Source organism: Pseudomonas sp. PGPR40 (assembly GCF_022014505.1).
GTDB lineage: Bacteria > Pseudomonadota > Gammaproteobacteria > Pseudomonadales > Pseudomonadaceae > Aquipseudomonas.
In genome coordinates this window covers 1-115,343 of sequence record NZ_JAKLSP010000015.1, presented here as the reverse complement: position 1 = coordinate 115,343, position 115,343 = coordinate 1, and the positions used below count along the sequence as shown (strand labels likewise).

At 59.4% G+C, this 115,343-nt stretch carries 101 protein-coding genes, 1 tRNA gene and 4 pseudogenes (1 of these 106 running past the window's edge); 54 read left to right on the top strand and 52 right to left on the bottom strand.

Translation table 11 applies throughout. The features are described from left to right. Both MEB48_RS14805 and MEB48_RS14800 read left to right on the top strand, forming a co-directional pair. Positions 1 to 626, top strand: partial view of a lipopolysaccharide kinase InaA family protein gene (locus MEB48_RS14805; protein WP_237884900.1) — the 3' portion only. It extends 67 nt beyond the left edge of the window; only the last 626 of its 693 coding nucleotides appear in the window; its start codon lies beyond the left edge, outside the window; the stop codon is at positions 624 to 626. 2 nt (positions 627 to 628) lie between these two features. Beyond that, a complete protein-coding gene (locus MEB48_RS14800; protein WP_026331876.1) occupies positions 629 to 856 on the top strand; it encodes a hypothetical protein in 228 nt (75 codons plus the stop codon). A gap of 213 nt (positions 857 to 1,069) precedes the next feature. Here the strand turns inward: MEB48_RS14800 and MEB48_RS14795 are convergent, their stop codons facing one another. From MEB48_RS14795 to MEB48_RS14750, 10 genes are all read right to left on the bottom strand, one after another. Further along, entirely contained in the window at positions 1,070 to 4,096 is a 3,027-nt protein-coding gene (locus tag MEB48_RS14795) for a multidrug efflux RND transporter permease subunit (RefSeq protein WP_237884899.1), read from the bottom strand. 13 nt (positions 4,097 to 4,109) lie between these two features. Continuing rightward, the gene (locus tag MEB48_RS14790) at positions 4,110 to 5,258 is read right to left on the bottom strand and encodes an efflux RND transporter periplasmic adaptor subunit (RefSeq protein ID WP_237884898.1); all 1,149 of its coding nucleotides are present in this window, start codon (positions 5,256 to 5,258) and stop codon (positions 4,110 to 4,112) included. 206 nt (positions 5,259 to 5,464) lie between these two features. After that, positions 5,465 to 6,562, bottom strand: coding sequence for a DUF1513 domain-containing protein (locus MEB48_RS14785; protein ID WP_237884897.1), 1,098 nt, complete (start codon positions 6,560 to 6,562; stop codon positions 5,465 to 5,467). 14 nt (positions 6,563 to 6,576) lie between these two features. After that, positions 6,577 to 7,641: an imelysin family protein gene (locus MEB48_RS14780; RefSeq protein ID WP_237884896.1), complete on the bottom strand. Its 1,065-nt coding sequence runs from the start codon at positions 7,639 to 7,641 to the stop codon at positions 6,577 to 6,579. 27 nt (positions 7,642 to 7,668) lie between these two features. Next, complete coding sequence (locus tag MEB48_RS14775; RefSeq protein ID WP_237884895.1) at positions 7,669 to 9,096, bottom strand: di-heme oxidoreductase family protein; 1,428 nt, start codon at positions 9,094 to 9,096, stop codon at positions 7,669 to 7,671. A 249-nt stretch (positions 9,097 to 9,345) separates the two neighbouring features. Then, positions 9,346 to 10,689 carry an imelysin family protein gene (locus tag MEB48_RS14770; protein WP_237884894.1) on the bottom strand — a complete coding sequence of 448 codons (1,344 nt, stop codon included), beginning with the start codon at positions 10,687 to 10,689 and terminating at the stop codon, positions 9,346 to 9,348. Positions 10,690 to 10,907: 218 nt separating this feature from the next. Then, entirely contained in the window at positions 10,908 to 12,956 is a 2,049-nt protein-coding gene (locus MEB48_RS14765; protein ID WP_237884893.1) for a putative bifunctional diguanylate cyclase/phosphodiesterase, read from the bottom strand. 401 nt (positions 12,957 to 13,357) lie between these two features. Beyond that, entirely contained in the window at positions 13,358 to 13,954 is a 597-nt protein-coding gene (locus MEB48_RS14760; protein WP_007898423.1) for a superoxide dismutase, read from the bottom strand. A gap of 176 nt (positions 13,955 to 14,130) precedes the next feature. Continuing rightward, on the bottom strand, positions 14,131 to 14,733 hold the full coding sequence (locus MEB48_RS14755; RefSeq protein ID WP_008069553.1) for a LysE/ArgO family amino acid transporter: 603 nt from the start codon (positions 14,731 to 14,733) through the stop codon (positions 14,131 to 14,133). A 5-nt stretch (positions 14,734 to 14,738) separates the two neighbouring features. Further along, a complete protein-coding gene (locus MEB48_RS14750; protein ID WP_095051376.1) occupies positions 14,739 to 15,140 on the bottom strand; it encodes an ACT domain-containing protein in 402 nt (133 codons plus the stop codon). A 96-nt stretch (positions 15,141 to 15,236) separates the two neighbouring features. On the opposite strand from MEB48_RS14750, the gene MEB48_RS14745 reads away from it, so the two are divergent. From MEB48_RS14745 to MEB48_RS14735, 3 genes are all read left to right on the top strand, one after another. Continuing rightward, positions 15,237 to 16,130, top strand: a complete 894-nt coding sequence (locus tag MEB48_RS14745; RefSeq protein WP_237884892.1) for a LysR family transcriptional regulator ArgP — start codon at positions 15,237 to 15,239, stop codon at positions 16,128 to 16,130. Between the two features lie 61 nt (positions 16,131 to 16,191). Further along, positions 16,192 to 17,184: an NAD-dependent epimerase/dehydratase family protein gene (locus tag MEB48_RS14740; RefSeq protein ID WP_237884891.1), complete on the top strand. Its 993-nt coding sequence runs from the start codon at positions 16,192 to 16,194 to the stop codon at positions 17,182 to 17,184. Positions 17,185 to 17,300: 116 nt separating this feature from the next. Continuing rightward, positions 17,301 to 18,170: an ATPase gene (locus MEB48_RS14735; RefSeq protein ID WP_237884890.1), complete on the top strand. Its 870-nt coding sequence runs from the start codon at positions 17,301 to 17,303 to the stop codon at positions 18,168 to 18,170. Positions 18,171 to 18,311: 141 nt separating this feature from the next. Here MEB48_RS14735 and MEB48_RS14730 read toward each other — a convergent pair whose 3' ends face one another. Beyond that, positions 18,312 to 19,829, bottom strand: coding sequence for an MDR family MFS transporter (locus tag MEB48_RS14730; RefSeq protein WP_237884889.1), 1,518 nt, complete (start codon positions 19,827 to 19,829; stop codon positions 18,312 to 18,314). Between the two features lie 245 nt (positions 19,830 to 20,074). Here MEB48_RS14730 and MEB48_RS14725 point away from each other — a divergent pair, with 245 nt between their 5' ends. Next, positions 20,075 to 20,986: a helix-turn-helix domain-containing protein gene (locus MEB48_RS14725; protein WP_237884888.1), complete on the top strand. Its 912-nt coding sequence runs from the start codon at positions 20,075 to 20,077 to the stop codon at positions 20,984 to 20,986. 9 nt (positions 20,987 to 20,995) lie between these two features. On the opposite strand, the gene MEB48_RS14720 is transcribed toward MEB48_RS14725, so the two are convergent. Both MEB48_RS14720 and MEB48_RS14715 read right to left on the bottom strand, forming a co-directional pair. Next, a complete protein-coding gene (locus MEB48_RS14720; protein ID WP_237884933.1) occupies positions 20,996 to 21,217 on the bottom strand; it encodes a hypothetical protein in 222 nt (73 codons plus the stop codon). 171 nt (positions 21,218 to 21,388) lie between these two features. Beyond that, positions 21,389 to 22,294 carry a LysR family transcriptional regulator gene (locus tag MEB48_RS14715; RefSeq protein ID WP_237884887.1) on the bottom strand — a complete coding sequence of 302 codons (906 nt, stop codon included), beginning with the start codon at positions 22,292 to 22,294 and terminating at the stop codon, positions 21,389 to 21,391. 114 nt (positions 22,295 to 22,408) lie between these two features. Between MEB48_RS14715 and MEB48_RS14710 the strand changes: the two genes are divergently transcribed. Both MEB48_RS14710 and MEB48_RS14705 read left to right on the top strand, forming a co-directional pair. Continuing rightward, positions 22,409 to 23,290, top strand: coding sequence for an MBL fold metallo-hydrolase (locus MEB48_RS14710; protein WP_237884886.1), 882 nt, complete (start codon positions 22,409 to 22,411; stop codon positions 23,288 to 23,290). Positions 23,291 to 23,365: 75 nt separating this feature from the next. Next, positions 23,366 to 23,980 carry an NAD(P)-dependent oxidoreductase gene (locus MEB48_RS14705; protein ID WP_237884885.1) on the top strand — a complete coding sequence of 205 codons (615 nt, stop codon included), beginning with the start codon at positions 23,366 to 23,368 and terminating at the stop codon, positions 23,978 to 23,980. A gap of 142 nt (positions 23,981 to 24,122) precedes the next feature. Here MEB48_RS14705 and MEB48_RS14700 read toward each other — a convergent pair whose 3' ends face one another. Next, on the bottom strand, positions 24,123 to 25,004 hold the full coding sequence (locus MEB48_RS14700) for a LysR substrate-binding domain-containing protein (protein ID WP_237884884.1): 882 nt from the start codon (positions 25,002 to 25,004) through the stop codon (positions 24,123 to 24,125). 159 nt (positions 25,005 to 25,163) lie between these two features. Here MEB48_RS14700 and MEB48_RS14695 point away from each other — a divergent pair, with 159 nt between their 5' ends. The 6 genes from MEB48_RS14695 (at position 25,164) to MEB48_RS14670 (ending at position 32,665) form a co-directional block, all read left to right on the top strand. Beyond that, entirely contained in the window at positions 25,164 to 26,801 is a 1,638-nt protein-coding gene (locus MEB48_RS14695) for a 5-guanidino-2-oxopentanoate decarboxylase (RefSeq protein ID WP_237884883.1), read from the top strand. Further along, positions 26,798 to 28,246 carry an aldehyde dehydrogenase family protein gene (locus MEB48_RS14690; RefSeq protein ID WP_237884882.1) on the top strand — a complete coding sequence of 483 codons (1,449 nt, stop codon included), beginning with the start codon at positions 26,798 to 26,800 and terminating at the stop codon, positions 28,244 to 28,246. The genes MEB48_RS14695 and MEB48_RS14690 overlap by 4 nt, the downstream gene beginning before the upstream one ends. A gap of 297 nt (positions 28,247 to 28,543) precedes the next feature. Beyond that, positions 28,544 to 29,647: an ABC transporter substrate-binding protein gene (locus MEB48_RS14685; protein WP_237884881.1), complete on the top strand. Its 1,104-nt coding sequence runs from the start codon at positions 28,544 to 28,546 to the stop codon at positions 29,645 to 29,647. Between the two features lie 195 nt (positions 29,648 to 29,842). Then, positions 29,843 to 30,751, top strand: a complete 909-nt coding sequence (locus tag MEB48_RS14680) for an ABC transporter permease (protein WP_237884880.1) — start codon at positions 29,843 to 29,845, stop codon at positions 30,749 to 30,751. Further along, complete coding sequence (locus MEB48_RS14675; protein WP_237884879.1) at positions 30,748 to 31,596, top strand: ABC transporter permease; 849 nt, start codon at positions 30,748 to 30,750, stop codon at positions 31,594 to 31,596. The genes MEB48_RS14680 and MEB48_RS14675 overlap by 4 nt, the downstream gene beginning before the upstream one ends. Before the next feature lie 13 nt (positions 31,597 to 31,609). Continuing rightward, the gene (locus tag MEB48_RS14670; protein WP_237884878.1) at positions 31,610 to 32,665 is read left to right on the top strand and encodes an ABC transporter ATP-binding protein; all 1,056 of its coding nucleotides are present in this window, start codon (positions 31,610 to 31,612) and stop codon (positions 32,663 to 32,665) included. 69 nt (positions 32,666 to 32,734) lie between these two features. Here the strand turns inward: MEB48_RS14670 and MEB48_RS14665 are convergent, their stop codons facing one another. Next, a complete protein-coding gene (locus MEB48_RS14665; RefSeq protein WP_237884877.1) occupies positions 32,735 to 33,664 on the bottom strand; it encodes an AraC family transcriptional regulator in 930 nt (309 codons plus the stop codon). Between the two features lie 335 nt (positions 33,665 to 33,999). Between MEB48_RS14665 and MEB48_RS14660 the strand changes: the two genes are divergently transcribed. After that, the gene (locus MEB48_RS14660) at positions 34,000 to 34,353 is read left to right on the top strand and encodes a putative quinol monooxygenase (RefSeq protein WP_237884876.1); all 354 of its coding nucleotides are present in this window, start codon (positions 34,000 to 34,002) and stop codon (positions 34,351 to 34,353) included. A 41-nt stretch (positions 34,354 to 34,394) separates the two neighbouring features. Next, the gene (locus MEB48_RS14655) at positions 34,395 to 34,625 is read left to right on the top strand and encodes a hypothetical protein (protein ID WP_237884875.1); all 231 of its coding nucleotides are present in this window, start codon (positions 34,395 to 34,397) and stop codon (positions 34,623 to 34,625) included. On the opposite strand, the gene MEB48_RS14650 is transcribed toward MEB48_RS14655, so the two are convergent. From MEB48_RS14650 to MEB48_RS14630, 5 genes are all read right to left on the bottom strand, one after another. Next, entirely contained in the window at positions 34,626 to 35,255 is a 630-nt protein-coding gene (locus MEB48_RS14650) for a flavin reductase family protein (protein WP_237884874.1), read from the bottom strand. It lies immediately after the preceding gene. Between the two features lie 238 nt (positions 35,256 to 35,493). Continuing rightward, complete coding sequence (locus MEB48_RS14645) at positions 35,494 to 36,813, bottom strand: MFS transporter (RefSeq protein ID WP_237884873.1); 1,320 nt, start codon at positions 36,811 to 36,813, stop codon at positions 35,494 to 35,496. A gap of 287 nt (positions 36,814 to 37,100) precedes the next feature. Further along, the gene (locus MEB48_RS14640) at positions 37,101 to 38,435 is read right to left on the bottom strand and encodes a sigma-54-dependent transcriptional regulator (protein WP_237884872.1); all 1,335 of its coding nucleotides are present in this window, start codon (positions 38,433 to 38,435) and stop codon (positions 37,101 to 37,103) included. After that, entirely contained in the window at positions 38,435 to 40,195 is a 1,761-nt protein-coding gene (locus MEB48_RS14635; protein WP_237884931.1) for a sensor histidine kinase, read from the bottom strand. The genes MEB48_RS14640 and MEB48_RS14635 overlap by 1 nt, the downstream gene beginning before the upstream one ends. A gap of 203 nt (positions 40,196 to 40,398) precedes the next feature. After that, positions 40,399 to 41,922, bottom strand: coding sequence for a fumarate hydratase (locus MEB48_RS14630; RefSeq protein WP_008156025.1), 1,524 nt, complete (start codon positions 41,920 to 41,922; stop codon positions 40,399 to 40,401). 503 nt (positions 41,923 to 42,425) lie between these two features. Here MEB48_RS14630 and MEB48_RS14625 point away from each other — a divergent pair. Genes MEB48_RS14625 through MEB48_RS14615 form a run of 3 tightly spaced genes read left to right on the top strand, consistent with a single transcriptional unit; the run spans position 42,426 to position 45,241 of the window. Then, on the top strand, positions 42,426 to 43,532 hold the full coding sequence (locus MEB48_RS14625; RefSeq protein ID WP_237884871.1) for a GGDEF domain-containing protein: 1,107 nt from the start codon (positions 42,426 to 42,428) through the stop codon (positions 43,530 to 43,532). Continuing rightward, positions 43,525 to 44,460 carry an iron-sulfur-binding ferredoxin reductase gene (locus MEB48_RS14620; RefSeq protein ID WP_237884870.1) on the top strand — a complete coding sequence of 312 codons (936 nt, stop codon included), beginning with the start codon at positions 43,525 to 43,527 and terminating at the stop codon, positions 44,458 to 44,460. The genes MEB48_RS14625 and MEB48_RS14620 overlap by 8 nt, the downstream gene beginning before the upstream one ends. A gap of 31 nt (positions 44,461 to 44,491) precedes the next feature. Next, a complete protein-coding gene (locus MEB48_RS14615; RefSeq protein ID WP_237884869.1) occupies positions 44,492 to 45,241 on the top strand; it encodes an enoyl-CoA hydratase-related protein in 750 nt (249 codons plus the stop codon). 166 nt (positions 45,242 to 45,407) lie between these two features. On the opposite strand, the gene pyk is transcribed toward MEB48_RS14615, so the two are convergent. Beyond that, on the bottom strand, positions 45,408 to 46,859 hold the full coding sequence (gene pyk / locus MEB48_RS14610; RefSeq protein ID WP_095054382.1) for a pyruvate kinase: 1,452 nt from the start codon (positions 46,857 to 46,859) through the stop codon (positions 45,408 to 45,410). A 171-nt stretch (positions 46,860 to 47,030) separates the two neighbouring features. On the opposite strand from pyk, the gene MEB48_RS14605 reads away from it, so the two are divergent. Beyond that, on the top strand, positions 47,031 to 47,408 hold the full coding sequence (locus tag MEB48_RS14605) for a tetratricopeptide repeat protein (protein WP_237884868.1): 378 nt from the start codon (positions 47,031 to 47,033) through the stop codon (positions 47,406 to 47,408). Positions 47,409 to 47,651: 243 nt separating this feature from the next. Further along, positions 47,652 to 48,011: a PilZ domain-containing protein gene (locus tag MEB48_RS14600; RefSeq protein ID WP_237884867.1), complete on the top strand. Its 360-nt coding sequence runs from the start codon at positions 47,652 to 47,654 to the stop codon at positions 48,009 to 48,011. A 74-nt stretch (positions 48,012 to 48,085) separates the two neighbouring features. Here the strand turns inward: MEB48_RS14600 and MEB48_RS14595 are convergent, their stop codons facing one another. The 6 genes from MEB48_RS14595 to MEB48_RS14570 form a co-directional block, all read right to left on the bottom strand. After that, positions 48,086 to 49,417, bottom strand: a complete 1,332-nt coding sequence (locus MEB48_RS14595) for a DUF58 domain-containing protein (protein WP_237884866.1) — start codon at positions 49,415 to 49,417, stop codon at positions 48,086 to 48,088. 187 nt (positions 49,418 to 49,604) lie between these two features. Next, the gene (locus MEB48_RS14590) at positions 49,605 to 50,606 is read right to left on the bottom strand and encodes an AAA family ATPase (protein ID WP_237884865.1); all 1,002 of its coding nucleotides are present in this window, start codon (positions 50,604 to 50,606) and stop codon (positions 49,605 to 49,607) included. Beyond that, positions 50,603 to 51,766: a DUF4350 domain-containing protein gene (locus MEB48_RS14585; RefSeq protein WP_237884864.1), complete on the bottom strand. Its 1,164-nt coding sequence runs from the start codon at positions 51,764 to 51,766 to the stop codon at positions 50,603 to 50,605. Before MEB48_RS14585 ends, MEB48_RS14590 begins: the two co-directional genes overlap by 4 nt. Further along, complete coding sequence (locus MEB48_RS14580; protein WP_237884863.1) at positions 51,763 to 53,307, bottom strand: DUF4129 domain-containing protein; 1,545 nt, start codon at positions 53,305 to 53,307, stop codon at positions 51,763 to 51,765. The genes MEB48_RS14585 and MEB48_RS14580 overlap by 4 nt, the downstream gene beginning before the upstream one ends. Then, positions 53,294 to 54,271: a stage II sporulation protein M gene (locus MEB48_RS14575; protein ID WP_237884862.1), complete on the bottom strand. Its 978-nt coding sequence runs from the start codon at positions 54,269 to 54,271 to the stop codon at positions 53,294 to 53,296. Before MEB48_RS14575 ends, MEB48_RS14580 begins: the two co-directional genes overlap by 14 nt. Continuing rightward, on the bottom strand, positions 54,268 to 54,993 hold the full coding sequence (locus MEB48_RS14570; RefSeq protein WP_237884861.1) for an RDD family protein: 726 nt from the start codon (positions 54,991 to 54,993) through the stop codon (positions 54,268 to 54,270). Before MEB48_RS14570 ends, MEB48_RS14575 begins: the two co-directional genes overlap by 4 nt. Before the next feature lie 177 nt (positions 54,994 to 55,170). Between MEB48_RS14570 and sbcB the strand changes: the two genes are divergently transcribed. Next, complete coding sequence (sbcB, locus tag MEB48_RS14565; RefSeq protein ID WP_237884860.1) at positions 55,171 to 56,601, top strand: exodeoxyribonuclease I; 1,431 nt, start codon at positions 55,171 to 55,173, stop codon at positions 56,599 to 56,601. A gap of 98 nt (positions 56,602 to 56,699) precedes the next feature. Here the strand turns inward: sbcB and mvaT are convergent, their stop codons facing one another. Next, positions 56,700 to 57,077: a histone-like nucleoid-structuring protein MvaT gene (gene mvaT / locus MEB48_RS14560; protein ID WP_007933316.1), complete on the bottom strand. Its 378-nt coding sequence runs from the start codon at positions 57,075 to 57,077 to the stop codon at positions 56,700 to 56,702. Between the two features lie 326 nt (positions 57,078 to 57,403). Here mvaT and purU point away from each other — a divergent pair, with 326 nt between their 5' ends. Both purU and MEB48_RS29405 read left to right on the top strand, forming a co-directional pair. After that, positions 57,404 to 58,252: a formyltetrahydrofolate deformylase gene (purU, locus tag MEB48_RS14555; protein WP_237884859.1), complete on the top strand. Its 849-nt coding sequence runs from the start codon at positions 57,404 to 57,406 to the stop codon at positions 58,250 to 58,252. Positions 58,253 to 58,314: 62 nt separating this feature from the next. Continuing rightward, positions 58,315 to 58,461 (top strand): annotated as a pseudogene (locus tag MEB48_RS29405) (hypothetical protein); the annotation flags it as partial. Between the two features lie 39 nt (positions 58,462 to 58,500). Here MEB48_RS29405 and MEB48_RS14550 read toward each other — a convergent pair. The 5 genes and pseudogenes from MEB48_RS14550 to MEB48_RS29395 form a co-directional block, all read right to left on the bottom strand. Then, positions 58,501 to 59,496, bottom strand: coding sequence for a lysylphosphatidylglycerol synthase transmembrane domain-containing protein (locus tag MEB48_RS14550; protein ID WP_237884858.1), 996 nt, complete (start codon positions 59,494 to 59,496; stop codon positions 58,501 to 58,503). Further along, complete coding sequence (locus tag MEB48_RS14545) at positions 59,493 to 60,269, bottom strand: DUF2334 domain-containing protein (RefSeq protein WP_237884857.1); 777 nt, start codon at positions 60,267 to 60,269, stop codon at positions 59,493 to 59,495. Before MEB48_RS14545 ends, MEB48_RS14550 begins: the two co-directional genes overlap by 4 nt. Then, a complete protein-coding gene (locus MEB48_RS14540; RefSeq protein WP_237884856.1) occupies positions 60,262 to 61,383 on the bottom strand; it encodes a glycosyltransferase family 4 protein in 1,122 nt (373 codons plus the stop codon). The genes MEB48_RS14545 and MEB48_RS14540 overlap by 8 nt, the downstream gene beginning before the upstream one ends. 200 nt (positions 61,384 to 61,583) lie before the next feature. Further along, positions 61,584 to 62,348, bottom strand: a complete 765-nt coding sequence (locus MEB48_RS29400) for a methyl-accepting chemotaxis protein (protein ID WP_442969097.1) — start codon at positions 62,346 to 62,348, stop codon at positions 61,584 to 61,586. A 93-nt stretch (positions 62,349 to 62,441) separates the two neighbouring features. Next, a pseudogene (locus MEB48_RS29395) lies at positions 62,442 to 63,473 on the bottom strand (HAMP domain-containing protein); the annotation flags it as partial. Positions 63,474 to 63,658: 185 nt separating this feature from the next. On the opposite strand from MEB48_RS29395, the gene MEB48_RS14530 reads away from it, so the two are divergent. Beyond that, positions 63,659 to 65,146 (top strand): helicase HerA-like domain-containing protein, encoded by a 1,488-nt coding sequence (locus tag MEB48_RS14530; protein WP_237884854.1) that lies wholly within the window; start codon positions 63,659 to 63,661, stop codon positions 65,144 to 65,146. A gap of 125 nt (positions 65,147 to 65,271) precedes the next feature. Here MEB48_RS14530 and MEB48_RS14525 read toward each other — a convergent pair whose 3' ends face one another. Then, positions 65,272 to 65,727, bottom strand: a complete 456-nt coding sequence (locus MEB48_RS14525; protein WP_237884853.1) for a DUF721 domain-containing protein — start codon at positions 65,725 to 65,727, stop codon at positions 65,272 to 65,274. Between the two features lie 306 nt (positions 65,728 to 66,033). On the opposite strand from MEB48_RS14525, the gene secA reads away from it, so the two are divergent. The 3 genes from secA (at position 66,034) to MEB48_RS14510 (ending at position 71,231) form a co-directional block, all read left to right on the top strand. Continuing rightward, positions 66,034 to 68,769: a preprotein translocase subunit SecA gene (gene secA, locus MEB48_RS14520; protein WP_237884852.1), complete on the top strand. Its 2,736-nt coding sequence runs from the start codon at positions 66,034 to 66,036 to the stop codon at positions 68,767 to 68,769. A gap of 120 nt (positions 68,770 to 68,889) precedes the next feature. Further along, on the top strand, positions 68,890 to 70,107 hold the full coding sequence (gene argJ / locus MEB48_RS14515; RefSeq protein WP_237884851.1) for a bifunctional glutamate N-acetyltransferase/amino-acid acetyltransferase ArgJ: 1,218 nt from the start codon (positions 68,890 to 68,892) through the stop codon (positions 70,105 to 70,107). Between the two features lie 179 nt (positions 70,108 to 70,286). Next, positions 70,287 to 71,231 carry a Nudix family hydrolase gene (locus tag MEB48_RS14510; protein ID WP_237884850.1) on the top strand — a complete coding sequence of 315 codons (945 nt, stop codon included), beginning with the start codon at positions 70,287 to 70,289 and terminating at the stop codon, positions 71,229 to 71,231. Positions 71,232 to 71,348: 117 nt separating this feature from the next. On the opposite strand, the gene MEB48_RS14505 is transcribed toward MEB48_RS14510, so the two are convergent. Genes MEB48_RS14505 through MEB48_RS14495 form a run of 3 tightly spaced genes read right to left on the bottom strand, consistent with a single transcriptional unit; the run spans position 71,349 to position 74,932 of the window. After that, positions 71,349 to 71,930, bottom strand: a complete 582-nt coding sequence (locus MEB48_RS14505; protein WP_237884849.1) for a cob(I)yrinic acid a,c-diamide adenosyltransferase — start codon at positions 71,928 to 71,930, stop codon at positions 71,349 to 71,351. A 2-nt stretch (positions 71,931 to 71,932) separates the two neighbouring features. Continuing rightward, positions 71,933 to 73,969 (bottom strand): sensor histidine kinase, encoded by a 2,037-nt coding sequence (locus tag MEB48_RS14500; RefSeq protein WP_237884848.1) that lies wholly within the window; start codon positions 73,967 to 73,969, stop codon positions 71,933 to 71,935. A 45-nt stretch (positions 73,970 to 74,014) separates the two neighbouring features. Then, positions 74,015 to 74,932: a putative 2-dehydropantoate 2-reductase gene (locus MEB48_RS14495; protein WP_237884847.1), complete on the bottom strand. Its 918-nt coding sequence runs from the start codon at positions 74,930 to 74,932 to the stop codon at positions 74,015 to 74,017. Between the two features lie 140 nt (positions 74,933 to 75,072). Between MEB48_RS14495 and MEB48_RS14490 the strand changes: the two genes are divergently transcribed. Both MEB48_RS14490 and MEB48_RS14485 read left to right on the top strand, forming a co-directional pair. Then, positions 75,073 to 75,558: a YajQ family cyclic di-GMP-binding protein gene (locus MEB48_RS14490; RefSeq protein ID WP_007906601.1), complete on the top strand. Its 486-nt coding sequence runs from the start codon at positions 75,073 to 75,075 to the stop codon at positions 75,556 to 75,558. A gap of 229 nt (positions 75,559 to 75,787) precedes the next feature. Beyond that, positions 75,788 to 76,630 carry a mechanosensitive ion channel family protein gene (locus MEB48_RS14485; protein WP_237884846.1) on the top strand — a complete coding sequence of 281 codons (843 nt, stop codon included), beginning with the start codon at positions 75,788 to 75,790 and terminating at the stop codon, positions 76,628 to 76,630. A gap of 145 nt (positions 76,631 to 76,775) precedes the next feature. Here the strand turns inward: MEB48_RS14485 and MEB48_RS14480 are convergent, their stop codons facing one another. Next, positions 76,776 to 78,104 (bottom strand): OprD family porin, encoded by a 1,329-nt coding sequence (locus MEB48_RS14480; protein ID WP_237884845.1) that lies wholly within the window; start codon positions 78,102 to 78,104, stop codon positions 76,776 to 76,778. An 862-nt stretch (positions 78,105 to 78,966) separates the two neighbouring features. Here MEB48_RS14480 and MEB48_RS14475 point away from each other — a divergent pair. Both MEB48_RS14475 and MEB48_RS14470 read left to right on the top strand, forming a co-directional pair. After that, entirely contained in the window at positions 78,967 to 79,392 is a 426-nt protein-coding gene (locus MEB48_RS14475; protein ID WP_237884844.1) for an HIT family protein, read from the top strand. A gap of 3 nt (positions 79,393 to 79,395) precedes the next feature. Beyond that, positions 79,396 to 79,602, top strand: coding sequence for a SlyX family protein (locus MEB48_RS14470; protein ID WP_008029236.1), 207 nt, complete (start codon positions 79,396 to 79,398; stop codon positions 79,600 to 79,602). Between the two features lie 62 nt (positions 79,603 to 79,664). Here MEB48_RS14470 and MEB48_RS29255 read toward each other — a convergent pair whose 3' ends face one another. Beyond that, positions 79,665 to 80,267, bottom strand: coding sequence for a cold-shock protein (locus MEB48_RS29255; RefSeq protein ID WP_030131825.1), 603 nt, complete (start codon positions 80,265 to 80,267; stop codon positions 79,665 to 79,667). 464 nt (positions 80,268 to 80,731) lie between these two features. On the opposite strand from MEB48_RS29255, the gene MEB48_RS14460 reads away from it, so the two are divergent. The 18 genes from MEB48_RS14460 (at position 80,732) to nadA (ending at position 95,137) form a co-directional block, all read left to right on the top strand. Beyond that, positions 80,732 to 81,070 carry a ribbon-helix-helix domain-containing protein gene (locus tag MEB48_RS14460; RefSeq protein WP_237884930.1) on the top strand — a complete coding sequence of 113 codons (339 nt, stop codon included), beginning with the start codon at positions 80,732 to 80,734 and terminating at the stop codon, positions 81,068 to 81,070. 133 nt (positions 81,071 to 81,203) lie between these two features. After that, the gene (locus tag MEB48_RS14455) at positions 81,204 to 81,425 is read left to right on the top strand and encodes an FmdB family zinc ribbon protein (protein ID WP_003209804.1); all 222 of its coding nucleotides are present in this window, start codon (positions 81,204 to 81,206) and stop codon (positions 81,423 to 81,425) included. 120 nt (positions 81,426 to 81,545) lie between these two features. Next, on the top strand, positions 81,546 to 83,321 hold the full coding sequence (aspS, locus tag MEB48_RS14450; protein WP_237884843.1) for an aspartate--tRNA ligase: 1,776 nt from the start codon (positions 81,546 to 81,548) through the stop codon (positions 83,319 to 83,321). Between the two features lie 123 nt (positions 83,322 to 83,444). Continuing rightward, positions 83,445 to 84,191: a YebC/PmpR family DNA-binding transcriptional regulator gene (locus MEB48_RS14445; protein WP_223490784.1), complete on the top strand. Its 747-nt coding sequence runs from the start codon at positions 83,445 to 83,447 to the stop codon at positions 84,189 to 84,191. Positions 84,192 to 84,323: 132 nt separating this feature from the next. Continuing rightward, entirely contained in the window at positions 84,324 to 84,848 is a 525-nt protein-coding gene (gene ruvC / locus MEB48_RS14440; protein WP_007897036.1) for a crossover junction endodeoxyribonuclease RuvC, read from the top strand. Between the two features lie 115 nt (positions 84,849 to 84,963). After that, positions 84,964 to 85,578 carry a Holliday junction branch migration protein RuvA gene (gene ruvA / locus MEB48_RS14435; RefSeq protein WP_038981959.1) on the top strand — a complete coding sequence of 205 codons (615 nt, stop codon included), beginning with the start codon at positions 84,964 to 84,966 and terminating at the stop codon, positions 85,576 to 85,578. Next, entirely contained in the window at positions 85,579 to 86,640 is a 1,062-nt protein-coding gene (gene ruvB, locus MEB48_RS14430; RefSeq protein ID WP_030131829.1) for a Holliday junction branch migration DNA helicase RuvB, read from the top strand. It abuts the gene before it with no gap. 127 nt (positions 86,641 to 86,767) lie between these two features. Further along, a complete protein-coding gene (gene ybgC, locus MEB48_RS14425) occupies positions 86,768 to 87,235 on the top strand; it encodes a tol-pal system-associated acyl-CoA thioesterase (RefSeq protein ID WP_095054356.1) in 468 nt (155 codons plus the stop codon). After that, a complete protein-coding gene (tolQ, locus tag MEB48_RS14420) occupies positions 87,225 to 87,920 on the top strand; it encodes a protein TolQ (protein ID WP_007977321.1) in 696 nt (231 codons plus the stop codon). The genes ybgC and tolQ overlap by 11 nt, the downstream gene beginning before the upstream one ends. Before the next feature lie 23 nt (positions 87,921 to 87,943). Next, entirely contained in the window at positions 87,944 to 88,396 is a 453-nt protein-coding gene (tolR, locus tag MEB48_RS14415) for a protein TolR (RefSeq protein WP_237884929.1), read from the top strand. Then, positions 88,396 to 89,475: a cell envelope integrity protein TolA gene (gene tolA, locus MEB48_RS14410; RefSeq protein WP_095054355.1), complete on the top strand. Its 1,080-nt coding sequence runs from the start codon at positions 88,396 to 88,398 to the stop codon at positions 89,473 to 89,475. Before tolR ends, tolA begins: the two co-directional genes overlap by 1 nt. Continuing rightward, complete coding sequence (gene tolB, locus MEB48_RS14405) at positions 89,472 to 90,773, top strand: Tol-Pal system beta propeller repeat protein TolB (RefSeq protein WP_442969094.1); 1,302 nt, start codon at positions 89,472 to 89,474, stop codon at positions 90,771 to 90,773. Before tolA ends, tolB begins: the two co-directional genes overlap by 4 nt. A gap of 52 nt (positions 90,774 to 90,825) precedes the next feature. Next, a complete protein-coding gene (gene pal / locus MEB48_RS14400; protein WP_003178634.1) occupies positions 90,826 to 91,323 on the top strand; it encodes a peptidoglycan-associated lipoprotein Pal in 498 nt (165 codons plus the stop codon). 6 nt (positions 91,324 to 91,329) lie between these two features. Further along, positions 91,330 to 92,181 carry a tol-pal system protein YbgF gene (gene ybgF / locus MEB48_RS14395; protein WP_237884842.1) on the top strand — a complete coding sequence of 284 codons (852 nt, stop codon included), beginning with the start codon at positions 91,330 to 91,332 and terminating at the stop codon, positions 92,179 to 92,181. 165 nt (positions 92,182 to 92,346) lie between these two features. After that, complete coding sequence (gene queE / locus MEB48_RS14390) at positions 92,347 to 92,994, top strand: 7-carboxy-7-deazaguanine synthase QueE (protein ID WP_237884841.1); 648 nt, start codon at positions 92,347 to 92,349, stop codon at positions 92,992 to 92,994. A gap of 19 nt (positions 92,995 to 93,013) precedes the next feature. After that, positions 93,014 to 93,688 (top strand): 7-cyano-7-deazaguanine synthase QueC, encoded by a 675-nt coding sequence (queC, locus tag MEB48_RS14385; RefSeq protein ID WP_237884927.1) that lies wholly within the window; start codon positions 93,014 to 93,016, stop codon positions 93,686 to 93,688. 63 nt (positions 93,689 to 93,751) lie between these two features. Beyond that, a tRNA-Lys gene (locus MEB48_RS14380) sits at positions 93,752 to 93,827 on the top strand. Positions 93,828 to 94,078: 251 nt separating this feature from the next. Further along, positions 94,079 to 95,137, top strand: a complete 1,059-nt coding sequence (gene nadA, locus MEB48_RS14375; RefSeq protein ID WP_095054350.1) for a quinolinate synthase NadA — start codon at positions 94,079 to 94,081, stop codon at positions 95,135 to 95,137. Positions 95,138 to 95,287: 150 nt separating this feature from the next. Here nadA and MEB48_RS14370 read toward each other — a convergent pair whose 3' ends face one another. From MEB48_RS14370 to arcD (MEB48_RS14315), 12 genes are all read right to left on the bottom strand, one after another. After that, positions 95,288 to 95,776, bottom strand: a complete 489-nt coding sequence (locus tag MEB48_RS14370; protein WP_237884840.1) for an RDD family protein — start codon at positions 95,774 to 95,776, stop codon at positions 95,288 to 95,290. A gap of 95 nt (positions 95,777 to 95,871) precedes the next feature. Then, positions 95,872 to 96,084 (bottom strand): cold-shock protein, encoded by a 213-nt coding sequence (locus tag MEB48_RS14365; RefSeq protein WP_003175786.1) that lies wholly within the window; start codon positions 96,082 to 96,084, stop codon positions 95,872 to 95,874. Between the two features lie 391 nt (positions 96,085 to 96,475). After that, complete coding sequence (gene gcvT, locus MEB48_RS14360) at positions 96,476 to 97,600, bottom strand: glycine cleavage system aminomethyltransferase GcvT (protein WP_237884839.1); 1,125 nt, start codon at positions 97,598 to 97,600, stop codon at positions 96,476 to 96,478. A 33-nt stretch (positions 97,601 to 97,633) separates the two neighbouring features. Continuing rightward, complete coding sequence (locus MEB48_RS14355; RefSeq protein ID WP_237884838.1) at positions 97,634 to 99,010, bottom strand: L-serine ammonia-lyase; 1,377 nt, start codon at positions 99,008 to 99,010, stop codon at positions 97,634 to 97,636. Between the two features lie 201 nt (positions 99,011 to 99,211). After that, positions 99,212 to 102,079 carry an aminomethyl-transferring glycine dehydrogenase gene (gcvP, locus tag MEB48_RS14350; protein WP_237884837.1) on the bottom strand — a complete coding sequence of 956 codons (2,868 nt, stop codon included), beginning with the start codon at positions 102,077 to 102,079 and terminating at the stop codon, positions 99,212 to 99,214. An 11-nt stretch (positions 102,080 to 102,090) separates the two neighbouring features. Beyond that, a complete protein-coding gene (gene gcvH, locus MEB48_RS14345) occupies positions 102,091 to 102,465 on the bottom strand; it encodes a glycine cleavage system protein GcvH (protein ID WP_123495486.1) in 375 nt (124 codons plus the stop codon). 437 nt (positions 102,466 to 102,902) lie between these two features. Next, positions 102,903 to 104,411 (bottom strand): sigma-54-dependent transcriptional regulator, encoded by a 1,509-nt coding sequence (locus tag MEB48_RS14340; protein ID WP_237884836.1) that lies wholly within the window; start codon positions 104,409 to 104,411, stop codon positions 102,903 to 102,905. A gap of 168 nt (positions 104,412 to 104,579) precedes the next feature. Then, the gene (locus MEB48_RS14335; RefSeq protein ID WP_237884835.1) at positions 104,580 to 104,942 is read right to left on the bottom strand and encodes a DUF5064 family protein; all 363 of its coding nucleotides are present in this window, start codon (positions 104,940 to 104,942) and stop codon (positions 104,580 to 104,582) included. A 12-nt stretch (positions 104,943 to 104,954) separates the two neighbouring features. Next, the gene (gene arcC, locus MEB48_RS14330; protein ID WP_237884834.1) at positions 104,955 to 105,884 is read right to left on the bottom strand and encodes a carbamate kinase; all 930 of its coding nucleotides are present in this window, start codon (positions 105,882 to 105,884) and stop codon (positions 104,955 to 104,957) included. A 191-nt stretch (positions 105,885 to 106,075) separates the two neighbouring features. After that, positions 106,076 to 107,086, bottom strand: a complete 1,011-nt coding sequence (locus MEB48_RS14325) for an ornithine carbamoyltransferase (RefSeq protein ID WP_237884833.1) — start codon at positions 107,084 to 107,086, stop codon at positions 106,076 to 106,078. A gap of 69 nt (positions 107,087 to 107,155) precedes the next feature. Further along, positions 107,156 to 108,412 (bottom strand): arginine deiminase, encoded by a 1,257-nt coding sequence (gene arcA / locus MEB48_RS14320; RefSeq protein WP_095054342.1) that lies wholly within the window; start codon positions 108,410 to 108,412, stop codon positions 107,156 to 107,158. Positions 108,413 to 108,447: 35 nt separating this feature from the next. Further along, positions 108,448 to 109,875 (bottom strand): arginine-ornithine antiporter, encoded by a 1,428-nt coding sequence (gene arcD / locus MEB48_RS14315; RefSeq protein WP_237884832.1) that lies wholly within the window; start codon positions 109,873 to 109,875, stop codon positions 108,448 to 108,450. 448 nt (positions 109,876 to 110,323) lie between these two features. On the opposite strand from arcD (MEB48_RS14315), the gene arcD (MEB48_RS14310) reads away from it, so the two are divergent. Together arcD (MEB48_RS14310) and MEB48_RS14305 are read left to right on the top strand one after the other, a co-directional pair. Beyond that, positions 110,324 to 111,751 carry an arginine-ornithine antiporter gene (gene arcD, locus MEB48_RS14310; protein ID WP_237884831.1) on the top strand — a complete coding sequence of 476 codons (1,428 nt, stop codon included), beginning with the start codon at positions 110,324 to 110,326 and terminating at the stop codon, positions 111,749 to 111,751. Then, positions 111,748 to 111,906 (top strand): annotated as a pseudogene (locus MEB48_RS14305) (AlkA N-terminal domain-containing protein); the annotation flags it as partial. The gene arcD (MEB48_RS14310) and the pseudogene MEB48_RS14305, both read left to right, overlap by 4 nt. Positions 111,907 to 112,074: 168 nt before the next feature. On the opposite strand, the gene MEB48_RS14300 reads toward MEB48_RS14305, so the two are convergent. Beyond that, a complete protein-coding gene (locus tag MEB48_RS14300) occupies positions 112,075 to 113,424 on the bottom strand; it encodes a CoA transferase (protein WP_237884830.1) in 1,350 nt (449 codons plus the stop codon). Between the two features lie 380 nt (positions 113,425 to 113,804). On the opposite strand from MEB48_RS14300, the gene MEB48_RS14295 reads away from it, so the two are divergent. Beyond that, positions 113,805 to 114,656 carry a hypothetical protein gene (locus tag MEB48_RS14295; RefSeq protein ID WP_237884829.1) on the top strand — a complete coding sequence of 284 codons (852 nt, stop codon included), beginning with the start codon at positions 113,805 to 113,807 and terminating at the stop codon, positions 114,654 to 114,656. 11 nt (positions 114,657 to 114,667) lie between these two features. Then, a pseudogene (locus MEB48_RS14290) lies at positions 114,668 to 115,343 on the top strand (lipase family protein); the annotation flags it as partial.

Here is a 115,343-nt window from a genome sequence, read left to right as displayed (position 1 = left end):
CCAACGTCCGTCGTGGTGGAGACAGTGGCGTGCAGCGCGTTATGGGCAGTGATGGACAGCTGCTCTACATCAAGCGTCAAACCGGGCATACCTATCGCAGCGGGTTACACCCGTTCGGTCGGCCGACAGTATTGCGCGAGCGTGATGCGCTCATCGGTTTGCGCCGGCTCGGCATTCGTGTTCCGGAAATTGTTTTCTGCGAGGCACTGCGCGATCCCGTGAATAATAAATGGCGCGCATTACTGGTTACCAAGTCCCTGGATGGCTTCGAGGAAATCAAACACTGGTACGCGGGGGGTGGTCGCGAGCGTTACGGTGAAGCGATGCATGATCGTGTATTGAAGGATCTGGCAGACAATCTGGCCCGCATGCACAAGGGTCGTTGGCAGCACAGCTGCCTCTACATCAAGCACATATTCGTGCGGGTCACCGGCGAAGGCGAGTCGGCCAAGGTCGAAATTGCCTTGATCGATCTGGAGAAATGTCGGAAGCGTTTGATCGCCCGTCAAGCAGCGGTCCATGACCTGAAACAACTGCGTCGCCACTCGTCGTTCAGCGATACAGACTGGAAAAAACTCGTCTATTTTTATGAGACGGCGTTTGGCAGCGCTATCAAAGGCTTATAACAATGAAACTCGAAATTGCACGAGGTTTGTTTTTAGCCGGAGCCTTGGCAGTTGCTTCATTGGCGGTGGCAGCATGGGAGCAGCCCCGCACGCAAGTCCTCAGCTCCGTGCACGGTGACGCGCATTGTCCGTTGCCCCGGGTTGCCAAAGCACCCGTGGCCACTCAACCCGATCATGACTTGTTACTGTTCATGTTCGGACTTTCTCAGGGACTGAGGCCACAAAGTTGAACAGATTGAAGCCCAAATAAAAGGCCTCGCAAATGCGAGGCCTTTTCTTTTCACTTGGCTCACCATCGATCGTTCCCACGCTCTGCGTGGGAATGCCTCTACGGACGCTCCGCGTTCGGCTTTTGATGGGACGCGGAGCGTCCCGGGCTGCATTCCCACGCAGAGCGTGGGAACGATCGTCTAGGAGCTGCCGAAGGCTGCGATCTTTTGACGTTAGTGTTTATCGGGTTTGGCCAGCAACGTGTAAATACACGGCAACACGAACAACGTGAACAGCGTCCCGATCGACATCCCCGTCGCGATCACTGTGCCGATGTCGAACCGACTGACGGCACCCGCGCCCGTGGCGATGATCAACGGCACCATGCCGAACACCATCGCCGCCGTGGTCATCAATACCGGACGCAAGCGAATGGCCGCCGCTTCCTCCACCGCTTCGCGAGGCGATAGCCCCTTCTCCTTGCGTAACTGGTTGGCGAACTCGACGATCAGGATCCCATGCTTGCTGATCAGCCCGATCAACGTCACCAACCCTACCTGGGTATAGATGTTCATGCTCGACCAGCCGAGGAACAACGGGATCAACGCGCCACAGATCGACAGCGGCACGGTCACCAGTATCACCAGTGGATCGCGGAAACTTTCGAACTGGGCCGCCAGTACCAGAAAGATGATCGCCAATGCCAGGGCAAAGGTGACCCACAGCGCGCTGCCTTCCTGAACGTATTGCCGTGACGCACCGGCATAGTCGACGGCATAACCCGCCGGCGCTTCTTCCCGAGCGATCTGGCGCACGGTGTCGATGGCCTCACCCATGCTGACCAGCGGGACCCCGGAAAGAATCGCCGAATTGAGTTGCTGGAACTGATTCAACTGGCGCGGTCGCGCCCGGTCGGTCACGGTGATCAGGGTCGACAGGGGCAGCAATTCGCCCTTGGTGTTCTTGACGTAATAATGGTTCAGCCAGTCGGGGTTATCCCGGAAGGGCCGTTCCACCTGCGCGATGACTTTATAACTGCGACCTTCGATGGTGAAACGGTTGATCTCCGCTTCACCCAGCAACGTTGCGAGGGTGCCGCCCAGGTCCTGCATCGACACACCCATCTGTGCAGCCTTGGCGCGATCGATATCCACCACGACTTCGGGTTTGTCAAAGGCCAGGTCGACGTCGACGAAAGCGAACTTGCCGGACTCCATCGCTCTTTTTTTCACCCGGTCCATCACGTCCAACAATGACTCATAGGTGTTGGCCGAGTTGATCACGAATTGAAACGGCAAGCCTTCACCGGTGCCCGGAAGGGATGGCAGGTTGAAACCGAAGATCTGCAACCCGGGAATGCTCTCCAGTTTGCTCTGGACCTCGGGCAGGATTTGCATTTGGGTCCGGTCGCGTTCGTTCCAGGGTTTGAGCAGGAAGCCGCCGATCCCCGATTGCACGCCATTGAAACCGTTGATCTGGAACGAGGAGTAGTACTCGGGGAACTCCTTGAAAATCGTGAGGAACTCGTCGGTATAGGTATTCAGGTAGTCGAGGTTGGCCGTCTGCGGGGCATTCGCCATCATGAAGATGACGCCCTGATCCTCGTCCGGCGCCAGTTCCGACTTGGTGAACTTGAGCAACACCGGAATCAGACACAGCACAATCACCGCGAACACCAGGACTACCGGCCGGGTGTTGAGAGTGCCATGAAGCACACTCTGGTAACGGCGCTTGAGGCCTTCGAAGATCACGTCCAGGCGATGGGCCAGGCCAGTAGGGTTTTCATCGTGGCGCAATAGCAGGGCGCACATCATCGGCGACAGTGTCAGGGCAACGACGCCGGAGATCACCACCGCCCCGGCCAGGGTCAGGGCGAATTCCTTGAACAGCGCCCCCGTCAGGCCGGTCAGGAAACCGATCGGCGCATAGACCGCCGCCAGGGTGATGGTCATCGACACCACGGGCATGGCGATTTCCCGGGCACCCTCGATAGCCGCATCGAGCGGCGTCTTGCCTTCTTCGATGTGCCGGTGGATGTTTTCCACCACCACGATGGCGTCGTCCACCACCAGCCCGATGGCCAATACCATTGCCAGCAAGGTCAGCAGGTTGATCGAGTAACCCATCATCTGCATGAAGAACATCACGCCGATCATCGACAGCGGAATGGTGACCACCGGGATCACCACCGAGCGCAGGGCGCCGAGGAACAGGAACACCACCACGATCACGATCAGCACCGCTTCGAACAGGGTTTTCACCACTTCGTCGATGGAGGCCTGGATGAACAGCGTGGCGTCGTAGGCGATTTCGCCTTTCAGGTTCGGCGGCAGCTGGGCTTCCAGCTCCGGCATGATCTTGCGTACTTCCCGGATCACGTCCAGCGGGTTGGCGCCGGGCGTGGCCTTGATGCCGATGTACACCGAGGGCGTGCCGCCGAAGGAACTGATGGTGTTGTAGTTCTCCGCGCCCATCTCGACCTGCGCCACGTCCCGCAGCAGCACGCGACTGTCGCCCTCTACCTTGAGCGGAATCGCGCCAAAGGCTTCGGCAGATTTGAGCTCGGTGTTGGCGTTGATGCTGGTAACCACATACTCGCCTTTCACCTCGCCGGCGGCAGAGAGAAAGTTGTATTGGCGCACGGCGTTGGTCACGTCGCTGGCACTCAGGCCGAAACCGGCGAGTTTCACCGGGTCCAGCCACAGGCGCATGGCAAACACCTGGTTACCGAGAATCTCGGCTTCGGCCATGCCCGGCAGAGTGGCGAGTTTCGGCTGGATGACCCGTGACAGGTAATCGGTGATCTGTGGATTGCTCAGCTCGTCGCTGAAGAAGCTGATATACATCAGCGCCGAAGCGTCGGCGGCTTCCTTGCTCAGCACCGGGTCTTCGGCGTCCTGGGGCAGCTGGTTCTTGACCTCGTTGGCCTTGGCCAGCAGCTCGGTGAACAAGCGGTCGCTGTTGGCGCCGATGCGCGCGTAGATCGAAATCACCGAGAAGTTCTGGCGACTGACCGACGTCATGTAGTCGATGCCTTCGGCGCTGGCCAGGCTCTGCTGCATCGGTTGGGTGATGTAACCCTGGATGGTTTCGGCGTTGGCCCCGGGGTAAGCGGTGGTCACCGTGATCAGGGCGTTTTCCATTTGCGGGTATTGGCGCAGCGGCAATTTGCTCCAGGCCTGGAAACCCAGCAGCACAATCAACAGGCTGACCACGGTGGCGAGCACCGGGCGGCGGATGAACGGGTCGGTAAAAGCCATGGGGATTCCTTGATCAGTCAGCGCGCGGCTGACTGCTCTTCTCGGCTAAAGTCTTGTCGTCGCTGATGGCAATGTGCGCGCCGTGGTCCAGTTTGATCTGTCCCCCCGTGACCACTTTTTCGCCGTTCTGCACGCCTTTGGTGATCACGACCATTGCGTCGCGGCGCTCGCCGGTTTCGACGAAACGTCGTTCGGCGATTAGAATCGGCTCGCCCTTGTCGTCTTTTTCGAGGCTGCCGTCTTCGGCCTTTTTCTGCCCGACGACGTACAGCGAATTGCCATAAAGGGTGTAGGTGATTGCGCTTTCCGGCACAACGATGTGCGGCTGCGGATCGGGCAACATCACCTGCAGGCTGGCGAACATGCCCGGCAGCAGTTTGCCATCGGGGTTGGCCAGGGTCGCGCGCACCAGCACATTGCGGGTGCTGCTCTCGACTTTCGGGTTGATCGCGCTGATAGTGCCGGGGAAACTCTCTGTCGGGTAGGCCGACACAATGACTTGTACCGGTTGGCCGAGGGCGATTTTCGGCACCGATTGTTCGGGCACAAAGAAGTCGACGTAGAGGCTGCTGAGGTCTTGCAGGGTAGCGATCATCGTGCCGCTGGCCACGTAGTCGCCGACGTCCACCTGACGAATGCCGATGGTCCCGCTGAACGGGGCGAGGATGCGCCTTCTTTCCAGCGCCGCCTTGAGCTGGTTGACGGTGGCCCGGCTCTTTTGCAACACCGCCGAGAGTCGGTCGAACTCGCCTTTGGAAATAGCCTGGCTGCCCACCAATTGACTGCCGCGACCGTAATCCAGTTGCGCCAGTCCCAGGTCGGCTTGAGCGGTTGCCAGCAGGGCAGTTTCAACGGAGGTGTCGAGCTGCAGGATCGGCTGACCGGCCTTGACCTTCTGCCCGGACTCGAACTGCACTTCCTTGACGGTGCCGGCGATCTCCAGACTCAGGTCGACCCCTTGCAGCGCCGTGAGAGTGCCGACCGTTGGCAAACGGCTTTGCCACGGACGTTCGGTGGCGGTGGCCACGGCGACATTTATCGGCGGTTTCGGCGCGGAGAAGCCCTGCATCATTGTGTAGATGGAGAAGGCTTTGTAACCGGCCAGGACCAGCACGATTAGCAGGACAACACCCAACATGATCAGCATGCGGCGACGCAGCATATTTCCATTTCCTTGGAGAAAATCAGGTGGTACAGGCGGGAACATTACTCCGAGTGTGAGGGGGATTCCAACTGGCAGTTATTACAGAATGGCGCAAACCCTGTAGGAGCGAAGCTTGCTCGCGAAAGCGGTGTGTCAGCCAACTAATGTACTGACTGACACACCGCTTTCGCGAGCAAGCTTCGCTCCTACAAGGGAGGATGAAGTCAGATCAAGTGAAGATGGTTGTCCCAGAGCCCCGCAGGCAATTCCAGAGGTTTTGCGACAAGGCTTGTCAGGCGGCAATCGTAGTACCGGCATCGTCCTTGACCGGAGGTCACGACAAAACCATCGGCCACGGCCCCGACGCCGGCGCAATCAGGAAGTGGCGCGTCCAGGCGTACTTCAGCGCTGTCCAGGTCCCAGATAAAAAAGCGGTTACCTCGCGGCGCGGTCAGGGCGACCAGACGTAATTCACTGTGTACGGCAACGCTGGCGGTGTAATGCCCCATGGCCTGCAATTGATGCTCGGGTACCGGGAACGCCACGAACGGTTGGCCGGGACGCTTGATCGCCAGCAGTTCCGATGACTCGTGAGCAGCGCCCATGAACTGCTGACCGGCGACGATAGTGCCATCGCTGGCGACGCCCAAGTGCCGCACGCTGTTCATCTGCTGGGCCAGTGTTTCCTTGCTCAACAACGTGCCATCGCGCTGCATCAACACCAGGCTCGGCTCCATCGCGTTGAGGTTCATCTCGACCCGGCTTTCAGCCTCGGTGCGAATGCCGCCGTTGGCGACAATCAGCGTCTCGCCATCGGGCATCCACGACACCTGATGCGGGCCGACACCGTGGGTGGAAAGCTCGCCACTGTGCACCAGGCGCTCACCTTCGAACTTATACACACCGAGCAGGCCACGGCCCGGATCGGAGGTGTCGTTCTCGGTGGCGTACAACCAGTCGCCGCTTTGGTGAATCACCGCGTGACCGTAGAAGTGCCGGTTCGGCTGCGACACCACGGTTTGCAGCAACGTGCCGTCGCGCAGATCGATCAGGTAACTCTCGGTACCCGGACGCCGGGCGACGAACAGCGCTATCGGCAGCGTCGGGTGATTGATGATGTCGTGGCAACGCTGGCCAACCTGGGTGGCAAACACCCGGGTGCCGTCCAGCCGATAACCGACGGCGTAATGCTTGCCATCACCGTCGTCCCGCGCCGAGAGCAGCAGCGGGCTTTTGTCCTTTTGCTTGAACAGCGTCCAGCCGCCCAGTGTCACTGCACCCAGCAGCAAACTCCCTAACGTCAGAGCCTGGCGTCGCAGCATGGCACTTGCCCTCATCAGTCACCGTCGTTGGCGTTGAAGCCCAGTTGGATACCCAGTGCCTTGGCCAGCTCGCCTTCGTGCAGGCGATGGACCACGTTGAGGCTGTCGTAGATCGCATTGAGCTGCTGGCGCCCGGCATCGTCGCTGAGCATGTCGGTCAGCGAGCGCTGGTTGCTGGCGAACAGTTTCAGGGACGCTGCGTAGGCCGCGTCGATCTTGTCGGCCAAGGGTTTCTGCTCGCTCGGCAACAGGCCGCGCAGGCCTTTGTTGTCGACACCGACCCAAACGGTTTGCGCCGCGCTCAGGCTCGCTTGCAGGCCTTGCAGCGACGATTGGCTGCGCCAGGCGTCGGCCTGGAACGGTTGTGGCGTGCCCTTGCTCTGACGACCCATCGGAGTGCCGAGTTTTTTCTTCAAGGAGTCCAGTGCCGTCACTTGCACGCGCAGCAGATCGGCGATCGCTTCGTGGGAGTCGGCGTAGCGCTGGTTCGGAAATTTACTCAGCTGCGCGAGCATGCCGTCGTTGGTGTTCCAGCGCGACAGGATCTCTTCGGCCAGTTGCTTCTGGCGTTCGCCAATGGCGGTCAGCAGCGGGCAATATTTGGCTTTCTGCGCGCTGTCAGCCATGTCGATCTTGCTGTCGAACAAGATGTATTCATAGGCCGAGAGCCCCTGAACCACAACGCTGGACTTGGCCAGGGCAGCAGCATCGATCTGCGGTTGCGCGGTGACCAGTTGCTCGACCTGACGGCCCACGAGGTTTTTCTTGTCCGGCCAGAACTGCACCTGCCACGAACGGTTGCCCTCGGCCAACGGCCCGATCAGCAGCGGTTGCAACTCGGCCCAGGCTTTCTGCGCGTGCAGGAAGTCGGCACGGGCGGTTTCGAGGTTTTCCTTGCCTTGGCAGAACGCCAGGGCGCTGACCGCCAGTTGACGGTCGGCTTCAACCCAGCGGCTGTAGGTCGGCAGGATCACTTGCTTGGCGATGGCTGCCGACGTGACCGCTTGCGGATCCTGGGGCGAACAGGCGCCCAGGGCGAGGGCGGCCAGGCTGGTGAACAACAATTTGGGACGGAACATGTCGGGCTCCCGCGGAAGGAATACGTATTAAAGGGAATTCAAAAACGCCAGCAACGCCGCGCGCTGCTCGGCATTGAAAGACAAAACCTGTTGCTGCGCCGCCTGTGCCTCGCCGCCATGCCAGAGCACGGCTTCGAGCAGGTTGCGGGCGCGGCCGTCATGCAAGAACTGGGTGTGGCCATTGACCGTCTGCGTCAGGCCGATGCCCCACAACGGCGGCGTGCGCCAGTCGCGGCCGCTGGCCTGAAACTCAGTGCGGTTGTCGGCCAGGCCGTCGCCCATGTCATGCAGCAGCAGGTCGCTGTAAGGGCGAATCACTTGATTGGCCAATTCAGGTTCCGCGGCGTTGGCGGCGGTGGTGTATTGAGGGGTATGACAGGATTGGCATCCCGCCTGGAAAAACAGATTCTTGCCGGCCAGCACTTGCGGCGCGCCGACATCGCGACGGGCCGGCACCGCGAGGTTACGACTGTAGAACAGCACCAGGCGCAGGATGTTATCGCTGACTTCCGGCTCGCCATCCGGGCCATTGCCGTTGGGCGCCTGCTTGCAAGCGGTTTGCGCGTCGGTGCAGTCATCGGTGAGTTTCAGGCTGGTCGTGAGGCCCATGTCACCAGAGAACGCGTGAACGTTTTGTTGATTGAGGTTCGGTTGCCCGGCCTTCCAGCCAAATCGGCCGAGGACGGTTTTCTGCTGCGCGTCGTCCCAGACCCGGTTCGGGCGTCCGGCGATGCCGTTTTTCTCCCGGGCCTGAGCCTCGGCGTTGGCCAGAATGGCTTCGTCGGGAATCGCTTCAAGCAAGCCCAGGCCAATCATCGGCGGTGCGATGCGCGCCGAGAAACGCGTGTCGGGGTGCATCGGGCCGTAGCCGAGTTGAGTGATCTGCAGGGTCGGCTTGCGCAACTCGACTTCGCTGCCGTCCTTGAAACGCACCGGGACCGGCGTGTAATCGATGCGCACCTTGCCTTCCGGGACGACGCCGGGCACCGACATGTCCTGGAACTGGCCGCCGTAGACCGGCTCTGGCACCACGCCCAGTTGTTCGATGACCTTGGCGTAGGCCGGCGCATCAGGGATCGACAGGCGCACCAGCATTGACACCGCATTTGGCGCATCGGGCGCGGGCGGGTGACCGCGCCCATCCTTGATGTGGCAATTCTGGCAGGCGTTGGTATTGAACAACGGGCCGAGGCCATCGCGGGCAGTGGTGGTCGACGGGGCAATCACCCAAGGGCTGCGAAAGAAACTGTTGCCGACGCTGAAATCGACTCTCCGTGACGGCGGCAGATTGGCGGACGGCAGGGAGAATGCGTTCTGATCGGTCTTGCGCACCGTCGCACTGCCACCGGAGCGGGCTTCACCGGGTTCGGCCTGGGTAAAACGCGGGGCGTCATCGCAGGCACTCAGGCCCAGGGCCAGCAACAGAGCGGACAAGCGAAGAGGCAGCGAAGGCATCGGACATCCTGCTAGGCGAGCAAAACAAGGGCGCAAAGTCTAACAGGGCAGGGGAGTTTGAATAAGAGGAATTATCGTTTGGTTGATGTGGGGCAACTGATCGTTCCCACGCTCTGCGTGGGAATGCAGCCCGTGACGCTCTGCGTCACATCAACAGCCGAACGCGGAGCGTCCGTTGAGGCATTCCCACGCAGAGCGTGGGAACGATCGGCGACCCGAAGATCGCCTTTTTCATTCAGCCAGCGTTGATCAGAACTCGTGATCAGCGTTGTCCGGGTTCAGGTCGCTGATGCCCAGTTTGCCGGCGGCCGCTTCGATCGAACCGGTCTGCTTGACCAGCGAGGCGATGGCATCGCGCACGACCTGGTTGCCAGCGGTGTTGCCGGCAGCGATCAGTTGGTCGTAGTGCTCACCCTTGTTGGCGTGATCGACCATGACCTGCAGCTTGGCTTCGGTCGCAGCCAGGTCGGCTTTCAGTGCGGTGTCGGCTGCCGGATCGGCTTTGGCGACCAGCGACGACAGGCTGGCGCCGGTCATTTTGCTGCCGTCTACGCGGGTGTATTCGCCCAGGTACACGTTACGCACGCCTTTGGCGTCGTAGAAGTGCGAGTTGTGGGTGTTATCGCTGAAGCAATCCTGTTCGTCTTCCGGGGAATTGGCTTCCAGGGAAACCTTCATGCGCTCGCCCGCCAGTTCGCCCAAGGACAGGCTGCCCATGCCGAACAGCATTTTGCGCAGGCCGGTTTCAGCCGGTTCCGCTTCCAGGGTGGCGCGGTAGTTGTCAGCCACGTTCGGCTTCCAGTTGCCGACCATTTCTTGCAGGTCATTGACCAGCAGTTGGGTCACGGACTTCAGGTAAGCGCGACGACGATCGTTGTGACCGCCGGTAGCGCCTTTGCCTTCCAGGAAGTCGGTAGCCGGACGGTTGCCAGCGCCAGGGCCGGTGCCGTTCAGGTCCTGGCCCCAGAGCAGGAATTCGATGGCGTGGTAGCCGGTGGCGACGTTGGCCTCGGAACCGCCCAGCTCGTTCAGACTGGCGAGTTTTTCCGGGGTGATTTCTTTCACGTCGACCTTGTCTTCGCCCACCTGAACCTGGGTGTTGGCGATGATGTTGGCGGCGGCGCCCGGGTTACCCAATGCGTGCTCGTAGGATTTGTCGACATAGTCGATCAGGCCTTCATCCAGTGGCCAGGCGTTCACTTGACCTTCCCAGTCGTCAATGATGGTGTTGCCGAAGCGGAACACTTCGCTCTGCAGGTAAGGCACACGGGCCGCGACCCAGGCAGCCTTGGCGGCTTTCAGAGTGTCGGCGTTCGGCTTGGCGAGGAATGCGTCGACGGCGGTTTGCAGGGTTTTCGCGGTGGATTCGGCGTCGCTGTAAACGGCGAAGACGATGTCGGCGTAATGCGCAACCACAGCCTTGGCGGCGGCTTCATCGACTTTACCGGTAGCGGCAGGCACAGCCGGGGCAGCGGTGCTGGCGGCCGGGGTCGGCGCTTGTGGAGCGGCAGCCTTGTCTTTGCCTTCGCCGCAACCGGCGAGGGAAATAGCGATGGCCAGCAGACTGGCGGTGGCCAGAGGCATACGAATCATGGCGAACATCCTGCTTCGGTGATTGATGGACGCGCGGGGCGCGCGCAAAACTGCGACATAATGCAAATCTTTCGCATTATGTGTAAAGGGTTGTGCTTGTAAATATTTCTTATTCGCGCGGGAGTTGTGTCGTAGATCAAGAGATCGCAGCCTCGTTTCACTCGACAGTTCCTACTGTAGGAGCAGTCGAGTGAAACGAGGCTGCGATCTTTTGATCTCTACAAGATAACTGCATTACTGCGCTGGGCCTGCTTCAGATAAGCGCTCAATTCCCGTGCCGGCAGCGGTTTGCTGTAGTGATAACCCTGACCTTCATGGCAGCCTTCGGAAATGATGTAAGCCTCTTGCTCGGCGGTTTCCACACCTTCGGCAATCACCTGCATGCCCAGGCTCTTGCCTAGCTGGATGATGGCGCGAACGATGGTCGCATCATCGTCGTCATCGAGCAGATCTTGAACGAAGCTTTTGTCGATCTTGATCTTGTCCAGCGGCAGGCTTTTCAGATAGCTCAGTGATGAATAGCCGGTGCCGAAGTCGTCGATGGCGATCAGCGCGCCGGAGCGACGCAGGCTCAACAAGTGCTGGGCGGCGGTGCTGATGTCTTCCATCAGGCCGGTTTCGGTCACTTCCAGTTCCAGGCTGCGCGGTGGCAGGCGGTACATCTGCAGCAGGTTGTTGACCACCCGCGGCAACTCGGCGTGGTGCAATTGCACGGTGGACAGGTTCACCGCCATGCGCAGATCGAAACCCTGATCGTGCCATTCGCGCAATTGTTTGCAGGCCTGATCCAGCACCCATTCGCCGATGGCGATGATGGTGCCGTTCTGCTCGGCCAGCGGGATGAACAGATCTGGCGGTACCAGCCCATGTTCGGGATGCTGCCAGCGAATCAACGCCTCGACGCCCACCACGCAATGATCGCGGTAGCTGATCTGTGGTTGATAAACGAGGTAAAACTGATCGCGGATCAAGGCATCGCGCAGGTCTTTTTCCAGCTCGCGGCGCCGACGCATTTCCGTGTCGACACTGGCGATATAGAACTGATAGCGGTTGCGCGAGCGAGTCTTGGCCAGGGTCATGGTCTGCTCGGCTTTTTGCAGTAACTTCTCGGTGCTGTCACCGTCTTCGGGGAACAAAGTGATGCCGATGGTGGCGCGCAGGCGAATTTCCTGATGATCGAGGGCGAACGCCGCTTCCAGATCATCGAGAATGCTTTGGGCCAGTTCGGCCGCTTCATAGGGTTGTTCGATGTCGGCCTGGACCAGTGCGAACTGATCGCCACCCAAACGGGCCAGGGCGCCGAGGCGACCGCTGTGGGCCCGCAGGCGATCGGCCAGGGCCAGCAGCAATTGGTCGCCGGTCTGATAGCTGAACTGTTCGTTGATGCCTTTGAAGTCATCGAGCCCGACACACAGCACCGCAACCCGACGCTGCAACTTGCCAGCGTCGACGAGGATTTTGTCCAGTTGTTGCTGTAATTGCTGGCGATTCGGCAAACCGGTGAGGAAGTCGTACTGGGCCATGCGCAGCAGACTGTTTTCCGCTTCGTGGCGCAGGTGAGTGTTGCGCTCGATGGATTCAAGCAACTGGTTGGCGGTGTTGATCCAGACTCCCAGTTCGTTTTGCTCGTGGCCCTTGAGCTGCGGAATCTTGTGGGCGCTGGGCCGGTCCGGGTTGATTTCGGTCAGGTGTTCGATAATCCGCGACAGCGGTTTGGTCAGCAGCCAGTGATAGACCAGATACAGCACCAGGGCCATGGCCAGGGCGCGTAATACGCCAGAAATGAAGATGATCACTGAGCTGACAATGAAGCCCTTGCCGTAGGTGGCGGTGTCGAGAGTAATGCTCAGGTCGCCGTAGTACTCGCTGTAGGGCCCGCGGCCCACCAGTTGGGTGGTAAAGGTGCGTTCCTGGCCGAGGATCAGGTCGGTCAGCCAGCGGCTGTTGGAGTGCTGCAGTTCACGGGTTTTTTGCGCAAGCATGGCTTCGTGAGGGTGGCCGATGGAGGCCATGCGCACGGCATCGTCCTGAAACAGGCCTTCGATCACCTGCATACCCATTTCCCGGTCCAGGCTGTAGACGGCCTGGGTCGACGGGTCACGGAACATATCGAGGATGCGCTGAGCATCGTTAGCCACGGCCTGGCGTGTTTTATAGGCATCGAAAACGATCTGCGCGCAGCTCAAAACCACGCCGACGATCAATGCCGACAGGAGCACGACCCGAAGCAACTTCACCGACAAGCTGTTCTTGAGTTCCAGCTTCAAAGGGTTATTCCTTGTTCCGTGCGGGTAGCGTCAAGTGGCCATGAGTATTGGCAATCCCGTGATGTCAGTCAAAGGGACAATCCAACCCAGGGGATTTTGCCGGTAGCTTGGCGGATATGCTGTTGTTTGGAGTATTTGCCCTATTAACACTGTGTCGGTTGTTGGGGGTCTCAACTTGAGGGGAACGGGACAATTTTTCCTTGTGGTTGATGTTAGACCGCTGTGGTGTGAGGGCAAGAGGGCGAATGCCACTCGCATTGTGGGAATGTTCCCTCCAACTGTAGGAGCGAGGCTTGCCCGCGATGGCGGCCTGACAGCCGACCATTCTTCTACGGCTATACCCATTTATCGACCCCATAAAAAAACCCGGCAAAAGCCGGGTTTCTTGACTGGCGCGAAGCTTAAGCGGTGAAGGTTTTGCCTTCGAACTGCTCAGCCACGAACTTCCAGTTGACCAGGTTCCAGAACGCTTCGACGTACTTCGGACGAAGGTTGCGGTAGTCGATGTAGTAAGCGTGTTCCCAGACGTCGCAGGTCAGCAGCGGGGTGTCGCCGCTGGTCAGCGGGTTGCCGGCGCCGATGGTGCTGGCGAGGGCCAGGGAACCGTCAGCCTTTTTCACCAGCCAGCCCCAACCGGAACCGAAGGTGCCGATGGACGTTTTGCTGAACTCTTCCTTGAACTTGTCGAACGAACCGAACGCTGCGTTGATGGCATCAGCCAGCGCGCCGGTTGGTTGACCGCCGGCGTTTGGCGCCAGGCAGTTCCAGTAGAACGTGTGGTTCCAGACCTGAGCGGCGTTGTTGAAGATACCGCCCGAGGAAGTCTTGACGATTTCTTCCAGGGTCTTGCCTTCGAACTCGGTGCCTGGCACCAGGTTGTTCAGGTTCACGACATAGGTGTTGTGGTGCTTGTCGTGGTGATATTGCAGAGTTTCCTCTGAAATGTGCGGCTGCAGGGCATCGTGTGCGTAAGGCAGCGGCGGCAATTCGAAAGCCATGATGATACTCCTAATCAGGTCAGTTGCGGTGAGCGCAAGGCCGATCACGGGCGGCCAGACATGCGCCGGGGAGTTTGTACTCTTTGCGGCGCAGGGATCGGATCATAGCACCGGGGGTGCGGCATAACCACGCAACAACTGTGTGGAATAGAGGTTCCAGAGCCTTTTGGAATAAATCACCCGGCGCTGATTAACTGGAACGCTACAGTGAACATCATGACGGCCACCAACAGGTCGAGGATTCGCCAGGTGCTCGGCCGTGCCAGCCACGGCGCCAGCCATGCCGCGCCAAGGGCCAAAGTAAAAAACCACAACAATGACGCACTGGCCGCGCCCACGACATAAGCACCGGGTTCGGTTTGTTGTGCGCCGAGGGAGCCGATCAGCAACACGGTGTCCAGATAAACGTGCGGGTTGAGCAGCGTCACCGCCAATGCACTGAGCAGCACCGCCCGCAGTGAACGTACCGTCTGATTCTCACCCTGCTGCAGGCTTTGTTTCGAGCAGGCCCGACGTAACGCCAGGCTGCCGTACCACAGCAAAAACGCCGCGCCGCCCCAACGGGCGATGGCCAGCAGGGTCGGGTTTTGCGCCAGCACCGTCGCCAGGCCGAATACCCCGGCGGCCACCAGCAGCGCATCGCAGGTCACACACAGCGCCGCCACCGGCAGGTGATGTTCACGCCGAAGGCTCTGCGCCAGCACAAACGCATTCTGGGTGCCGATCGCCATGATCAGCCCCGCGGCCACCAACAGGCCGTTCACATAGCTTTGCCACATACGTTTTACTCCGCGTTGGACGCCAGATCCCGCAGTACCTGCAGGGCGCGTTCGGCATCGGCCTGGCCGACGAACAAATGGTCGTGGTAATAGCCGGCGATTACGTTGCAACTGATGCCGGCCTGGCCCAATGCCGTGGCGAACGCGGCGGTCAGGCCGACGGCTTCGAGGGCCGAGTGCACGTTCAAGGTGATCCATGCGGCGACGTAGTCGAAGCTGAAACCGGCTTTCTCAGCGTGGGAACGTTGCAGAATCACCGTCAGACCTTCCCGCTCGCGAAAACTGCCAACAATCTCAAGGCCCTGGGGCAACTTGCCGTCGCGCAACGTACAGAACACGTATTCGCCGTCGTTGAGTTGCGGGCGCATGCTGCGCAGCAGGGTTGCCAATGACGTTTCGCCAGCCATGTCGGTGATCCTTGTTCAAGAGTTCTTGCTGGCCATTCTCCGGTTGAAGGCTGTATAAGAAAAACCAATAGTACTGATCGCCCATTAGGAAAACTGATGTTCGACTACAAATTACTTTCCGCGCTCGCCGCTGTAATCGAGCAGGCCGGATTCGAACGCGCCGCGCAGGTGTTGGGGTTGTCCCAATCGGCCATCTCCCAGCGCATCAAACTGCTGGAGGCACGGGTCGGCCAACCGGTGTTGGTACGGGTCACTCCCCCGGCGCCGACGGAGATTGGCCGGCGATTGCTCAACCATGTGCAGCAGGTGCGATTGCTTGAACGTGATTTGCAAACTCTGGTGCCGGCGCTGGACGAAGAAGGCCTGCCGGAACGCCTGCGTATCGCTCTGAATGCCGACAGTCTTGCCACGTGGTGGGCCGAGGCGGTGGGGGACTTTTGCGCGGAACAACATTTGCTGCTTGATCTGGTAGTGGAAGACCAGACCGTCGGCCTCAAACGCATGCGCGCAGGCGAAGTGGCGGCGTGTGTCTGCGCCAGTGAACGGCCAGTGGCCGGTGCGCGCAGCGTTCTGTTGGGGGCGATGCGCTACCGTGCGATGGCCAGCCCGGCGTTCATTGCCCGGCATTTTCCCGACGGTGTGCGCGCGGATCAGTTGGCCAAAACCCCGGCCCTGGTGTTTGGTCCGGATGATTTCCTACAGCATCGCTACCTCGCATCCCTCGGTGTGGACGGCGGTTTCGAACACCATTTATGCCCATCGTCCGAAGGGTTTCTTCGTCTCACGGAAGCAGGGCTTGGCTGGGGGCTGGTGCCTGAATTGCAGGTGCGCGATCAACTTGAGCGCGGAATCCTGCAAGAGCTTTTGCCAGATAAGCCGATCGATGTGCCGCTGTACTGGCATCATTGGCGCAATGGCGGTCAGCTGTTGGGGTTACTCACCGATCAATTGGTGCGCTCGTCGAAGCAATGGCTGGTGCCGTTGGACTGACGGGCAGCGTCAAGACCTCACGCCATACGCAAAACGCAAAACGAAATATTCGGAGCAATTCATGAAGATTCTGGTCACCGGCGCAAGCGGCTTCATTGGCGGACGCTTTGCGCGTTTCGCCCTGGAGCAGGGCCTGGACGTGCGGGTCAACGGTCGCCGGGCCGAGAGCGTCGAGCATCTGGTGCGCCGTGGCGCCGAGTTCATTCAGGGCGACTTGAGCGACCCGCAACTGGCGCGCGACCTGTGTTCAGACGTCGAAGCCGTGGTGCATTGCGCCGGCGCAGTGGGTTTGTGGGGGCGGTATCAGGACTTTTATCAAGGCAACGTCGAAGTCACCGAGAATGTGGTCGAGGCCTGTCTGAAACAGCGGGTTCGGCGCCTGGTGCACTTATCGTCACCGTCGATCTACTTCGATGGCCGCGATCATTTGGGGTTGACCGAAGATCAGGTGCCCAAGCGCTTCAAGCATCCCTATGCGGCGACCAAATACCTGGCCGAGCAAAAAGTCTTCGGCGCGCAGGAATTCGGCCTCGAAACCCTGGCCCTGCGTCCGCGTTTCGTGACGGGCGCCGGCGACATGAGTATTTTCCCGAGATTGCTGAAAATGCAGCGCAAAGGGCGGTTGGCGATTATCGGCAATGGCCTGAACAAGGTCGATTTCACCAGCGTGCAAAACCTCAATGAAGCGTTGCTCAGCAGCTTGTTGGCCAGCGGTTCGGCCTTGGGCAAGGCCTACAACATCAGCAACGGAGCGCCGGTTCCGTTGTGGGATGTGGTCAATTATGTGATGCGCCAAATGGATGTCCCACAGGTTACCCGTTACCGTTCCTACGGTTTGGCCTACAGCCTTGCCGCGCTCAACGAGGGTATGTGCAAGCTGTGGCCGGGGCGTCCCGAGCCGACCCTGTCGAGGCTGGGCATGCAAGTCATGAACAAAAACTTCACCCTGGACATCAGCCGCGCACGGCATTATCTGGACTACGATCCGAAAGTCAGCCTCTGGACCGCCCTCGATGAATTCTGCGGCTGGTGGAAGGCTCAGGACATTCGCTGACACACACGGGCGGCCCGTTACTGAACCGAGTTCGGGGTTCAGGGTCAACCGGTGCGGCAGCGGGGGTATACTTCGCCGCATCAAGCCATCACCGCGTTCCACAAAGGTTGATCCTAATGCCCATGCGTAACGATGCCAACGACGACTTCGACGATGTCCCGAGCCTGCGCGCCGACAGCCTCGATGACGATGATTTTCCGACCACCACTCGCACTTCCGTGCATTCGCGCACCACACCGGTGGTCAAGGTCAAAGGCCCGAGCACTGGCCCTCTGTGGGCATTGGTCGGCGCATTGTTCTTTGCCTTCGCCGGCCTTGCCTGGTGGAGTTTTCAGCAGATCTCCCTGATGGAACAGCAACTGGTGGCGACCCAGGAAAGTTTCGCGCGCATCAGTGAGGAAGCGGCGGGGCGCTTGCAGGACATTTCCGGCAAGGTCGTGGCCAGTCAGTCCAACGTCAACACCGGCAGTGAAGCGTTGAAGCTGCAAATCAAACAGCTGGAAGGCAAACTCCAGGACCAGAGCAAACAGCTGGAAAGCAAGCTTCAGGACCAGAGCAAACAGCAGCAAGGCGTGCTCGGCCAGACCTCCGAGCTGGACAAGCGTCTGGCGCAAATGACCGCGCAAGCCACCGAACAACAAACCGTCAATACTCAGTTACAGGCCCAGGTCAAAGCCTTGAGCGGCGAACTGGCCGCGTTGAAGAACGCGTCGGACGATACCAGCCAATTCGACGCCCAACTCAAGAGCCTGGGCGCTGACATCGTCGCGCTGAAGAAACAAGGCAACCCGAGCGCCGCCATCGAGCGCCTGGAGCAAGACATGATCGTGCTCAAAAGCCAACAGGACAACCGCCCGGCCGGCGCACAAGGTGGCACCAACACCGCCGAGTTCGACGCCTTCCGCGGCCAGGTCACCCGCAACATCAACACCCTGCAGGCGCAGATTCAGAATCTGCAGCAACAGCTGCGCGCCCGGCCTCAATAGCCCGATGTAGAGAGGGAGGTGTGGTTGATCGTTCCCACGCTCTGCGTGGGAATGCAGCCCGGGACGCTCTGCGTCCCATTGGAACGCGGAGCGTCCCTTGAGGCATTCCCACGCAGAGCGTGGGAACGATCGGTCGGAGGGTTAGCGAACCGTATCCTCCCGCCCCCGCAACACTCTGTTCGGCATGGCAATCGCCGCCGCCAGCCCCAGCAGCGACACCGCCGCGCTGACCATCAGCAAATGCCGGAAGGTCAGCAGCAGCTCAGCGCGCAAGGCGTTTTGTGCATCCCCCGGTGCGGCGTTCAAACCATCGAGCAAGACATTCCCCGAACGGCCCTCGGCAATCAGCGACGAGCCGGCCAAGTGAGCGAAACTCGAATCCTGCAACAACGCCAGCAGCAGCGCCGACATCAACGCCACGCCCACTGCACCGCCCAGAGAGCGGAACAGATTGGTGGTGCTGGTGGCGACGCCGATGTCCCGTTGTTCCACCGAGTTTTGCGTGCCCACCAACGAAGTCGGGAACTGCATGCCGCTGGCGATGCCGCTGAGCAACATGAACAGGCTGCTCAGCACAAACGCCTGAGGCGCACTGAACGCCATGCCGAGAATCGAAAACGGCATGAGCAGGGCGCCGGTCAGGATCATCGGTTTGTAACGACCGGTCACCGAGGTCTGGCGTCCGGCGAAATACGCGCCTATCGGCAAACCCATGGCCAGCGGCAACAGATGCAACGCAGCGCTGTCGGCCCCGGCGCCGGTGACGCTCTGAAAACGTAGCGGCATCAGCACGATCAGGGAAATCGCCTGGAAACTGGTGAAAAAAATCGTGCACCAGCAAAGGATCGCACTGCGGTTGGTGAACAAATGCAGCGGCAGCAACGGTTCCCGCGCCCGCCGTTCATGCCAGACGAACACGGCCAGCACCACCACCGCACAACCGAGCAACCCCGACACTTCGGTGCTGCGCCATAAATGTCCTTGACCAACCTGAGTAATGCTCAGCAGCAACGCCGTAAGGCCAATGATCATCAGCAACGTGCCGAAGTAATCGATGATCGGTTTGCGCTGCGGCACTGGCAAACCCACCAGCGTACGGTGGGCCACCAGCCAGGCACCCAGGCCCAACGGCAGGTTGATCAGAAACACCCAGCGCCAGGACAGGTATTCGGTCATGTAGCCACCGAGAACCGGGCCGGCCACGCTGGCCACCGCGTACATGCTGCTGAAGTAACCTTGATAGCGACCGCGTTCACGGGGTGGAACGATGTCGCCGATGATCGCCTGGCTCACCGAAATCATCCCGCCGGCGCCAATGCCCTGGAGGATCCGCGCCAGCACCAATTGCTCCATGCTTTGCGCCATGCCGCAGAACAAGGACGCCAGGGTGAACACTCCCATGCCGAACAGCATCAACTTGCGGCGGCCATACAGATCGCCGAGTTTGCCGTAGATTGGCACCGCCACGGTCATCGCCACCATGTACCCGGAAATCACCCAGGCCAGCAGGCTGACATCCTTGAATTGCGCGGAAATGGCCGGCATCGATACGGCGACGATGGTCTGGTCCAGCGCGCCCAGAAAGATCGCCAGCATCAGTGCAACAAGAACGCTGCGAATAGCCGGTTTGGGCGTTTCAGGCTGGTTGAGATTGGTCACGGGTAAGACCTGCGGGCAGTAATGGACCCGCAGCAGGCAAGGCGAGCGGGATGCTCGTCAGTGTAGATCGGTAGGAGGCTATTCGATAGCCTCGTATGGAAGCCGTGAATGATTTTGATGAATCGAGTACTTGCATTTTTCACTTGCGAGTCTGTCAATTGAAGGGGAAAACTGAGCCGATACCTGTACATTCTGCCAATCGGTGCGATTATCGCCCCGTTACCCTCGAGGCCTGGATTGAAGTGATGAACAAGCCTGACCTGCCATCGATTCCGGTGTTCAAACTTTACGGTGAAAGCCTGGACTGGCCGACCCCTGATTTGTTGCACTGTGAAACCATTTCCAAGCGCAGCCGCGAACATCAATGGGAAATCAAACCCCACCGCCACGCCGATTTGTGTCAGTTGCTCTTCGTCTTCAAAGGTCAGGCAGAGCTTGAGATCGAAGGTAAACGCTCCCGATTGACTGAGCCGGCCATTCTGATTCTGCCGCCGTTATCGGTGCATGGTTATCGGTTTTCCGAGGACGTCGAAGGGTTCGTCGTCACGCTGGCCGCGCCGCTGATCACCCACCTGCAAGCGCAACTGGGCCATTCGGTGAACGCTCTGGCACAGGCCGAAAGCTACCCGGCGGGCAAGGACAGCGAATACCTCAACAGCCTGTTTTCAGCGCTGCAAAGCGAGTACACCGGCCATCAACCGGCGCGGGAAATGCTCATGCATTCGCTGGTCAGCGTGATCATGGTGTGGGTCAGCCGTCAGGTGATTCAGCGCCAAACCGCCAGTCAGCGCCCACAGCGGGCCCGGGAATACCTCAACGGTTTTATTCAGCTGGTGGAAGAGACCTATCGCCAGCACGTCAAGGTCGAGGATCTGGCTCATCGGCTGGGAATTTCCGTGTCCCACCTCAACGGCACGTGCCGTGAACTGGCGGGGCAACCGGCGTTGCAGATCATGCATGAGCGTCAATTGCTGGAGGCCAAGCGCTTGCTGACCTACACCAGCATGACCATTTATGAAATGTCTGACGTGTTGGGGTTTTCCGATCCGACCAACTTCACGCGCCTGTTCAGGCGTCGCGTGGGAATTTCGCCCAAGGCCTTTCGCGACCGCTTGAAAGCCGATCAGGACCATGCCGATCAGGACAGTGAAACCTGAACCCCTTCATTACCGGAGGGCGTTGAGGGTCGCGTTGTGGGGCATACAGCGCTCGAAGTTGCAGCTTGCGAATTCACGGGGCACTTGTCGCAACTGCTCGACACGCCAGGCGGCCGTGCCATACAGCGCCAGCGTCGCCGCGCAAGTGATGAAAATGGCGAGGTATCTTCTTGTTTTGATGTTCATGGCGTTGACCTCTGAACGAATACCTTGCGGTACTGCTTTGAGCATAGGTCAGCGCCGGTGAGTTGCCAGCAAGTCCGGTTTCGCGGTTAACGCGATATTCAGAACACTGATATCCCTGTAGGAGCTGACTTGCCAGCGAAGGCGTCCGTCACATTCTGCATATGTGCTGACTGACCCGCCGCCTTCGCTGGCAAGCCAGCTCCTACAGGGGGGTGTTTACAGGCCTGCATCCCACTCCGGTTCTTCAGGAAATCTGAGTACCAGAAAATCCAGCATGCTGCGCAATGCCGCCGGCATATGCTTGCGTGAGGCATACACCGCATAGATGTTCATCTGCCGGGGCTCGGCCTGGGGCAGCAGGCGAATCAATTCGCCGCTGTGGATATGCACACCTGCCTGATAGCTCGGCAGCATCGCCACGCCGGCCCCGGCCATTGCTGCGCGCAACAGCGTGCTGGCTTCGTTGGCGCTGATGTTGCCCTGCACCGGCACCGAGACGGGTTCGCCGTCCTGTTCGAAATGCCAGAGGCTTTTGCCGAAGTAGGAGTGGGTCAGGCAATTGTGCAGGCTGAGGTCCTCGACCCGTTGCGGCGTTGGGTGCTCACGCAGGTAAGCGGGGGAAGCGCAGATCACTGAACGGCAGACGGTCAGCCGCCGGGCGATCAGGTTCGGGTCCAGGTCGTTGCTGGTGCGGATGGCCAGATCGATGCGTTCATCCACCAGGTTCACCGTGCGGTCGAGCATTTGCATGTCGATGCTGACGCCGGGGTAATGCTTGACGTAAGTCGCCATGGCGTCCGCCAGTTGCGCCTGGCCGAACGAGGTGCTAACGCTGATCCGTAGCAGACCTCGCGGCGCATCGTCCGGCTCGCTGACGGCGACTTGCATGTCGGTGGACAAATCGAGCATCTGCCGACAGCGAGGCAGAATCTCACTGCCGGCGGCGGTCAGGCTCAATTTGCGCGTGGTGCGATGCATCAGGCGCGCGCCGACCCAATCCTCCAGCTCCGCCAGATAGCGTGAAACCACCGGTCGCGACAGGTCCAGGTGATCGGCAGCGGCCGATTGGCTACCGAGGTCGACCACCGTGACGAACACCCGCATTGCTTGTAGACGATCCATGATTTGCCCGCTTTCAGAAACAAACTATGTTCAAGCATCGCATTTTTTGTATCGAACCAGGCAACTAAGCTCTGTCCCATCGCCAAGCACGGCATTCGGATAACGGAGCAACAGATGATCGGCTTCACTTCACTCAAACGCATTCTTCTGGCAACCGCCATCCTCGGCTTCGCGGCCCATGCCGCTGCGGCGTCCACCCTGACGCTGGACGTCTACAACCCAGGCACCCATGCGATCTTCCCGGTGACCTCGGTGCTGGTCAGCGGCGAGAAAGAAGCGATTCTGGTCGACGCGCAATTCGGCAAAGCCCAGGCCGAACAAGTGGTGGAAAAAATCCGCGCCAGCGGCAAGCAACTGACCACCATTTACATCAGCCATGGTGATCCGGATTACTACTTCGGCCTCGACACCGTCACCCAAGCGTTCCCGAAAGCCAAGGTGCTGGCCTCGCAACCGACGGTTGATCACATCAAAAAAACCGTCGACGGCAAACTGGCGTTCTGGGGCCCGAAAATGGGTGCTGACGTGCCGAACAAAACCATCGTGCCTCAGGTGCTGAAGGGCGACAGCCTGATGCTGGAAGGGCAGAAATTGCAGGTGATCGGCCTGGACGGCAAGCAGCCGGATCGCAGCTTTGTGTGGATCCCGTCGATCAAGGCAGTGGTCGGTGGCGTGGTGGTCGCGGAAAACATTCACGTGTGGATGGCCGACACCCAGACCCCGCAATCCCATGCCGATTGGCTGACGACGTTGCAGGCGATCGAAGCGCTGAAGCCGAAAACCATCGTGCCGGGTCACTACCTCGGTGACAGCGCTCGCTCTCTGGCGGCGGTGCAATTCACCGCTGATTACATCAAGGCGTTCGACGACGAAACCGTCAAGGCGAAAGACGCTGCCGAACTGATCGGCGCAATGAAAAAACGCTACCCGACCCTGGGCGAAGAAAGCTCGCTCGAGCTGAGCGCCAAAGTCGCCAAGGGCGAGATGAAGTGGTAATCCGCTGAGCTGATCGTTCCCACGCAGAGCGTGGGAACGATCAACAGATTCACCCATGCCAACTGGAGAAACGTCATGAGCAACATCGCAATCATCGGTGCCACCGGTCGTGCCGGTAGCCAGCTGTTGGAAGAAGCCCTGCGTCGCGGTCACAGCGTCACCGCCATCGCCCGCGACACCTCGAAAATCGTCCAGCGTGCTGGTGTGGTCAGCAAGAATGTGGACGTGCTTGACGCTGCTGCATTGCAAGCCGCCGTGGCCGGGCATGATGCGGTGATCAGCGCGGCGCATTTCTCCGCCATCCCCGCCAGCGCGGTCATCGAGCCGGTGAAAAAGGCCGGGGTAAAACGTCTGCTGGTAGTGGGAGGTGCCGGTTCGCTGTTGCTGCCGAATGGCTCTCGTGTAATCGACAGCGAAGGCTTCCCGGAGGACTACAAGGCCGAGGCCAGCGCCGGAGCCGCGTTCCTGAATACCTTGCGTCAGGAAAAGGAGTTGGACTGGACCTTCCTGTCGCCATCGGCGGAATTCGTCGAAGGTGAGCGCACGGGTACGTTTCGGGTCGGCAAGGATGACTTGCTGGTGAGTGCAGAGGGCCGCAGCTGGATTACCTTTGCTGACTTCGCGATTGCGCTGATCGATGAAGTGGAAACGCCGAAGCATTCATGTCAGCGGTTTACTGTCGGGTATTGATGGAGCTGCTTGATCGTTTGATCGTTCCCACGCTCTGCGTGGGAATGCCTCAACGGACGCTCCGCGTTCGGCTTTGGAAGGGACGCGGAGCGTCCCGGGCTGCATTCCTTTGCTGCGCGTGGGAACGATCTATGAGCATCTCTTAGCGGCTTTGCGCCTGCTCCACCAACCACCCCATCAATTCGCGCAGTTTCGGCGAAGGCGCAGGTTTCTCGGGGAACACCAGGTAATACGCCAACCCGGTTTTCACCTTCAAGTCAAAGGGCATGACCAACCGTCCGGCACTCAGGTCATCGCCGATCAACGACCAATCGCCAATCGCCACGCCTGTCCCTTGGGACGCCATCGACATCGCCAGGTCCAGGGTTTCGAAATGCTGACCTTTGCCGACATTGCTCAGCCGAATATCCGCAGCCTTCAGCCAGGCGTTCCAGTCCCGTTCATCACGGGTGGGGTGCAGCAACAAGTGCTGTTGCAGATCGGCTGGTGTCTGCAAAGCCATCGGCCCTTCAAGCATCGGTCGGGAACACACCGGCGTCAGTTGCTCATCGAACAGATGCCGGGAGGCCAGTGAGCTGTCCGGCGGCGCGCCATACATCACCGCCGCATCGAACTGCTCGCGATGAAAATCCACGCCGTGCTTCACCGTGGTGGTCAATTGCACTGGCACATCCGGACGTTCCTTTTGCCACTGCAACAGGCGCGGCAACAGCCAGCGCATCACGCAGGTCGGTGCTTTCAGTTGCAGGGTTTCGCGCCTCTCGCCGATCTGCTCCACCGCCTCGTCGATCAGGCCGAAAATCTGCTGCACCCGTGGCAGCCATTCCCGTCCTTCGGCGGTCAGGCTCAAGCCTCGCGCCTGACGAATGAACAGCTCATACCCCAGATGATCTTCCAGCCCGGCGATCTGCCGGCTCACCGCGCCTTGGGTGATGTGCAGCTGTTCGGCGGCCCGGGTGAAGTTGCAGCACTGCGCGGTGATCAGAAAAGTGTGCAGCGCCGGCAGAGGAGGCAATCGTTTCATTGGGATCCAAGGTATGACGTGAGGACATGGCTAGTATGACTTTTTATCCATTGTTGCGGCTATGTGTCGCCCGTTCCAATGAGGCCATCCCTGGACCTGCCAAGCCATCATAAACACTGCGCAGGCCCGGCGTCTCAAACGAACAAAAAGGGCAAAGACATGGCGACGTGCGGCGAAGTATTGGTCAAGTTACTCGAAGATTACGGGGTCGAGCAGGTGTTCGGCATTCCCGGGGTGCACACCGTGGAGCTGTACCGCGGGCTGGCCCGTTCGAGCATCAACCACGTCACTCCGCGTCACGAACAGGGCGCCGGTTTCATGGCCGACGGTTACGCTCGCACCAGCGGCAAACCGGGCGTGTGCTTCATCATCACCGGCCCTGGCATGACCAACATCACCACCGCCATGGGCCAGGCTTACGCCGACTCGATCCCGATGCTGGTGATTTCCAGCGTGCAATCGCGCAGCCAATTGGGCGGCGGTCGCGGCAAGCTGCATGAACTGCCGAACCAGAGCGCACTGGTCGGCGGCGTGGCAGCGTTCTCCCACACCTTGATGTCGGCGGCTGAATTGCCGGGCGTGTTGGCCCGCGCCTTCGCACTGTTCCAGGCGGGTCGTCCGCGTCCGGTGCACATCGAAATTCCGTTGGACGTACTGGTCGAAGAGGCCGATGACTTGCTCGCCAGCGTGCCGGTGAACATCGACCGCGCCGGTGCTGCGCCAAGCGCGATCAGCCGCATGACCGACTGGCTGGCCGGTGCCAGGCGCCCGTTGATTCTCGCCGGTGGCGGCGCCATCGATGCCGCGGCTGAATTGACCGAACTGGCGGAACTGCTGGATGCGCCGGTAGCGTTGACCATCAATGCCAAGGGCATGCTCGAGTCCAGCCACCCGCTGCTGATCGGTTCGACCCAGAGCCTGGTCGCCACCCGTGCGCTGGTCGCCGAGGCCGATGTCGTATTGGCCATCGGCACCGAACTGGCTGAAACCGATTACGACGTCACCTTCGCCGGCGGCTTCGACATTCCCGGCGTGCTGCTGCGCGTGGACATTGATCCCGACCAGACCGTGCGTAATTACCCGCCGAAAATCGCGTTGGTGGCCGACTCGCGCAACGCCGCTCAGGCCTTGCTGAGTGCGCTGTCCCACCAGTCGCTGGCCGAGCGCCGCAACGATTGGGGCCAGGTGCGTGCCGCGCGTTTGCGCGAGGAACTGGCCGTGACCTGGGACGCCCCGACGCTGGCCCAGACCCGTTTTCTGGAAACTGTTTTGTATGAATTGCCGAACGCAGTGTTCGTCGGCGATTCGACCCAACCGGTGTACACCGGCAACCTCACCTTCAACCCGGAACGACCGCGCCGCTGGTTCAACTCGTCCACCGGTTACGGCACCCTCGGTTACGCCTTGCCAGCGGCGATTGGTGCCTGGCTCGGTGGCAGCGTCGAAGGCGGCGCACGCCCGCCGGTGGTGTGCCTGATCGGCGACGGTGGTCTGCAATTCACCCTGCCGGAACTGGCCAGTGCGGTGGAAGCGCGCACCCCGGTGATCGTCCTGCTGTGGAATAACCAGGGCTACGAAGAGATCAAGAAATACATGGTCAACCGCGACATCGAGCCGGTTGGCGTGGACATCTATACCCCGGACTTTATCGGTGTGGCGAAAGCGCTGGGCTGCGCGGCCGAGGCGGTCAGCGATGTCGAAGAGCTGCGCAGTGCATTGCGTCTCGCCACCGATCGCCAGGGCCCGACCCTGATTGAAATCGATCAGACCCAATGGATGAAGGCGGTGTCGAAATGAGTTTTCCAACGACCTTGGACGGCCTGTTCATCGACGGTCAATGGTCCGCCGGTAACGAACATCTGCGCGTGATCAACCCGGCTACAGAAGCCCTGCTGACCACCGTTAACGGTGGCGATGCACACGCTGTCGAGCAGGCCGTCACGGCGGCGACCCACGCGTTCAAAGAATGGTCGAAAACCACCGGCGCCGAGCGCGGTGCAATCTTGCGCAGAATCGCCGCGGGCGTGCAGGCCGGTCGCGAACAGTTGATGAAGTTGCAGTCGAGCAACAACGGTAAACCGCTGTTCGAAGCGGCCATTGATGTCGACGACGTGATCGCCACGTTCGAGTATTACGCCGGTCTGGCAGAAGGGCTCGATGCCAGGCAAGACCGCAAAGTGGAGCTGCCGAGCGACGATTTCAGCGCCCGTTTGCGCCGCGAGCCATGCGGTGTGGTGGGGCTGATCGTGCCGTGGAATTTCCCGATGGTCACCACCGCCTGGAAACTCGCCCCGGCCCTGGCCGCCGGTTGCTGCGTGGTGCTTAAACCGTCTGAAGTGACGCCGCTGCCGGAGCTGGAACTGGCGACGATCATCGCCGAATCCGGTCTGCCAAACGGTGTGTTCAATCTGGTCTGCGGCACCGGCCTGGCCGTCGGTGCACCACTGTCGGCTGACCCGCGCATCGCCAAGATTTCCTTCACCGGTAGCAATGCAGTGGGCGTGCAAGTGATGCAGCGGGCGGCCGAAACCGTGAAGGGCGTGAGCCTCGAACTGGGTGGTAAATCCTCGCTGCTGGTGTTGGCCGATGCCGACATCGAGCTGGCCGTGGAAGTGGCCTGCGGCGGAGGTTTCTTCAACGCCGGGCAGATGTGTTCCGCCACCAGCCGCGTGCTGGTCGCCGATGAACTGGCGGATAAATTTGTAGCGCGCTTGAAGGCCCGCGCCGAAGCCATTCGCGTGGCTGACCCGTTCGACCCGAACGCGGAAATGGGCGCATTGGTCAATCAGGCGCAATACCAACGTGTGCTGGGCCACATCGACCGTGGTTTGAGCGCGGGCGGGAAGTTGATCTGCGGCGGTAATCGTCCGGCAGACCTGCCCCGCGGCTATTTTTTGCAGCCGACCATTTTCATCGACGTGCCCCTCGACAGTGCGCTGTGGTGCGAAGAGATTTTCGGCCCGGTGATCTGCGTGCGCAGTTTCAGCTCTGAAGCCGAGGCGATTGCCTTGGCCAACGACAGCCAGTTTGGCTTGGTCGCCAGCGTGGTCACGCGTGACGCCGAAGCTGCTGATCGGGTCGCCAACGCTTTACAGGCGGGGCTTGTATGGATCAACGCGCCGCAAGTGATCTTCCCGCAGACCGCCTGGGGTGGCTACAAACAGAGCAGCATTGGTCGCGAATTAGGGCCATGGGGTTTGCAAGCATTTCAGGAAATCAAACACGTGATTCGGGCCGTCTGACGCTCCATCACTGTAGGAGCGAGCTTGCTCGCGAAGGACGCAAGGGCGCCGCGTTCATTCAGGCAACCCACGTCATCGTTGACGTCCATCGCGAGCGAGCTCGCTCCTACAGGAGGCATGCGCCAGCATCATGGCTTCAATGAGTTTTTATCGATAGTCAGGTGTTTTGCACGACCTCAGGATGAACCCGCCGGCATCGCCAAGGCCCATTGAAACCGGGGGCTTTCAGCCGATCCGGCCGCGCGGATGCAACGGTTGCGACCAACCTCATACTTAAAAAAACAAAGGGAGTCCTTCATGGGCGAGCACGATCTGAACAGACGTCAATTCATCAAAACCGTGGGCGTGGCGTCCGTGGCTGCGGCGGCCATGAGCATGCCGTTCATCAAAGCCAATGCCAGCGACACACGTTTCCAGGGCAAGACCCTGCGCCTGCTGACCTGGTCCGATGACACTGGCCTTGCGGCACTGCGCAATATCGCCGCGACGTTCGAAGCCAAGTATGGCTGCAAAGTCATCGCCGACCGCACCGGTAGCACCTCGGAAATGGTCGCCAAACTCAAGGCCGGCGGTGATCGTCCGCAGTACGACATCATCACGCTGGCCGGCGTCGGCGCCGAAGGTCTGGCCGCTGCCAACCTGCTGGAAAAACCCGATCTCAACCGCATCCCCAACCTGATCGACGTGCCGGAGCAATACCGCACTGGCGCCAACGGGCACGGCATCGGTTACCTGTTGTGGTGCAACAGCCTGGTCTACAGCACCCGCACCATCAAAGAGGCACCGCAGAGCTACGCCGCGCTGTGGGACGCGGAGCTGTCGCCGAATATTTTCCTGCCGCCACCGAACTGGACCGAGGCCATGGACCTGATCATCATCGCCGCCAAACTGGCCGGTGGTGACGAACACAACATCGAGCCAGGCTTCAAGAAACTTGCCGAACTGAAAGATCGCGTCGTGACCCTGGGCGAAAACCCGAACCAGATCGCCGAGCTGTTCCGCACCGGTTCGCTGGACATGGGTGGCTTGTACGCGCCGGCGTTTTTCCCGAAACAGATTCGCGATCCGGCCTACGGTCTGGGCGCCACGTTCGGCATGAAGGAAGGCTTCTACACCGACTTGATGTTGTCGGTGATGCCGAAGAATCGTCCGGGCGATATCGACCTGGCCTACGCCTTCATCAACCACTCTCTGGACCCGCTGGTGCAGGGCAAGATGGCCGAAGACATCTACAACGGCCCGGTCAACGCCAAGGCAATCATCTCCGCCGAAGCGCGCAAGAGCCCGTACATCCTCACGCCGGAGCAGATTGCCGAGAAGGCGATCATGCACGACAACGCCTTCCTGGCCACCGTGCATGACCAATGGATTCGTCGTTACACGGAAATCTTTTCTTCCTGATCGAGTGGCGACCACAGGTTCTTTGAAACACCACAAATCCAATGTGGGAGCGGGCTTGCTCGCGAATGCGGTGTGACATTCAACATTGATGTCGACTGACACGGCCTCTTCGCGAGCAAGCCCGCTCCCACAGGGTTCAACGTGATTTCGAGGCCTGTGCTCGCTCAGCTGTTTTCCATTGACGAGACCCTTGCTATGGAACACCAACCTCTGACCCATCCGCTAAGCGCCGCACCCACGCGCGCCAATCGGGGTGTCTCACCGACGGCGCGTGCCTGGTTTTTCCTCTCGCCGTCGATGCTGTTTCTCGGCGTGCTGATTGCCGCCAGCCTGCTGGTGCTGCGCATGAGCGTCGGCACCAAAGGCGCGGAGTGGACCGGGTTCAGCCTGGCCAGTTACGCCCAATTGCTGGAACCCTATTACCTCAAATCGTTGCTGCTGACGTTGCGCCTGGCGCTGATCAGCGCGGTGATTGCGGTGCTGCTGGCGATCCCGGTCGCCTACACCATGTCACGGCTGACCTCGCCGTTTGTGCGGCGGATCTTCCTCGCGGCGGTGCTGCTGCCCTTGCTGGTCAACCTGCTGCTGCAAAGCTACGGCTGGCTGGTGATCCTCGGGCCGGGCGGGATGCTCAATCAGGCGCTGATGGGCCTGGGCCTGATCAAGCGCCCGATCATGCTGCTCTACAACCAGAACGGCGTGTTGATGGGCCTGGTGCAAACCGCGTTCCCGTTGGCCGTGCTGCCGATTGCCAGCGCCATGCGCGGCGTCGCTCGCACTTACGAAGAAGCCGCTGCCACCCTCGGCGCCAGTCGCTTGCAGGTGTTTCGCCAGGTGGTGTTGCCGATGAGTTTGCCGGGGATCATCACCGGCGCGACGTTGGTGTTCGCCTACAACGCCAGCAGTTTTGTGGTGCCGCTGCTGCTCGGCGGTCGGCGCGTGCCGATGCTGGCGGTGATGGTGCATGACCAGATCGCCCCGCTGATGAACTGGCCCGCCGCGTCGGCTGCCGGTGTAGTGCTGATCGTTACCACCCTGGCGATCATGACTTTGTCCGAATACCTCACTGGCCGTCGTCGTCGCATGCTGGAGGCTTCGCAATGAGCACCCTGATCAACAAGCGCCACTCGCTGCTGCCGGGCGATACCGGCAAGTTCGCCGGCATCCTGTCGGGCTTCATTTTGCTGCTGGCGGTGCTGCCGATTCTGACCATGATCGTCATGTCGTTCAGCGGCGCGTCGAACCTCGACTTCCCGCCCAGCAGCTACAGCTTGCAATGGTACAAAGCCGCCTGGAACACCTTCGTGTCGCCGGACTCCAGCGACGTGCTGAGCCTCGGCAAAGCCATGAGCACCAGCCTGATGGTGGCCTGCCTGACCATGGTTTTCGCCACGATCATCGCGGTGCCGGCAGCTTACGCGTTGACCCGTTGCGAATTCCGCGGCAAGGCCGTGGCGTTGCAATTGATGTCGCTGCCGCTGGTGTTTCCGATGGTGGTGTTGGGCCTGGCGTTGTTGCTGGTGTTCGACAGCCTGCCGTTCCACATCACCACCTCGCGATTGGTAATTGCCCACGTGATTCTGGCGCTGCCGTTCGTGGTGAAAAACTGCACCGCGGCGATGCTCTCCATCGGCAGCGAAGTCGAAGAGGCCGCGCAAATGCTCGGCGCTTCACCGTTGCGGGCGATTGTCGATGTGGTGGTGCCGCTGATGAAATCGGGGATTCTGGCGGGCATGCTGCTGGCGTTCATCGTCTCGTTCAACGAATTCACCGTGACCTATTTCCTCTACACCATCGACGTCATGACCGTGCCGATCTGGATGTACAGCCGCACCGTGTCTTCGCTCGACCCTACCGTTTTCTCGTTTGCCGTGCTGATCGTGCTGATCGACTTCGTCCTGATCTGGGCGTTGGAGAAGCTGGTTGGCGAAGGTGGCGTTTCCTTTTGATTTGAGGTGCAACATGACTGGTCTGATTCTGGAAAACGTCGAGAAACATTATGGCTCGGCCTGCGCGGTAAAGGATGTGAACCTGCATTTGCCCGAGGGCAAACTGGTGTGTTTTCTCGGCCCTTCGGGCTGCGGCAAAACCACCTTGCTGCGCATGATCGCCGGGCTTGAAACCCTGACGGGCGGCGAGATTCGCCTGGACGGTGAAGACATCGGCCATACACCTGCGCACCAGCGTAATTTCGGCATGGTGTTTCAATCCCTGGCGCTGTTTCCGCACATGACGGTGGGGGAGAACATCGCCTATCCGCTGAAACTGCGCGGGGTCAGCAAGGCTGAACAACAGGCACGGGTGGTGGAGTTGCTGGAGCTGATTCAGTTGCAGGAAATGATCGATCGCCCGGTGGCGAAACTCTCCGGCGGTCAGCGTCAGCGCGTGGCGATTGCCCGGGCGATTGCCTCGCGGCCGAAAATTCTCCTGCTCGACGAACCGCTGTCGGCGCTGGACGCCAAGTTGCGTGAGTCGATGCAGGTGGAAATCCGTCAGCTGCAACAACGTTTGAACATCACCACCATCATGGTCACCCACGACCAGCGCGAAGCCATGACCATGGCTGACATCGTGGTGGTGTTGGGTGAGCATCGGGTGCAGCAGGTAGGTACGCCGATTGAAATCTATCGGCATCCGGCGAATGAATTCGTCGCGGACTTTATCGGTTCGGGGAATATTTTCCCGGCCACGGCACTGGGCAATGGCAAGGTCAGCTTGCCCGGAGGCGATGCGCTGCAAGTGCCGATCTGCAGCAGCATTGTGGTGGGGGAGAAGATCAAGATGTTGATTCGCCCGGAAGACCTGCAACTGTCGCCACCCCAGGCCACCGCAGGGAATCGCTTGCTCGGGAAGGTGACGTTTGTACGGGATATCGGGGCGACGATTGAAACGACTGTCGAGTGTTCCGGGGTGTCGTTCACCGCGTTGAGTACGCCGTGTCAGGGGGTTGGGTTGAGCATTGGCAATCCGGTGTCGGTGACCTTGCCGGCTGAGGCTTGCCGAGTACTAAGCGCCTGACTTTAGAGGTGGGTCGCTTTTGCCGGCCCCTTCGCGAGCAAGTCGAATCGTCGCACCGAAAAAGTCAGATCAAACCGACAACCGCAACCGCGCCAAATCCCGGAGCGGCGGCGCCCCGAACAACCGGCTGTACTCCCGGCTGAATTGCGAAGGGCTTTCATACCCCACCCGATAACCCGCCGCCGAAGCTTCCAGTCCTTCAGCCAGCATCAACCGCCGCGCCTCTTGCAGGCGCAACTGCTTCTGATACTGCAGTGGACTCATCGCCGTCATCGCCTTGAACCGGTGATGCAATGTCGACACGCTCAGGTTCACTTCCCGCGCCAGATCATCGATGCGCAGCGGTTGCTCATAATTGCCGTTAAGCCATTTGATCGCCTGGCTGATGCGATGGCTCTGGCTGTTGGCAATGGCAATTTCATACAGCCGATGACCTTGCTGGCTGCGCAACAGCCGATACAGAATCTCTCGACGAATCAGAGGCGCCAGCATGGCGATGTCTTTCGGTGTGTCGAGCAAACGTGCCAGACGCAGCACAGCATCGAGCATTGCCGTGTCGATCTGCTCGACATACAGGCCGCGGCCAGTGGGCCGTGTGGGTACGCCAATGGGGCCGGCGTCGGCAATCAGCGCGCTGATTTCTGCCGGATCGATATCCAGTCGTACGGCGAGGATTGGTTCCTCGGGCGAGACATTCACCACCCGCCCGCTCAACGGCATCGAGACCGACACCACCAGGTAATTCAGCGGGTCGTAATTGAAGTATTCATCCGCCAGCCGCACTTCCTTGCGCCCCTGGGCCATGATGCACAGGGCCGGTTGCGCCAGCACCGGGGCGAAGTCGTGATTTTGACTGTGGCGCGACATGAACAGCGAACCGACGGCGGTGGCATAAGTGCCATCCTCCATCGTGTTACGACGGATGAGGGCGGCCAGTTCCGCGCGCTGTTTTTCCATGTCGGCATCCAGCGGGGCTTGAAAATGATCGAGCGACGACATGCTGGGCATCCTCGGTGACGCGTTGGTGATGAGCTGAGCTTAAATTTGTGCAAGGGACAGCGGTAGACACATCCTGCCAAAAGCTTGCCTGATTCTGCACAAGGTAAATACGCGGGGCTGCTCTGGCAGGTCAGCGCCGGGAAAACTTGCTTGAAAGCCGTGTTGCAGCGATGTGACAGTGGTTTACATGCTGTTACAGACGTTTTTGGCAGCCGCGCAGGATTGTGCAACAAGCCGGCAGGAATCGACTAACGACGACCAGGGCGCGCCGCCTAATCTTGGATCCTGTCGCAGCCCGTCCCCGGCTGCCACTGGATGACCTGGGAGGGTTGAACATGTCTACGCAAATCCCCGTCAGTCATATGGCCTTTGTCCGTGCCCGCGCCGGGCGTTCGGCAGAACTCGGTGCGCGCCTGAGCGCGCTGATCGAGCCATCGCGCAACGCGCCGGGTTGCCTGAGCTTTGCCCTGCAGCACTCGCAATGCGATCCAGAGCTGTGGCTGGTGTCCGGTTTCTGGGACAACCAACAGGCCATGACCGCTTACTTCGGCAGCCCGGCTTTGCAGATTTTTTCCGAGCTGGTGCAGGAGTTGGTGGTCAACAGCCTGGATTTCCATACCTTCAAGGATGTCTCGGCGGCCCAGGCCCTTGGCCAGTCCCAGGCAGCGGTACACAAACTCGCCGGTTGAGGGTTTAATGGCGCCATTCTCCATTAGCCAGGATCCGCGACATGGCACGCAAAGCCTTTGAACACTTCGAAGCCGTTTCAGCCGTAGTACCGGGCGAGGGCGGTTACCACGCCGCGATTGCCGTCAAAGCCCTGGGTGGTTCCGGTGCCCCGCGTTTTCACAAAGTGCTGGAAGGCCAGACCTTCAAGACCGCTCATGAAGCCGACGAGGCTGCGGCCAAAGAGCTGACCCGCCTCAAAGACGTCAAAGAAGACACCGACCTGCTCTGGTAATTACTTGACCGCCCCGGGGCGGAACATCTTGAACAATGCCTCTGGCCCCAGCTGAAAGTAATCCGCCGGCCCGCCGCCGCGCAGAATCGGTTCTGCCGCGGCGGTGTCGTACACCCCATCCTTCAGCAGCCATTTGGCGATGTGCACGGCGACCACTTCGCCGAGAATCAGCCAGCTCGGCACCATTTCCTTGTTTGCGCGCTGCAACTGAATGATCTGCGTGACCTTGCACTCGAAGGACACCGGGCTTTCGGCGACCCGTGGCACCTGAATGATTTTCGACGCCGCGGTGGTCAGCCCGGACAGCTCGAATTCATTGACCTCAGGCCCGACCATGGCACAGCTCTGATTCATCTGTTCGGCCAGTGGCCGGGTCGCCAGGTTCCAGGCGAATTCGCCGGTCTGCTCGATGTTGTTGAGGCTGTCTTTGCGCCCGACACTGGAAAAACCAATGATCGGCGGGATGTAGTTGAAGGCGTTGAAAAAGCTGTAGGGCGCCAGGTTCAGGCGACCGTTGGCATCCTGGGAGGAAATCCAGCCGATAGGGCGCGGGCCGACGATGGCGTTGAACGGATCATGCGGCAGGCCATGGCCGTTGGCGGGTTCGTAGAAATGGATGTCGTCGGGCATGAAAGGATTTCCGGGCATTATTCGGGGGACGTCCATAGTGCAAGGACGAACACGTTATTTCCAGCGATGCGATCCCTTGTAGGAGCGAGGCTTGCCCGCGAAGGCGTCGTGTCAGCCAGCATCAATGCTGAATATGAAATCGCCTTCGCGGGCAAGCCTCGCTCCTACAGATACCGTATCTATTCAACGAAAAAGGGGCAGGCCCGTTAAGGTCTGCCCCATTTTTTCGCTTACGGGTTTAATCCGTCTCGATCCGCGAATGCTTGCGGGTATCTTTCATGGTCACGTACACCAGCAACGACACGGCGATGCATGCGGTGACATACCAGTAGTAACCGGTTTCCATGCCAATGCTCTTGAACCACAACGCGATGTATTCAGCGGTGCCGCCGAAGATCGACACGGTCAGCGCATACGGCAGGCCAACACCCAGGGCGCGGATTTCGGTCGGGAACAGTTCGGCTTTGACCACTGCGTTGATCGAGGTGTAGCCGCTGACGATGATCAGCGCCGCCATGATCAGGAAAAACGCGCCCCACCAGGTAGTGATGGTGTGCAAGGTGGTCAGGATCGGCACGGTGAACAGCGTTCCCAGAATGCCGAAGGCAATCAGGATCGGTCGGCGCCCGATTTTATCCGACAGCCCGCCGATGATGGGTTGCAAACACATGAACAGGAACAGCGTGGCCGCGGAAATGGTGGTGGAGTCGGAAATGCTCATGCCAACGGTGTTCACCAGGTATTTCTGCATGTACGTGGTGTAGGTGTAGAACGCCAGCGTGCCGCCCATGGTCAGGCCGACGACGGTCATCAGTTCCTTCGGATGACGCATCAAGGTGCGCATCGCGCTTTCCTTGGACTTTTCTTTCTTGGTGAACGACTCGGTTTCTTCCATACCACGACGCAGGTACAGCGCGACCACGGCACACAGCGCGCCGATGGCGAACGGGATGCGCCAGCCCCAGGCGTACAGCTCCTCGGTGGTCAGAAAGTTTTGCAGCACGATCAGCACGCCCAGCGCTATGAGTTGACCGGAGATCAGCGTCACGTACTGGAAGCTGGAGAAGAAGCCACGGCGTTCCTTGGTGGCCATCTCGCTCAGGTAAGTGGCTGAAGTGCCGTACTCGCCACCGACCGACAGGCCTTGCAGCAAACGGGCGAACACCAGCAGGATCGGCGCGCCGATACCGATGGTTTCGTAGCTCGGGCTCAGGGCGATCAGCAGCGAGCCGAAGCACATCAGGTAGACCGAGGCCATCAGGGCCTTTTTGCGCCCGACTTTGTCGGCATACAGGCCCATCAGCCAGCCACCGATCGGACGCATCAGGAAGCCCACGGCGAAGATCGCGGCGGTGTTCAGCAGTTGTGCGGTGGTGTCGCCTTTGGGGAAAAAGGTTTTGGCGAAATACAAAGAGAAGGCGGCATAGACATACCAGTCGTACCACTCGACCATGTTGCCGACAGAGCCGCTGAAGATCGATTTGATGCGACTGGCGGTGGTTCTTGGTTTGGTCGATGCGGCAGCCGACCCAAGAGGCAAGGCGTTGGAGTTATCCATTGAAGGATCCTTCGTTTAATTGTTTTTGTGGAGCGCGTTAAAACGCAGCCTGCTGGAGCTATAGCAGGAGCTGTGCCAAGAAGAAGAGGGCCGGTTTAGAGGGGGTAGCGGGATTTATTGAGCGGAAATCCGCTTATGGAATTGGTGTTGGCAAGCGGAAATCCGCCGGAGCTGATCGTTCCCACGCTCCGCGTGGGAATGCATCAACGGACGCTCCGCGTTCGGCTTTTGGGACGCAGAGCGTCCCGGGCTGCATTCCCACGCGGAGCGTGGGAACGATCAAAAGATCAGCTGTCCTGCAAAAACATTTCGCGCGTCAACCCATGCCGCTGCATCTTTTCGTTAAAAGTACGGCGCGGCAGTTGCAGTTCTTCAAGCACCGCTTTCACATCGCCCTTGTGCCGGGTCAATGCCGCGCGCAAGCAATGCGCTTCGAAAGCTTCCTGCTGCGCCGCCAGTGACTGGCCGGGATCGATCCCCACCGGTTCCGGTTCGCCCAAGCCCAGCACTTGCCGCTCCGCGACGTTCGCCAGTTCGCGCACATTGCCCGGCCAGTCGTGGCTCAACAGATGGCTCAGTTGCGGTCCGCTCAAGGGCGCAAAGGTGCGCCCCAAACGCTCGGCGGCACTCTGCGCGAAGAACTCGAACAGCAGTGGAATGTCTTCACGCCGATCGCGCAACGGCGGCAGACGCAACTCGGCGACGTTCAATCGATAGGCCAAGTCCTCGCGAAAACGTCCGGCCCGCGCTTCATCCAGCAAGTCGGGTTTGGTCGCGGCGATGATCCGCAAGTCCACGTGGATGCTTTGGTTGGAACCCAATCGTTCAAGCTTCTGCTCCTGCAACACCCGCAGCAGTTTCACCTGCTGGGCCAACGGCATGCTTTCGATTTCATCGAGAAACAGCGTGCCGCCGTCGGCGTATTCGAGCTTGCCGATACGTTTACCCTGGGCGCCCGTGAACGCGCCGCTCTCATGGCCGAACAATTCGGCCTCGAACAACTGCTCGGGAATCGCCGCGCAGTTCAGCGCCACGAAGGGTTTATCTGCGCGGGGACCGAAGTCGTGCAAACAACGGGCAACCAATTCCTTGCCGCTGCCGGTTTCGCCACGGATCAACACGTTGACCGGCAGCGTCGCCAGATCCAGCACCTGCCGGCGCAGTGTTTGCAAGCCACGGGACACTCCCAGCAGCGTCGCATCGAGTTTGGCGCGATTGTCCGCCTGTTCATGCAGAGCGCGGTTTTCCAGCACCAGCCGACGCTTGTCCAAGGCGCGGCGCAGGCTGCTCAGCAGGGTTTCCGGGCTGAAGGGTTTCTCAAGGAAATCGTAGGCGCCGTCGCGCATCGCTTCGACGGCCATCGGCACATCACCGTGACCGGTCAGCAGGATCACCGGCAAGTCGGCATCGCGGCGCTGGACTTCGGCCAGTAGCTCCAGCCCCGTCATGCCAGGCATGCGCACATCGCTGAGGATCACCCCGGGGAAATGTTTCGGCAGTTGCGCCAGGCACGCATCGGCGCGACTGAACAGCTGCACTTCGAAACCTGAGAGGCTCAGCCACTGTTCGACGGCGCTACGGATGCTGCTTTCGTCATCGACCACCATTACCGAATTGAGCATCAAGCAGGCACCTCCAGATCAATGGGCAACGTCAGGGTGAACACCGCGCCGTTTTCGCCATTGTCGGCACTCAGGCGTCCGCCCGCTTCGTGAGCGATAGCGAAGGAGACCGCCAGTCCGAGGCCCAGGCCATCACCCACCGGTTTGGTGGTGAAGAATGGATCGAACACCTTCCCCAGGTTCTCGTCGGCAATGCCGCCACCGTTATCGGCGACGGTCAGGCGCCACAATTGTTCATCGGCTTCGAGGCGGATTTCCAGACGCTTGCAGGGTTTGTCGTGCATTGCATCCAGGGCATTGCGCAGCAAGTTGATCAGCACCTGTTCCAGACGAATCGCATCGCCACGCACCCAGGCCGGGCGGGTCAGATGGAGCACGGTGCTGATGTGCTCGTCACGCAGGCGCGCATCCAGCAACTGCAAGGATTGATCGACCACTGCCGCCAGGTCCAGCCGTTCGCGCAAACCGCTGGGGCTTTTGCGCGCGAAGGTTTTCAGGTGGCCGGTGAGGGCGGCCATGCGCGTGAGCATGTCGTCCACCGGCTTCAGTGCCTTGTAGGCATCCTCGACACGGCCGTGATCGAGCAGCAGCCTCAGAGTAGCAAGCTGCATGCGCTGGGCGGTCAGCGGCTGATTGATTTCATGGGCCAGCGCGGCCGACATCTGGCCGAGGGCCGCGAGCTTGGCTGATTGCACCAGCCCGTCCTGAGCGGTGCGCAAATCCCGGGTGCGTTCTTCCACCAGTCGCTCGAGTTCTTCGCGACTGCGCTGGCGCAACCTGGCCAGACGCCAACGCTGGTTGAGGAACAGCAGCAAAAACACCACTGCCAGCCACGCCCCGGCGGCGGCGAGCCCGGCGTTGCGGCGGTCTTCGAATGTGACCTGCGGGCGACGCAGCAAGTGCAAGGTCCAGTCTTCAGCGGCCAGTGGCAGCGATTCCCAGAGGTAATCCGCCGGCCCGTCCGGGCCATTGACCCGCTTCAGATCACTGTAGTCATCGAAGCGCTGCACCGATTGATAGTCAAGAAGGGTCAGCGGCTGTTTGTCGTATTGGCGGGTGGTTTTGAGCTCGGCGCGGTCGCTGTCACTCAGGGGCTTCAATTGGCGGTAACGCCAGCCTGGCTGGTTGGCGATGAAGATAATCCCGCGCGCGTCGCTGACCAGCAATGTGTCACTGCCCTGACGCCATTCGCGCTCCAGTTCCGGGAACTCGAGTTTCACCACCATGGCACCCAGGAACTCGCCACTGTCGCTGGTCACCGCGCTGGACAGGAAGTAACCGGGAATGCCGCTGGTCACGCCCACTGCGTAAAAACGCCCGGTGCCTTGGGTTCGGGTCTGGCGGAAGTAAGGGCGAAAACCGTAGTTGTGGCCGACGTAACTGCTGGGCAAACGCCAGTTGCTGGCGGCCACGGCCAGGCCGGTGCGATCCAGTAATTCGAGGGTCGATGACTGCGCGGCGCCGTTGATTTTTTCCAGTTTGCGATTCAACGCAAGCTGCTCTTCGGGGCTCACTTCACCGTTCAGTGCGGCGCGCAGTTCCGGGTCCAGCGCCAATACGGCGGGCAGGGCTCGGTAGCGCTCGATCAAGGTGTGCAGTGAATTGGCATACAGCGCCAGTTGCTGATTGGCCCGCGCGGCATCTTCCACCAACGCTTGGCGTTCGGTGTGACGGATAGCCAGCGTAGCGGCGAGCACCGCACCGGCAATGATCAACAAGGAGTACAACGACAGGCGCAGGGTACGGGAAGTCGGCAGCATGCTGTAGGAAACAGGTTGAAGGATGGGCTGGCACCATACCATGAGGCCGCGCATTCTTCGTCCCGGCATGACGTGTTCAGACGCCAGCGCTTTCTCCAAAAAGTCGAAGTGACTGCCTGGATCGAAGGACTAAATCGTTATCCAAAAAAAGGCCGGATCGTCTGGGAAGACGGCCCGGCCTTTTTCGGTAGCGGGGGAGGCGCTTACTGCACTTCCACCGCCAGGCTTTCACTGATCTTTTTCTGCCAGATCGCGGGACCGGTGATGTGTACCGACTCGCCCTTACTATCGACCGCAACGGTCACAGGCATGTCTTTGACGTCGAACTCGTAGATCGCTTCCATGCCCAGTTCGGCGAAAGCCACGACGCGGGATTTCTTGATGGCTTGCGCCACCAGGTAAGCCGCGCCGCCGACAGCCATCAGGTAAACGGCTTTGTGGTCCTTGATCGCTTCGATGGCGGTCGGGCCGCGCTCGGATTTGCCGATCATGCCCAACAGGCCGGTTTGCTCGAGGATCTGACGGGTGAACTTGTCCATCCGCGTAGCGGTGGTAGGGCCCGCCGGGCCAACCACTTCTTCGCGCACCGGATCGACCGGCCCAACGTAGTAGATGAAGCGACCCTTGAGGTCCACTGGCAAAGTTTCGCCCTTGTTCAACATCTCGACCATGCGCTTATGCGCGGCGTCGCGACCGGTGAGCATTTTGCCGTTGAGCAGGACGGTTTCACCCGGCTTCCAGCTCTGCACGTCTTCCGGGGTCAGGGTGTCGAGGTTGACGCGACGGGCCGACGGACCGGCTTCCCAGACGATTTCCGGGTAGGCGTCCAGCGGTGGCGCTTCCAGCGAGGCCGGGCCGGAACCGTCGAGCACGAAGTGCGCGTGACGGGTGGCAGCGCAGTTCGGGATCATGCACACCGGCAACGAAGCCGCGTGGGTCGGATAATCCATGATCTTCACGTCGAGCACGGTGGTCAGGCCACCCAGGCCCTGGGCACCGATGCCCAGTTGGTTGACCTTCTCGAACAACTCCAGACGCATCTCTTCGATACGGTTGGACGGGCCGCGCTTCTTCAGCTCATGGATGTCGATGGATTCCATCAACACTTCCTTGGCCATGACAGCGGCTTTCTCGGCGGTACCGCCGATGCCGATGCCGAGCATGCCCGGTGGGCACCAGCCGGCGCCCATTTCCGGAACGGTCTTCAGTACCCAGTCGACGATCGAGTCGGACGGGTTGAGCATGGCCATTTTCGACTTGTTCTCGGAACCGCCGCCCTTGGCTGCCACGTCCACTTCCACGGTGTTACCCGGAACGATGGAGTAGTGGATAACCGCCGGGGTGTTGTCCTTGGTGTTTTTGCGAGCACCCGCCGGGTCGGCGAGGATCGAGGCACGCAGGACGTTTTCCGGCAGGTTGTAAGCCCGGCGCACGCCTTCGTTGATCATGTCGTCCAGGCCCATGGTGGCGCCATCCCAACGAACGTCCATGCCCACGCGCACGAACACGGTGACGATACCGGTGTCCTGGCAGATCGGGCGGTGGCCGGTGGCGCACATGCGCGAGTTGATCAGGATTTGCGCCATGGAATCGCGGGCTGCCGGCGATTCTTCGCGCAGGTAGGCCTCGTGCATCGCCTGGATGAAATCCACGGGGTGGTAATAGGAAATGAACTGCAGGGCGTCGGCAACGCTCTGAATCAGGTCGTCTTGCTTGATCACGGTCATGAGTCGCGCTCCTCTAAAAGACGGGAACATTCTGTAGGGGCAGCTTCAAGCCTTAAGCTTCAAGCGGCAAGCTGAAGCAGTACGCGAACTGCTTTGAACTTGTGGCTTGAAGCTTGAGGCTTGAAGCTGACCCGCAGGGTCAAAGGCACGCCGGGCATGCTGGCGCGACGCTAAAAAGGCGCGGCAGTATACCGCGCCTCGATGGCGGACACATCCGTTGACAGTCAAACGTTGGTCGCATACGTCAGTGTTGGTTGGCGCGCCGGTGGCTCATATACCTGTAGAAGCGGGCTTGCCCGCGAAGGCATTTTCAAAGGCACTGCAGGGCTCAAGGCCGCCTTCGCTGGCAAGCCAGCTCCTACAGGGGGAAATGGTCATCGTTCTGACGCCAGTTTTCTGCCCCCAAAAATTGAATGGTCATTTATCGGAGTCGCCACTAAAGTGGCATCCGGCCTGTAGAGTAGGACACTCCGATAGCCTCCTTTCCCACGGTGAATCAACGATTGACCCATAACGCCATTCAGCGGCTTTTGCTCAAACGCTTCGCCCTCGCAGCTGGCACCTACGCCCTGGCTTTGCTGCTGCTGTGGATGGCGTTTTTTACCGGTCATTACCAAGAATCCCTCACCGGCATGGCAATGGGCAGCGCGTTGGTGGTGCTCAGCCAAGCGGTGCTGTTCGCGGTGTTCTCCAGCGGCTGCAACCTGCGTTTTTCCGACCCCAGCCTGACCGAAGTACAAATACTGCTGGGGCTGGGTTGGCAGACTTGGCTGATCGCCCATCTGGACGAGGCGCGCGGCGCGTTTCTGGTGTTTTATCTGCTGATTCTGTTGTTCGGGTTGTTTCATCTTTCGCGCATTGCATTCGTGCGGTGCGCGTCGCTGGTGTTTTTCAGTTTCAGCGCCATCACCTTGTGGGAGAGTTATCACTTTCAACTGCCCAACCCGACGCTGGCGCTGCTGCAGGTGTGCGTGCTGTTTGTGGTGCTAGGGTGGCTGGTGTTTTACGCCCGTTACGTACAGATGTTGCGCCAGCGTATGCGTCAGCGGCGGTTCGCCTTGCAGGCGCATCAAGACACCCTGCGCGGCATGATGCGCCAGCTCGAAGGCCTGGTGGCGACCGACGAACTCACCGGGCTGTTCAACCGCCGACATTTCCTGCGCCTGGCCTCCCGCGAGTTGCACGCCATGGAAGTCGGTGTGGTACATGGTCTGGCGCTGATCGACCTCGATCATTTCAAACGCATCAATGATGTTCATGGCCACGCGGCTGGCGATCAGGTGCTGCAAGCGTTTGCCGGGGTGGCCACCGCGTGCCTGCGCGATGGCGATATTCTGGCCCGCTATGGCGGTGAAGAGTTCGTGGTGCTGTTGCCCGATTGCGACGCCGAGCGCCTGACGGCGTGTTGCGAGCGATTGCGCATGGCCTTCATGGATGTCGAATTAATCGGTCTGGATGTGAGCAACCTCAGCCTGTCGGCGGGCATGACCTTGCTGGAACCGGGCGACGATCTGGATGACGCCTTGCACCGCGCCGATCAGGCGCTGTATCGCGCCAAGCGTGATGGCCGTAACCGTTGCGCGGCAGCCTGGGAGAATGTCGATGCCTGAGTTACGGGTCGGCGAACGCCAATGGACAGTGGCGGCGGGCAGCAATCTGCTCGATGCCTTGAATCAGAACGGCGTGTCGGTGCCCTATAGCTGCCGCGCCGGCAGTTGCCACGCGTGCCTGGTCAAGTGTGTCGAGGGTTTGCCCAGCGACAGCCGTCCCGATGCCTTGAGCCATGAGCAGCGCCAACAGGGTTGGCGGTTGGCCTGCCAATGCCAGGTGGTCGACGATCTGTACGTCGAAACCTTTGATCCGCTGCGTGATGGCCTTGCTGCTCAGGTGGTCGCCAGCGATTGGCTGAGCCCCAGCGTCTTGCGTTTGCGCCTGACCAGCGAACGAGCATTGCGCTATCAGGCGGGGCAGCATCTGGTGCTGTGGGCGGGTCAGGTGGCACGGCCGTATTCCCTGGCCAGCCTCCCGCAAGAAGACCGCTTTCTGGAGTTTCACCTCGATTGCCGGCAACCGGGGGAATTCAGTGATGCGGCACGCCGCTTGAAAATCGGCGATCCGATCCGCCTCGGCGAGTTGCGCGGCGGGGCACTGCATTACGATCCGGACTGGCATACCCGACCGCTGTGGTTATTGGCGGCCGGCACCGGTCTGGGGCCGTTGTTCGGTATTTTGCGCGAAGCATTGCGTCAGGATCACCAGGGCGCTATCCGTGTCATTCATCTGGCCCATGATGCGAGTGAGCATTATCTGGCCAAACCCCTGCAAGCCATGGCCGAGGGCCGTGAAAACCTTACCGTCGAGCTCTGGACCGCGGCCGAGTTGCCCGCGGCTTTGGCGCAACTGCGCCTTGTTTCGCGGCAAACCCTGGCCTTAGTCTGCGGAGCCCCCGACAGCGTCGACGCCTTTGCCCGGCGCCTGTACCTGGCCGGTTTGCCGCGCAATCAACTGCTGGCGGATGTCTTTCTACCCCGTGGTTGAGTGCTGATCGTTTAACGACGCGAGACTCACCATGCCCGATACCATCCGATTTGAACGCGAGCGCGGCCTGCTGACCCTGCGCATCAATCGCCCCGAGAAGAAAAACGCCCTGACTCGCGCCATGTACAGCCACCTGGCCGAGGCTTTGAAGCAAGCCGACACCGACCCCGAAATCAATGCGGTGCTGATCACCGGTGGCGCTGAGTGTTTCACTGCCGGCAACGATATTTTTGATTTTCTTCAGCAACCCCCGAGCAACCTCGACAGCCCGGTATTCCACTTCATGCTCAATTTGCTGGAGTGCCGTAAACCGGTGATCGCCGCCGTGGCCGGTGCGGCGGTAGGGATTGGTACGACGATGCTGCTGCATTGCGATCTGGTGTATGTCAGCACGGATGCGCGGTTGCGCATGCCGTTCGTCAATCTGGGGTTATGCCCGGAGTTCGGTTCCAGCCTGATCCTGCCGCGCTTGCTGGGGCATGCCAAAGCGGCGCAGTTGTTGTTGCTCGGCGAAGCGTTCAGTGGTGAACAGGCGGCAGCGTGGGGGATAGCGACTGAAGCGTTGGACAGTGGTGAAGCGGTGTTGGCCAAGGCTCGGGAGATGGCGTTGCGGTTCGATGCGTTGCCGACCGAGGCGGTGCGCATCACCAAGCAATTGATGAAAGCGCCGGATCGGGAGCAGTTGCACAAGGTGATAGAAGAAGAGGGTGCGCTGTTCACCCAGCGGCTGCGTTCGCCGGAAGCGATGGCGGCGTTGTCGGCGTTTATCAGCAAACACTAGCCGATCGTTCCCACGCTCTGCGTGGGAATGCAGCCCGGGACGCTCTGCGTCCCAAAAGCCGAACGCGGAGCGTCCGTTGAGGCATTCCTTTGCTGCGCGTGGGAACGATCACCAAAAAGCCCCGCCATTCACATGGCGGGGCTTTTGTTTTTCAGCGGTCCGGTACTCAGACCATCTTGTCGCCAACGTGCAGGATTTTCATCCCGTTGGTGCCACCGATGGTGTGGTAACTGTCGCCCTTGGTCAGGATGACCCAATCGCCTTTCTCGACCACACCCAATTTGAGCAACTCGTCGATCGCGGCCTGGCTGACTTGCTCAGGCGGCAAGGATGCCGGGTCGAACGGAACGGTGTAGACGCCACGGAACATGGACGCCCGGGCCTGGGTTTCGCGGTGCGGGGAGAACGCGTAGATCGGCACCGAGGAACGGATGCGCGACATGATCAACGGCGTGTAGCCACTTTCGGTCAACGCGATGATCGCCTTCACGCCCGGGAAGTGGTTAGCGGTGTACATGGCTGCCAGTGCGATGCTCTGGTCGCAGCTTTCGAAGACCTTGCCGATGCGGTGACTGGAGGTCTTGCTGGTCGGGTGCTTTTCAGCGCCGATGCAGATGCGCGCCATGGCCTGTACGGCTTCCAGCGGGTACAAACCGGCAGCACTTTCGGCCGAGAGCATCACGGCGTCGGTGTAGTCGAGCACGGCGTTGGCTACGTCGGACACTTCGGCGCGGGTTGGCATCGGGTTCTGGATCATCGACTCCATCATCTGGGTCGCGACGATCACAGCCTTGTTGTGGCGGCGTGCGTGCAGAATGATTTTCTTCTGAATGCCCACCAGCTCGGCGTCGCCGATTTCCACACCCAGGTCACCACGGGCCACCATCACCGCGTCGGAGGCTTTGATCAGGCCGTCGAGGGTTTCGTCGTCGGCCACGGCTTCGGCGCGTTCGATCTTCGCCACCAGCCAGGCAGTACCGCCGGCTTCGTCGCGCAGTTGACGGGCGTATTCCATGTCGGCGGCGTCACGCGGGAAGGACACCGCGAGGTAGTCGACTTCCATTTCGGCGGCGAGCTTGATATCGGCCTTGTCTTTCTCGGTCAGGGCCGGTGCGGTCAGGCCGCCACCGCGACGGTTGATGCCTTTGTGGTCCGACAGCGGGCCGCCGATGGTCACGGTGCAGTGCAACTCGGTGGCGGTGGCGGTATCGACGCGCATGACCACGCGGCCGTCGTCGAGCAACAGCTCGTCGCCCACGCCGCAGTCTTTCACCAGGTCCGGGTAGTCGATGCCGACCACTTGCTGGTTGCCTTCGGTCAGCGGATGGCTGGTAGAGAAGGTGAACTGATCACCGATCTTCAGCTCGATCTTCTTGTTGGCGAATTTGGCGATACGAATTTTCGGGCCTTGCAGGTCACCCAGCAGGGCGACGAAGCGGCCGTGCTTGGCGGCGAGGTCACGCACCAGCTTCGCGCGAGCCTTGTGCTCGTCGGGGGTGCCGTGGGAGAAGTTCAGACGGGCGACGTCCAGGCCAGCCAGAATCAACTGTTCGAGAACTTCCGGCGAGTTACTGGCCGGGCCAAGGGTAGCGACGATTTTGGTACGACGGACGGACATGCAAAGACTCCTGAGTTCAAGCGCAAGCAGAGGCTACTATGGTCCGTGGGTGTAGTCATTGTTCGTTTGCACTACTTATTGCTTTCTTTATTGAACGGTACAGCCTGGTGCAAATGCTCCTGAAGATTTCTGGCCACGAGTCGATACAGAGCGCAAGACAGGAGATCCCCCATGCGATTCGTGCTCATTGCCATCCTTGCCCTCAGTGTTGTGGGCTGCACCCGTTGGTCGATGGACCACCATTTGAATAACGCCTACAGCGCCTATGAGCGCGGCAACTGCGAGCAGGTGATGCTCGAACTGTCCAAGGTCGAGCGCGCCAGCCGCGCGCGGCCTTATGTGTGGCCGGAAGTCTCGATGATGCGCGGCCAGTGCCTGGAACGGCAGAAAATGTTCATCGACGCGGTCCAGACTTACCAGTTCATCATCGCCTCGTACCCGCAGAGCGAATACGCCTACCGCGCCCGTGCCCGCCTGGAAACCTTGCAGAGTCTGGGGCATTACCCGACCCGCAGCGCGGCGGCGATGGTACGCCCGACGCCGTTCTGATAGCCGTTGTCACTGAATGTCTGGCTGACCGGCGGCGGTGAGCTATAGTCGAATAAATCGGTTTAGAGCCTTGTTTCTAATTCGAGGTAACACCTGTGATCGGCAGCAGTAAGTGACAGCGGCTGGATGGACTGTCGCACCGGGATCGGGGAGAGCGCGGCTTATGCTAATAAAGCAATAGATCAGGCCCGTTCCGAAGCATTAGTGCGGCCCTGCTTAAGGGCCTTGCGTAGCGAAATCAGCATGTTCACTGACCGCCGGATCGAGCGGCATCAACTGCCGTATTTTCTCAAAGTGTTCAACAGCGTCACCGACAAGCCCATTGGCTTTCTGGGCAATCTGTCCGAGGACGGGTTGATGCTGATCAGCCAGTTGCCGATGATGGTGGGCGCCGTTTTTGATCTGCGCCTGAAAATCCCCATGGACGGCAATTGTCAGCAGGTGATCGACCTCAACGCCTCTTGTCTGTGGTGTCACGAGGACGCAACCCCCCACCACTATGACGCCGGCTTCAGCCTGCAACGGGCACCGCCGGAGTATGGGCAATTGGTGATGGCGTTACAGCAGTACTTCAGCTTTCAGCCGTTGCCGACCTCTGCCTGAACACACCGATTTTTTTGTAGGAGCCAGGCTTCCGTTATTTCGGCTTAATCACCCGCTCGCAATCCTGCGTGCTGTCACATTGCGCCTGCTTTTTTCCAATGCAGATATTGTGTCAGTAGCTGTGCACCCAACTGTTGAGGCCGGACATTCAGCACAAGTATTCCATGGGCGCACAATCGCTCATGGAGTTCGTCCCGTGCATTCAAATATTCCACCGTCCCACAATAGGCCAGTGCATCCGTCAAGGTCTGCACCTGCCCATGCCGCAGGCTGTCGAGCCTCTCTTCGCACAGGCTCGCCAGTAACACGCGGTGCTGTTGGCCTAAACGCTTGACGGCGGTAAGCAGCTCTTCATCGTCCTCATCCCGCAGGTTGGTCACCAGCACCAGCAGCGCCCGGCGCTTTTGCCGGGCGAGCAATTGGTTGGCAACGGTCTGGTAGTCGGCGGGGCGTTGGCTGCTGTCCAGGTCGTAGACGGTGTTGAGCAGTACATTGAGCTGGCCGCTGCCTTTGGCCGGGGCGAGGTAGCGGGGCTGATCGCTGGCAAAGGTGCTCAGGCCGACGGCATCGCCTTGACGTAACGCGGTGTAGGCGAGCAGCAGACAGGCGTTCAATGCATGATCGAAGTGGGACAGTTCGCCGTCCTGGCTGCGCATGCGTCGGCCGCAGTCGAGCAGGAAAATGATCTGCTGGTCGCGCTCGTCTCCGTACTCCCGGGCGATGGGAGTGCGATGGCGGGCGGTGGCTTTCCAGTCGATCTGGCGCAGGCTGTCGCCTTCGCGAAATTCGCGCAATTGATGGAATTCCTGCCCCTGGCCGCGACGTTGACGCTGGCGTACGCCGAGCTGGCTCAGCCAGTTGTCCACCGCCAGCAGTTGTCCGCTGTGGAGACGGGCGAAGTCGGGGTAGACGCGGGTGTGATCAACCCTGTGCAGCAGGCGTTTGTCGGACCACAGGCCCATGGGGCTTGGCAGGTGGAATTCGCAGTGTTCGAAGGTGAAGTGCCCGCGCTTTAGCGGGCGCAATCGATAGCCGATCAGGCTTTGCTGGCCGGGTTGCAGTTCGACGGACAATGGAAGGTGTTCGAAGTCCAGGCCGTGCGGCACATGGTCGAAGATGTGTACGTTCAGTGGTTGAGCACAATCGTGCTCGACCTCCAGTCGCACTTCACTCCATCGACCGAGCGCCAGGCTGCCAGGCATTTGCCGTTGTACGCGGGGCGAGGGCAGGCGTTTGAGGCGGATGGCGTCGAGTATCGCCAAAGCCAGCAGCGCTAACAGCAATCCCCAGTTGATTGACAAAAGGCTCGTTGGAACCTCGATGTCCAGTGCCCGCAATGCGCCCAGCACGATGCCGATGGCCAACAGCATTGCGAGCCAGATCAGCAGCAGGCGCGAAGGTTTCATCGGCGCATACCTTTTGTGGCAAAAGAGCTTTTTGTGGCGAGAGAGCTTGCTCCCGCTCGACTGCGCAGCCGTCGTAAAACAGGTAGGTGCGGTTTGCCTGACATCGCGCATCGCCTGGTTTTGAGGCTGCTTCGCACCCCAGCGAAAGCAAGCTCCCTCGCCACAGGGTTGGTCTGCATGACCGTGTTCACAGGCGCGGCGCCGGGACTTGATCGAGCAATTGCTTGAGCACCTGATCGACTTCCAGCCCTTCGATGTCAAGCTCCGGGGCAATTCGCACACGATGACGCAGAACGGCCGGCGCGCAGCCTTTGATGTCATCGGGAATCACAAACTCACCCCCGCGCAACAAGGCCCGGGCGCGGGCGCAACGTACCAATGCAATGGAGGCGCGTGGCCCGGCACCGAGGGTCAACCCTGGCCAGGTCCGGGTGGTGCGGGCCAGGCGCACGGCATAATCAAGCACCTGATCGTCCAGCGGCAGATCACTGGCAATGCGCTGCAAGGCCAGCACGTCCTTGGCTTGCAACACGGTGCGCAACGGTTGCACATCAAGCATGTCGGCCCGGGTCGAGCGGCTGACCTGGCGCACCATGTTCAATTCCTGATCGGCATCGGGATAGTCCATCCGCACCTTGAGCATGAAACGGTCGAGTTCAGCTTCCGGCAAAGGATAAGTGCCTTCCTGTTCGATGGGGTTTTGCGTGGCGAGCACCATGAACGGTTGCGCGATGGGCAGGGCACGGCCTTCAAGGGTGACCTGGCGTTCCTGCATGGCTTCGAGCAGCGCTGCCTGGGTTTTCGCCGGGGCGCGGTTGATCTCGTCGGCGAGCAGCAGATTGGTGAACAATGGGCCTTTGCGCAGTTTGAATTGCTCGGTTTGCAAGTCGTACACCGCGTGCCCGGTGACATCGCTGGGCATCAGGTCCGGGGTGAACTGGATCCGTGCGAATTCACCGCCGAAGCAGCGAGCGAGGGCGCGCACCAACAACGTCTTGCCCAACCCCGGCACGCCTTCGAGCAGCACATGGCCGCCAGCGATCAGGGCGGTGAGCACATCGTCGATCACGCTGTCCTGGCCGATTACGGCTTTCTGCAATTCCGTCCGTATCGCTTGGGCCAACTGGCTGGCGCGCTGGCGCTGCTGGTTGGCGTGGGGCTGTGTGCCGGGCTCGAACTGTTCACTCATAAGGCGTTCCTCAAGGTTTGCAGGTGGGCGACCTGACGGCTGAATTCAGCACTGGACAGCCGCTGCTTCGGTCGCGGGCTCATGGCCTGGCTGATGGCGCGTGTGGGTTGGCCAGTCAGGCGTGCGAGCACCAGCCATTGTTCGGCAACGACAAGTTGTTCAAAACCGGGATGACGGTGACGGACACGACGCAGGATGTCTTGTTGCAAGGCTTGCAACAGGCTGTGCTGACCATTGTGACGGAGCATGAAATCGGCGCTGGCACGCAGGTGTTCCTGAAGCTGACGGCGCGCTCTTGGCGCCGGCTCCAGCAACGGACCGTTACGCACGCCGACATGCCAGAACCCGAAACCGATCAAGGCGATCAGGGCCACCAAGGCTTGTGGGAAGTAGCGCCATAGCAAGGTCAGCAAGCTGTCGTGATCGGTATTGAACAGCAGGGTCACGTCGGTGTCGGCCGTCAGGTACCACAGCAGCCAGGCATTGTCGTACTGGTCGATGGCCGGGGTTTTCCAGAGGTCGGCGTCGGTGACCACGGTGATCGAACCGTGCCCGTGAATCAGTTGCATCATGTGCGTGGCCTTGCCGCTGTTGGCCCAGGCCTGGGCGAGGTTTTTCGGGTCGTCGAGGTGGAACGCGGTATCGAAGCTGAAGTAGGCCGGGGCCTCTTCGTTTTCCAAATAAAGCTTGGTCAGTTTGGGGTAGGGATCGTCAACAGGATCGGGCGGCGGTTCCTTGAGGTCTTTGCTCAGGGACTGGTGCAGCTGCACCCGGTCGAGCAGCAGGTCATTGCTCTGACCGGCCTTCTCATCCCACAGGGCTTCGGCGACGAATAAAAGACGTCCACCGGCCCGGGTCCAGTTCAACACCTGATTCACCTGTCGCGGCGACATATTCGTCCGATCGCCGAGCAACAACAAACTGCGCTGATAGGGCTCGAGAGTCGGCAAGATGTCGAGGGTGTTGGCGTGATTGACGGTGAGGCCTTGTTTGCGCAGAAAATGCTCAGCCGCCAGATAGGGGTTGGCCTGGGCTTCGGGGGACGGGCCATGATCGATTTCTGCCTGATAGGGTATGGCCTTGAAATACAGGTAAACGCTCAGCGCACACACGAGCAGGGCGATGATCGCACCGACCGAAAGCCATAAACGCCGGTTCAACGGATCGCTCCCGGACCGAACAGCGCGCGCCAGCCATCACAAAGTTCCTGTTGCAAATGCGCGGGGGGCAATCGATGCCCATACGCCATGTTTTGCCAGTGCCCGGTGAGGTTTTTACTGAAGGCCAGCAAGGCAGGTTGTTGCAATTGTTCAACGCGCTGAAGCACTTCGCCTTCGGTATCGGCGGGTTTGAGCGCCATGTTGAAGTCGTGCAACAAGTGGCTGAGCAGGGCGCGATAGAGCAATCCGAGGGCTTCACGGGGATTGGTCTGCCAGAGGTTTTCGGCGCTGGCTGCAATGTCGGCGGGCAGGGTTTCGCGGTTGAGGTCCAGGCCGAACGCCTGCTGCGGTAATGGCTGCGCGACTTTGCGATTTGACGTTGGTCGGCGGCTGACAAAGGCCCGCAGCCAGTCGCGGTAACGCCAGATCAACAGCCCAATGGCGCCGATCACCGTGCCCCACAGCAACACTTCGATCACGCTGGCCAATACCCCAAAGCGTGGGCTGTCCAGCAAGCTGAACAGCGCCTTCAGCCATGCCGGTGTTTGACCATTGTCCGCAGTTTCGGAAGCGGGTTTGTCTTCGCCAAAGCGATAGCGCGTGACCGTTTCCTTGTTCTTGAACGGTGGTTGTTCGAGGATGGCCTTGATGCTGTCCCGGGAGGCCTGGCTGGTCAGTGGTTGGTCCAACAGACGCGGACTGTCCGGTGAGATAACCGGTTCGGCGGCCCAGACGTTTGGCATCATCGGCACCAACAGGACCGCGGCCAGCAGCAGCGTGACGACCGCGCTGCTCAAGCGTTGGCGCATTCGGCGAAAGACCAGCTCTATATCCCAGGCTTCCAGCTGCGTGCGCCGGTTCAGATAAAGGCTGAAACCGCAGGCCACATAAATCGGTTCCCAGACAATCAGCACCAGAACGTAAAAGGTATTGGTCAGGTGTTCCAGCCAGCGCCAGTCTTGTGTGGCGGCGGTAATCAAGGTCTGCCAGCCCCAGTCGAGTTCGATCTGTTGTGGCAAGAGCATATAGAACAGCACCATCAAGCCGATCCATAGCGCGGTTTCCAGATGCACGCCGATGATCGTCAGCCATCGTGCGGCACCCGCGTTGCGCTGTAGCAACACGCGCAAACGTTGTTGGCGTGCTTCGCCCCCCAAACCTTCGAGTTGCACCACCGGCATCAGAAAACTGCGGCTCAGGCTCAAGCGACGCCAGGTCAGGCTGACCAGCAATTGCGGCATTAGCAGGCGTGGCCATTGGCGCAGGGCCTGTTTCAGCGTGGGGGTTTCGCCGAACATGGCTTTGGACAGGATGTACAGCGGCAGCCGATCGAACGCCGGTTTGAGCCACCAGAACAGGAATACGACAAGGGAGGGCGAATCCCACAGCAGCAAGGTGAGCAGGGCGAAGATCGGCAAGGTCACGACCGCCCAACTGGTCATCAACAGGCGTCGATGGCGCTGGCTCAGCAGCACTCCCAGGTCCATGGCTTCCCAGGTCGTGCGTGGACGGATCACCACACTGGCATCACTCAGGCGCATGGCGAGCCCGTCCGGCGAACAGCAGATAAGTCGCGACCAACAACCAGAGCGCCGCGCCGACCAGGTATTTGGTCAGCGGCGTGAGCCCGGTCCGCGACGACCAGTAGGCTTCGATAAACGCCGCAATCAGCAGAAACAGCATGGCCCCGCAAATCAGCAACACGCTCTTGCGCGCAGCCAGTAGCAGGGCTTCGGCGCGTGGCAAGCGTCCCGGCGCGATCAAGGCCCAGCCCAGTTGCAGGCCTGCGGCACCGGCCAGGGCAATGGCGCTCAGTTCGAAGGCGCCGTGGCCGATCACGAACGACCAAAAGGTTTGCCCATAGCCGATGTGCGTCAGGTGCCCGGCCACCGCACCGATCATCAACCCGTTGTAGAACAGGAAAAACGCGCTGCCCAGGCCAAACAGCAAACCGCTGGCGAAGGTCTGAAAAGCGATGCCGATGTTGTGCATGATGTAATAACCGAACATCACCCAGTCTTCACTGGCCGCCCGTTCGGCCGAACGTCCCAAATGACCGGCGACGGGGTCGTACATGCTTTGCATCTCACTGACCTGTTCGGCCGGGATCAGGTTGTAGACCAGCTCCGGGAACAGATACACCAGCAATGCGAAGCCGATCAGGCTGCCAAAAAACATCAGGCTGGCGGCAAGGACGAAACGCCACTGCTCACGCACCAGTCGCGGGAAGTCGGCGAGGATGAAACTTAGCGCGTTGGCACCCAGTCGACTGCGATGGCGATAAAGCTGTTGATGCCCGCGCAGCACCTGCTGCTGCAATGAGTCGATCAGGAAACTGCTGTAACCGCGCTCCCGAGCGAGGGCCAGGTGGTGACAGATCCGTCGATAGTCGCTGGGGAAACTGGCGATTCCAGAGGCGTCCTTGCCTCGTTCCAGCCGTTCAAGCATGAGTGCAAACTGCTCCCATTCGGCGCTGTGGCGACTTTCGAACAGGCTTTGCTTCATGTGGGCCCCAACAGTCCACGGGCGATGCCGTTGAGTTCGGCCACCGCCTGTGGCTTCGATACCTGCAACGGTTGCGCGAGTATCGAGGCCAGTTCATTGGCCCGCGCCCCGGAGAGTTCGCCCTGGCGTTCGGCAAACCCGAGGATGGCGCGTTGCTCGGACAGCGTCAGCGCGAAGGCTGCGCGCCGGGGCGGGACATCCGGCAGTTGGGGGCGGCTGAGTGGTTGTTCGCGGTAGATCACCAGCGTGCCAGCGGCCAGGTCGCCGAGGCGCTTGAAGGTGGGATGTTGCAGGCAACTGATCGCCCCGAGGAAATAACCGAACGGCAGCATGTCGACAAATCGCAGCAGGTTGCGCAGCAAGGACGCGGACCAGCCGATCGGCGTGCCATCGTCCTGCACCACGCGCAACCCCATCCATTGCTTGCCCGGCGAACGGCCCTGATTGAGCACCTCGAACAACACCATGTACCACCAGCTCACCACGAACAGCAGAATCGAGCCAAGCCCTGCACCGAGTTTTCCGAGAAACGCCAACACAATAAACAGCAGGCCCAGGACCAACCCACGCAGGCCCAGGTCGATGGCGAACGCCAGCGCACGTACCATCAACCCGGCCGGGCGCAGTGGCAAATCGATGCCTTCGGGCGTTTCGACGTGATACCGCGTGTCCAGTGGCGGGGCCAGCGTTGCTTTCCGTGGCGGTGCTGTGGGCTCGAGCATGGGCAACCTTGATGTAGCCTGGATTCGATGTCTGTCCGATGCTAGCAGCCTCTCGGGGGAAAACGACATAACTATGTATTGCACATCATGTGACGCGAAGTGATTGAATGATGCGGTGCTGGCCGCGATGGCGGTCGTGCGCCTAGACTTCGCCGATCTTCAGTTCAGGAACCGCCCGTGACTTCAATCTTCTGGTACGACTACGAAACCACGGGCATCAACCCCCGTTGCGATCGCCCGCTGCAAGTGGCGGGGATTCGCACCGACTTCGCTCTCAATGAAATAGACGAACCGGTCAACCTTTATTGCCAGCCCAGTGACGACATCCTGCCTCATCCGGCGGCGTGCGCGATCACCGGTATTACGCCCGGTTGTCTGGCCGAGCAAGGTTTGAGCGAAGCCGATTTCATGACACGGGTTCATGCCCAGCTCGCGGCGCCCGGTACCTGTGGGGCGGGATACAACACCCTGCGTTTCGACGATGAGATGACCCGTTACAGCCTGTATCGAAACTTTTTCGACCCTTATGCACGGGAGTGGCAGGGTGGCAACAGCCGCTGGGACCTGATTGATGTGGTGCGCGCAGCTTATGCCTTGCGTCCCGATGGCCTCGTCTGGCCCAAGGACGACGAAGGGCGAGTCACGCTCAAACTCGAACGTCTGACCGCCGCCAATGGCATCGATCACGGGCATGCACACGAGGCGCTGTCGGACGTTCGCGCCACCATCGCCCTGGCGCGTCTGATTCGGGAAAAACAGCCGAAGTTGTATGAGTGGTTGTTTCAATTGCGCAGCAAACAAAAGGTCATGGATCAAATTCGGCTGTTGCAGCCGATGGTGCATATTTCCGGACGCTTTTCGGCGGCCCGCAACTATGTGGGCGTGGTGCTGCCATTGGCTTGGCATCCACGCAATCGCAACGCGCTGATTGTCTGTGACTTGCACCTGGACCCTCAGGGGCTGCTCGATCTGGATGCCGAAACCTTGCGTCAGCGGCTTTATACCCGCCGCGATGACTTGGCCGAAGGCGAACTGCCGGTGCCGCTCAAGCTCATACACATAAACAAGTGCCCGGTAGTGGCGCCATTGTCGGTACTTCGTCCTCTGGATCAGCAACGTTTGGGGCTGGATATGGCGCTTTATCAGCAGCGGGCACTGCGGCTAAGTGACGCACAACAAGTTTGGCGAGATAAAGTAACGGGGATTTACGCCAGCGACGATTTCTCTCCGAGCCTGGACCCCGAGCAACAGTTATACGACGGTTTTATCGGTGATCGGGACCGGCGTCTATGTGAGCAAGTCAGAATCGCCGACCCTGCGCAATTAGCACAAGAACAGTGGCCTTTCGATGATGAACGTTTGCCTGAATTGTTGTTTCGTTATCGCGCACGCAACTTTCCCGATACGTTGAGCTTTGAAGAGCAAGAGCGCTGGCGAATTTTCTGTCAGCAACGTTTGACTGCGCCGGAGTGGGGCGCGCCAAATACGCTGGAAAGTTTTCTGAAGGAAGCCGCGCAATTGACGATAAATGCTACATCGTTTCAGCGAGAGGTCCTGAATGAATGGCAAAATCATGTCCAGGTATTACGCAATCGTTTGAATCTTTGAAAACGAAAATGATCTTCACTTGAATTCCGGGCATAAAAAAACGCCAGCATTTGCTGGCGTTCTTCAGGTCGCGGATCGGTCCACGACAAGCTTGCGGCTTAGCCCAGCAGGGTAGCCCAGCCTTCAACCACGTCACCGCCCCACTTGGCTTTCCACTCTTTCAGAGTCTTGTGGTTGCCACCTTTGGTTTCGATGACTTCACCGTTGTGCGGGTTTTTGTATTGTTTAACTTTGCGAGCACGCTTGGTGCCAGTAGTTTTTACTGCGCCGCCACGTGGAGCCTTGGTTTTGGACTCTGGATCCAACAGCGCGATGATGTCACGCAGGGATTTGGAGTATTCGCCCATCAAGGTGCGCAGTTTGCCTTCGAATTCCAGCTCGGTTTGCAGTTTGTCGTCTTGGGACAGGTTCTTCAAACGGGCTTGCAGCTCTTTGATAGCTTCTTCGGTGGCGCGATATTCGTTGATCAAGGACATGAGGACTACCTTATGTTGGGCGCTGAATGGCAGGGTGACAGTGCGCCAATAATAGTCAGGGTGTTTCATCAAGTAAACATTTAACCAGAGTTTTATTTAAATTAGTTCTGAATAGGGCGCACATTTGAGGGGCCGTTAAATAGCGTCACAAATATTCACAGTTGACCTGTTGAAGACTGGCTACAAGAGCACCATCGCATTGACGAATGGCGCTGCCGGAACCTGTGCCTCGGACCGTGATGCAAGGCCACACGTCATCAATACTGCAGTTTTGCTGCGTAATCGCTAGAATGGCGGCCTTTGCGAAGTTCTGGAGTTTCCCCCTCATGCGCACTTTTCGGCTGGTGATTGCTTGCCCGGACCGCGTCGGCATCGTTGCTAAAGTCAGTAACTTTCTGGCGTCCCATAACGGCTGGATCACTGAAGCGAGCCATCACTCGGACAATCTCAGTGGCTGGTTCTTCATGCGTCACGAAATTCGTGCCGATTCGCTGCCTTTCGGTATCGAAGCCTTTCGCGAAGCGTTTGCACCGATTGCCGAAGAGTTCTCGATGGACTGGCGAATCACCGACACCGAGCAGAAGAAGCGCGTGGTGTTGATGGCCAGCCGTGAATCCCACTGCCTGGCTGATTTGCTGCACCGCTGGCACAGCGATGAACTGGACTGTGAAATCGCCTGCGTGATTTCCAACCATGATGATTTGCGCAGCATGGTCGAGTGGCACGGTATTCCTTATTACCATGTCCCGGTCAACCCACAGAACAAGGAGCCGGCCTTCTCCGAAGTTTCGCGTCTGGTCAAACAGCACGAGGCCGAAGTGGTAGTGCTTGCCCGTTACATGCAGATTCTGCCGCCCGAGCTGTGCAGTGAATATGCCCATAAAGTCATCAACATTCACCACAGCTTCCTGCCATCGTTCGTTGGGGCCAAGCCATATCATCAGGCTTCGATGCGCGGTGTGAAGTTGATCGGTGCCACTTGCCACTACGTGACCGAAGAGCTGGATGCCGGTCCGATCATCGAGCAGGACGTAGTGCGCGTCAGCCACAGCGACAGCATTGAAGACATGGTGCGATTCGGTCGTGATGTCGAAAAGATGGTGCTGGCCCGTGGTTTGCGTTATCACCTGGAAGACCGGGTGTTGGTGCATGGCAATAAAACCGTGGTGTTCTGATGGTCTACGGATCGTTCCCACGCAGAGCGGGGGAACGATCCAGATGAAGAGAGAACATGACCATGGCCGATCCATTGGACAAAGCCACTTCCAAAGCACCCGCCACAGTGGGTGAGGGCTGTTTGAGTCGTTATGATCCGGATGACCTGAGCCCCGAAGACGGCACGGAGTTTCCCGGTGCCGCCGAGTTGTGGGAGCAGTTGCAGGACTGTGGCGAGGGGGCAAGCCCCCTCGCCACAGGAAATCGTTTAAGCCTGCTTGAGCTTCATCAACTTCCTGAGCAAGGGTCGCCCGAGCATCAGCAAAAACACCGGGCCACCGACCACCAGATAGAAGTAATAGGTCACTGTCCGCCAGATCAGAATCGCCGCCGCCGCGGTGGATTTTCCGACCATGGGCGCCAGTAGCGCCGCCGACGTCAGTTCCGCCGCCCCGGCCCCACCCGGCAACAGGCTGAACTGCCCGGCACTCAGCGACAGCATCTGGATCAGAAAGCACCAGGCCCACTGCAAATCCACGCCCAGCCCACGCAACGCCAGATACAACACGCTATACCGCAAGAGCCAATGCAGGCAGGTCAGTGCAAACACCGTTATCAATGTCTGAAAAGGCAACTTCAGTGTGTCAGTGAACGCTGCCAGGAAGTGCAAGAGCTTTCGTGCCCAACGCATCCGGGTGGTGCCTTTGACATTGAGGCGAGCAAGTAACCGACCACTCAGACGAATCAGCGCGCGGTGATAGCGAGCCGCTAATACGCAACTGAACAGCCCGCCAAACATCGAGATGGCGCTGACGGTCAGCAGCCATTCCATGCGCTGACTGAGGTGCTGGAACAGTGCATAAATCAGAATCCCGCTTAGCGCGCAGAGAAAAAACAGCAGATCGCTCAACTGGTCCATGGCGAACACGGCGCTGCCCCTGGCCGGCCGCACGCCGTGACGTGCCAGCAACGCCATGATGGTCAGCGGTCCGCCACTGCCGCCGGGGGTGGCGCAGTAGGCGAATTCGGCGGACATCACCACCCCAAGACTTTTGAAACGACTTACCTTGCCGCGCTGATCCCCCAGCAACAGGCGCAAACGCAGGGTGTTGAGCATCCAGCAGAGCAGGATCATGCCGAACATGATCAGCAGCCACTTCAGTGGAAAACTTTGCAACCGCGACCATGTCTCGCCGCCGCCCAGCAACGCCGGGATGAGCACCGCAGCGAGCAGGGCGACGACCAACAGAATCCCGCGGCTCATGCGGCGCGACCGACGGCGTCGCGTTGCTGTGCCAGCCAGTTGGCCTTGGTCATCGGCACACGGCCCTCGTCGAGCAAGCGCTTGAGGGTTTGCAGCCAGTAGTGACGCGAGAACTCATGGCGCATGTCCACCGGATGCAGGCCGAGACGAATCACCGGCGTCTGGCGCCAGCGTTGTTCGCGTTGATCGCTGACGATTTTCGACAGACCCCGACGCCAGGCGCTGCGCGCGCTCCAGACCAGGCACGGAGCATCTATCGCGGTGAAATCCGGCAATCGATACAGATGTTGCGAGTCGCTGGTGTAGCGCAGCGGTACCTGACGCAAGGCTTGGCGGGTGCCTTCGCTCATCAGCCAGGCCGGAGCGACGAAACCTTCCAATGACCAGCTGTAACGGTGGAACACCTCTATTCCGGCGCGCAGGCGGGTGAGGGCGGCTTCCTGTGACAGGTCGTAGAACTCGCCTTCATGGGTGTAGATTCGACGCATGAACCAGTCTCGGGGAGTGATAGGGATTGGTCCTTCATCGCAATGGAAGTAACCGTGCAGTGCCAGTTCGTCGCCGCGAGCGACGCGGCGGGTCAGCAAACGTCGAAACGCCGGATACGCGTCCAGGTCGTTATGCTTGTGGAAATTTGGTACTACCAGCCAGGTTATAGGCACCTCACCCAGCGCGTCGACGGCTTCGACGAAGGTTTGGTAATCGGGCCAGGTTGGCGGCGCAACGTCGTGCAACACCAGTAACAGGCTGGGCGCGTTCATGGGCTCAACCATTGGCGGTCAGTGGCCATTGAGTGCCGAGTACGGCGTGATAGTGACCCAACAGGCTGTCGACCACGATATCCCAGGCGTAATGCTGCTCGACATGGCTGCGGGCTTGTTTGCCCAGCACGGCGCTGCCCTGGCTGAACAGTTCGCGTACAGCATTGGCCATCGCTGCTGGATTGTTCGGTGCGCAAAGCAGGCCGCATTGATCGGTGACAATTTCCTGAAAGGCCCCGGCGGCCACGGCCACCACCGGAATGCCGCTGGCCATGGCTTCGAGAACCACCAGACCAAAGGTTTCCTGATCGCCGGCATGCACCAGCGCATCGGCACTGGCCATCAACCGCGCGACTTGCGCCGCCGGGTAGAACTGATCGAGGACGGTGACATTGCGCGGCACCAGGGTCGGCATCGACGAACCCACCAGTAGCAGGTGATAGCGACGACCCAGGCGCTTCATGCATTTGAGCAGCACCGGCAGGTTTTTTTCCTTGGATCCACGGCCGGCGAATATCAGCAGATGAGTGTTTTCATCAATGCCGAATGCGGCCCGCAAACCTGGATCCCGTGCACTGGGGTTGAACGTTTGCAGATCGACACCCAGCGGCTGGACGAAAACGTTCTTCACGCCCAACCCGATCAGTTTGTCGGCCATGATTTGACTCGGCGCCAGAACCCGATCGAAGTTGCCATAGAGCTTGCAGACATAAGCTTCGACATTGGGTGTCACCCAGTTACCCATGCGATTGCTGACCAGCAGCGGCAGATCCGAGTGGTAAAAACCGATTACCGGCACATCGAGTTGCCGCTTGGCGTCCAAAGCAGCCCAGGCGGTCAGGTAAGGATCGCCGACTTCAATCAGATCGGGCTGCAAATCCCGCAGAACATTGCGCCATGGCGCGAGACGGAGGGGAAAGCGATAACCCTTGCCAAAGGGCAGGGCAGGGGCCGGAACCGTGTAAACACCGTCCTGTTCACTGAAATGCGCCCCGGGAACCAGCAAACTGTGACGAATGCCTGGCTTGCTGCCCAGGCGACGGTGTTTGGCATCCAGATAAGTGCGCACGCCACCGCTGGCAGGGGCGTAGAACATGGTTATGTCAGCGATATGCACGATGAACATTCCTCCGGTCCGGTCTCCTTTGATTGACCTATATGAAGGATAGATGTTCGATTGGGGTTGTGCGGTGGGGTGTCAGAGGGGGTTGCGGTGTCTGAATGGACGCCTTCGCGAGCAAGCCCGCTCCCACATTGACCGAGCTGTCCGGGCGGACGCGGTCCACTGTGGGAGCGGGCTTGCTCGCGAAGGGGCCAGTTCAGGCACTAAATCCGGAAACTACCCACCAACTGCTTCAATCGCGAAGCCTGCTGCTCAAGGTCCGAGCACGCACGCAACGTCGATTGCAGGTTTTCCACGCCTTCCTGGTTCAACGTGTTGATCTCGGTGATATCCACGTTGATCGACTCAACCACCGCCGTCTGTTCCTCGGTCGCCGTGGCCACGGACTGGTTCATGCCGTCGATTTCGCCGATGCGCAACGTCACGCTGTTCAGGCGCTCGCCGGCCAGGTTGGCGATTTCCACGCTGTCCTGGCTGTGGCGCTGGCTGTCGCTCATGGTGCTGACCGATTCGCGGGCGCCGACTTGCAGCTCTTCGATCATGGTCTGCACCTGTTGTGCCGATTCCTGAGTGCGGTGTGCCAGGTTGCGCACCTCGTCGGCCACCACGGCAAAACCGCGCCCGGCTTCACCGGCCCGCGCCGCTTCAATGGCCGCGTTCAGCGCCAGCAGGTTGGTTTGCTGGGAGATGCTCGTGATCACTTCGAGAATCTGTCCGATGTTCACGGTTTTGCTGTTCAGCGATTCGATGTTGGTACTCGAGGCACTGAGCATGCTCGACAGCTGATTCATTGCGGCAATGCTGCGATCCACCACGTGCTGGCCGTCTTCGGCCAGGCTTCGCGCGTCGCTGGCCTGATTCGACGCTTGCGCGGCGTTGCGGGCGATTTCCTGGGCGGCGGCGCCGAGCTGGTTGATCGCCGCGGCCACGCTGCTGGTGCGCGAGGCCTGTTGGTCGGAATTGAACATCGACGAGTTCGAGGCTGCCACTACACGCAAGGCCACTTCGTTGACTTGCCCGGTGGCCGACGACACTTCGCGGATCGACGTATGAACCCGTTCCACGAAACGGTTGAACGCCGTGCCGAGGATGCCGAATTCGTCCTGATTCTGGATGGTCAGGCGCTTGGTCAGGTCGCCCTCACCGTCGGCAATGTCTTCCATGGCGCGGGTCATGACGTGCAACGGCTGGATCAGCAAGCGGATCAGCATGCCGAGCAAGGCGATGATGATTGCCACGGCAATCACAGTCGCGACGACTGCCGAGGCGCGGAATTCGCTGAGCATCGAGAAAGCTTTGTCTTTATCCACCGACAGACCGATGGACCAATTGACCGAGGACAAGCCTTTGATGGGGGTGAACGTGACGATGCGGGTCTTGCCGTTGACCTCGATTTCACTGAGTTCGCTGCTGATGCGTGGGGTGTTTTTCGGATACGCCTCGTTCAGGGACTTCATCGCCAGGGCTTTGTCCGGGTGAACCAGGATCTTGCCATCGGCGCTGATCAGAAAGGCATAACCCATGCCGTCGAAGTCCAGCGCGTTGAGGCTGTCGGCGATCACCTGCAAACTCAGGTCGCCACCGACTACGCCGATGCTTTGACCGTCCTTGAGCACATTATTGACGATGGAAATGACAAGTTGGCCGGATGCCAGATCGATGTACGGTTCGGTCAGTGCCGAGCCGCCGGTGCTTTGGGCACTCTTGTACCAAGGCCGGACGCGAGGGTCATAGCCATCGGGCATTTTGCTGTCGGGGCGGATGATGAAGGTGCCATCCTTGTTGCCCAGATAGGCGCCCATGAAGGTCGAGGTCACCGCCTTCTGCTCAAGTAGTTTCGAGACGTTGTCGGTGTCGGCGTTCAGTGCGACGTTCTGTGACAGGTTTTCGATCAGCAAGCTACGTCCGGTCAGCCAGGTCTGGATATTGTTGGCCGTCACACTGCCCATTTCTTGCAGATAGTTGTCCAGATCCTTGCGTATCGCATTACGCTGCAAATAGTCGTTGTACAGCGTGAACGAGGCAAAGGCAGCAATTACGATGAGGGCGGCGGCAAGCAGTATTTTATGGCTGAAGCGCAGATTTTTATTCATGGCTTGGGGGTCCGCTAAAGTCTTAATGTCCAGGGCGTGCTTTTATAAAGGCGCGCAAAATGGGCAGTGTTGAAAGTAAGCTGATATTTCCGTCTCTCCTTAGGGAAGTACCGACGCTATTTTTCAGTCTGATCTCTCGCTTGTTATCGGCCATGAAGGATCAAAGATTAACCATGGGTGACAAAATGCCTGACTCATCGCAACTCGTTATCGGCGCCGATCTCGCGGGCCAGTCCATCGCCCAGGCCATGCGCCTGGCCAACCGTCACGGCCTGGTGGCGGGCGCTACCGGGACCGGTAAAACCGTCACCTTGCAGCGTCTGGCCGAAGCCTTCAGCGATGCCGGCGTGGCGGTGTTCGCGGCGGACATCAAAGGCGACCTGTGCGGCCTGGGCGCCGCCGGCAACCCTCAAGGCAAGGTCGCCGAGCGGATCGCCGGGATGCCCTGGCTGAACCATAAGCCTCAGGCGTATCCGGTGACCCTGTGGGACATTAACGGTCAGTCCGGTCATCCACTGCGCACCACCTTGAGCGAAATGGGCCCGTTGCTGCTCGGCAGCCTGCTGGAACTGACTGACAGTCAGCAGTCGGCCCTCTATGCCGCGTTCAAAGTGGCCGACCGCGAAGGGCTATTGCTGCTGGATTTGAAGGATCTGAAGGCGCTGCTCAATCACCTGCGCGACAGCCCCGAATTGCTGGGGGATGACGCCGCGTTGATGACCACCGGTTCCAGCCAGGCGCTGTTGCGCCGTTTGGCGACGCTGGAACAGCAGGGCGCTGAAGCGTTGTTCGGCGAACCGGCGCTGCAACTGGAAGACATGTTGCAACCGGCCGTGGATGGTCGCGGGCGCATTCACTTGCTCGACGCCAGTCGGCTGGTGCACGAAGCACCGAAGGTCTATGCGACGTTCCTGCTGTGGTTGCTGGCCGAACTGTTCGAGCAACTGCCGGAACGCGGCGATGCCGAGAAACCGCTGCTGGCGCTGTTTTTCGACGAAGCGCACTTGTTGTTCGCCGGTACGCCCAAGGCGTTGCAGGAGCGTCTGGAGCAGGTGGTGCGACTGATCCGCTCGAAAGGCGTGGGGGTGTATTTCGTCACTCAATCGCCGGGCGACTTGCCGGATGATGTGTTGGCTCAACTGGGCCTGCGCATTCAGCACGGCTTGCGCGCGTTTACCGCCAAAGAGCAGAAATCCCTGCGCGCGGTGGCCGACGGTTTCCGGCCGAACCCGGCATTTGAAGCCTTGTCGGTGTTGACCGAATTAGGGATCGGCGAGGCGCTGGTCGGCACCCTGCAAGACAAGGGCACACCGGGAATGGTCCAGCGTGTATTGGTTGCACCGCCGCAATCGCGGATCGGGCCGTTGACCGAGACCGAACGCACTGTGCTGATCGCCGGTTCGCCGTTCAAGGGGCGTTACGACAAACCGGTCGATCGAGAATCAGCTTATGAAGTGCTGATGGGGCGCAAAGGGCTGGCGCCGGATCCCGAAGCCGCACCGGGCAAACCTGCACCTCAAGAGCCGAGTTTCACCGAACAGGCCGGGGAATTCCTCGGCACGGCGGCAGGCCAGGCGTTGAAATCGGCGATGCGACAGGCGGCGAATCAATTGGGCCGACAATTGGTGCGCGGCTTGATGGGTTCATTGCTCGGTGGCAGCAAACGCCGCTGAATCATTGATCGTTCCCACGCTCTGCGTGGGAATGCCTCTTGTGACGCTCTGCGTCACGCTTTGGGACGCGGAGCGTCCCTGGCTGCATTCCCACGCAGAGCGTGGGAACGATCGGTAAGAAGGATTCAGGTTTTGGGTTTGGCGTGCGCCGCCAGGCGTTCGAGGGCCGCCCGCAGATTCGGGTCGGTAATCCCGTCAGCCGTCGCCTGAATGGTCGCTGCCGCATCGGTCGACAAATCCATCGTATGCCCCACCGCCCCTTGCTGAACGGTCGGCGGTTGAACCTTGAACAGAATCCGCGTCAGGCTGGCGAACTCGTCGAACAGCTGTAACTGGCGTTGCAGACGCTTTTGCTGATAACGCAGGCGGGTGGCCCAGTGGCCATCGGTGACAATCAGCAATAAACTGCCTTCACGCCACGACGCTACATGGCAATGCTCGCGGGCAGCCGGCTGCAATTGGCTTTCCACCAGACGTTGTAAATGACCCAGGCGTTGAGCGTGGCCAAAAATGGCTTTCAGCGGTTTGGCTTCGCGAAGCAGAACGGCGGGTGCTCTGGCCGTGAGAGGGCGAAATGCCATGATCAGACACCTGAAGTAACAGAGCGGCCATGGTAACAGAAAGCTCCCGCTGCCCCGACCCATTGCTTTGCGAACGCTTTACCCATTAAATCAACGAGTAACTTGTGCCCTCGATGGGTTGAAGTTCAGTAAAAAGCCCTTATTTAAAGTGAGCCCCGTCACAGCGCCGTGCATGCATCGTGGAACAACGCCACTTTCCTCACCATCGTTTCCGGGTAGAATGCTCGTTCGCATGCGGCCATGAGGGCTGCACGGGCGACTCACGGGGCCGCCCTCCATCCCTTTAGTGTGGAAGATCCTGCCGATATGTTTGCGCCTTTGTTAAAGAAACTTTTTGGAAGCAAGAACGAGCGTGAAGTCAAACGCATGCTCAAGACGGTGCAGCTCGTCAATGCCTTCGAAGAGCAAATGGTAGCCCTTTCGGACGATCAATTGCGTGCCAAGACCGACGAGTTCAAGGCCCGCCTCGCCAAAGGGGAAACCCTCGATAAACTGCTGCCCGAAGCCTTTGCGGTCGCCCGCGAAGCCGGCAAGCGCGTCATGGGTATGCGCCACTTCGATGTCCAGCTGATCGGCGGCATGACCTTGCATGAAGGCATGATCGCGGAAATGCGTACCGGTGAAGGCAAGACCCTGGTGGCGACACTGGGCGTTTACCTCAACGCGCTGTCCGGCAAGGGCGTGCACGTTGTGACAGTGAACGACTACCTGGCCCGCCGAGACGCCAACTGGATGCGTCCGCTCTACGAATTCCTCGGCATGTCGGTTGGCGTCGTCACGCCATTCCAGCCGCCGGAAGAGAAACGCGCCGCTTACGCCGCCGACATCACCTACGGCACCAACAACGAATTCGGTTTCGATTACCTGCGCGACAACATGGCGTTCAGCATGGAAGAAAAATTCCAGCGCGAACTCAATTTTGCCGTGATCGACGAAGTCGACTCCATCCTCATCGACGAAGCCCGTACCCCGCTGATCATTTCCGGTCAGGCCGAGGACAGCTCCAAGCTGTACATCGAGATCAACAAACTGATCCCGCAGCTGGAATTGCACGTCGAAGAAGTCGAAGGCGAAGTCACCAAGGCTGGCCACTACACCGTGGACGAGAAGACCCGTCAGGTCGAACTCAACGAAGCCGGTCACCAGTTCATCGAAGACATGCTGACCCGCGTCGGCCTGCTGGCCGAAGGCGAGAGCCTGTACTCGGCGCATAACCTCGGCCTGCTGACCCACGTTTATGCCGGCCTGCGCGCGCACAAGCTGTTCAATCGCAACGTCGAATACATCGTCCAGGACGGTCAGGTTGTACTGGTCGACGAACACACCGGCCGTACCATGCCGGGTCGCCGTTTGTCCGAAGGCCTGCACCAGGCCATCGAAGCCAAGGAAAACCTGAACATCCAGGCCGAGAGCCAGACCCTGGCGTCGACCACATTCCAGAACTACTTCCGTCTATATAACAAGCTGTCCGGCATGACCGGTACAGCGGACACCGAAGCGTTCGAGTTCCATCAGATCTACGGCCTGCAGGTCATGGTCATCCCGCCGAACAAACCGTTGGCGCGTAAAGACTACAACGACCTGGTATTCCTGACCGCCGAAGAGAAATACGCGGCGATCATCGCTGACATCAAGGAATGCATGGCTCAGGGCCGTCCGGTGCTGGTGGGTACCGCCACCATCGAAACCTCCGAGCACATGTCCAGCCTGCTCGTGAAGGAAGGCATCGAACACAAGGTTCTGAACGCCAAGTTCCACGAAAAAGAAGCCGAAATCATCGCTCAGGCCGGTCGTCCGGGCGCACTGACCATCGCCACCAACATGGCCGGTCGTGGTACCGACATCCTGTTGGGCGGTAACTGGGAAGTGGAAGTGGCTTCGCTTGAAGACCCGACCCCTGAGCAGATTGCCCAGATCAAGGCCGACTGGCAAAAACGTCACCAGCAAGTGCTGGAGTCGGGCGGTTTGCAGGTGATCGCTTCCGAGCGTCACGAATCGCGCCGCATCGACAACCAGTTGCGTGGTCGTGCCGGTCGCCAGGGTGACGCCGGTTCCAGCCGTTTCTACCTGTCGCTGGAAGACAGCCTGATGCGCATCTTCGCCTCTGACCGGGTGAAGAACTTCATGAAGGCGCTGGGCATGCAGTCCGGTGAAGCGATCGAGCACCGCATGGTGACCAACGCCATCGAGAAGGCTCAGCGCAAGGTTGAAGGCCGCAACTTCGACATCCGTAAACAACTGCTCGAGTTCGACGACGTCAACAACGAACAACGTAAAGTGATCTATCACATGCGTAACAGTTTGTTGGCCGCCGACAACATTGGCGAAACCATCGCCGATTTCCGTCAGGACGTGCTCGACGCCACCGTCAGCGCCCACATTCCACCGCAATCGCTGCCTGAGCAGTGGGACGTGGCCGGTCTGGAAGCGGCGTTGCAGAGTGACTTCGGTGTGACACTGCCGATCCAGCAATGGCTCGACGAAGACGATCACCTGTACGAAGAAACCCTGCGCGAGAAGCTGCTGAGCGAACTGATCGCGGCGTACAACGAGAAAGAAGACCAGGCCGGTGCCGAAGCACTGCGCACCTTCGAGAAGCAAATCGTTCTGCGTGTACTGGACGACCTGTGGAAAGACCACCTGTCGACCATGGATCACCTGCGTCACGGTATCCATTTGCGTGGTTATGCGCAGAAGAACCCGAAGCAGGAATACAAGCGCGAATCCTTCACGCTGTTCTCCGAATTGCTGGATTCGATCAAGCGCGACTCGATCCGCGTGCTGTCGCACGTTCAGGTTCGCCGCGAAGATCCGGCTGAAGAAGAAGCCCGCCTGCGTCAGGAAGCCGAAGCACTGGCTGCGCGCATGCAGTTCCAGCACGACGAAGCACCTGGCCTGGAGCAACCGGAAGTGTTGGGTGAAGAGGTCGATGTAGCTCTCGCCACGGCACCGGTACGCAGCGAACACAAGCTGGGCCGTAACGAGCTGTGCTACTGCGGTTCGGGCAAGAAGTACAAGCATTGCCACGGGCAGATCCAGTAAACCCGTTTCAGACGCTGAAATACCCGCGCCGCGACCGGCTATGCCGTCGCGGCGTTTTGCCATTTAAACCACCGTCTATCGCAATGACGATGCAGACAACATTTTTTAAGGAGCGCATTCATGGCTGTTGGTCTTGGTCCTTTGCCAACGTTGCACCCGGTCGCCGGTTTTGAACTCGGTATCGCCTCGGCCGGCATCAAGCGCCCGGGGCGCAAGGATGTTGTGGTCATGCGCTGTGCCGAAGGTTCTACGGTGGCTGGCGTGTTCACTCTGAACGCCTTTTGCGCCGCTCCCGTGATCCTGGCCAAACAACGCGTGCAAGGCCCGGTGCGTTACCTGCTGACCAACACCGGCAATGCCAACGCCGGCACCGGCGAGCCAGGCCTGGCCGCTGCCGAGCGCACCTGCGCCAAACTGGCTGAGCTGACCGGTGTCGATGCAAACCTGGTGCTGCCGTACTCCACCGGTGTGATCGGCGAGCCGCTGCCGGTCGAAAAAATCGAAGGCGCTCTGCAAGCTGCCCTCGACGATCTGTCGGTGAACAACTGGGAAGCGGCCGCTACCGGCATCATGACCACCGACACCCTGCCCAAGGGTGCCAGCCGCCAGTTCCAGCATGATGGCGTGACCATCACCGTCACCGGTATCAGCAAAGGCGCGGGCATGATCCGCCCGAACATGGCGACCATGCTCGGCTACATCGCCACCGACGCTAAAGTCGCGCGCGATGTGCTGCAAAATCTGCTACTGGATGGCGCCAATAAATCGTTCAACCGCATCACCATCGACGGCGACACCTCGACCAACGACTGCTGCATGCTGATCGCCACCGGTCAGGCCGCACTGCCGGAAATCACCGAAGCGACCGGTGATCTTTTCGCCAAGCTGAAACAAGCGGTGTTCGAAGTCTGCATGGACGTGGCCCAGGCTATCGTGCGTGACGGTGAAGGTGCGACCAAGTTCGTTACCGTGGAAGTCAACGGCGGCGGCAATCACCAGGAGTGCCTGGACGTCGGTTACACCGTGGCCCACTCGCCGCTGATCAAGACCGCGCTGTTCGCCTCCGACCCGAACTGGGGCCGCATTCTGGCCGCCGTGGGCCGTGCCGGCGTACCGAACCTGGACGTGAGCAAGATCGACGTATTCCTCGGCGATGTGTGCATCGCCAGTCGTGGCGCTCGCTCTGCCACCTACACCGAAGCCCAGGGCGCGGCGGTGATGCAGCAGGAAGAAATCACCATCCGCATCGAACTGGGTCGCGGCGATTGCAGCGAAACCATCTGGACCACCGACCTGTCCCACGAATACGTGAAGATCAACGCCGAATACCGCACTTAAGACCGCGTCGATCCCTTCGCGGGCAAGCCTCGCTCCTACAGATTGTGTGATCTGTAGGAGCGAGGCTTGCCCGCGAAGGCGGCCAACCAGACACTGAAAATTCTGGCCTGTACCAAAGACACTGCCGTCTGTGCCCAGGCGCGTTCGGCGTAGAAGGCTGGCTTGGAGGAAGTAAAGCAGTGAAACGAGTCCATGTAGCAGCCGCGGTTATCCGCGATAGCGGCGGCAAGATCCTCATTGCCCGTCGTGCCGACACCCAGCATCAGGGCGGTTTGTGGGAGTTTCCTGGTGGCAAGGTCGAGGATGACGAATCCGTTGAAACCGCCCTGGCTCGCGAGCTTCACGAAGAGCTGGGCATTGTGGTCAAAACCGCACGACCCATGATCAAAGTCCGCCACGATTACCCGGACAAGCAGGTGTTGCTGGATGTCTGGGAAGTCTCGGCGTTTACCGGCGAACCCCATGGCGCCGAAGGTCAGCCTTTGGCCTGGGTGACAGCGCGGGAGCTGGTGGACTATGAATTTCCGGCCGCCAACCAGCCGATCGTCGCCGCCGCACGCTTGCCCGGCGAATACCTGATCACCCCGGACGGTCTGGAAACCCCGGCCTTGCTGCGCGGTATTCAGAAAGCCATCGCTGGCGGCATCAAACTGATTCAATTACGTGCGCCCAACGGCTACGACCCGCAATACCGCGATCTGGCGGTGGATGCGGCGGGGTTGTGTGCCGGCAAGGCGCAGTTGATGATCAAGGGGCCGTTTGAATGGCTGGGGGACTTCCCGTCCGCCGGTTGGCATATCACTTCGGCACAGCTGCGCAAGTACGCGGCGGCGGGGCGACCGCTACCGGCGTCGCGATGGTTGGCAGCGTCTTGCCACAACGCTGAAGAGCTGGCGCTGGCCGAGCAGATGGGCGTGGATTTTGTGACCCTGTCTCCGGTACAGCCGACCCAGACGCACCCGGATGCGCTGCCATTGGGCTGGGAGCAGGCTTCGACGTTGATCGAGGGCTTCAGCAAGCCGGTATTCTTGCTCGGTGGGGTGGGTCCGACAGAACGGCAGAAAGCCTGGGAAGCAGGGGCGCAGGGTGTGGCGGGAATTCGGGCGTTTTGGCCTGAGGCCTAGCACCCGATCGTTCCCACGCTCTGCGTGGGAATGCCTCAACGGACGCTCCGCGTTCGGCTCTTGATGGGACGCAGAGCGTCCCGGGCTGCATTCCCACGCGGAGGGTGGGAACGATCACTAAGCCCCGGGTTTCGCTGCCGCTTGCCACAAAATCTCGGCAATCCCCTGGCGCTTGGCAATCAACCGTGCTGCCACAAACAACAAATCCGATAACCGATTGATATACGCCAAGCCAACCCCGGCCAGCGGCTCAATCGCATTCAACTGCTGACACCGCCGCTCGGCGCTGCGCGCCAGACAGCGGCATACGTGGGCCTGGGCAATCAGCGCGGAACCGCCGGGCAGAATGAAATTCTCCAGTGGCCCCAACTCTTCATTCCACACATCGATCGCCGCTTCCAGGCGCTCGATTTCTGCCGTGTTCAGTGCCTGATACACCGGCATCGCCAATTCGCCACCAAGGTCGAACAACCGGTGTTGGCAGGGCGCCAACACCTCAATCACCTCGTTCAACCCCGGATACGTATCACTTTTCGCCGCCAAACCGGCCAACAGCACACCCACCTGGCTGTTCAGCGTATCGACTTCGCCAATGGCCTCGATTCGCGGATGGTCCTTGGGCACTCGACGGCCATCGCCGAGCCCGGTTTCGCCTTTGTCGCCAGTGCGGGTGTAAATCTTCGACAAGCGAAAGCCCATGGTTACCTCGACAGCTGATTGAGTTCTTGAGAGACCACCGGAGTGCCCGACAACGGCAGGCGCAAGGTGAAGCAAGTGCCTTGGCCCGGCGTCGATTGCACTTCCATCTGGCCCTTGTGGTTGTTGGTGATGATGAAATACGAAACCGAGAGCCCAAGGCCGGTGCCCTGGCCGATTTCCTTGGTGGTGAAGAACGGCTCGAACGTGCGTTTGCGCACGCTCTCGCTCATGCCGATGCCGTTGTCCTCGACCTGAATTTCCGCCCACGGCGGGTTCAGTTTCGTACGCAGAATGATCCGCCCCGGTTCGCGATCGTCTGTGCGTTGGTGAATGGCTTGCGCGGCATTTTTCAGCAGATTGAGCAGTACTTGTTCCAGTTCGTTGGCGGTGCCGGGCACTGGGCCCAGTGCCGGATCGAACTGCCGAATGATCGCCTGACCCTTGAAGTCGAAACCGATGGCCAGGTCGAAGTCATTGCCAGCGATTTCCACCGCTTGATCGATCAGTGCCGGCAAATCGCAGGGAGCCATCTGCCGGGTGCTGCGGCGGCTGAAGCTGAGCATGTGTGTCACGATTTTCGCCGCCCGGGCGCCGGCCTGTTGAATGCCGTCGAGTAACTGTGGCACTTCACGAGCTTGCAGGTACTGGTTCACCATTTCCAGCTCGATGCCGAGTTGCTCCGCTTGTTCGAGGTTTTTCGGCAGATCGGGTGACAGGCGCCGACGAATGTTCTGTACGTTGTGCAGGATCGCGCCCAGCGGATTATTGATCTCGTGGGCCATGCCGGCGGCGAGACCGCCGACCGAGAGCATTTTTTCCGATTGCACCATCATCTCTTCGAGAGACAGACGCTGAGTGATGTCATCGATCCGGATCACCACGCCGCGCCCGGCACCGCCCATCAATGGGTAGAACGTCAGGGCGTAGTGCCTGGGTTCATCGTCCTTGAGCCAGGTAACGCGCTCAATTTTGGCCACGGTATGTTGCTCGACGGTTTGCCTGAGCTGCGGCAGGAACGGTTTGAGCGGTTCGAAGGCGAGAAAGATCGGCTGGTTCAACGCTTCGTCGAGACGCGTGCCGGACAGGGCGCTAGCCTCCTGATTCCACTGGGTCACGTAGAGCTGCTCGTCGAGCGCGATCAGTGCCGACGGCATGGAATCGATGATGCTGTTGAGGTAGTTCTGGAAGCCAGTGAGTTTCTTCTCGATCTTGCTGCGGACCTGAACTTCCAGCTCCAGCTTGCGGTTGGTGTGGCGGGTTTCTTCGGCCAGTCCCTGAGCCTGGTCGTAGGCAGCCTGGGAATCGTCGCGAGCGCGCTTGAGCTGCTGCTCCCGGGCCTCGATGCGCGAGAGCATGGTGTTGAACGCTTCGGCGAGGCTGCCGATTTCGTCGTGATTGCCGCGAGAGGCGCGCAGGGCGTAGTTCTCTTCCCGGGTGACTTGCCGGGACAACTCTTCGAGCTGATGAATCGGGCGGGTAATCAGGCGTTTGATCTGCCGCGCGATCACCAGCCACAACAACACGCTGAAGATCAGAATCCCCAGGCTGGCGGTCAGGGTCCCGGTGTAGAACGCCATCGGCAATTCGCTGCTGGCCACCAGCAGCAAGTGCCCCGGCGCGGTGCCGGGGCGGGGCAGGGTAATCACTTGATTGCTGCGAAACTCCGTGGCTTGCCAGGCGTCGAGGTGTCGGAAGTGCTCCGGCAGGTTCAGCTCGTCTCCCTGCTGCAACTGCGCCAAACGCACACCTTTACCGTCATAGAGGGCTGCCGCGCGCAGCGGTGTATAGCTGTTGAGTTCATTGAGCAGGCGTTGGGCGGTTTGCGGCGACTTGAGGGCTTCGGAGATCAGGCTCGGGTTGGATATCAGTCGGCCGATGGTCTGCAGGGCCTGGGGGGCCATGCTTTCCTGGGAAATATAATAAGCGGCGCTGATAAAAGTCAGGTTGGCGACCAGCAAAACGGTGGTCAACAGCACCAGCAGGGCGGCCAGCAATTTCTGGCCGACTGGAAGGTTTTCAAGGCGCTGGCGCAATGGCATCAGGTTCATCGCTGAAAAGGAACAAGTGGCCAGCGTAGCCGCTGCTCAGTCGCTGGGCAATCCAAGGCTGTGCAGATGGGCGATCAAGCGCTGCTGCAATTGATTGAGGTGGGGCAGGTTTAGCTGATGCCGTGACGCGGCTTTGCAGGCATGACCCAACAGGTAGCTGATTTCGGTGCGGCGTTGATTCGCGACGTCCTGATACATCGAGGAGAAATTGGCCGCGGTGGCCTGGATCACCCGTTCGACTTCCTCCTGGAGGTTTTGCGCCGCTGCCGGCTGACCGCAGCGCTCCAGCAGTTCGGTGAGCTCGGCGCACAGAGTGGCGACTTCGCAATGATGTTGCTGCAAACCGCCGTTGCGGCATTCGTGCAGCACGGTCAGCGGGTTGATCGCACAATTGAGCGCCAGTTTTCGCCACAGCCTTGTGAGGATGTCGGTGCTCCACTCATGGGGAATGCCGGCGGCGCTCAAGTCCTCCAGCCAGATCGGCGCCACCGGGTGGCCGGCATCCCCCAGCCAGGTGTAGCCATGACCGGCGAACACCACCCGCCAGTCGCCATCGCGAAATGCGCCTTCGGTGCTGGAGGCGAAGATGCAACGCGCCTGAGGCACCTGTGCGGCAACCGCGTCCTGACTGCCGAGGCCGTTCTGTAACAGGATCAGTTCGGCGTCGGGTGTCAAGCGGTGTGCTAACCGGACCACGGCTTCTTCGGCGTCGTAGGCTTTGCAGGCCACCAGCAGACGGCTGATGGGCTCGTCGCTGTCAGCCGTTTGCGCAGGCACGGCATAGGTTTTCGCTTCGCTGTGCTCCACGAGCGTCAATCCGCCCGTCGCCTGATAGGCCTGCAAGCGCGCCGCGTCCCGCACGATCAGCCTGACCGGGACATCGGCCCGCGCCAGACGTGTGGCCCAAAGAGTGCCGAGACTCCCGCCGCCCAAAACATGCCAAGGGATGGACATCAGTTTTTTGCTCGGTTTATCGCTGGCATGTGAGGCTCGCCGTATCGGTTGGAAAAGACCCGTTATAATGAGCCCGATTTTAACCGCAAGCCAAGCGCGCTCCATCGTTATCGAGCGCGCCTTTTTACTGGAGAGATTACATGCCGTCGTTCGACGTGGTATCCGAACTGGACAAACACGAAGTCACCAACGCGGTCGAGAACGCCGTCAAGGAACTCGATCGTCGCTATGACCTGAAAGGCAAAGGCACCTTCGAGTTCAAGGAAAAGGACCTGACCGTCAACCTGACCGCGGAAGCCGATTTCCAGCTCGAGGCGATGATCGAGATCCTCAAGCTGGCCCTGGTCAAGCGCAAGATCGACGTGCAGTGCCTCGAGGTCAAGGATGCCTACGCGTCGGGCAAGTTGATGAAGCAGGAAGCGGTCCTCAAGGAAGGCATCGACAAGGAGCTGGCGAAGAAAATCGTCGCTCACGTCAAAGACGCCAAGCTCAAGGTCCAGGCCGCCATTCAGGGCGAGCAAGTGCGCATCACCGGCAAGAAGCGTGATGATTTGCAGGAGGCGATTGCAGCTCTGCGCGCGAAGACGTTCGACATGCCGCTGCAGTTCAATAACTTCCGCGACTGACTTTTCAAGCGGGAACCTGTGGGAGCGAGCAAGCCCCAATGCCTGTAGGAGCGGGCTTGCCCGCGAAGACGGCAGTACAGTCAATATTGATGTTGCCTGACATACCGCTTTCGCGAGCAAGCTCGCTCCTACAGGGTTCCGTGCTCCCACCCATATTGTGCTTAACCCGGCGGGTCTTTCTGCCGCTCATTTTTTGCGTGCCGGGTAGCCGGAAATCAGGAGAAAGAAGATGGATTTGAATGCTGAAGTGGACAACCTGGTCAAGGTATCTCAGGCCTGGATTCCGATGATCATGGAGTACGGCAGCCGCGTGTTGTTGGCGGTGATTACCTTGGCCATCGGCTGGTGGCTGATCAACAAGGTTACGCAAAAGCTCGGTGGCCTGTTGGCGTTGCGTAACGCCGACCTGGCGCTGCAAGGGTTCATCAGCAGCCTGGCGAACATCATCCTCAAGGTGCTGCTGATCGTCAGCGTGGCGTCGATGATCGGTGTAGAAACCACGTCGTTCGTCGCGGCCATCGGTGCTGCCGGCCTGGCGATCGGTCTGGCGTTGCAGGGCAGCCTGGCGAACTTCGCCGGCGGCGTACTGATTCTGTTGTTCCGCCCGTTCCGCATCGGTGACTGGATCGAAGCTCAAGGTGTTGCCGGTACTGTCGACAGCATCCAGATCTTCCACACCGTACTGCGCACCGGCGATAACAAAACCATCATCGTGCCTAACGGTAATCTGTCGAATGGCATCATCACTAACACCAATCGTCAGCCGACCCGTAAGGTCGTGTTTGATGTGGGTGTTGCTTACGAGGCGGATTTGCAAAAGGCCCGTGAGGTGTTGCTGGACCTGGCCAAGGATCCGCGGGTATTGGCTGACCCGGCACCGGAAGCGGTGATTTCCATGTTGGGTGACAGTTCGATCACCGTTTCCCTGCGCGTGTGGGTGAAAACGGCTGACTATTGGAATGTGATGTTCATGTTTAACGAGCAATCGCGCGATCGCTTGAAGACCGCCGGCATCGATATTCCGTTTCCGCAGCGGGTTATTCGGATGGTTCAAGACTCGGCAACGGTGTAATGATTGGTCCTTCGATACATGTCTGACCTGTCGGTCAAACATGTTCGCCAAGAGCCAGAACTGTTAAACACAATGCTGTAGCCAATAAAAAAGGCCCATCCGAAGATGGGCCTTTTTTTGATTACCGCGAACCAGCTTTCGGCAATTACAGAACCGAAATCGGGTAGTCGACGATCAGACGGAACTCTTTGATATCGCCTTCGCCTTGGTCGCCATTGGCGAAGTGCCATGCTTGACGAACGCGGAAGGAAAGATCTTTTGCCGGGCCAGTCTGAACAACGTACTTGGCTTCCAGGTTGGTTTCGTTGTGCTTGCCATCTTCACCGTACAGGCCGGCGTAAGCACTGCCTGTTGGAGTGTTGGTGCCGTCGATGTCCCAACCTTTTACGTAACGGGTCATGAAGCTCAGACCTGGAACGCCGTACTCAGCCATTTTCAGGTCATAACGAACCTGGGCAGACTTCTCGTTAGGGCCGTTGAAGTCAGAGTACTGGATGGAGTTAGCGAGGAAGATCGAGTCGCCGCCGCGGTTGTTGTCACCCACGCCGATGTAGTCGAACGGGACGTCGCCGTTAACTTTCTGGAAGGCCACGGTAACGGTGTGTGCTTTCAGGAACGAGTAAGCAGCCGCCAGCGAGAACGTGGTGTTGCTGATCTCGCCTGCTTTGGCGGAACCGGTATCCTGGGTGTTGTAGATGTTACCGTCCAGGTTGATCGACTGATCGCTACCCATTGGGATGGTGTAGTTCAGGTTCGCGTAGTACTGGTTCCAGATGTCTTCCAGCTGGGCGCCGTACAACGATGCGCTGAGGTTCTCAGTGAATGCGTACTTGCCGCCAGCATAGTCTGCGCTGTCAGCGGTAACGCCGGCGTAGTTCGCCCACAGTTCGCCATCGCTGTTCATCTCATCCTGGCTGGAGGCCGAGTAGAAGTGACCGCCTTCCAGGTCCAGGTTGTTGATTTCGCTGCTCTGCAGTTGGAAACCGGTAGCGGTTTGAGGCACCAGGCGGGAACCGCCGATAGCGAATACTGGAGAGGTGCTTGGCTGCATCTCACCGAACTTCAGTTCGGTTTTGGAGACGCGAACCTTAACGGCGGCACCGGCTTTGCCGAAGTCGTCGTGGTTGCGGCCCTGGGAGTCACGGCTCAGGTTACCCGAGCCAGTTGTGCCGTCGCCACCGTCCAGTTTGATCCCCAGATAACCGAATGCATCAACGCCGACGCCTACGGTACCTTGGGTGTAACCGGAGCTGAGATTGGCCCAGAAGCCCTGAGTCCAGTCTTTCTGGTCGTTTGCGCCGTCTCTGCGGTCACGGTTGAAGTAATAGTTGCGAAGCAGCAAGTCGAACTTGGCGTCTTCAACAAAACCTTTGGCTTCAGCCTGGTCACTTACGAAAGGTGCGGCCGTAGCCATTTGAGTACTGGCTGCTGCTGCAACTGCCAGTGCGATCATGCTCCACTTCATCACGCGCATCGTGATTTGCTCCTTTGGTTTTTAGAAGAGTTACTGCCGTCCCACCTGTTTTATTATCTGGGCGGCTCTTTCTTTTTGTGTCGGCGCAAACTTATATCACGCCGACCCTGTTAGCGATACTTGCGCATTTAACCTTTCAGCTTCTTTACGACCCTGTCGCAAATGGCTGGGTAGATGTCGCAAATTCACAGTTCCGACGCAATCGGACGGACAACTTCAGCGCTGTTTTCCAAGGCTTGAGCATCGGTAAAAAGAATCCCTGGTCCTGCACTTGAATCTCCATCGGGCAACCCTGCCACTGTTTTTATTGGCCTTAAGGCTTCCACTTCCAGCGGAGCGCTTATAGACGATACGGATGTGAATGCAACAAGCGTGCACAAAACGGAATTCTGTTGCTGTTTTTCCCTAAAGGCCTGCCTGCTGCTGTAAAAAACCCATAAAACCGGGGGTTCAAGCTCGTCTTTCCTGAGCTTGACGCCATGCTTTGCCTCGTGGTTGACCCTCGAATTTAACCGCGAGACAACCAAAAACGTTACCGGTTCACCCCGCCAGTGAGTAGTTGGCGGATGCTGACGCACTGAGCGTAGACGTGTTGTGCGGTTTTGGTGCAGAAAATTTCATTTCCTGTACTGAATTCACACACTGTCGCTGTGTCGTGGATTCAAACAGGTGACGGCTGGTTCTGTCGTGGTGCATCCGGATCAAAATGACTCATGTTGTGGCGCCCGGAGGACGCTGTCGGGGCAGTTCGTCGTGAAGCGTGTGGCTTTCGCAGGTATGCTGCCTTCCTGTCGCTTGGTGCGCCGTCTTTTCTGTAGGGGCGCTAAGCTGAAAAAAAGATGACCAGAGGGGAGTGCGCGCAGTGTTCGCTTTAGATCCACGACTTCAACAAGACACATTGCCGATCGGCGATTTCCCGCTCTGTCGGTTGCTGTTGTCCAATGATTCAAACTACCCCTGGTTCATCCTCGTGCCACGCCGCGAGGATATCAGTGAGATATTTCAGTTAGATGTCGCAGATCAACAGCAGCTGTGGCGGGAAACGACTGCACTGGCGGAAATGCTCAAGGACTCATTCGATGCCGACAAGTTGAACATCGCGGCCTTGGGTAATGTCGTCAGTCAGTTGCACATGCATGTGATTGTGCGCAAGCGTGAGGACGCCGCCTGGCCAGCTCCGGTCTGGGGCAAGCAGCCAGCCAAGCCATATAGCCCAGAGCAAATCGCGACGATTCGTGAACGGCTGCGTCTGGTGTTGACCGATGATTTCACGTTTCTGGAGGGCTGAGTCATGAGCCTGGAAGAACGCGTTACCGATCTGGAGAGCCAACTGGCGTTTCAGGATGACACCATCCAGGCATTGAGTGATGTGCTGGCCACGCAGCAACGTGCAGTCGAGCGCCTGCAACTGCAAATGGCCGCGTTGCTCAAGCGACAAGAAGAAATGGCCGGCCAGTTCGAGACGTTTGAAGAAGAAGCGCCACCACCGCATTACTAAACTGCAGGCAATAAAAAACCGCGAACAGCCTGGGCTGTTCGCGGTTTTTTTTAGCCTTGGAATCAGCGACGCGGCAGGGCGGCGATCACATCTTCGGCTTGCAGGCCTTTGTCACGGTTCATGACAGAGAACTCCACGCGCTGGCCTTCGACCAGAACGCGGTGGCCTTCACCGCGAATCGCCCGGAAGTGCACGAAAATATCATCGCCGGAATCACGGGAGATAAAGCCGAAGCCTTTGGAGGTGTTGAACCATTTGACAGTGCCGGTATCGCGGTTGCTCATGTCATAGCTTGGCGAGGCGGCGGCCGGTGAAGATTTGTAGAAGCTGACGGCCAGGTGCAAAAGTACGGCGATCAGGGCAACGACCAGACTGAACAGAACGGCAGGTTGACCGGCGATGACAGGCATCGGGGCGAACAATGTCAGTGTTTGCAGTACCACAGCCAGAACCAGCAAGGCGCTGACCAGGTTTTGCAGTTGATGACGCGGGCCTTTGTTCCAGTAAGGGATAACAGGGGCAAGGGTGAGGTTGAGCAGGCCGAAAAAGGCCAGGTACAACGCATCGGGTTGTTGCAGGTAAGGTACCGCTTCGGATCGTAGGCTAGGGATGAAGGACAGCAGCAGGGCTGCTGCGCCCATTAGCAGGTGGACGATTTTCAACATTTTGATTAACTCACGTTAAGACGGATCACAAGGAAGAGCTGATGGAGTTCGGTTCGCTTCCGAACAATAAGAGGCGTTGGACACGTACCCCGCTATCAGCCTATGCGCAGCCCCCGGAAAATAGGCGGTAGCGACACACTGCCTATTTAACAGCAAAGCCCGCGGCTACTCAAATCAGGCGGTCCAGCGGTGCTTTCACTGGCCGGAAGGCGGATGACGCTTGCTGAGTATTGTTTGGGCGCTGTGTTCCTCGGATCTTTTACCTTTTCAGTGAGTGATGTTGCGTCAGTTTCTGTAGGAAACCGTCCGGCCTAGGACGTGCTCCATGATCTCCCCTCAGTTGTTGGCTTATCCTACGCGGGTGGTCAAAAAGTCATCTGGATATGCCTGTGCGCCTGCGCTTTTATAAGGAAACGGAATATGACTCTTATAAGCAGCAAGGATGGCAAAGGAGTGTCGACGGTATGGTTCATGAAGACAGGCGAAACGAAGGGAGGGTCGGTCCGCTCAGGGATGTAAGGATTGACTCATTAGTCAGTGAATTCGATATGGGCCTGGCCCAGCCATTATCCCGGTCAGTACGTTTGAATGGCTTTGCGACCTGTTTGCGGCTTGAGCAGGTCTATTGGGATATTTTGGGTGATATGGCCAAGGTCAATTGCTGCTCGGTCAGTGCGCTGCTGTCCCACGTGGATCGCGAAGTGCATTTGCGTCATGGCGGGGTGAAGAATTTCACCGGGCTGGTGCGGGTTGTCTGCGTCGTGCATAGCTTGAAGGAGGGAGGTTGCCTCGTCATGGCTTAGCGGGGTTGATCGTGTCGAGTGTCGGTCTGTGCAGTCTTACGGCTGCACAGGCTGCATTTAATGGATATAATCCCGCTCTTTGCCGCAAAGCCCAGCATGCGCGGTAGCAATCTGATCGCCGAGACAACCCCCCATGCCGATGTACGACTATCAATGTGCTTCCTGTGGTCATCAGTTGGAAGCCATTCAAAAGATCAGCGCAGCACCGCTGGTCGACTGCCCTGCCTGCCAGGCGCCAGAGCTTAAAAAGATGCTGTCCATGCCGGGCTTCCGCCTCAGCGGCAACGGCTGGTACGAAACCGACTTCAAGACCGGTTCCAAGAAAAATCTGGCCGGTGGCGACAAAGCTGACTAGGGTCTAGCGCCCGGGCTGAATGACACGCGTGAGTTCTTGCATCATCCGGCACCTTATTCAAGTGCGGGGGCGGCAAGGCCTCCAACCGAATTTCGAATTACGAGAAGTGAAACCACTACCATGATGCGCAGCCATTATTGCGGCCAACTGAACGAAAGCCTGGAAGGCCAGGAAATTACCCTTTGTGGATGGGTTCACCGTCGCCGTGACCACGGTGGGGTGATTTTCCTCGATATCCGTGATCGTGACGGTCTGGCCCAGGTGGTGTTCGACCCGGACCGCGCTGAATCCTTCGCTGCCGCCGATCGCGTGCGCAGCGAATACGTGGTCAAGATCACCGGCAAGGTTCGCCTGCGTCCGGCCGGTGCCACCAACGCCAACATGGCGTCTGGCATGATCGAAGTGCTGGGCTACGAGCTGGAAGTGTTGAACGAAGCGGAAACCCCGCCGTTCCCGCTCAACGAGTTCTCCGACGTCGGCGAAGAAACCCGCCTGCGTTATCGCTTCCTCGATCTGCGCCGTCCGGAAATGCTCGAGAAGCTGCGTCTGCGTTCGCGCATGACCACCAGCATCCGTCGCTTCCTGGACGAGAACGGCTTCCTCGATGTCGAGACGCCGATTCTGACCCGCGCCACGCCAGAAGGCGCTCGCGACTACCTGGTGCCGAGCCGTACTCACGCCGGTAGCTTCTTCGCCTTGCCGCAATCGCCACAGCTGTTCAAGCAGCTGCTGATGGTCGCCGGCTTCGACCGTTACTACCAGATCGCCAAGTGCTTCCGCGACGAAGATCTGCGCGCCGACCGTCAGCCGGAATTCACCCAGATCGACATCGAGACCAGCTTCCTCGATGAAAAAGAGATCATGGGCATCACCGAACAAATGATCCGCAACCTGTTCAAGGAAGTGCTGGACCTGGAGTTCGGCGACTTCCCGCACATGACCTTCGAAGAGGCCATGCGTCGTTACGGTTCCGACAAGCCGGACTTGCGTAACCCGCTGGAACTGGTTGACGTTGCCGATCAACTGAAAGAAGTCGACTTCAAGGTGTTCAGCGGCCCGGCCAATGACCCGAAATGCCGTATCGCTGCTTTGCGCGTTCCAGGCGGGGCGAGCATGCCGCGCAAGCAGATCGACGATTACACCAAGTTCGTCGGCATCTATGGTGCCAAGGGCTTGGCGTACATCAAAGTCAACGAGCGCGCTGCTGGTGTTGAAGGTCTGCAGTCGCCGATCGTGAAAAACATCCCGGAAGCCAACCTGAACGTGATCCTCGATCGCGTCGGCGCCGTCGATGGCGACATCGTGTTCTTCGGTGCCGACAAAGCCAAGATCGTCAGCGAAGCCCTGGGCGCGCTGCGGATCAAGGTCGGTCACGATCTGAACCTGCTGACCTGCGAGTGGGCACCGATGTGGGTCGTCGACTTCCCGATGTTCGAAGAAAACGATGACGGCAGCTTCACTGCCTTGCACCACCCGTTCACCGCGCCGAAATGCACGCCGCAAGAACTGGAAGCCAGCCCGGCGACCGCGCTGTCCCGTGCCTACGACATGGTTCTGAACGGCACCGAACTGGGTGGCGGTTCGATCCGTATCCACCGTAAGGAAATGCAACAGTCGGTGTTCCGTCTGCTGGGTATCAGCGAAGCGGAACAGGAAGAGAAATTCGGCTTCCTGCTCGACGCCCTGAAATACGGCGCGCCGCCGCACGGTGGTCTGGCCTTCGGTCTGGATCGTCTGGTGATGCTGATGACCGGCGCCCAGTCGATCCGTGAAGTGATCGCCTTCCCGAAAACCCAGAGCGCTGCCTGTGTCATGACTCAGGCACCGGGTCTGGTGGACGCCAAGGCATTGCGCGAACTGCACATCCGTCTGCGCGAAACGCCAAAGGCTGAGTAAGGCTGACCTTGCGGGCGCATCTTCGGATGCGCCCTTTCTTTTATAGACAGGGTCGAGATTTTTTTTTGCTGGCTGGCGCATTATGGCGTGGCGGGCAATGTTTCAAAGATAACGGAGCGAGTTATGGCGGGTCATTCCAAGTGGGCGAACATCAAGCACCGCAAAGAACGTCAGGATGCCAAGAAGGGCAAGATTTTCACCAAGTGGATTCGTGAACTGACGGTTGCTGCTCGTCAGGGCGGCGGTGATCCGGGCTCCAACCCGCGTTTGCGTCTGGCGCTGGATAAAGCGCTGGGTGCGAACATGAGCCGCGACATCATCGACCGCGCGGTTGCTCGCGGTGCCGGTGCTGCCGATACCGACGACATGGTCGAGCTGACTTACGAAGGCTATGGACCGGGCGGTGTGGCGGTGATGGTCGAATGCATGACCGACAACCGCAACCGCACCGCAGCGGCGGTTCGCCATGCGTTCAGCAAATGCGGCGGCAACCTCGGCACCGACGGTTCGGTGGCCTACCTGTTCGAACGCAAGGGGCAGATTTCCTTCGCGCCAGGCATTGATGAAGATGCATTGATGGAAGCGGCCATGGAAGCCGACGCCGATGACGTGGTGACCCACGAAGACGGTTCCATTGATGTATTCACCTCGTTCGCTGGCTTCTATTCCGTGCGCAACGCTTTGGAAGCCGCAGGCTTCAAGGGCGATGACGCGGAAATCGTCATGCTGCCGACCACCAGCGCCGAGCTGGACCTGGAAGGCGCCGAGAAGGTTCTGAAGTTGATCGACATGCTTGAAGACCTGGATGACGTGCAAAACGTGTATTCCAACGCCGACATTCCAGAGGCGGTGGCCGCACAGCTCGGTTGATCGACACCGCCATTGTAGGAGCTGGCTTGCCAGCGAAGGCAGCCTCAAGACTTGCACACGTTCAAGGACCTCTTCGCTGGCAAGCCAGCTCCTACAATTCCCTCGGACATTCGTGTCAGCACTGCAGGCGTTATGACTTTAATTCTTGGAATCGACCCCGGTTCGCGTATCACCGGTTATGGCGTGGTACGTGATACCGGGCGTGGCTGCGTGTACGTGGCGTCGGGCTGCATTCGCACTGGCTCCGGCGAGCTGCATGAGCGCCTGCAAATCGTCTATCGCGGCGTGCGTGAAGTGATCCAGACCTACGGCCCGGTGACGATGGGCATCGAAAAAGTCTTCATGGCCCGCAATGCCGATTCCGCCCTCAAACTCGGTCAGGCCCGCGGCGCAGCCATCGTGGCCGGTGCCGAAGAAAGCCTGGAAATCGCCGAATACACCGCGACCCAAGTCAAACAGGCGGTGACCGGCACCGGCGGGGCGAACAAAGAACAAGTTCAAATGATGGTCATGCACATGCTGAAATTGACCAGCAAGCCGCAAATCGATGCTTCGGATGCCCTGGCCATCGCGATTTGCCATGCTCACACCCGTTCCAGCTTGTTGCCTCATGGTCTGGGCACGGCACGCAGTCGTGGCGGGCGCCTGCGTCTCTGATAGCATCAGCAATCATTTTTTATGGAATGAGGGTTTTGCGCCTGTGTTGTCGGCGCAAAACCCTTGTTCTGTCAGTCGCCAGCACTGATCTGGCCAAGGCTCAAGGATCTGAAACGTGATTGGACGCTTGCGCGGCACTTTGGCTGAGAAACAGCCGCCGCACCTGATTCTGGATGTAAATGGTCTGGGTTATGAGCTGGAAGTGCCCATGACTACGCTTTATCGCTTGCCGTCGGTCGGTGAACCGCTGACCTTGCACACCCATTTGGTCGTACGCGAGGACGCGCAGTTACTCTATGGCTTCTTTGGCAAGCGCGAGCGAGACTTTTTTCGCGAATTGATCCGTCTCAATGGTGTGGGGCCGAAACTGGCGCTGGCTTTGATGTCGAGCCTGGAGGTCGACGAGCTGGTTCGTTGCGTGCAGTCCCAGGACACTTCGGCTCTGACCAAGGTGCCGGGCGTGGGCAAAAAGACGGCCGAGCGTTTGCTGGTGGAACTCAAGGACCGCTTCAAAGCGTGGGAAACCGTGCCAGCGATGTTCGCGTTGGTGCCAAACCAGCCGGGTGGGCCAGATGCGCCTCCGGTCGCCACCGCCGAAAATGACGCGGTCAGCGCGCTGATTTCCCTGGGCTACAAACCGCAAGAAGCGAGCAAGGCGATTTCTGCGATCAAGGAGAAAGGTTTGAGCAGTGAAGACATGATTCGTCGTGCCCTTAAGGGAATGATCTAAGTGATTGAAGCTGATCGTCTGATCGCCGCCACGGGTGGTCCCCGTGACCGCGAGGAAGTCCAGGACCGGGCGATTCGTCCTGTCAGCCTGGCCGAATACATTGGCCAGCCGGCCGTTCGCGAGCAAATGGAGTTGTTCATCCAGGCTGCGCGAGGGCGCAATGAATCCCTGGATCACACCCTGATTTTCGGCCCTCCGGGCCTGGGTAAAACCACTCTGGCCAACATCATTGCCCAGGAAATGGGCGTGTCGATCAAAAGCACGTCGGGGCCGGTCCTCGAGCGCCCGGGCGACTTGGCTGCGCTGCTGACCAACCTTGAACCCCATGACGTGCTGTTCATCGACGAGATCCATCGGTTGTCGCCGATCGTCGAAGAAGTGCTGTACCCGGCCATGGAAGACTTCCAGCTCGACATCATGATCGGCGAAGGGCCGGCCGCGCGCTCGATCAAACTCGATCTGCCGCCGTTCACCCTGGTCGGTGCAACCACCCGTGCCGGCATGCTGACCAATCCGTTGCGCGACCGTTTCGGGATCGTCCAGCGCCTGGAGTTCTACAGCACCGCCGATCTGGCAACGATTGTCAGTCGTTCGGCGAACATTCTCGGTTTGCCACTGGACCCGGAAGGTGCCTTTGAAATCGCCCGCCGTGCCCGTGGCACGCCACGAATCGCCAACCGCTTGCTGCGCCGTGTCCGTGATTTCGCCGAAGTTCGCGCCAAGGGCCACATCACCAAACCGGTCGCCGACCTGGCGCTGAACCTGCTGGATGTCGATGAGCGCGGCTTCGACCATCAGGATCGACGCCTGCTGCTGACCATGATCGAGAAGTTCGACGGTGGGCCGGTGGGGGTCGATAACCTGGCGGCCGCCATCAGCGAAGAGCGCCATACCATTGAAGATGTGCTGGAGCCGTATTTGATCCAGCAGGGCTACATCATGCGCACTCCCCGGGGGCGGGTGGTCACTCGGCATGCGTACCTGCACTTCGGTTTAAACATCCCGTCACGATTAGGCGAGATGCCTGTGGTAGACGAGTTCCTCGATGCCGTGGACGATTAATAGCCTTTGCGCGCTGATTTATTCGGGGTTTGTACTGTCCCAGGACCGTACTTTCGCCAGAAAGCCGCGAATCAATGAAAAACAGTTGCCTGGCCGGATTGGCAACCTGAGGAGTAAGCACTAGAGTATGCGCGCGCAAAACGGGCTTGAGCCTTTCGCACATCGTTGTCGCGTTTATTACGAGGACACCGATGCGGGCGGCATCGTGTATTACGTCAATTACCTCAAGTTTATGGAACGGGCTCGAACCGAGCGGCTCCGGGAGCTGGGCTTTGCCCAGTCGGCGCTGGCAGGGGAGGACCTGTTGTTCGTCGTGCATTCCAGCGAAGCGCGTTACCACGCGCCGGCGCGACTGGACGACGAACTGCTGGTGAGCGCTGAAGTCATTGAATTGAACCGGGTCAGCCTGCGCTTCAAGCAGCAGGTCAGGCGGGCTACGGATAATGTGCTGCTCTGCGAAGGGCAGTTTCTGGTGGCCTGTGTGCGCACCAACAGTTTGAAACCCCGGGCCATTCCCGAAGCTCTACGTGCGGCCTTTGCCGACGTGAGCGGCGCGGGTACACACTCAACGCAGGAGATAAAGCGTGGAAGCTAACGTCGTCGACCATTCCTCCATGTGGAGCCTGGTCAGCAATGCCAGTATCGTGGTGCAACTGGTAATGCTGACCCTGGTAGCCGCATCGGTAACCTCATGGATCATGATTTTTCAGCGCAGCAACTTGCTGCGCGCCGGTCGACGTGCCCTGGAGAGCTTTGAAGAGCGCTTCTGGTCCGGTATCGACCTGTCCAAACTCTACCGTCAGGCCGGCAGCAACCCAGATCCGGATTCCGGCGTCGAGCAGATCTTCCGTGCCGGTTTCAAGGAGTTCTCCCGTCTGCGTCAGCAGTCAGGCGTTGACCCGGAAGCGGTCATGGAAGGCGTGGCGCGCGCCATGCGCGTGGCCATCTCCCGTGAGGAAGAAAAGCTCGAGCAGAGCCTGCCGTTCCTCGCCACCGTCGGTTCCGTCAGCCCGTACATCGGTCTGTTCGGTACGGTCTGGGGCATCATGAACTCCTTCCGTGGTCTGGCAACTGCCCAGCAAGCGACCCTGGCCACTGTGGCCCCGGGTATCGCCGAAGCACTGATTGCTACCGCGATCGGTCTGTTCGCCGCCATCCCGGCCGTTATCGCGTACAACCGTTTTGCTGCCCGCAGCGAAACCCTGTTGGGCCGTTACTACACCTTCGCCGATGAATTCCAGGCGATCCTGCACCGCAAAGTGCACACCAGCGAAGAATAAGCAGGTAATTTCCAATGGCTTTAATCGCTCGAGCTCGCAAAAAGCGCAAGCCGGTTGCCGAGATGAACGTGGTGCCTTACATCGACGTGATGCTGGTACTGCTGGTCATCTTCATGGTGACCGCACCGATGCTCAATCAGGGCGTGAAAGTTGATCTGCCCAAGGTTTCCAGCGAAGCCTTGCCGCAGGACAACAACACTCAGGTCCTGACCATTTCGATCAAGGCTGACAAGACCTACTACTGGAACCTTGGCAGCGAAGTCGACACCGATAAGCAGCAGGACAAGGCCATGACCTTGCCGCAAATGACCGAAGCCGTGAAAAAGATCATCAACGCCGGCAACGGTAACGGTAAGCGCACCCAGGTCTTCATTCGTGGCGACAAGACTGTCGATTACGGTTCCGTCATGGGCGCGATGGGTGGGTTGCAGAAAGCCGGGGTCGGTAATGTTGGCTTGATTACCGAGGCACCCTGATGCAGCAAATGCGAGAGCCGTCCGCCTCGGAAAGCTACTTCTGGCCTAGTGTCTGGGCGATTGTCTTGCACGTGCTGGTGTTCGGCATGCTGTTCGTCAGTTTCGCCTTCACACCGGAATTGCCGCCGGCCAAGCCGATTGTCCAGGCGACCTTGTACCAGCTGAAATCGAAAAGTCGGGCGACCACCCAGACCAATCAGAAGATTGCGGGTGAGGCGCAGAAATCCGCCGCGCGCCAGACTGAAGTCGAACAGATGGAACAGAAGAAGATCGAGCAGGAAGCGATCAAGGCCGCGGAACAAAAGAAGGAAGATGCGGCTCAAAAAGCCGAAGAATCCAAGAAGGCCGACGAGACGAAGAAAGCGGAAGAGGCAAAAAAGGCTGATGAAGCCAAGAAAGCCGATGAAGCGAAGAAGACCGCCGAAGCCAAAAAGGCCGAAGAGAAACAATTGGCTGATATAGCCAAGAAGAAATCTGAAGAAGAAGCCAAAAAAGCTGCTGAAGAAGAGGCCAAGAAAGCGGCCGCTGAAGAAGCGAAGAAAAAGATCGTCGAAGACGCGAAGAAGAAAGCCGCCGAAGACGCCAAGAAGAAATCTGAAGCTGAAGAGGCGAAGAAGAAGGTCGCCGAAGACGCGAAGAAGAAAGCTGCTGCCGATGCTGCGAAGAAAAAATCGCAGGAAGCAGCACGTAAATCCGCCGAAGACAAAAAGGCCCAGGCCCTGGCAGATTTGCTTTCCGACACGCCGCAGCGTCAGCAGGCCTTGGCCGATGAGCAGGGTGATGAAGTCGCCGGCAGTTTCGATGATCTGATTCGTGCTCGTGCAGCGGAAGGCTGGGCTCGTCCACCTTCGGCACGCAAGGGCATGACGGTCGTGTTGCAAATCGGCATGTTGCCCGATGGTACGGTGACTTCGGTTGGCGTGGCCAAGTCCAGCGGCGATGGTCCGTTTGACGCCTCCGCAGTAGCGGCGGTCAAGAACATTGGACGTTTGACAGAAATGCAAGGAATGAAGCCGAGCGATTTCGCTCCGTATCGTTCATTCAAGATGACATTCACACCTGAGGATCTAGCCTTGTGAGAAACCTTCTTCGAGGAATGCTTGTCGTTATCTGCTGCCTGGCAGGGATAGCGGCAGCTGATGAAAAAAACATTCTGGTCACCAGCGGCAGTGATCGGGCCACCCCGATTGCAGTCGTTCCGTTCGGCAACCAGGGCGGCAGCGTGCTGCCGGACGACATGGCCGAAATCATCGGTAACGACCTGCGTAACTCGGGTTACTACTCGCCGATTCCGAAACAGAACATGATCAGCCAGCCAAGCCAGGCCAGCGAAATCATCTACCGTGACTTCAAGGCGCTGGGCGCCCAGTACGTCATGGTCGGCAGCATTGTTCCGGCGGGCGGTCGCCTGCAGGTTCAATACGCATTGTTCAACGTCGCCACCGAGCAGCAAGTGCTGACCGGCAGCGTTTCGGGCAGCGTCGATCAATTGCGCGACATGGCGCACTACATTTCCGACCAGTCGTTCGAGAAACTTACCGGTATCAAAGGTGCGTTCTCGACGCGTCTGCTGTACGTGACAGCCGAGCGGTTTTCCGAGAAGAACACTCGCTACACGCTGCAACGTTCGGACTATGACGGTGCCCGCGCCGTGACCCTGCTGCAATCGCGCGAGCCGATCCTGTCGCCGCGTTTTGCACCGGATGGCAAGCGCATTGCCTATGTGTCGTTCGAGCAGAAGCGTCCGCGTATTTTCATGCAGAACATCGACACCGGTCGCCGTGAGCAGATCACCAACTTCGAAGGCCTGAATGGTGCGCCAGCATGGTCGCCGGATGGTCAGCGCCTGGCGTTCGTGCTGTCGAAAGACGGCAACCCGGACATTTATGTGATGAACCTGGGTTCGCGTCAGATCAGTCGCGTCACCAACGGTCAAGGCATCAACACCGAACCGTTCTGGGGTAAAGATGGTTCGACCATCTACTTCACCTCCGACCGTGGCGGCAAGCCACAGATCTACAAAACCAGCGCAAGCGGTGGTGGTGCGGAGCGTGTGACCTTCATCGGTAACTACAACGCCAACCCTAAACTGTCGGCGGATGAAAAGACCCTGGTGATGATCCATCGTCAGCAAGGCTTCACCAATTTCAAGGTGGCGGCCCAGGATTTGCAGCGCGGTAGTGTAAAGATCCTCACTGATAGCACTCTGGACGAGTCGCCTACTGTTGCGCCCAACGGCACCATGGTAATCTACGCCACCCGCCAGCAGGGCCGGGGAGTCTTGATGCTCGTGTCCATTAATGGACGCGTGAGGCTCCCGCTTCCTACCGCACAAGGCGAAGTCAGAGAACCGTCCTGGTCCCCTTACCTGAACTGACGCGGCGCTATACGTTGTACTTAACACACTGGGGTTCATTAGGAGTTTCACGATGGAAATGCTGAAGTTTGGTAAATTTGCTGCGCTGGCTCTGGCCATGGCTGTAGCTGTAGGTTGCTCGTCCAAAGGCGGCGACAACGCCGGTGAAGGCGCTGTTGATCCAAACGCTGGTTACGGCGCTAACACTGGTGCTGTTGACGGTTCCCTGAGCGAAGAAGCTGCTCTGCGCGCAATCACCACCTTCTACTTCGAATACGATAGCTCGGACCTGAAGCCAGAAGCCATGCGCGCTCTGGACGTTCACGCCAAAGACCTGAAAGCAAACGGCGCTCGCGTTGTTCTGGAAGGCAACACCGACGAACGTGGTACTCGTGAGTACAACATGGCACTGGGCGAGCGTCGTGCGAAAGCCGTTCAGCGTTACCTGGTACTGCAAGGTGTTTCCCCAGCTCAGCTGGAACTGGTTTCCTACGGCGAAGAGCGTCCAGTTGCTACCGGCAACGACGAGCAGTCCTGGGCTCAAAACCGTCGCGTCGAACTGCGTAAGTAATTCGTCATGCGAACGTGCCGTCGTGCTGTAACTGTTTTGGCTCTCAGCCTCGCACCGCTTGCGGTGTGGGCTGCGGTTCCTGTGGTCGAGGACAACTCCGGCTATGACAATAGCGGGAGCAGTTATCCGCCTGCGGGTTACGGTACGAACGGCGCCTATGCCGGGGGAGGGGTTTCGGCCCCTGTCTCGGCACAGGGTCAGCTGTTCAACCAACTGCAACAAATGCAGGATCAGATCTCGCGCCAACAGGGTGTGATCGAAGAGCTGCAAAATGATGTAGCGCGCATGAAGCAAGAGAACCTGGAGCGATATCAGGATCTTGATCGGCGCATAGGAACCGGTGTTGCACCCGCCGCGACTCCTGATAATTCTTCCACCGGTGGCGATCTGAACGCCCCCGGTGCAGCAGCCGGCGCAGGTGCAGGAGCGGCCGCCGCTGCCACTTCCACACAAGCGCCTGCCGCGGGTGGCGAACCGGCTGATCCGGCGAAGGAAAAGCTGTATTACGATGCAGCCTTCGACCTGATCAAGGCCAAGGATTTCGACAAGGCCAGCCAGGCTTTCGCCGCATTCCTGCGCAAATACCCGAACAGCCAATACGCGGGCAACGCTCAGTATTGGTTGGGCGAAGTGAACCTGGCCAAAGGCGATCTGCAAGGTGCAGGTCAGGCATTTGCCAAGGTTTCGCAGCTGTATCCAAAGCACAACAAAGTGCCAGACTCGCTGTACAAGCTCGCTGATGTAGAGCGCCGCCTCGGTCATACCGACCGGGTCAAAGGCATTCTGCAGCAGGTCGTGTCCCAATATCCGGGCACTTCCGCCGCTCAGTTGGCACAACGCGACTTGCAGCGCATGTAAGCCTGCTTGACCGTTTCGAAGAAACCCGCGCTTGTCGCGGGTTTTTTCGTTAGAATTCACCCCCTTTTTATGAAATACGCTTTTTGGGATCTGCGCGTTGGCGGGGTTCCTTGAAGTGCCTGACGGAGGCGGACAGCCTGTTTAGCTGTTACGCCCGTGGCGACTATGCAAGACACATTGAGAATCACCGAAGTTTTCTACTCGTTGCAGGGTGAAACGCGGACTGCCGGGCTGCCCACTGTTTTTGTGCGCCTGACCGGTTGCCCACTGCGTTGCCAATACTGCGACAGCGCCTACGCCTTCACTGGCGGCACCCTTCGCACGCTCGACGACATCCTTGAGCAAGTGGCCGGTTTCCGCCCGCGTTATGTCTGTGTCACGGGTGGCGAGCCCCTGGCGCAACCGAATGCCATTCCCTTGCTCAAGCAGTTGTGCGACGCCGGTTATGAAGTGTCGCTGGAAACCAGTGGCGCGCTGGACATCTCGGCGGTCGATCCGCGGGTCAGTCGCGTCGTCGACCTGAAAACCCCGGGTTCGAAAGAAGCGCACCGCAACCGCTACGAGAACATCGAACTGCTCACGCCTAACGATCAGGTGAAGTTTGTCATCTGCTCGCGGGAAGATTACGACTGGGCCGTGTCCAAGCTGATTCAGTACGGTCTTGACCTGCGTGCCGGCGAAGTCCTGTTCTCGCCGAGCCACCATGACCTGAATGCGCGTGATCTGGCGGACTGGGTGGTGGCGGACAATCTGCCTGTACGTCTGCAATTGCAGCTGCATAAATATCTTTGGAATGACGAGCCGGGGCGCTGAGATGACTGAACAAACGAACATAGTTGAAAAACGTGCGGTTATCTTGCTGTCCGGTGGCCTCGACTCGGCGACGGTCGTGGCCATGGCCCGTGCCGAAGGCTATAGCTGCTACACCATGAGCTTCGATTACGGTCAGCGGTCCCACGCCGAATTGCACGCCGCCGCACGCGTCGCCCAAGACTTGGGTGTGGTCGAGCACAAGGTGATCGGCCTGAACCTGAACGGTATCGGCGGCTCGGCGTTGACCGACACCAGTATCGATGTGCCGGAAACACCGGGTGAAGGTATCCCGGTGACTTATGTGCCGGCGCGCAACACCGTGTTTCTGTCCCTGGCGCTGGGCTGGGCCGAAGTGCTGGGCGCGCGTGACATCTTTATCGGTGTCAATGCGGTGGATTACTCCGGTTACCCGGATTGCCGTCCCGAGTTCATCGAAGCCTTCGAGCGCATGGCCAATCTGGCGACCAAGGCCGGGGTAGAAGGGCAGGGCTTCCGTATCCAGGCGCCATTGCAGAACCTGAGCAAGGCGCAGATCGTACAGGCCGGCGTGAAGCTTGGCGTCGATTACGGGCTGACCGTTTCCTGCTATCAGGCAGACGAAAATGGCCGTGCCTGCGGTAAATGCGACAGCTGCCGCCTGCGTGCAGAAGGCTTCGCAGCGGCCGGTGTGACTGATCCAACACCTTATTTTTGATTTATTTCAAATTAGGTGTTGAATAGTCCTTAAAAATCAGTATTATACGCGCCACCACACAGCGGGTCGTTAGCTCAGTTGGTAGAGCAGTTGGCTTTTAACCAATTGGTCGTAGGTTCGAATCCCACACGACCCACCATTTTAAAAAATCTGGAAGGCCCACGTAAGTGAGGATTTCCGGGTTTTTTTTTGCCCGCGATTTGAGGTCGGCTCAGTCCGGGTGACGCAGGTCAGAATCATCTTTTGCATCCACCCGATATTCTGTAGCCTTGCGCAGCTTCAACGCTGTCCACGCCTGATGGATACTCACTCTCCCGGCGGTACCCTGAAGGGTCCGGAGCCGGGTGTATACTCGACTTTCGCGCGAAAGCGCCTGCAGGTCTTGCGAACATGACGCAGATTTCCGAACGCCTTCTGGTTCAAGCTCACCTCGACGCCAAGCAGCCCAAGCCGCTGACCGCCGATGAAGAGGCTTATTACCGCACTGCCATCGCTGCCGAGCTCAAGGCTCAGGACGCGGTGCTGGTTGCCCACTTCTATTGCGATCCGGTCATTCAGGCCCTGGCCGAAGAAACCGGTGGCTGCGTCTCCGATTCTCTGGAGATGGCCCGCTTCGGCAATGCCCATCCGGCCAAGACCGTGGTGGTCGCCGGCGTGAAGTTCATGGGCGAGACCGCCAAAATCCTCAATCCTGAAAAACGCGTGCTGATGCCGACCCTGGAAGCGACCTGCTCGCTGGACCTGGGTTGCCCGGTGGACGAGTTCTCGGCGTTCTGCGATCAGCATCCGGAACGTACGGTGGTGGTGTATGCCAACACTTCGGCGGCGGTCAAGGCGCGTGCGGACTGGGTAGTGACTTCCAGCTGTGCGCTGGAAATCGTCGAAAGCCTGATGGATAACGGCGAAACCATTATCTGGGCTCCGGACAAGCACCTGGGCACTTACATCCAGCGCAAGACCGGTGCCGACATGCTGCTGTGGGACGGTGCCTGCATCGTTCACGAAGAGTTCAAGGCCAAGCAGCTCGAAGACATGAAAGCGCTGTACCCGGAGGCGGCCATTCTGGTGCATCCGGAGTCGCCGACCGCAGTGATCGAGTTGGCCGACGCGGTAGGTTCCACCAGTCAGCTGATCGCTGCTGCGCAGAGCCTGCCAAACAAGACTCTGATCGTCGCCACCGACCGCGGCATTTTCTACAAGATGCAGCAGCTGTGCCCGGACAAGGTCTTCATCGAAGCGCCAACGGCCGGTAACGGCGCAGCGTGCCGCAGTTGCGCGCATTGCCCGTGGATGGCGATGAATACGCTTGAGCGCACGCTGAAGAGCTTGCGCGAGGGCACCAACGAGATCTTCGTTGATCCGGCGTTGATTCCGCAGGCGGTGCGGCCGTTGAAGCGGATGCTTGATTTCACTCAGGCGGCGCGGATGAAGTTGGCTGGCAACGCTTAAGGTCTGTCAGGCAAGTTGCAAAAACTGTGGGAGCGGGCTTGCTCGCGAAGAGGGCGTATCAGTCAACATTGATGTTGTCTGACACACCGATTTCGCGAGCAAGTCGAATCGTCGCACCGCCGCTCCCACAGTGATTTTCATTTGGCGAAATTACTTGGTTTTCTTTGGAATGCGCACAAGTTGGGTATTGGAATAGATGTCATGCCAGCTGCGTTTCTGCTTGTCGAACAGCGACCAGAGGAACCCAAGTCCAAGGCATAGCCAGGACGCGATCGACACCACAAAGCGCAGTAGCGCCTGCCACAGGCTGATGGATGAGCCATCGGCGTTTTGCACGCGGATGCCCCAGACCTGCATGCCCAGTGTCTGCCCCGACCACGTCCAGAACTTCGCGAAGAAGCCAAATAGCACAAACAGCAGCAGCGTCGACAGCAGAGGATCGCCGTCGAGCGCGCCGGCTTCGGTGAGGGCGCGCATTTTTTCTTCGCCGATGATCGCCATCTGGATCATTTTGTAAATGCCGCTGGTGACGATTAGCAGGGCGGTGCACAACAGGAAGTCGTAGAACATCGCTGCCAGGCGACGACCCAGGCCGACGGCGGGAAAGTCGCCCTGTGGGTTGAGCAGGTGTTTCGACATGGCAGCCTCTGAGCGGAAAAAAAAGCCATTTTACGGATTTGCGCGCACAAAAAAGCCCCTGATATCAGTATCAGGGGCTTTTTCGTTACAGAAGATCAGGCTTCTGCTTGTACTTCGTCAGCCTGCATGCCTTTCTGGCCTTGCACAGCAACGAACGTCACTTTCTGGCCTTCTTTCAGGCTCTTGAAGCCGTTGCCCTGAATAGCGCGGAAATGTACGAACAGATCCGGACCGCTTTCTGGAGTGATAAAACCAAACCCTTTCTCGTCGTTAAACCACTTGACGGTACCGCTCTGACGTTGGGACATTTCTTATTTCCTTTGACGCAAAAATGAATGACAGTCTCCTTCTCGTGAAAGAGTACTGGGGCTGGTTGCAGGAGAGTAAGAAGACGTCGAACGGGATGTAGCTAACTTGTAGGCTACTGCCCAGGTCACGATTCCAAGCGACCCATGCAAACACAGTGAACAAACTCTACGCCAACTACGGGAGAAAAAACAAGCCCTGCGAAGGCCCTGATTTCCTTGGCTTGATGGCCGTTGAGAGGCCACTAGTGGAGGCTTATTCGATAATAAGGTTCAGTTGTTTTCGATCGTTATAAGTAACGTTCATAAACGAAACGGGCGCACTGTTTTATGGCGACTGCGTTACAGATTAGTGCACTGTTAACGCAGTCGCGTTACTTATAGAAACAGTCAATCAACCGCGATAGTAGCGTTGTGGAACAAATGGCATTTTGCTTACAAGCAAAGGCACCTTTTTCCCACGCACGATTGCCCAAACCGGCGTCTCCAGAGCGATATAAGCGCTGTCGAGGTAACCCATGGCCAAAGGACCGCCGAGGGTCGGACCGAAGCCACCGCTGCACACGCTGCCGATGATGTCGCCGGCTTCGTTGACGATTTCCGCGCCTTCACGCACTGGCGTACGTTCCTGCGGCAGCAGGCCAACGCGTTTGCGGCTGACATCCGCTTGCTGCTGGGCGAACACGGTTTCAGCGCCAGGGAAACCGCCAGCCCGCGCGCCATCGGCACGACGAGGCCTGGAGATGGCCCACAGCAGACTCGCTTCGATCGGGGTGGTTTCGGTGTTCATGTCGTGGCCGTAGAGGCACAGGCCGGCTTCCAGACGCAGGGAGTCGCGAGCGCCGAGGCCGATGGCCGCCACTTCCGGTTCGGCCAGCAGGGCACGCGCCAGGGCTTCGGCATTGGCGGCCGGTACGGAGATTTCGAAACCGTCTTCACCGGTGTAGCCCGAACGGCTGACAAAGCAGTCCACGCCCAACAGCTTCACGCGGGCGAACTGCATGAAGGTCATCTTCGCCACTTCCGGCGCCAGGCGTGCGAGCACGGTGACGGCGGCCGGACCTTGCAACGCCAGCAACGCGCGTTCTTCGAACAGTGGCTCGATCGTGCACTGGTCGCCGATGTGCTTGCGCAGGTGCGCCAGGTCCTGATCCTTGCAGGCCGCGTTGACCACCAGGAACAGTTCGTCGTTACCGAGATTGGCGACCATCAGGTCGTCGAGGATGCCACCGGTGTCGTTGGTGAACATCGCATAGCGCTGCATACCCACCGGCAGGTCGATGATGTCCACCGGCACCAGGGTTTCCAGGGCTTTGGCCGCGTTGGCGCCGGTCAGGCGGATCTGGCCCATGTGCGAGACATCGAACAGCCCGGCCTGATCACGGGTGTGCTGGTGTTCTTTCATCACGCCCAACGGGTATTGCACCGGCATGTCGTAGCCGGCAAATGGCACCATGCGGGCGCCGAGTTCGAGGTGCAATGCATGCAACGGGGTTTTCAACAATTGTTCGGTGGACATATCCAGCTCCTGAAAATAGTGCAGATGCGCGCATCAGCACTCGATAATGTTGACCGCCAAACCGCCACGGGCGGTTTCCTTGTATTTGCTTTTCATGTCGGCGCCGGTCTGGCGCATGGTGCGGATGACTTTGTCGAGGGAGACGAAGTGCTGACCGTCGCCGCGCAGGGCCATGCGCACCGCATTGATGGCCTTGACCGAACCCATGGCGTTGCGCTCGATGCAAGGCACTTGCACCAGCCCGCCAATCGGATCGCAGGTCAGGCCGAGGTTGTGTTCCATGCCGATTTCGGCGGCGTTTTCCACCTGCTGCACCGTGCCGCCCAGCACTTCACACAAGGCGCCCGCGGCCATTGAGCAGGCGACGCCAACCTCGCCCTGACAGCCGACTTCGGCGCCGGAGATCGAGGCGTTTTCCTTGTACAGAATGCCGATCGCGGCGGCCGTCAGTAGAAAGCGCACGACGCCGTCTTCGTTCGCGCCAGGGATGAAGCGCATGTAGTAATGCAGCACCGCCGGGATGATGCCGGCTGCACCATTGGTGGGCGCCGTAACCACGCGTCCGCCGTTGGCGTTTTCTTCGTTGACCGCCAGAGCGTACAGGTTGACCCAGTCCAGCACTGACAGCGGATCGCGCAGCGATGATTCCGGGTTGTTGCACAATTGCCGATGCAGCGCTGCGGCCCGACGTTTGACCTTCAATCCACCGGGCAGAATGCCTTCGTTGCGGCAACCGGCGGCGACGCAGTCTTGCATCACTTGCCAGATCTTCAGCAAACCGGCACGGGTTTCCGCTTCGGGGCGCCAGGCACTTTCGTTGGTCAGCATCACTTGGCTGATGGATAAACCGTAGGTGGTGCAATGACCGAGCAGGTCCTTGGCGCTTTTGAACGGGAAGGTCAGCGGCGTGGCGTCTTCGACGATGCGGTCGGCACCGGCGGCGTCTTCATCGACGACAAAACCACCACCGACCGAGTAGTACTCGCGGCTGCGGATTTGCAGGCCAGCGGCGTCGAATGCGCGAAAAATCATGCCATTGGGGTGATAGGCCAACGGTTTGCGAATCATCGCCAGGTGTTCTTTCTCGTTGAACGCAATGCTGTGTTCGCCGAGCAGGTTCAAGCGACCGCTGCCGCGAATCTCTTGCAAACGGGTGGCGATGGTTTCGGTATCCACGGTGTCCGGGTGTTCGCCTTCCAGGCCCAGCAACACAGCCTTGTCGCTGCCGTGGCCTTTGCCGGTGGCGCCGAGCGAGCCATAGAGCTCGACTTTGACGCAGGTGGTTGCGGTCAGCAGCCCTTCACGGCGCAGACCTTCGGCAAAACGCGCAGCTGCGCGCATCGGGCCGACAGTGTGGGAACTGGAGGGACCGATGCCAATCTTGAACAGGTCGAACACGCTTAACGACATGGTTGTTCTCCGGTTTCTTGTTATAGGAATTGGCGGAAGTTGAGGCTTGGCACAAATCCTTGTGGGAGCGGGCTTGCTCGCGAAAGAGGTGGATCAGTCACTATCAATGTTGTCTGACCCACCGCTTTCGCGAGCAAGCCCGCTCCCACAAGGGGATATGCGGTGTTCTTGAGTGGGGCGGATTAACCGCCCCACACAGATTTAAGCGTAGCTTTCGATCGACGGGCAGGCGCAGACCAGGTTGCGATCGCCAAACACGTTGTCGACCCGACCGACCGGTGGCCAGTACTTGCCTTCGATCAGCGACGCTACCGGGTAAACCGCTTGCTCACGGCTGTACGGATGCGTCCACTCGCCGACGATTTCCGCGGCGGTGTGCGGTGCGTTTTTCAGCGGGTTGTCGTCCTTGTCCAGCGTGCCGTTTTCCACCGCGCGGATTTCTTCGCGGATGCGGATCATGGCGTCGCAGAAGCGGTCCAGTTCTTCCTTGGATTCGCTTTCGGTCGGTTCGATCATCAACGTGCCGGCCACCGGGAACGACATGGTCGGGGCGTGGAAGCCGAAGTCGATCAGGCGCTTGGCGACGTCATCGACGCTGATGCCGCTGCTGTCTTTCAACGGACGCAGGTCGAGAATGCATTCGTGCGCCACCAGACCGTTGCTGCCGGTGTACAGCACTGGGTAATGCTCTTCGAGGCGACGGGAAATGTAGTTGGCATTCAGGATCGCCAGTTGCGAAGCCCGCTTGAGACCCGCGCCACCCATCATTCGAATGTACATCCAAGTGATCGGCAGAATGCTCGCGCTGCCGAACGGTGCCGCGCAGACCGCGCCTTCCTTGCGCTCCATCTGGGCGTGGCCCGGCAGGAATGGGGTCAGGTGCGACTTGACGCCAATCGGGCCGACGCCCGGGCCGCCACCGCCGTGTGGAATGCAGAAGGTTTTATGCAGGTTCAGGTGCGACACGTCGCCGCCGAACTTGCCCGGTGCACAGAGGCCGACCATGGCGTTCATGTTGGCGCCATCGATGTACACCTGGCCGCCGTTGTCGTGAATGATGCCGCAGATTTCGCGGATACCTTCTTCGAAGACGCCGTGGGTCGACGGATAAGTGATCATCAATGCCGCGAGATGCTCGCGGTGCTCGATGGCCTTGGCGCGCAGGTCTTCGATGTCGACGTTGCCGCGGGCATCGCACGCGGTCACGACTACACGCATGCCGGCCATGTTGGCGGTGGCCGGGTTGGTGCCGTGGGCGGACGACGGGATCAGGCAGATGTCGCGACGGTCTTCGCCACGGCTCTGGTGATAGGCGCGGATCGCCAGCAGGCCGGCGTATTCACCTTGCGAACCGGCGTTTGGTTGCAGGGAGATCGAGTCGTAACCGGTGGCGGCGCAGAGCATCGCTTCCAGTTCATCGGTCAGCTGCTGATAACCGGCGCTTTGTTCAGCCGGGGCGAACGGGTGCAGGGCACCGAATTCAGCCCAGGTCACCGGGATCATTTCGCTGGCGGCGTTGAGTTTCATGGTGCAGGAACCCAGCGGGATCATGGTGCGATCCAGGGCCAGGTCCTTGTCGGCGAGCTTGCGCAGGTAGCGCATCAGCTCGGTTTCCGAGTGATAACGGTTGAACACCGGGTGGCTGAGGATCGGCGATTGACGAACCAGCGCGACCGGGATCGTGCTTGCAACATTTGCGGCCAGTGCGGCGAAGTCTGGCAGGGTTTTACCGTCGGCCAGCAGGGCCCACAGGGTTTCCACATCCGCTTGCGAAGTGGTTTCGTCCAGGGACAGGCCCAGGCGTTCGGCATCGACCACGCGCAGGTTGATCTGCTGAGCACGTGCCTGGTCGTGCAGCTTGGCGGTATTAACGCCGGTTTTAATTGTCAGCGTGTCGAAGAAGCTGGCTTGCTCGACATTCAGGCCCAATGCGCTCAAGCCTTGGGCGAGGATCGCGGTCAGGTGATGAATGCGCTGGGCGATCTGCGTCAGGCCTTTCGGGCCGTGGTACACGGCGTACATGCTGGCGATGTTGGCCAGCAGCACTTGGGCGGTGCAAATGTTGCTGGTGGCTTTCTCGCGACGGATATGTTGCTCGCGGGTCTGCATGGCCAGGCGCAGGGCCGGCTTGCCGAAACGGTCCACCGAAACGCCGACCAGACGGCCCGGCATGTCACGCTTGAACGCGTCCTTGGTGGAGAAGTAGGCCGCGTGCGGACCACCGAAACCCAGCGGCACGCCGAAACGCTGCGCGCTGCCGATGGCCACGTCGGCGCCGAACTCGCCCGGCGGGGTCAGTACGGTTAAGGCCAGCAGGTCAGCGGCGACGGCGACCAGCGCATTGGCGGCGTGGAAACGTTCGGTCAGTTCGCGATAGTCGAACACGTCACCGTTGCTGGCCGGGTATTGCAGCAGGGCGCCGAAGAACGGCGTCACGTCGCTCAGTTCGCGCTCGTCGCCGACCACCACGTCGATGCCCAACGGCTCGGCACGGGTGCGCAGCACGTCGAGGGTTTGCGGGTGGCAATGCACCGAGGCGAAGAACGCGTGGCTGCCTTTGTTCTTGCTCAGGCGTTTGCAGAAGGTCATGGCTTCAGCAGCGGCGGTGGCTTCATCCAGCAGGGAAGCGTTGGCGATCGGCAGGCCGGTGAGGTCGCTGATCAGGGTCTGGAAGTTCAGCAGCGCTTCGAGACGGCCCTGGGAAATTTCTGGCTGGTACGGGGTGTAGGCGGTGTACCAGGCCGGGTTTTCCAGCAGGTTGCGCAGGATCGGCGATGGTGTATGGCAGTTGTAGTAGCCCTGGCCGATGTAGGTCTTGAACAGCAGGTTTTTGCCGGCGATGGATTTGATCAGCGCCAGGGCATCAGCTTCACTCAAGCCGTCTTCCAGGCCGAGGACGCTGGTGCCCTTGATGCTATCGGGGATGACGCTGGCGCTCAGGGCTTCCAGAGAGTCAAAGCCGAGGCTGTTGAGCATGGCTTGCTCGTCGCCGGCACGCGGGCCGATGTGGCGCGCGATGAATTCATTGGCGGTGGTGACATTTACAGAAACAGGAAGTATTTGAGTCATGTCGGCGCTCCTCAGGCTTGGGCGATCAGACGGTCGTAAGCATCTTGATCCAGCAGTTGGCCGACAGCCGAGGCGTCGGTTGGCTTGAAGCGGAAGAACCAGCCTTCGCCCAGTGGATCTTCGTTGACCAGTTCCGGGCTGCTGTCCAGCGCCGGGTTCACTTCCAGCACTTCGCCGTCGAGTGGCATGTACACGCCGCTGGCGGCTTTTACCGATTCCACGGTGGCGGCTTCTGCGCCTTTGTCGTAGGACTGCAGCTCAGGCAGTTGTACGAAAACCACGTCGCCCAGGGCGTTCTGTGCGAAAGCGGTGATGCCGACTGTGACGGTGCCGTCAGCTTCGGTGCGCAGCCATTCGTGATCTTCAGTAAAACGCAACTCGCTCATGGAAACTCCTAAGGGGCCAGACTCGTCTGGTGGACGCGATTGAATGCTTGGGCAAAAAGCCCTGCTTTATGGGTGGTTACTAAGCAAAAACGCGGCCAATGTTGTTTAATCGTTATAAATCAATAACTTATAGGTTTGTCCAACGTGTGAGAATTTGCTGGCTGTAGCGAAATCGCTACAGCACAAGGTGGGGGAAAAAGCCTAAGGGGATCAAAACCTTGCACAGCGGTGATCAGGAGAGGGTGTAGCGATATCGTTCCGCTGTAGCGCTTTCAGTACAGATAGGGGTCGCTTTTGAGTTGAGCAAATGATCGTTCCCACGCTCCGCGTGGGAATGCCTCTAGGGACGCTCCGCGTCCAGTGACGCGGAGCGTCACGGGCTGCATTCCCACGCAGAGCGTGGGAACGATCAATACAGCTAGTCCGGTACCGAAGCCTTACGGCTTATTGGGAATCCCGTACTTACGCAACCGATGGGCGATCGCGGTGTGGGAGGTTTGCAGGCGGCTGGCCAGTTGGCGGGTCGAGGGGTAGCTGACGTAGAGCTTTTCCAGCAAGGTTTTCTCGAACTCTTCCATGGCCTGTTCGAGGCTGTCGACCTCGGTATCGCTCTGGCGCGCCACGGCGGTGCCGGCGATGTCGAGGTCGCCGATGTCCACCAGGCTGCTTTCGCAAATCGCCGCGGCACGGAAGATCACGTTCTGCAATTGCCGCACATTGCCCGGCCAGCGATTACCGAGCAGCGCCGGATAAGTACCCGGCGCCAGGCGACAGACAGGGCGCTGGATCTGTGCGCAGGCTTGCTGCATGAAGTAGCGCGCCAGCAGCAGAATGTCCTGGCCGCGGTCGCGCAGGGGCGGGACTTCGACATTCAGGACGTTGAGGCGATAGAACAGATCTTCGCGAAAAGCGCCTTCGCTGACCATTTTTTCCAGATCGCGGTGGGTGGCGCTGAGGATCCGCACATTGACCTTCACTTCGCGATCGCCACCGACCCGACGGAAGCTGCCGTCATTGAGAAAACGCAGCAATTTCGCCTGCAAGTACGGCGACATTTCACCGATCTCGTCGAGAAATACCGTGCCCTGGTTGGCCAGTTCCATCAGCCCCGGTTTACCGCCCCGTTGTGCGCCGGTGAAGGCACCGGGGGCGTAGCCGAACAGTTCGCTTTCGGCGAGATTTTCCGGCAATGCCGCGCAGTTCAACGCCAGGAACGGCGAACTATGGCGAGCGCTGATGGCGTGGCAGGCGCGGGCCACCAGTTCTTTGCCGGTGCCGGTTTCGCCCTGAATCAGCAATGGGGCATCGAGGGCGGCGACTCGCTGGGCGCGAGCCTTGAGCGTACGAATCGCCGGGGATTCACCGAGCAGCGCATCGAAGCCTTCGGCGTGGTCGTGGTGCAGCGCCGAGAGACGTTCGCCGATGCGGTTCGGTTGATACAGGGTCAGCAGGGCGCCGGCGTCGGTGATCGGCGTGGCGTCCAGCAATAGGGTCTGGCCGTTGACGGTGATCTCGCGCAGCGGCAGGCGGAAGCCGTTTTCCAGCAACGCGTCGAGCAGCGCCGGGTCGGCAAACAGCTCGCTGATGCTTTCACCCGCCGGTTCGCGGCCGTACAGGGCAATCAGCGCCGGGTTGGCCAGCAGCACCTTGCCAGCGCTGTCGAGGGCCAATACCGGGTCGGTCATCGCGGCGAGCAGCGCATCGAGCTGCAAGTGACGGCGCTGGCCGGGAAGGATGTCGACCACCGTCACCGCTTGCACACCGCGCACGCTGAACAGGGCGTCGCGCAGCTCTTCGAGCACTGCCGGACTCAAGGTCGGGGCGTCGATGTAAACGTTGGGCGGCACCATTTCCACCGCATCCAGGTTGAGATTACGCCCACCGAGCAGGGCCAGGACTTCCTGGGTAATACCGACGCGGTCGATGAAACTGACGTGGATGCGCATGGGGCGGTTGGGTTCTGGAGTGCGAAGGGTGGCAAGTATGCCTTGGGGCGGGTCTTAGGTGAAATGCGCGTGCTAATTCTAATTGTAGGAGCGAGGCTTGCCCGCGAAGAGGCCATCAAGACCGCTAAAAGCTTCGCGGGCAAGCCTCGCTCCTACAGGTTGTATGGGTTATTCGAAGTTCTCGAGGTGTACCGGGTCGCCGGATTTCATATCCAACTGCTTCCGGATGTCTTCAAACATCAAATCGTAATGCTTGTGAACCGAGCCGATCTGGCTATGTGTCTTCGGGATTCCGTACTTCTCGGCGATTTTCGTCACGTTGTTGGCGAAGTTGTAAGCCTCCTCCTTGGGCAGAAAGAAGGTCTCCGTCATGTCCTTTCCCTGCATGCTGCCGTGCATGGTGAACAGTATCCCTTTGCCTTTCTTGGGATCCTGTGTGACTTCATAGTCGAGATGCACGTTGTAGTTGACATCATCCGGGGTCAGCGCGTGGCGCTCGATATGCAGATGACCGGGCTGAAACGTTGCCATTGACGTCTCTCCTTATAAGTAAGTAATGCCAGGTGTCGCCGTACTGATACGCGTGCCGGCCTTGCCCTGGACGATCGCTTCGATGTCCGAGAGTGAGCCGATCACCGCAGTTTTTCCAGTATGGCGCGCGAACTCGCAGGCCGCCTGGACCTTTGGTCCCATGGAGCCGGCCGCGAAGCCGAGTTTTTCCATTTCATCCGGGTGGGCCTGGGCGATGGCTTTCTGGGTGGGTTTGCCGAAATCGATGAACGCCGCGCTGACGTCGGTGGCGATCACCAACAGATCGCTTTCAAGCTGTTCGGCCAGCAGCGCCGAGCATAGGTCCTTGTCGATCACCGCTTCCACGCCCTGCAGTTTGCCGCTGGCGCCGTACATCGTCGGGATGCCGCCACCGCCAGCGCAGATCACGATGCTGCCTTTTTCCAGCAACCACTTGATCGGGCGGATTTCGAAGATGCGTTTTGGTCTCGGGCTGGCCACCACACGGCGGAATTTGTCGCCGTCCGGAGCAATCGCCCAGCCTTTCTCGGCAGCGAGTTTTTCCGCTTCGGCCTTGGTATAGACCGGGCCGATGGGTTTGCTGGGGGCCTGGAACGCCGGGTCGTTGGCATCGACTTCGACCTGGGTCAGCAGGGTGGCGAACGGAACTTCGAAGTCCAGCAGGTTGCCCAGTTCCTGTTCGATGATGTAGCCGATCATGCCTTCGGTTTCGGCACCGAGCACGTCCAGCGGGTAAGCGGAAACCTGGGTGTAGGCCGCCGCTTGCAGCGACAGCAGCCCGACTTGCGGACCATTACCGTGGGCGATCACCAGTTGGTTGCCGGGATGGACCTTGGCGATCTGTTCGGTGGCGACGCGGATGTTGGCGCGTTGATTGTCCGCGGTCATGGGTTCACCCCGGCGGAGCAGGGCGTTACCGCCCAGAGCGACGACGATACGCATAATGCAGTCCTTTCAGAGAGGGAGCGAACAACACAATGATCGTTCCCTTGCTGATCGTTCCCACGGTCCCCGTGGGAATGCCGCCCGGGACGCTCTGCGTCCCATGTGACGCGGAGCGTCACTGGATGCATTACCACGCAGAGCGTGGGAACGATCAGCGGTGAGCGTGGGAACGATCACCGCATCAGTCTTTAGATATCCGCCAACGCCGACACCAGAATCGCCTTGATGGTGTGCATGCGGTTTTCCGCTTGCTCGAAGGCGATGTTGGCGGGCGATTCGAAGACTTCTTCCGTCACTTCGACGCCGTTGGCCAGGTGCGGATAACGCGCGGCGATGTCCTTGCCGACCTTGGTTTCGCTGTTGTGGAACGCCGGCAGGCAGTGCATGAATTTCACGCGCGGGTTGCCCGAGGCCTTCATCATGTCGGCGTTGACCTGATATGGCAGCAGTTGCTCGATGCGCTCGTCCCACGCTTCCACCGGCTCGCCCATCGAGACCCAGATGTCGGTGTGGATGAAGTCCACGCCCTTGACCGCTTCTTTCGGGTCTTCGGTGATGGTGATGCGCGCGCCGCTTTCGGCGGCGAAGGCCTGGCACTCGTCGATGAAGTCCTGATGCGGCCACAGCGCTTTCGGTGCGGCAATGCGCACGTCCATGCCGAGTTTGGCGCCGATCATCAACAGCGAATTGCCCATGTTGTAGCGGGCATCGCCGAGATAAGCGTAGCTGATGTCATGCAGCGGCTTGTCGCTGTGTTCACGCATGGTCAGGGTGTCGGCAATCATTTGCGTCGGGTGGAATTCAGCGGTCAGGCCATTGAATACCGGCACGCCAGCGAATTTGGCCAGCTCTTCGACGATTTCCTGTTCGAAACCACGGTACTCGATGGCGTCGAACATCCGCCCGAGCACGCGGGCGGTGTCTTTCATGCTTTCCTTGTGGCCGATCTGCGACGACACCGGGTCGATGTAGGTGACGTGAGCGCCCTGGTCATGGGCCGCGACTTCGAAGGCGCAACGGGTGCGGGTCGAGGTTTTTTCGAAGATCAGCGCGATGTTCTTGCCTTGCAGGTGTGGACGCTCGGTGCCGGTGTACTTGGCGCGTTTGAGGTCACGGGACAGGTCCAGCAGGTAGTTCAGCTCGCGAGTGGTGTGGTGCATCAAACTCAGCAGGCTGCGATTGCGCATGTTAAAAGCCATGATTGGATCTCCTTTGGTATCGGTTATCCCCCGGGCCGCGCTGGATAAGCGGCGGCCAGGGTTTGAAAGTTAATAGTCGATAGGGTCACGAATAATCGGGCAGGTCATGCAGTGGCCGCCGCCACGCCCACGCCCCAATTCACCGGCGCTGATGGTGATGACCTCGATGCCGGCCTTGCGCAGCAGGGTGTTGGTGTAGGTGTTGCGGTCGTAACCGATGACCACGCCGGGCTCCACGGCCACCACATTGTTGCCGTCGTCCCATTGCTCGCGTTCGGCGGCGAAGCTGTTGCCGCCGGTTTCCACCACGCGCAGCGCTTTGAGGTTGAGGGCCTTGGCCACGGTATCAAGGAAGCTGGTTTCTTCGCGGCGAACGTCAACGCCGCCCGGTTTGCTTTCATCAGGGCGCACGCTGAAGGCGACGATCTGGTTCACCACTTCCGGGAAAATGGTCACAAGATCCCGGTCGCAGAAGCTGAACACGGTATCCAGGTGCATTGCCGCGCGGGACTTCGGCAGGCCGGCGACAATCACACGCTCGACCGCTTTGTTCTTGAACAGGTTGACCGCCAATTGGCCGATGGCCTGGCGGGACGAACGCTCGCCCATGCCGATCAACACCACACCGTTGCCGATCGGCATCACGTCGCCGCCCTCCAGGGTGGCGCTGCCATGGTCCTGATCCGGGTCGCCGTACCAGATCTGAAAGTCGGCGTTGGTGAATTGCGGATGGAACTTGTAGATGGCGGTGGCCAGCAGGGTTTCCTGACGACGCGCCGGCCAGTACATCGGGTTGAGCGTCACGCCGCCATAGATCCAGCAGGTGGTGTCGCGGGTGAACTGGGTGTTGGGCAGCGGCGGCAGAATGAAGCTGGAGTGACCGAGAAATTCGCGGAACATCTGAATGGTCTTGCCGCCGAAGCTGTCCGGCAGATCATCGGCGGAGACGCCGCCAATCAGGAATTCGGCAATCTTTCTCGGCTCCAGGCTACGCAGCCAGGAAGCGGTTTCGTTGACCAGCCCAAGACCGACCGAGTTGGCGGTGATCTTGCGTTGCAGAATCCAGTCCAGCGCTTCTGGAATGGCGACAATATCGGTCAGCAAGTTGTGCATTTCCAGCACGTCGATGTTGCGTTCGCGCATTTTGGTGACGAAGTCGAAATGGTCACGCTTGGCTTGGGCAACCCACAGCACATCATCGAAAAGCAGTTCATCGCAGTTGTTCGGGGTCAGCCGCTGGTGGGCCAGGCCGGGGGAGCAAACCATGACTTTACGCAGTTTGCCGGCTTCGGAATGGACGCCGTACTTAACTTTTTCGGTGGTCATTACAGTGATCCTCCAGATGACATAGGGTTCAGGTGTTACAGAGTCAGGAAGCCGTCATACAGCCCATAAGCTGCCACCAGGGCGCCCACGACTACGGCGGCGAAAATCAGCTTCTCGACGTTGGTGAAAACCGGTTTGTTGACTTCAAGCTTGGCCTTGGCGAACAGGATCACGCCGGGCGCATAGAGCAGGGCGGAGAGCAGCAGGTATTTGACGCCACCGGCATAGATCAGCCAGACCGCGTAGATCAATGCGACGGCGCCGATGAACAGGTCTTTCCTGCGCTCGGCTATAGCGTTTTCATAACTTTCGCCGCGTACCGCCAACAGCAGCGCGTAAGCCGCCGACCACAGGTACGGCACCAGAATCATTGAGGTGGCGAGGTAGATCAGCGACAAGTAAGTGCTGGCCGAGAACAGCGTGATGATCAGGAACAACTGGACCATGGCGTTAGTCAGCCACAGCGCGTTGACCGGCACATGGTTGGCGTTTTCGCGGCGCAAAAAGGCCGGCATGGTGTGGTCCTTGGCGGCAGCGAACATGATCTCTGCACACAGCAACACCCACGACAGCAGCGCACCCAGCAACGAGATGATCAAGCCGACGCTGATCAGCACCGCGCCCCAATGACCGACTACATGTTCCAGCACCGCGGCCATGGACGGGTTCTGCAGTTTGGCCAATTCCGGTTGGGTCATGATCCCCAGCGACAGCACGTTCACCAGCACCAGGAACAGCAGCACGGTGATGAAACCGATCACTGTGGCTTTACCCACATCGCTACGTTTTTCCGCACGGGCCGAGAAGATGCTCGCGCCTTCGATGCCGATGAACACCCAGACAGTGACCAGCATCATCTTGCGCACCTGGTTCATCACGCTGCCCAGGTCAGGGTTTTTCACGCCCCAGATATCGGCAGTGAAGATGTCCAGTTTGAACGCGAAAATCGCAATCAGGACAAACAGCAGCAGCGGTACGATTTTGGCGACGGTGGTCACCAGGTTGATGAATGCTGCTTCCTTGATACCGCGCAATACCAGGAAATGCACACCCCAGAGCAGCACGGAGGCACCAATCACCGCGGCAACGGTATTGCCTTCGCCGAAGATCGGGAAGAAATAGCCGAGAGTGCTGAACAGCAGGACAAAGTAACCGACGTTGCCCAGCCAGGCGCTGATCCAGTAACCCCAGGCGGACGAGAAACCCATGTAGTCGCCGAAACCGGCTTTGGCGTAGGCGTAAACACCGCCGTCCAGATCAGGTTTGCGATTAGCGAGGGTCTGGAAGACGAAGGCGAGGGTCAACATGCCCACCGCGGTAATTGCCCAACCGATAAGAACGGCACCGACGTCTGCACTGGCGGCCATGTTCTGGGGCAAAGAGAAGATCCCCCCACCAATCATTGAGCCGACAACCAATGCAACCAGAGCGCCGAGTTTCAGTTTTCCGGGGGATTCAGACATTGCATGACTCCAGTGCAGGAGAAGAAAGAAACAGATTAATTTCGTTCACTGTTCAAACATCTGACTTAGATCAATGCATGATCACATTCCATTGTTAATAAAAGACTTATGGGTCTTTTACAGGCATAAGGTTAATGCCCAAAAAAGCCCTCTCCAGAGACCTCGGATAAAAGTGAAAGAAATAAATCGTGTCAGTTGAAAGTTTAGACGCTAGTTTGTTTTTTTGTTTTGGCAAGTATTGGTCATTTGATTTTGCAGTGATATTGATTTATTAGGATCTCCCGACAAAACCGCTATTTACGGACGGCTGCGCTAGCGTGATTAGTTATAAATAAAGACAAATATTGGCGTTAATTGATAAGCGTTATTACGCTTTATCTATTTAGTTAAAAACCGACTATGTGACGGTCTGGCGGCCATAGCGCGGTAGGGAAATGGAGATGCACGAATGTCGCAACCGACGCAAAAGCTTCGCCTGAGTGCGCTGATCGCTTTGGTGGTGGGATCGATGGTTGGCGGCGGGATTTTCTCCTTACCGCAAAACATGGCGGCGCGTGCCGATGCCGGGGCGATATTGATCGGTTGGGCGATCACTGCCGTTGGCATGCTGACCTTGGCCTTCGTCTTTCAGACTTTGGCCAATCGCAAACCTGAACTGGACTCTGGTGTGTACGCTTACGCCAAGGCAGGTTTCGGCGATTACATGGGTTTCTCATCTGCCTGGGGATACTGGATCAGCGCCTGGCTGGGCAACGTCGGTTATTTCGTGCTGCTGTTCAGCACCCTTGGTTATTTCTTTCCGGTGTTTGGCCAGGGCAACACACCGATTGCCATCGGCTGCGCCTCGGTGCTGTTGTGGGCGGTGCATTTTCTGGTGCTGCGCGGGATCAGAGAGGCGGCGTTCATCAATCAATTGACCACCGTGGCCAAGATCGTGCCGCTGATCATGTTCATCATCATCGCCGCCGTGGCCTTCAAGGCGGACATCTTCACTCGGGACATCTGGGGCCGCAGCAACCCCAATTTCGGCGGCGTGATGGACCAGGTGCGCAACATGATGCTGGTCACGGTGTTCGTGTTCATTGGTATTGAAGGCGCCAGTGTGTATTCGGCGAGGGCGGAGAAACGTTCGGACGTGGGCCGGGCGACGGTTATCGGTTTTATCGGAGTGTTGGCGCTGCTGGTGCTGGTGAACGTGTTATCTCTCGGGATCATGAGCCAACCGGAATTGGCCACGTTGCAGAACCCGTCCCTGGCCGCGGTGCTGGAACACGTGGTCGGTCATTGGGGCGCGGTGCTGATCAGCGTCGGCTTGGCGGTTTCGCTGCTGGGGGCGTTGTTGTCGTGGGCGCTGCTGTGCGCCGAAATTCTCTTCGCCACTGCGAAAGACAAGACCATGCCAGCCTTCCTGAAAAAGGAAAACGCCAACCATGTACCGGTCAATGCTTTGTGGCTGACCAACGTGATGATCCAGATTTTTCTGCTGATCACCCTGTTTTCCGCCGGTACTTACACCAGCCTGATTTACCTCGCCTCATCGATGATTCTGGTGCCGTATCTGTGGTCGGCGGCGTATGCGGTGTTGTTGAGCGGGCGAGGGGAAACCTATGAGCATGCCTCGGCCGAGCGCACGAAAGACTTGCTGATCGGCGGCATCGCCCTGAGTTACGCGGTGTGGTTGTTATATGCCGGCGGGGTGAAATATCTGCTGCTCTCGGCGTTGTTGTATGCACCGGGTGTGATTCTGTTTGCCCAGGCCAAGCGGGAACAGGGTGAGCCGTTGTTCACGTTGATGGAGAAGGGGATTTTCAGCTGTGTGGTTGCCGGTGCGGGGCTGGCGGCGTATGGGTTGTATAGCGGGTTGTTGTCGTTGTGAGGTTGCTGCTGGCGTATCAACCGCCTTATGACTGGTCGGCGATGCTGGGATTCTTGTCGGCGCGGGCCGTGGTCGGGATGGAAACCGTGGTCGATGGGGTGTACTCGCGCAGCATCGGGTTGAACGGTGTTCACGGTGTGATTTCGGTCAGGCCAGGGCGGCGCAGGTGCTTTGGACATCGCTGAGTCGACCGGATTGAGCTGAGATGTGTAGTGACTTTCCGGGCCTCTTCGCGGGCAAGCCCGCTCCTACGATGACCGAGTTTCCATGGAGGAATGCGATCACATGTGGGAGCGGGCTTGCTCGCGAAGAGGCCCGAACAGTCACCACCACTGCGCACGATGAGAACCCAATTCCCCGGCCGGCAGTGCCCACTGTAGTGGTGTCCCGGTGATTTTCAGCGGCACATGAAGTCGATGGGCCGGACCCCAAGGCGTCTGTTCAACCAACATTCCTTGATCGCTTTGATCCTCCGCCCGCAATGCCTCATCGGTCCCCGCGCCATGTTCAATCAGCAGCTTGGCGGTCCGCGCCAACGACAATCTGGCTGACCCGCCGCGCCCGCTACTCAATCGTTCAGCCAATAACGTGATCGCCGCAGCTGCCATCAAATACCCGGTGGCGTGATCAAGCGCCTGTACCGGCAGCGGCGTCGGTTTATTCGCTTTCTTCCACTGCCTCCCCGCTTCGGCAATCCCGCTGCTCATCTGTACCAAACTGTCGAACCCTCGACGGTTCTGCCAGGGGCCGCTCCAACCGTAGGCGTTGAGGCACACATCAATCAGGCCCGGCGCCAGTTTTTGACGCACGACGACGCCGTACCCCAATCTTTCCAATGCATCGGCGCGGTAGCCGTGGAGCAGAATGTCGGTGTCTTTGAGCAAGCTTTCGAACACTGCGCGATCAGTTTTATCGTGCAGATCCAGGCGCGCGCAGCGTTTGCCCAGGGTCACTTCCGGCACCACGCCCGGTTCGTTCCAGGTCGGCGGGTCGATGCGCAGCACGTCGGCGCCCAGCCCTGCGAGGAAGCGGCTGGCGATCGGGCCGGCGAGTACCCGCGTCAGGTCCAGCACTTTGATCCCGGCCAGCGGTTGGGCCACCGAACCCTGCCACGGTTTGGCGTTTTGGCTGTCGTCGACGCTGAAGTGAATCAGCGGTTCGGCGTTCACGGCTCGACCCTGGGGGTGAAACTGCCATTGCGTCCAGGTTCGCATCTCGGCGGCGCAACCACCGGCTTCGACCACGGCCTGTTCCAGATCGCTTTTGGCCCATTGAGCTACTTTGCCCGCCGCTGCGGCGTGGTCGGCACAGGCGCCGAGCACCGATTCGGCAGCGGTGCGGTGATGAGGCGCGTTGGTGTGCAGGCGGATCCAGCCGTCCTTGGTCGCATAGTCGCCGGCAACCGGATCCCACAACGGCGGGACGCTCCAGCCCACAGGGCGGATCGAGGTGGCGAACCAGAACGACGCAAGGCGGCGATCGACTTCAAGGGCAGGCAAGCGGCCGGTGTGTTGTTGCAGCAATTCACTGACAGCCTGACCAGCGGCGGAAATGCTGGCGCAGGCCAGGTCAGTCACGGCAAACGCCGAGGGCAGGGCGCCACTCGAGGTGAACGGGATTGGCGTGTGGGGCAAGCCGAGTGCGGCTTGAATGGACGTGAGTAAATCAGTCATCGAAGGCCCTCCGGAGCGAGAGGCCGAGCATAGATCAAAATGTATTGGTTCAAAACGCCGAGCGGCTGGAAACCGTGCGAGAGCCAATGGGGACGAGATATAGAAGAACTCCGTCTGGAACCGCCTCAATTCAAGGATTTCAGAATGCCTGACGGTAGGACCTGCACCGTCTACCCCAACTGCACTGAATAAGGAAATCAGACATGGCTTCATGAGCGGGACAACCCTTCCCGTCATTGCATGGCTGAATATGTCAGATATTTCAGAGACTGACGTAGGCGCGGTCCCAAACGCTTCCTGGCCCCTCAAACCGTTCTGGATGACGGCTATACCTCTGTTGATACTTCGTTTTCTACGGAGTCAGTTGGCAGGAGCATCAAGTGACGGCACTCCAGGAATGGGATAAGCCAGTTCTCAATAACGGTCCATCGTCGTGTTTCGCGAGCGGGCCATTTGCTCGCGCCCTGGCAATCATTGCGCTGGCGCTTGCCGCGGGTGGTTGTGTCTTTGCACCGGCAGAGCGCTTTACCTTGCAGGCCGAAGTCCCGGCCGATTTCAGGGTCAAGGTTGATGCCTATTACGAGCCGGCCAGCGGCGAAACCTGTGAGGCGCCGCCGCGCCAGCGAGGAAAAGTGGCGCCGAACCGCAAGTTTTTCACCAGCGAATTCCAAAGTATTGCGCGCACGGCAGAGTTTCAGATCCCGCTGACGACGCGCGCAGGCGGCTGTCCGTTGGTGTTGAGTAGCTTGAAACTGAATCTCGACGCGAAGTGGGGAACGCGCTGGTCTGACATCGGCGGTGACTTTGCCAGCCTGTCCTTTTACGACGAACTTGCAGATGACCGTCCAGGTTTTCCAGCCTCCGGTATTCAGACGTTTCAAGGGCAATGCCAGTGGCTGTTTCGCACTGTAGGACCCAAACGCAATATTCGGAAAATCCTGCACTGCCGGGCCGTCGATGCGAGTGGACAGATGGTGAAACGCATGGCGGGCGGGGTATTGCAGCGCGATCAGTTGCCGGGCAGGACGGTGAGGATGGTGTTCGGGATGGCGGCCGAGGAGCGGCCCTTTGGGCAGGACACCTGGATTCGCTTTCCGCAAGGTTGGAAACGTTGCCTGGGAGAAAGCCTTGAGGATCAAGACGCTTTTTGCCGTGGCAACACCACAGATTTCAAATCTTTCAAAATGCCCGGCGGCAGAACTTGCACCGTCTACCCCAACTGCACTGAATAAGGAAATCAGGTATGGCACATCAGGAGCGAGATCACTCTTGTTTCAGCAGCAAAATGCTGGTTTGCCCGCTACGGGGGCACTGGACGAGTTTTCGATTGGTTGACGAACACGGCGATGGGAAACCCTACGGTGGCTTGCATTACACCGTTGTGGACAGTGTCGGCCAGGAATATACCGGACGATTGGATGGTGAGGGATTTGCCAAGGTGGAGAACCATTACCGAGGAAGTGTCGTACTCAGCTTGGACAAGCGGTACAGCGGACTCGATAAACCCTATGAACGGTTGATAAAGCGAGACTACTACCCCCTCCCCATCACCGAACTCCAGTTCCGCGCCGAACAAACCCGATTCTTCCACGAAGACGGATTTCGTCGTGAACACAACCCGGCCATCAAAGACGCCGATGTCTTCGTCCAGGTCGAGGTGCGGGACCTGGTCCGTGATGGCACGCATTTGCCACCGGTGGTCAAGCGTTTCTACCAACCCCAAAGCGCCCTGCTTCGGGCCATGAGCGAACTGGGGTTCGGCCCCGAGCATTCGTTCGGCATTGCGCTGAGTCCCAACCAACACAATGTGCTGGAAGTGCGGCCGATGCGCGCCTTGCGGCCCCTGCTGTCCACCGATGACAAATTCTGTGCGCTGAATCTCTATCAACTGGCCCTGATGGCGACCTTGAGTTACACCG

Coding starts and splice junctions, on each gene's coding strand:
- MEB48_RS14580 (WP_237884863.1), bottom strand. CDS start 53,307: ATGCGCCTGAGTGATGCCAGTGTGGTGATCCGTCCACGCACGACCTGG.
- MEB48_RS14735 (WP_237884890.1), top strand. CDS start 17,301: ATGCCCATGCGTAACGATGCCAACGACGACTTCGACGATGTCCCGAGC.
- MEB48_RS14750 (WP_095051376.1), bottom strand. CDS start 15,140: ATGGCTGGCGAAACGTCATTGGCAACCCTGCTGCGCAGCATGCGCCCG.
- gcvH (WP_123495486.1), bottom strand. CDS start 102,465: ATGAGCGAGTTGCGTTTTACTGAAGATCACGAATGGCTGCGCACCGAA.
- MEB48_RS14645 (WP_237884873.1), bottom strand. CDS start 36,813: ATGGATAACTCCAACGCCTTGCCTCTTGGGTCGGCTGCCGCATCGACC.
- ybgC (WP_095054356.1), top strand. CDS start 86,768: ATGCGCGCGCAAAACGGGCTTGAGCCTTTCGCACATCGTTGTCGCGTT.
- MEB48_RS14540 (WP_237884856.1), bottom strand. CDS start 61,383: ATGTTCATCGTGCATATCGCTGACATAACCATGTTCTACGCCCCTGCC.
- MEB48_RS14745 (WP_237884892.1), top strand. CDS start 15,237: ATGTTCGACTACAAATTACTTTCCGCGCTCGCCGCTGTAATCGAGCAG.
- aspS (WP_237884843.1), top strand. CDS start 81,546: ATGATGCGCAGCCATTATTGCGGCCAACTGAACGAAAGCCTGGAAGGC.
- MEB48_RS29255 (WP_030131825.1), bottom strand. CDS start 80,267: ATGTTGAAAATCGTCCACCTGCTAATGGGCGCAGCAGCCCTGCTGCTG.
- MEB48_RS14720 (WP_237884933.1), bottom strand. CDS start 21,217: ATGCTCAAAGCAGTACCGCAAGGTATTCGTTCAGAGGTCAACGCCATG.
- mvaT (WP_007933316.1), bottom strand. CDS start 57,077: ATGTCCTTGATCAACGAATATCGCGCCACCGAAGAAGCTATCAAAGAG.
- arcD (WP_237884832.1), bottom strand. CDS start 109,875: ATGTCTGAATCCCCCGGAAAACTGAAACTCGGCGCTCTGGTTGCATTG.
- MEB48_RS29400 (WP_442969097.1), bottom strand. CDS start 62,348: ATGTTCAATTCCGACCAACAGGCCTCGCGCACCAGCAGCGTGGCCGCG.
- MEB48_RS14505 (WP_237884849.1), bottom strand. CDS start 71,930: ATGGGCTTTCGCTTGTCGAAGATTTACACCCGCACTGGCGACAAAGGC.
- MEB48_RS14530 (WP_237884854.1), top strand. CDS start 63,659: ATGCCTGACTCATCGCAACTCGTTATCGGCGCCGATCTCGCGGGCCAG.
- MEB48_RS14785 (WP_237884897.1), bottom strand. CDS start 6,562: ATGCTGCGACGCCAGGCTCTGACGTTAGGGAGTTTGCTGCTGGGTGCA.
- MEB48_RS14775 (WP_237884895.1), bottom strand. CDS start 9,096: ATGCCTTCGCTGCCTCTTCGCTTGTCCGCTCTGTTGCTGGCCCTGGGC.
- MEB48_RS14800 (WP_026331876.1), top strand. CDS start 629: ATGAAACTCGAAATTGCACGAGGTTTGTTTTTAGCCGGAGCCTTGGCA.
- nadA (WP_095054350.1), top strand. CDS start 94,079: ATGACGCAGATTTCCGAACGCCTTCTGGTTCAAGCTCACCTCGACGCC.
- MEB48_RS14365 (WP_003175786.1), bottom strand. CDS start 96,084: ATGTCCCAACGTCAGAGCGGTACCGTCAAGTGGTTTAACGACGAGAAA.
- MEB48_RS14485 (WP_237884846.1), top strand. CDS start 75,788: ATGGATTTGAATGCTGAAGTGGACAACCTGGTCAAGGTATCTCAGGCC.
- MEB48_RS14490 (WP_007906601.1), top strand. CDS start 75,073: ATGCCGTCGTTCGACGTGGTATCCGAACTGGACAAACACGAAGTCACC.
- MEB48_RS14675 (WP_237884879.1), top strand. CDS start 30,748: ATGAGCACCCTGATCAACAAGCGCCACTCGCTGCTGCCGGGCGATACC.
- MEB48_RS14500 (WP_237884848.1), bottom strand. CDS start 73,969: ATGCCATTGCGCCAGCGCCTTGAAAACCTTCCAGTCGGCCAGAAATTG.
- MEB48_RS14300 (WP_237884830.1), bottom strand. CDS start 113,424: ATGACTGATTTACTCACGTCCATTCAAGCCGCACTCGGCTTGCCCCAC.
- MEB48_RS14770 (WP_237884894.1), bottom strand. CDS start 10,689: ATGATTCGTATGCCTCTGGCCACCGCCAGTCTGCTGGCCATCGCTATT.
- pal (WP_003178634.1), top strand. CDS start 90,826: ATGGAAATGCTGAAGTTTGGTAAATTTGCTGCGCTGGCTCTGGCCATG.
- MEB48_RS14715 (WP_237884887.1), bottom strand. CDS start 22,294: ATGGATCGTCTACAAGCAATGCGGGTGTTCGTCACGGTGGTCGACCTC.
- MEB48_RS14480 (WP_237884845.1), bottom strand. CDS start 78,104: ATGCGCGTGATGAAGTGGAGCATGATCGCACTGGCAGTTGCAGCAGCA.
- MEB48_RS14755 (WP_008069553.1), bottom strand. CDS start 14,733: ATGTGGCAAAGCTATGTGAACGGCCTGTTGGTGGCCGCGGGGCTGATC.
- MEB48_RS14325 (WP_237884833.1), bottom strand. CDS start 107,086: ATGGCTTTTAACATGCGCAATCGCAGCCTGCTGAGTTTGATGCACCAC.
- MEB48_RS14705 (WP_237884885.1), top strand. CDS start 23,366: ATGAGCAACATCGCAATCATCGGTGCCACCGGTCGTGCCGGTAGCCAG.
- MEB48_RS14710 (WP_237884886.1), top strand. CDS start 22,409: ATGATCGGCTTCACTTCACTCAAACGCATTCTTCTGGCAACCGCCATC.
- MEB48_RS14455 (WP_003209804.1), top strand. CDS start 81,204: ATGCCGATGTACGACTATCAATGTGCTTCCTGTGGTCATCAGTTGGAA.
- MEB48_RS14545 (WP_237884857.1), bottom strand. CDS start 60,269: ATGGTTGAGCCCATGAACGCGCCCAGCCTGTTACTGGTGTTGCACGAC.
- MEB48_RS14665 (WP_237884877.1), bottom strand. CDS start 33,664: ATGTCGTCGCTCGATCATTTTCAAGCCCCGCTGGATGCCGACATGGAA.
- secA (WP_237884852.1), top strand. CDS start 66,034: ATGTTTGCGCCTTTGTTAAAGAAACTTTTTGGAAGCAAGAACGAGCGT.
- MEB48_RS14680 (WP_237884880.1), top strand. CDS start 29,843: ATGGAACACCAACCTCTGACCCATCCGCTAAGCGCCGCACCCACGCGC.
- MEB48_RS14635 (WP_237884931.1), bottom strand. CDS start 40,195: ATGCTGCCGACTTCCCGTACCCTGCGCCTGTCGTTGTACTCCTTGTTG.
- MEB48_RS14590 (WP_237884865.1), bottom strand. CDS start 50,606: ATGAGTGAACAGTTCGAGCCCGGCACACAGCCCCACGCCAACCAGCAG.
- MEB48_RS14460 (WP_237884930.1), top strand. CDS start 80,732: ATGGTTCATGAAGACAGGCGAAACGAAGGGAGGGTCGGTCCGCTCAGG.
- MEB48_RS14355 (WP_237884838.1), bottom strand. CDS start 99,010: ATGTCGTTAAGCGTGTTCGACCTGTTCAAGATTGGCATCGGTCCCTCC.
- MEB48_RS14650 (WP_237884874.1), bottom strand. CDS start 35,255: ATGCCCGACGACATCCATTTCTACGAACCCGCCAACGGCCATGGCCTG.
- MEB48_RS14445 (WP_223490784.1), top strand. CDS start 83,445: ATGGCGGGTCATTCCAAGTGGGCGAACATCAAGCACCGCAAAGAACGT.
- MEB48_RS14655 (WP_237884875.1), top strand. CDS start 34,395: ATGGCACGCAAAGCCTTTGAACACTTCGAAGCCGTTTCAGCCGTAGTA.
- MEB48_RS14760 (WP_007898423.1), bottom strand. CDS start 13,954: ATGGCTTTCGAATTGCCGCCGCTGCCTTACGCACACGATGCCCTGCAG.
- MEB48_RS14340 (WP_237884836.1), bottom strand. CDS start 104,411: ATGCGCATCCACGTCAGTTTCATCGACCGCGTCGGTATTACCCAGGAA.
- MEB48_RS14550 (WP_237884858.1), bottom strand. CDS start 59,496: ATGAGCCGCGGGATTCTGTTGGTCGTCGCCCTGCTCGCTGCGGTGCTC.
- MEB48_RS14495 (WP_237884847.1), bottom strand. CDS start 74,932: ATGTCCATCCCTTGGCATGTTTTGGGCGGCGGGAGTCTCGGCACTCTT.
- MEB48_RS14335 (WP_237884835.1), bottom strand. CDS start 104,942: ATGGCAACGTTTCAGCCCGGTCATCTGCATATCGAGCGCCACGCGCTG.
- MEB48_RS14695 (WP_237884883.1), top strand. CDS start 25,164: ATGGCGACGTGCGGCGAAGTATTGGTCAAGTTACTCGAAGATTACGGG.
- MEB48_RS14660 (WP_237884876.1), top strand. CDS start 34,000: ATGTCTACGCAAATCCCCGTCAGTCATATGGCCTTTGTCCGTGCCCGC.
- MEB48_RS14600 (WP_237884867.1), top strand. CDS start 47,652: ATGTTCACTGACCGCCGGATCGAGCGGCATCAACTGCCGTATTTTCTC.
- ruvC (WP_007897036.1), top strand. CDS start 84,324: ATGACTTTAATTCTTGGAATCGACCCCGGTTCGCGTATCACCGGTTAT.
- MEB48_RS14620 (WP_237884870.1), top strand. CDS start 43,525: ATGCCTGAGTTACGGGTCGGCGAACGCCAATGGACAGTGGCGGCGGGC.
- MEB48_RS14780 (WP_237884896.1), bottom strand. CDS start 7,641: ATGTTCCGTCCCAAATTGTTGTTCACCAGCCTGGCCGCCCTCGCCCTG.
- tolA (WP_095054355.1), top strand. CDS start 88,396: ATGCAGCAAATGCGAGAGCCGTCCGCCTCGGAAAGCTACTTCTGGCCT.
- gcvP (WP_237884837.1), bottom strand. CDS start 102,079: ATGACTCAAATACTTCCTGTTTCTGTAAATGTCACCACCGCCAATGAA.
- MEB48_RS14525 (WP_237884853.1), bottom strand. CDS start 65,727: ATGGCATTTCGCCCTCTCACGGCCAGAGCACCCGCCGTTCTGCTTCGC.
- ybgF (WP_237884842.1), top strand. CDS start 91,330: ATGCGAACGTGCCGTCGTGCTGTAACTGTTTTGGCTCTCAGCCTCGCA.
- arcC (WP_237884834.1), bottom strand. CDS start 105,884: ATGCGTATCGTCGTCGCTCTGGGCGGTAACGCCCTGCTCCGCCGGGGT.
- MEB48_RS14615 (WP_237884869.1), top strand. CDS start 44,492: ATGCCCGATACCATCCGATTTGAACGCGAGCGCGGCCTGCTGACCCTG.
- MEB48_RS14740 (WP_237884891.1), top strand. CDS start 16,192: ATGAAGATTCTGGTCACCGGCGCAAGCGGCTTCATTGGCGGACGCTTT.
- argJ (WP_237884851.1), top strand. CDS start 68,890: ATGGCTGTTGGTCTTGGTCCTTTGCCAACGTTGCACCCGGTCGCCGGT.
- MEB48_RS14640 (WP_237884872.1), bottom strand. CDS start 38,435: ATGCTCAATTCGGTAATGGTGGTCGATGACGAAAGCAGCATCCGTAGC.
- MEB48_RS14595 (WP_237884866.1), bottom strand. CDS start 49,417: ATGAAACCTTCGCGCCTGCTGCTGATCTGGCTCGCAATGCTGTTGGCC.
- MEB48_RS14470 (WP_008029236.1), top strand. CDS start 79,396: ATGAGCCTGGAAGAACGCGTTACCGATCTGGAGAGCCAACTGGCGTTT.
- MEB48_RS14690 (WP_237884882.1), top strand. CDS start 26,798: ATGAGTTTTCCAACGACCTTGGACGGCCTGTTCATCGACGGTCAATGG.
- MEB48_RS14725 (WP_237884888.1), top strand. CDS start 20,075: ATGAACAAGCCTGACCTGCCATCGATTCCGGTGTTCAAACTTTACGGT.
- arcA (WP_095054342.1), bottom strand. CDS start 108,412: ATGACCACCGAAAAAGTTAAGTACGGCGTCCATTCCGAAGCCGGCAAA.
- MEB48_RS14795 (WP_237884899.1), bottom strand. CDS start 4,096: ATGGCTTTTACCGACCCGTTCATCCGCCGCCCGGTGCTCGCCACCGTG.
- MEB48_RS14575 (WP_237884862.1), bottom strand. CDS start 54,271: ATGAAGCAAAGCCTGTTCGAAAGTCGCCACAGCGCCGAATGGGAGCAG.
- gcvT (WP_237884839.1), bottom strand. CDS start 97,600: ATGTCCACCGAACAATTGTTGAAAACCCCGTTGCATGCATTGCACCTC.
- MEB48_RS14790 (WP_237884898.1), bottom strand. CDS start 5,258: ATGCTGCGTCGCCGCATGCTGATCATGTTGGGTGTTGTCCTGCTAATC.
- arcD (WP_237884831.1), top strand. CDS start 110,324: ATGTCGCAACCGACGCAAAAGCTTCGCCTGAGTGCGCTGATCGCTTTG.
- MEB48_RS14685 (WP_237884881.1), top strand. CDS start 28,544: ATGGGCGAGCACGATCTGAACAGACGTCAATTCATCAAAACCGTGGGC.
- MEB48_RS14670 (WP_237884878.1), top strand. CDS start 31,610: ATGACTGGTCTGATTCTGGAAAACGTCGAGAAACATTATGGCTCGGCC.
- MEB48_RS14370 (WP_237884840.1), bottom strand. CDS start 95,776: ATGTCGAAACACCTGCTCAACCCACAGGGCGACTTTCCCGCCGTCGGC.
- MEB48_RS14630 (WP_008156025.1), bottom strand. CDS start 41,922: ATGACCGTGATCAAGCAAGACGACCTGATTCAGAGCGTTGCCGACGCC.
- queE (WP_237884841.1), top strand. CDS start 92,347: ATGCAAGACACATTGAGAATCACCGAAGTTTTCTACTCGTTGCAGGGT.
- pyk (WP_095054382.1), bottom strand. CDS start 46,859: ATGTCCGTCCGTCGTACCAAAATCGTCGCTACCCTTGGCCCGGCCAGT.
- MEB48_RS14700 (WP_237884884.1), bottom strand. CDS start 25,004: ATGAAACGATTGCCTCCTCTGCCGGCGCTGCACACTTTTCTGATCACC.
- MEB48_RS14570 (WP_237884861.1), bottom strand. CDS start 54,993: ATGCTCGAGCCCACAGCACCGCCACGGAAAGCAACGCTGGCCCCGCCA.
- MEB48_RS14605 (WP_237884868.1), top strand. CDS start 47,031: ATGCGATTCGTGCTCATTGCCATCCTTGCCCTCAGTGTTGTGGGCTGC.
- purU (WP_237884859.1), top strand. CDS start 57,404: ATGCGCACTTTTCGGCTGGTGATTGCTTGCCCGGACCGCGTCGGCATC.